General features: G+C 65.7%; 90 protein-coding genes, 4 tRNA genes and 1 pseudogene. 38 read left to right on the plus strand and 57 right to left on the minus strand.

All coding sequences use genetic code 11. The features are described 5' to 3' along the window. A partial coding sequence (locus tag HMPREF3014_RS11870; protein WP_168171850.1) for a conjugal transfer nickase/helicase domain-containing protein occupies positions 1 to 303 on the plus strand: 303 nt, incomplete at its 5' end. Further along, positions 300 to 1580: a site-specific integrase gene (xerC, locus tag HMPREF3014_RS11875; RefSeq protein ID WP_003117094.1), complete on the plus strand. Its 1281-nt coding sequence runs from the start codon at positions 300 to 302 to the stop codon at positions 1578 to 1580. The genes HMPREF3014_RS11870 and xerC, both read left to right, overlap by 4 nt. Positions 1581 to 1944: 364 nt before the next feature. Here the strand turns inward: xerC and HMPREF3014_RS11880 are convergent. From HMPREF3014_RS11880 to rluD, 6 genes are all read right to left on the minus strand, one after another. After that, a tRNA-Lys gene (locus tag HMPREF3014_RS11880) sits at positions 1945 to 2020 on the minus strand. A 10-nt stretch (positions 2021 to 2030) separates the two neighbouring features. Next, a tRNA-Pro gene (locus HMPREF3014_RS11885) sits at positions 2031 to 2107 on the minus strand. Between the two features lie 9 nt (positions 2108 to 2116). Next, a tRNA-Asn gene (locus tag HMPREF3014_RS11890) sits at positions 2117 to 2192 on the minus strand. Positions 2193 to 2426: 234 nt separating this feature from the next. After that, a complete protein-coding gene (gene clpB, locus HMPREF3014_RS11895; RefSeq protein ID WP_003094682.1) occupies positions 2427 to 4991 on the minus strand; it encodes an ATP-dependent chaperone ClpB in 2565 nt (854 codons plus the stop codon). A 155-nt stretch (positions 4992 to 5146) separates the two neighbouring features. After that, positions 5147 to 5875, minus strand: coding sequence for a peptidoglycan editing factor PgeF (gene pgeF / locus HMPREF3014_RS11900; protein WP_003102588.1), 729 nt, complete (start codon positions 5873 to 5875; stop codon positions 5147 to 5149). After that, positions 5872 to 6834, minus strand: a complete 963-nt coding sequence (gene rluD, locus HMPREF3014_RS11905) for a 23S rRNA pseudouridine(1911/1915/1917) synthase RluD (protein ID WP_003094686.1) — start codon at positions 6832 to 6834, stop codon at positions 5872 to 5874. The genes pgeF and rluD overlap by 4 nt, the downstream gene beginning before the upstream one ends. A 145-nt stretch (positions 6835 to 6979) precedes the next feature. Here rluD and HMPREF3014_RS11910 point away from each other — a divergent pair, with 145 nt between their 5' ends. The 4 genes from HMPREF3014_RS11910 (at position 6980) to pilR (ending at position 11341) form a co-directional block, all read left to right on the plus strand. Next, positions 6980 to 8005 (plus strand): outer membrane protein assembly factor BamD, encoded by a 1026-nt coding sequence (locus HMPREF3014_RS11910; protein WP_003102590.1) that lies wholly within the window; start codon positions 6980 to 6982, stop codon positions 8003 to 8005. A gap of 156 nt (positions 8006 to 8161) precedes the next feature. After that, positions 8162 to 8407, plus strand: coding sequence for a PP0621 family protein (locus HMPREF3014_RS11915; RefSeq protein ID WP_009316269.1), 246 nt, complete (start codon positions 8162 to 8164; stop codon positions 8405 to 8407). Continuing rightward, positions 8397 to 9989: a two-component system sensor histidine kinase PilS gene (pilS, locus tag HMPREF3014_RS11920; RefSeq protein WP_003123394.1), complete on the plus strand. Its 1593-nt coding sequence runs from the start codon at positions 8397 to 8399 to the stop codon at positions 9987 to 9989. The genes HMPREF3014_RS11915 and pilS overlap by 11 nt, the downstream gene beginning before the upstream one ends. A 14-nt stretch (positions 9990 to 10003) precedes the next feature. Then, positions 10004 to 11341 (plus strand): two-component system response regulator PilR, encoded by a 1338-nt coding sequence (pilR, locus tag HMPREF3014_RS11925; RefSeq protein WP_003094694.1) that lies wholly within the window; start codon positions 10004 to 10006, stop codon positions 11339 to 11341. 45 nt (positions 11342 to 11386) lie between these two features. Here the strand turns inward: pilR and thiO are convergent, their stop codons facing one another. Then, positions 11387 to 12481 carry a glycine oxidase ThiO gene (gene thiO, locus HMPREF3014_RS11930; protein ID WP_023087807.1) on the minus strand — a complete coding sequence of 365 codons (1095 nt, stop codon included), beginning with the start codon at positions 12479 to 12481 and terminating at the stop codon, positions 11387 to 11389. Positions 12482 to 12615: 134 nt separating this feature from the next. Here thiO and HMPREF3014_RS11935 point away from each other — a divergent pair, with 134 nt between their 5' ends. The 8 genes from HMPREF3014_RS11935 to pilE all read left to right on the plus strand — a co-directional run bounded on the left by HMPREF3014_RS11935 (position 12616) and on the right by pilE (position 19964). Further along, a complete protein-coding gene (locus HMPREF3014_RS11935) occupies positions 12616 to 13125 on the plus strand; it encodes a GspH/FimT family pseudopilin (RefSeq protein ID WP_003102595.1) in 510 nt (169 codons plus the stop codon). Positions 13126 to 13230: 105 nt separating this feature from the next. Next, the gene (locus tag HMPREF3014_RS11940; RefSeq protein ID WP_003102598.1) at positions 13231 to 13737 is read left to right on the plus strand and encodes a GspH/FimT family pseudopilin; all 507 of its coding nucleotides are present in this window, start codon (positions 13231 to 13233) and stop codon (positions 13735 to 13737) included. After that, positions 13728 to 14285: a type 4a pilus minor pilin PilV gene (gene pilV, locus HMPREF3014_RS11945; protein WP_003119423.1), complete on the plus strand. Its 558-nt coding sequence runs from the start codon at positions 13728 to 13730 to the stop codon at positions 14283 to 14285. Before HMPREF3014_RS11940 ends, pilV begins: the two co-directional genes overlap by 10 nt. Beyond that, complete coding sequence (pilW, locus tag HMPREF3014_RS11950; protein ID WP_003119422.1) at positions 14282 to 15106, plus strand: type 4a pilus minor pilin PilW; 825 nt, start codon at positions 14282 to 14284, stop codon at positions 15104 to 15106. Before pilV ends, pilW begins: the two co-directional genes overlap by 4 nt. Beyond that, complete coding sequence (pilX, locus tag HMPREF3014_RS11955) at positions 15103 to 15690, plus strand: type 4a pilus minor pilin PilX (RefSeq protein WP_003112826.1); 588 nt, start codon at positions 15103 to 15105, stop codon at positions 15688 to 15690. Before pilW ends, pilX begins: the two co-directional genes overlap by 4 nt. Positions 15691 to 15701: 11 nt before the next feature. Continuing rightward, a complete protein-coding gene (gene pilY1, locus HMPREF3014_RS11960) occupies positions 15702 to 19193 on the plus strand; it encodes a type 4a pilus biogenesis protein PilY1 (protein WP_003123397.1) in 3492 nt (1163 codons plus the stop codon). Between the two features lies 1 nt (position 19194). Then, positions 19195 to 19542 (plus strand): type 4a fimbrial biogenesis protein PilY2, encoded by a 348-nt coding sequence (gene pilY2, locus HMPREF3014_RS11965; RefSeq protein ID WP_012614546.1) that lies wholly within the window; start codon positions 19195 to 19197, stop codon positions 19540 to 19542. Beyond that, positions 19539 to 19964 carry a type 4a pilus minor pilin PilE gene (gene pilE / locus HMPREF3014_RS11970; RefSeq protein WP_003094721.1) on the plus strand — a complete coding sequence of 142 codons (426 nt, stop codon included), beginning with the start codon at positions 19539 to 19541 and terminating at the stop codon, positions 19962 to 19964. Before pilY2 ends, pilE begins: the two co-directional genes overlap by 4 nt. Before the next feature lie 46 nt (positions 19965 to 20010). Here pilE and ispH read toward each other — a convergent pair whose 3' ends face one another. The 6 genes from ispH to murJ form a co-directional block, all read right to left on the minus strand. Then, positions 20011 to 20955: a 4-hydroxy-3-methylbut-2-enyl diphosphate reductase gene (gene ispH, locus HMPREF3014_RS11975; protein WP_003094724.1), complete on the minus strand. Its 945-nt coding sequence runs from the start codon at positions 20953 to 20955 to the stop codon at positions 20011 to 20013. Positions 20956 to 21040: 85 nt separating this feature from the next. Then, complete coding sequence (gene fkpB, locus HMPREF3014_RS11980) at positions 21041 to 21481, minus strand: FKBP-type peptidyl-prolyl cis-trans isomerase (protein WP_003102613.1); 441 nt, start codon at positions 21479 to 21481, stop codon at positions 21041 to 21043. Continuing rightward, a complete protein-coding gene (gene lspA, locus HMPREF3014_RS11985) occupies positions 21474 to 21983 on the minus strand; it encodes a signal peptidase II (protein ID WP_003102615.1) in 510 nt (169 codons plus the stop codon). Before lspA ends, fkpB begins: the two co-directional genes overlap by 8 nt. Then, positions 21976 to 24807, minus strand: coding sequence for an isoleucine--tRNA ligase (ileS, locus tag HMPREF3014_RS11990; RefSeq protein ID WP_003102617.1), 2832 nt, complete (start codon positions 24805 to 24807; stop codon positions 21976 to 21978). The genes lspA and ileS overlap by 8 nt, the downstream gene beginning before the upstream one ends. 23 nt (positions 24808 to 24830) lie before the next feature. Continuing rightward, positions 24831 to 25769 (minus strand): bifunctional riboflavin kinase/FAD synthetase, encoded by a 939-nt coding sequence (gene ribF, locus HMPREF3014_RS11995; RefSeq protein WP_003102619.1) that lies wholly within the window; start codon positions 25767 to 25769, stop codon positions 24831 to 24833. 96 nt (positions 25770 to 25865) lie between these two features. Next, positions 25866 to 27404, minus strand: a complete 1539-nt coding sequence (gene murJ / locus HMPREF3014_RS12000; protein ID WP_003102622.1) for a murein biosynthesis integral membrane protein MurJ — start codon at positions 27402 to 27404, stop codon at positions 25866 to 25868. A gap of 283 nt (positions 27405 to 27687) precedes the next feature. On the opposite strand from murJ, the gene rpsT reads away from it, so the two are divergent. Next, complete coding sequence (gene rpsT / locus HMPREF3014_RS12005) at positions 27688 to 27963, plus strand: 30S ribosomal protein S20 (protein ID WP_003094744.1); 276 nt, start codon at positions 27688 to 27690, stop codon at positions 27961 to 27963. Positions 27964 to 28029: 66 nt separating this feature from the next. Here rpsT and HMPREF3014_RS12010 read toward each other — a convergent pair whose 3' ends face one another. From HMPREF3014_RS12010 to rplU, 5 genes are all read right to left on the minus strand, one after another. Then, positions 28030 to 28494 carry a CreA family protein gene (locus tag HMPREF3014_RS12010; protein ID WP_003094746.1) on the minus strand — a complete coding sequence of 155 codons (465 nt, stop codon included), beginning with the start codon at positions 28492 to 28494 and terminating at the stop codon, positions 28030 to 28032. A gap of 11 nt (positions 28495 to 28505) precedes the next feature. Further along, positions 28506 to 29624 (minus strand): glutamate 5-kinase, encoded by a 1119-nt coding sequence (proB, locus tag HMPREF3014_RS12015; RefSeq protein WP_003094756.1) that lies wholly within the window; start codon positions 29622 to 29624, stop codon positions 28506 to 28508. Between the two features lie 70 nt (positions 29625 to 29694). After that, positions 29695 to 30915 (minus strand): Obg family GTPase CgtA, encoded by a 1221-nt coding sequence (gene cgtA / locus HMPREF3014_RS12020; RefSeq protein WP_003094758.1) that lies wholly within the window; start codon positions 30913 to 30915, stop codon positions 29695 to 29697. A 141-nt stretch (positions 30916 to 31056) separates the two neighbouring features. Continuing rightward, a complete protein-coding gene (gene rpmA, locus HMPREF3014_RS12025; protein WP_003094760.1) occupies positions 31057 to 31314 on the minus strand; it encodes a 50S ribosomal protein L27 in 258 nt (85 codons plus the stop codon). A gap of 23 nt (positions 31315 to 31337) precedes the next feature. Further along, a complete protein-coding gene (gene rplU / locus HMPREF3014_RS12030) occupies positions 31338 to 31649 on the minus strand; it encodes a 50S ribosomal protein L21 (RefSeq protein WP_003094761.1) in 312 nt (103 codons plus the stop codon). A 240-nt stretch (positions 31650 to 31889) separates the two neighbouring features. Here rplU and HMPREF3014_RS12035 point away from each other — a divergent pair, with 240 nt between their 5' ends. The 3 genes from HMPREF3014_RS12035 (at position 31890) to HMPREF3014_RS12045 (ending at position 35590) form a co-directional block, all read left to right on the plus strand. Continuing rightward, complete coding sequence (locus HMPREF3014_RS12035) at positions 31890 to 32858, plus strand: polyprenyl synthetase family protein (protein ID WP_003094763.1); 969 nt, start codon at positions 31890 to 31892, stop codon at positions 32856 to 32858. Positions 32859 to 32995: 137 nt separating this feature from the next. Next, on the plus strand, positions 32996 to 33220 hold the full coding sequence (locus HMPREF3014_RS12040) for a PA4570 family protein (protein ID WP_003094765.1): 225 nt from the start codon (positions 32996 to 32998) through the stop codon (positions 33218 to 33220). Between the two features lie 342 nt (positions 33221 to 33562). Further along, the gene (locus tag HMPREF3014_RS12045; RefSeq protein WP_003141558.1) at positions 33563 to 35590 is read left to right on the plus strand and encodes a c-type cytochrome; all 2028 of its coding nucleotides are present in this window, start codon (positions 33563 to 33565) and stop codon (positions 35588 to 35590) included. A 69-nt stretch (positions 35591 to 35659) separates the two neighbouring features. On the opposite strand, the gene HMPREF3014_RS12050 is transcribed toward HMPREF3014_RS12045, so the two are convergent. From HMPREF3014_RS12050 to HMPREF3014_RS12075, 6 genes are all read right to left on the minus strand, one after another. After that, positions 35660 to 36277, minus strand: coding sequence for a BamJ family beta-barrel-assembly machinery protein (locus HMPREF3014_RS12050; RefSeq protein ID WP_003094769.1), 618 nt, complete (start codon positions 36275 to 36277; stop codon positions 35660 to 35662). Between the two features lie 84 nt (positions 36278 to 36361). Then, a complete protein-coding gene (locus HMPREF3014_RS12055; protein ID WP_003105116.1) occupies positions 36362 to 36667 on the minus strand; it encodes a DUF6482 family protein in 306 nt (101 codons plus the stop codon). 256 nt (positions 36668 to 36923) lie between these two features. Continuing rightward, positions 36924 to 37412 (minus strand): TIGR00645 family protein, encoded by a 489-nt coding sequence (locus HMPREF3014_RS12060; protein WP_003094773.1) that lies wholly within the window; start codon positions 37410 to 37412, stop codon positions 36924 to 36926. A gap of 173 nt (positions 37413 to 37585) precedes the next feature. Continuing rightward, on the minus strand, positions 37586 to 37927 hold the full coding sequence (locus HMPREF3014_RS12065; protein WP_003094775.1) for a PA4575 family protein: 342 nt from the start codon (positions 37925 to 37927) through the stop codon (positions 37586 to 37588). 150 nt (positions 37928 to 38077) lie between these two features. Further along, positions 38078 to 40531, minus strand: a complete 2454-nt coding sequence (locus HMPREF3014_RS12070; protein WP_003105114.1) for a Lon protease family protein — start codon at positions 40529 to 40531, stop codon at positions 38078 to 38080. Positions 40532 to 40629: 98 nt separating this feature from the next. Further along, entirely contained in the window at positions 40630 to 40956 is a 327-nt protein-coding gene (locus HMPREF3014_RS12075) for a TraR/DksA family transcriptional regulator (protein WP_003112819.1), read from the minus strand. 234 nt (positions 40957 to 41190) lie between these two features. Between HMPREF3014_RS12075 and HMPREF3014_RS12080 the strand changes: the two genes are divergently transcribed. Both HMPREF3014_RS12080 and HMPREF3014_RS12085 read left to right on the plus strand, forming a co-directional pair. Beyond that, a complete protein-coding gene (locus HMPREF3014_RS12080; protein WP_009875834.1) occupies positions 41191 to 41679 on the plus strand; it encodes a DUF3015 domain-containing protein in 489 nt (162 codons plus the stop codon). Between the two features lie 58 nt (positions 41680 to 41737). Then, complete coding sequence (locus HMPREF3014_RS12085; protein WP_003094784.1) at positions 41738 to 43594, plus strand: Lnb N-terminal periplasmic domain-containing protein; 1857 nt, start codon at positions 41738 to 41740, stop codon at positions 43592 to 43594. On the opposite strand, the gene HMPREF3014_RS12090 is transcribed toward HMPREF3014_RS12085, so the two are convergent. Next, positions 43588 to 44142 (minus strand): NADAR family protein, encoded by a 555-nt coding sequence (locus HMPREF3014_RS12090; RefSeq protein ID WP_004352744.1) that lies wholly within the window; start codon positions 44140 to 44142, stop codon positions 43588 to 43590. The two genes, HMPREF3014_RS12085 and HMPREF3014_RS12090, sit on opposite strands and share 7 nt — an antisense overlap. Before the next feature lie 55 nt (positions 44143 to 44197). After that, complete coding sequence (gene rtcR, locus HMPREF3014_RS12095; RefSeq protein ID WP_016852122.1) at positions 44198 to 45793, minus strand: RNA repair transcriptional activator RtcR; 1596 nt, start codon at positions 45791 to 45793, stop codon at positions 44198 to 44200. Between the two features lie 314 nt (positions 45794 to 46107). Here rtcR and HMPREF3014_RS12100 point away from each other — a divergent pair. The 8 genes and pseudogenes from HMPREF3014_RS12100 to HMPREF3014_RS35100 all read left to right on the plus strand — a co-directional run bounded on the left by HMPREF3014_RS12100 (position 46108) and on the right by HMPREF3014_RS35100 (position 52381). Beyond that, positions 46108 to 46181, plus strand: a tRNA-Arg gene (locus HMPREF3014_RS12100). Between the two features lie 271 nt (positions 46182 to 46452). Further along, complete coding sequence (locus HMPREF3014_RS12105) at positions 46453 to 47598, plus strand: slipin family protein (protein ID WP_003119411.1); 1146 nt, start codon at positions 46453 to 46455, stop codon at positions 47596 to 47598. Positions 47599 to 47653: 55 nt separating this feature from the next. Further along, a complete protein-coding gene (locus tag HMPREF3014_RS12110; RefSeq protein ID WP_003161782.1) occupies positions 47654 to 48868 on the plus strand; it encodes an RtcB family protein in 1215 nt (404 codons plus the stop codon). Positions 48869 to 48904: 36 nt separating this feature from the next. Then, positions 48905 to 49717 (plus strand): nucleotidyltransferase domain-containing protein, encoded by an 813-nt coding sequence (locus HMPREF3014_RS12115; RefSeq protein ID WP_003105094.1) that lies wholly within the window; start codon positions 48905 to 48907, stop codon positions 49715 to 49717. Then, positions 49714 to 50739 carry an RNA 3'-terminal phosphate cyclase gene (gene rtcA / locus HMPREF3014_RS12120; protein ID WP_023087808.1) on the plus strand — a complete coding sequence of 342 codons (1026 nt, stop codon included), beginning with the start codon at positions 49714 to 49716 and terminating at the stop codon, positions 50737 to 50739. Before HMPREF3014_RS12115 ends, rtcA begins: the two co-directional genes overlap by 4 nt. Before the next feature lie 101 nt (positions 50740 to 50840). Beyond that, the gene (locus tag HMPREF3014_RS12125; RefSeq protein ID WP_003107850.1) at positions 50841 to 51218 is read left to right on the plus strand and encodes a hypothetical protein; all 378 of its coding nucleotides are present in this window, start codon (positions 50841 to 50843) and stop codon (positions 51216 to 51218) included. A 123-nt stretch (positions 51219 to 51341) separates the two neighbouring features. Continuing rightward, positions 51342 to 51883 (plus strand): annotated as a pseudogene (locus HMPREF3014_RS35095) (cytochrome-c peroxidase); the annotation flags it as partial. A 102-nt stretch (positions 51884 to 51985) separates the two neighbouring features. Continuing rightward, a complete protein-coding gene (locus HMPREF3014_RS35100; RefSeq protein WP_235584588.1) occupies positions 51986 to 52381 on the plus strand; it encodes a cytochrome-c peroxidase in 396 nt (131 codons plus the stop codon). Between the two features lie 58 nt (positions 52382 to 52439). On the opposite strand, the gene gdhA is transcribed toward HMPREF3014_RS35100, so the two are convergent. From gdhA to ettA, 8 genes are all read right to left on the minus strand, one after another. Next, positions 52440 to 53777, minus strand: a complete 1338-nt coding sequence (gene gdhA, locus HMPREF3014_RS12135; RefSeq protein ID WP_003116276.1) for an NADP-specific glutamate dehydrogenase — start codon at positions 53775 to 53777, stop codon at positions 52440 to 52442. A gap of 295 nt (positions 53778 to 54072) precedes the next feature. Continuing rightward, on the minus strand, positions 54073 to 55464 hold the full coding sequence (locus HMPREF3014_RS12140) for an outer membrane protein transport protein (RefSeq protein WP_003141567.1): 1392 nt from the start codon (positions 55462 to 55464) through the stop codon (positions 54073 to 54075). 259 nt (positions 55465 to 55723) lie between these two features. After that, positions 55724 to 56212 carry an alkane oxidation protein activator PraA gene (gene praA / locus HMPREF3014_RS12145; protein ID WP_003119407.1) on the minus strand — a complete coding sequence of 163 codons (489 nt, stop codon included), beginning with the start codon at positions 56210 to 56212 and terminating at the stop codon, positions 55724 to 55726. Positions 56213 to 56808: 596 nt separating this feature from the next. Beyond that, a complete protein-coding gene (locus HMPREF3014_RS12150) occupies positions 56809 to 58086 on the minus strand; it encodes an efflux RND transporter periplasmic adaptor subunit (protein ID WP_003116277.1) in 1278 nt (425 codons plus the stop codon). Further along, positions 58076 to 59557, minus strand: coding sequence for a TolC family protein (locus HMPREF3014_RS12155; protein WP_003456774.1), 1482 nt, complete (start codon positions 59555 to 59557; stop codon positions 58076 to 58078). The genes HMPREF3014_RS12150 and HMPREF3014_RS12155 overlap by 11 nt, the downstream gene beginning before the upstream one ends. Beyond that, complete coding sequence (locus tag HMPREF3014_RS12160; protein ID WP_016852126.1) at positions 59550 to 60743, minus strand: ABC transporter permease; 1194 nt, start codon at positions 60741 to 60743, stop codon at positions 59550 to 59552. Before HMPREF3014_RS12160 ends, HMPREF3014_RS12155 begins: the two co-directional genes overlap by 8 nt. Beyond that, positions 60740 to 61426, minus strand: coding sequence for an ABC transporter ATP-binding protein (locus HMPREF3014_RS12165; protein ID WP_003103142.1), 687 nt, complete (start codon positions 61424 to 61426; stop codon positions 60740 to 60742). Before HMPREF3014_RS12165 ends, HMPREF3014_RS12160 begins: the two co-directional genes overlap by 4 nt. Positions 61427 to 61932: 506 nt before the next feature. Further along, complete coding sequence (gene ettA / locus HMPREF3014_RS12170) at positions 61933 to 63597, minus strand: energy-dependent translational throttle protein EttA (protein WP_003094829.1); 1665 nt, start codon at positions 63595 to 63597, stop codon at positions 61933 to 61935. A gap of 110 nt (positions 63598 to 63707) precedes the next feature. Between ettA and HMPREF3014_RS12175 the strand changes: the two genes are divergently transcribed. Then, complete coding sequence (locus tag HMPREF3014_RS12175) at positions 63708 to 63893, plus strand: hypothetical protein (protein ID WP_003161789.1); 186 nt, start codon at positions 63708 to 63710, stop codon at positions 63891 to 63893. Between the two features lie 196 nt (positions 63894 to 64089). Next, on the plus strand, positions 64090 to 64608 hold the full coding sequence (gene escR, locus HMPREF3014_RS12180) for a TetR/AcrR family transcriptional regulator EscR (protein WP_003094834.1): 519 nt from the start codon (positions 64090 to 64092) through the stop codon (positions 64606 to 64608). 50 nt (positions 64609 to 64658) lie between these two features. On the opposite strand, the gene oprJ is transcribed toward escR, so the two are convergent. From oprJ to mexC, 3 genes are read right to left on the minus strand one after another with little or no spacing between them, the layout of a single operon-like run. After that, positions 64659 to 66098 (minus strand): multidrug efflux transporter outer membrane subunit OprJ, encoded by a 1440-nt coding sequence (gene oprJ / locus HMPREF3014_RS12185; RefSeq protein WP_003116284.1) that lies wholly within the window; start codon positions 66096 to 66098, stop codon positions 64659 to 64661. Positions 66099 to 66103: 5 nt separating this feature from the next. Next, positions 66104 to 69235: a multidrug efflux RND transporter permease subunit MexD gene (mexD, locus tag HMPREF3014_RS12190; RefSeq protein WP_003103150.1), complete on the minus strand. Its 3132-nt coding sequence runs from the start codon at positions 69233 to 69235 to the stop codon at positions 66104 to 66106. Between the two features lie 27 nt (positions 69236 to 69262). Next, the gene (mexC, locus tag HMPREF3014_RS12195; RefSeq protein ID WP_003116286.1) at positions 69263 to 70426 is read right to left on the minus strand and encodes a multidrug efflux RND transporter periplasmic adaptor subunit MexC; all 1164 of its coding nucleotides are present in this window, start codon (positions 70424 to 70426) and stop codon (positions 69263 to 69265) included. Between the two features lie 160 nt (positions 70427 to 70586). Here mexC and nfxB point away from each other — a divergent pair, with 160 nt between their 5' ends. From nfxB to glyA, 3 genes are all read left to right on the plus strand, one after another. Beyond that, positions 70587 to 71150, plus strand: coding sequence for an efflux pump transcriptional repressor NfxB (gene nfxB, locus HMPREF3014_RS12200; protein WP_003094842.1), 564 nt, complete (start codon positions 70587 to 70589; stop codon positions 71148 to 71150). 243 nt (positions 71151 to 71393) lie between these two features. Then, positions 71394 to 75641, plus strand: coding sequence for a cyclic di-GMP receptor MorA (gene morA / locus HMPREF3014_RS12205; RefSeq protein WP_023087809.1), 4248 nt, complete (start codon positions 71394 to 71396; stop codon positions 75639 to 75641). A gap of 122 nt (positions 75642 to 75763) precedes the next feature. Beyond that, positions 75764 to 77017: a serine hydroxymethyltransferase gene (gene glyA / locus HMPREF3014_RS12210; protein ID WP_048303919.1), complete on the plus strand. Its 1254-nt coding sequence runs from the start codon at positions 75764 to 75766 to the stop codon at positions 77015 to 77017. Between the two features lie 77 nt (positions 77018 to 77094). Here the strand turns inward: glyA and HMPREF3014_RS12215 are convergent, their stop codons facing one another. The 5 genes from HMPREF3014_RS12215 to HMPREF3014_RS12235 all read right to left on the minus strand — a co-directional run bounded on the left by HMPREF3014_RS12215 (position 77095) and on the right by HMPREF3014_RS12235 (position 81724). Further along, positions 77095 to 77475 (minus strand): hypothetical protein, encoded by a 381-nt coding sequence (locus HMPREF3014_RS12215; RefSeq protein WP_003121337.1) that lies wholly within the window; start codon positions 77473 to 77475, stop codon positions 77095 to 77097. 22 nt (positions 77476 to 77497) lie between these two features. Further along, positions 77498 to 78502: a GTPase gene (gene yjiA / locus HMPREF3014_RS12220; protein ID WP_003094852.1), complete on the minus strand. Its 1005-nt coding sequence runs from the start codon at positions 78500 to 78502 to the stop codon at positions 77498 to 77500. Between the two features lie 59 nt (positions 78503 to 78561). Beyond that, entirely contained in the window at positions 78562 to 78765 is a 204-nt protein-coding gene (locus tag HMPREF3014_RS12225; protein ID WP_003094856.1) for a YbdD/YjiX family protein, read from the minus strand. A gap of 48 nt (positions 78766 to 78813) precedes the next feature. Then, the gene (locus HMPREF3014_RS12230; RefSeq protein WP_003094859.1) at positions 78814 to 80880 is read right to left on the minus strand and encodes a carbon starvation CstA family protein; all 2067 of its coding nucleotides are present in this window, start codon (positions 80878 to 80880) and stop codon (positions 78814 to 78816) included. Positions 80881 to 81217: 337 nt separating this feature from the next. After that, positions 81218 to 81724 (minus strand): DUF3015 domain-containing protein, encoded by a 507-nt coding sequence (locus HMPREF3014_RS12235; RefSeq protein ID WP_003094862.1) that lies wholly within the window; start codon positions 81722 to 81724, stop codon positions 81218 to 81220. Between the two features lie 202 nt (positions 81725 to 81926). Here HMPREF3014_RS12235 and mapZ point away from each other — a divergent pair, with 202 nt between their 5' ends. Beyond that, on the plus strand, positions 81927 to 82304 hold the full coding sequence (mapZ, locus tag HMPREF3014_RS12240) for a cyclic di-GMP-binding protein MapZ (protein ID WP_003094864.1): 378 nt from the start codon (positions 81927 to 81929) through the stop codon (positions 82302 to 82304). A 6-nt stretch (positions 82305 to 82310) separates the two neighbouring features. Here the strand turns inward: mapZ and radA are convergent, their stop codons facing one another. Then, positions 82311 to 83672 (minus strand): DNA repair protein RadA, encoded by a 1362-nt coding sequence (gene radA / locus HMPREF3014_RS12245; protein ID WP_003094867.1) that lies wholly within the window; start codon positions 83670 to 83672, stop codon positions 82311 to 82313. A 109-nt stretch (positions 83673 to 83781) separates the two neighbouring features. Between radA and HMPREF3014_RS12250 the strand changes: the two genes are divergently transcribed. Next, positions 83782 to 84216 (plus strand): CopD family protein, encoded by a 435-nt coding sequence (locus HMPREF3014_RS12250; RefSeq protein ID WP_003112796.1) that lies wholly within the window; start codon positions 83782 to 83784, stop codon positions 84214 to 84216. Between the two features lie 61 nt (positions 84217 to 84277). Here HMPREF3014_RS12250 and HMPREF3014_RS12255 read toward each other — a convergent pair whose 3' ends face one another. From HMPREF3014_RS12255 to HMPREF3014_RS34790, 4 genes are all read right to left on the minus strand, one after another. Further along, a complete protein-coding gene (locus HMPREF3014_RS12255) occupies positions 84278 to 84532 on the minus strand; it encodes an HP1242/YdcH family protein (RefSeq protein WP_003104887.1) in 255 nt (84 codons plus the stop codon). Positions 84533 to 84606: 74 nt separating this feature from the next. Beyond that, complete coding sequence (locus HMPREF3014_RS12260; RefSeq protein ID WP_025271364.1) at positions 84607 to 85158, minus strand: ankyrin repeat domain-containing protein; 552 nt, start codon at positions 85156 to 85158, stop codon at positions 84607 to 84609. A gap of 53 nt (positions 85159 to 85211) precedes the next feature. Continuing rightward, entirely contained in the window at positions 85212 to 86753 is a 1542-nt protein-coding gene (gene katB, locus HMPREF3014_RS12265; RefSeq protein ID WP_003094881.1) for a catalase KatB, read from the minus strand. Further along, the gene (locus HMPREF3014_RS34790) at positions 86750 to 87199 is read right to left on the minus strand and encodes a hypothetical protein (protein ID WP_170869550.1); all 450 of its coding nucleotides are present in this window, start codon (positions 87197 to 87199) and stop codon (positions 86750 to 86752) included. The genes katB and HMPREF3014_RS34790 overlap by 4 nt, the downstream gene beginning before the upstream one ends. A gap of 81 nt (positions 87200 to 87280) precedes the next feature. On the opposite strand from HMPREF3014_RS34790, the gene mscL reads away from it, so the two are divergent. After that, on the plus strand, positions 87281 to 87694 hold the full coding sequence (gene mscL, locus HMPREF3014_RS12275) for a large-conductance mechanosensitive channel protein MscL (protein WP_003094890.1): 414 nt from the start codon (positions 87281 to 87283) through the stop codon (positions 87692 to 87694). A 104-nt stretch (positions 87695 to 87798) separates the two neighbouring features. Here mscL and HMPREF3014_RS12280 read toward each other — a convergent pair whose 3' ends face one another. Both HMPREF3014_RS12280 and HMPREF3014_RS12285 read right to left on the minus strand, forming a co-directional pair. Next, positions 87799 to 88575 (minus strand): ferredoxin--NADP reductase, encoded by a 777-nt coding sequence (locus HMPREF3014_RS12280; protein WP_003110878.1) that lies wholly within the window; start codon positions 88573 to 88575, stop codon positions 87799 to 87801. A gap of 106 nt (positions 88576 to 88681) precedes the next feature. Beyond that, on the minus strand, positions 88682 to 89680 hold the full coding sequence (locus tag HMPREF3014_RS12285) for a DctP family TRAP transporter solute-binding subunit (protein WP_003104879.1): 999 nt from the start codon (positions 89678 to 89680) through the stop codon (positions 88682 to 88684). 327 nt (positions 89681 to 90007) lie between these two features. On the opposite strand from HMPREF3014_RS12285, the gene HMPREF3014_RS12290 reads away from it, so the two are divergent. After that, positions 90008 to 91132: a methyltransferase gene (locus HMPREF3014_RS12290; RefSeq protein WP_023087810.1), complete on the plus strand. Its 1125-nt coding sequence runs from the start codon at positions 90008 to 90010 to the stop codon at positions 91130 to 91132. On the opposite strand, the gene HMPREF3014_RS12295 is transcribed toward HMPREF3014_RS12290, so the two are convergent. Genes HMPREF3014_RS12295 through HMPREF3014_RS12315 form a run of 5 tightly spaced genes read right to left on the minus strand, consistent with a single transcriptional unit; the run spans position 91133 to position 97296 of the window. Further along, positions 91133 to 91708 carry a nucleotidyltransferase family protein gene (locus HMPREF3014_RS12295; protein ID WP_003104875.1) on the minus strand — a complete coding sequence of 192 codons (576 nt, stop codon included), beginning with the start codon at positions 91706 to 91708 and terminating at the stop codon, positions 91133 to 91135. Beyond that, positions 91708 to 92679, minus strand: coding sequence for an XdhC family protein (locus tag HMPREF3014_RS12300; RefSeq protein ID WP_003104873.1), 972 nt, complete (start codon positions 92677 to 92679; stop codon positions 91708 to 91710). The genes HMPREF3014_RS12295 and HMPREF3014_RS12300 overlap by 1 nt, the downstream gene beginning before the upstream one ends. Before the next feature lie 3 nt (positions 92680 to 92682). Further along, positions 92683 to 93930, minus strand: a complete 1248-nt coding sequence (locus tag HMPREF3014_RS12305; protein WP_023087811.1) for a cytochrome c — start codon at positions 93928 to 93930, stop codon at positions 92683 to 92685. 2 nt (positions 93931 to 93932) lie between these two features. After that, a complete protein-coding gene (locus tag HMPREF3014_RS12310; RefSeq protein ID WP_003104869.1) occupies positions 93933 to 94472 on the minus strand; it encodes a (2Fe-2S)-binding protein in 540 nt (179 codons plus the stop codon). Continuing rightward, positions 94465 to 97296 (minus strand): xanthine dehydrogenase family protein molybdopterin-binding subunit, encoded by a 2832-nt coding sequence (locus tag HMPREF3014_RS12315; protein ID WP_003106770.1) that lies wholly within the window; start codon positions 97294 to 97296, stop codon positions 94465 to 94467. The genes HMPREF3014_RS12310 and HMPREF3014_RS12315 overlap by 8 nt, the downstream gene beginning before the upstream one ends. Positions 97297 to 97606: 310 nt before the next feature. On the opposite strand from HMPREF3014_RS12315, the gene HMPREF3014_RS12320 reads away from it, so the two are divergent. After that, positions 97607 to 98818, plus strand: coding sequence for an MFS transporter (locus tag HMPREF3014_RS12320; RefSeq protein WP_003094912.1), 1212 nt, complete (start codon positions 97607 to 97609; stop codon positions 98816 to 98818). A 159-nt stretch (positions 98819 to 98977) separates the two neighbouring features. Here the strand turns inward: HMPREF3014_RS12320 and HMPREF3014_RS12325 are convergent, their stop codons facing one another. From HMPREF3014_RS12325 to HMPREF3014_RS12335, 3 genes are all read right to left on the minus strand, one after another. Next, entirely contained in the window at positions 98978 to 99367 is a 390-nt protein-coding gene (locus HMPREF3014_RS12325) for a hypothetical protein (protein ID WP_003106768.1), read from the minus strand. Positions 99368 to 99669: 302 nt separating this feature from the next. Continuing rightward, positions 99670 to 101376: a two-partner secretion system transporter CdrB gene (gene cdrB, locus HMPREF3014_RS12330; RefSeq protein ID WP_023087812.1), complete on the minus strand. Its 1707-nt coding sequence runs from the start codon at positions 101374 to 101376 to the stop codon at positions 99670 to 99672. Between the two features lie 62 nt (positions 101377 to 101438). Next, positions 101439 to 102209 (minus strand): MBG-2 domain-containing protein (locus tag HMPREF3014_RS12335; RefSeq protein WP_177344159.1); only part of this gene is annotated, 771 nt, incomplete at its 5' end.

Here is a 102209-nt window from a genome sequence, read left to right on the forward strand (position 1 = left end):
GCCATGCTGGTCACGCCAGGAATCTTCAAGCGTTATGTCCAGGAGCATCCAGAGCTCGAAAAGCTGGCCCAGGCCAAGGAGACGACCGGCTGGAAGCTGGTGCAGCGCGCGTTCGAGAAACAAGGGCTTCACCGGAAGACCAGTAAGAGCCTGAACATCTGGACCATCAAAGTCTCAGGCCCTCGTAAAACGAAAGAGCTCAAGGCCTACCTACTCCAGGATCCCAAATTGCTGTTCCCTGAGCAGCCTCTGGACAACCCAAGCCTCACGGTTATCACCGATGCCGAAGGAGGTGTGGAATGACGCCGCAGCAGCTCACCGAGGAGTACATCTTCGCGCACGATCTCCGGGAAGCCAGCGCGAAGATCTACCGCGCCGCGACCAAGGCGCTGCTCAAGCACTTCGGTCCTACGGCAACCGTACATGACGTGGACCACCGGGCTGTCCTGGGTTGGCGGCGCAAGGTACTGGAACAAGGCCTATCGAAGCGGAGCTGGAACACGTACTCGAATCATCTGCGAACGATCTGGGGCTATGCCATCGAGCACGAGCTGGTGACGCACTCCCAAGTCAACCCGTTCAGAAAGACCACCGTCATCCCCCCCAGGCGAGCAAGCAAAACCGTCGCAGCCGAAGCCATCCTGCGCGCCCGCAGTTGGCTCAACATGCAGGTCGGCGCCGAGCGCTGCACCGGCGATCGCGCACGCATCACTCCCGCCTGGTTCTGGCTTTGCACGTTTGAGGTCTTCTACTACACCGGCATCCGGTTGAACGCGCTGCTGTGCATCCGCAAGCGCGACATCGACTGGGATAATCAACTGATCCTCATCCGCGGCGAGACAGAGAAAACTCATAAAGAGTTCGTAGTGCCAATAACGGAGGGGCTTGTGCCTCACCTATCGCGGCTCCTGCAGGAGGCCGATAGAGCCGGATTCGCCGATGACGACCAGTTGTTCAACGTCAACCGGTTCTCACCGCACTACAAGAGCAAGGTGATGAACTCCGACCAGGTCGAAGCCATGTACCGGAAGTTGACCGAGAAGGTTGCGGTGCGGATGACCCCGCACCGTTTCCGGCACACCCTGGCCACCGACTTGATGAAGGCACCCGAGCGGAACATCCACCTCACGAAGTGCCTGCTCAACCACTCGAATATCCAGACCACGATGAGCTACATCGAGGCCGACTACGACCACATGCGTGCCGTGCTGCATGCCAGAAGCCTGGCCCAAGGAGCGCTGGAGAACGTCAGGAAGGTGGATTACAGCGGCTCCCCGCAAGCCTCTGCCAAACCGAAGCCATGCGGGCAACCTCTCGCTCGAATGGGTGAAGCGCCGCCACAGGAGGCTAGGACAGAACCTGCAGAACCAAGGGAGCACACACCAGGGACAGGCATTCAGGGAGATGCAACCGCGTGGGAAGAAGCGCTACCACAGCCACCTGACACCTTCGAGCAAAGAGTGCTGTTCACTCTGATGGCTCAACACCTATCGAACCGTGCCGCCACGGCCTCCGCGGCTTCCACCGCAACAAGCGGATCTGGTGGATGGGGATCTACCGCCCGAAGCAGTCCCGCCTAGCGATACCGATACTGAGGGGCCGGCTACCGGACGAAAGGTAGCTGCGCCTCCCAGCAGATCGCTAGGCCTGTAGGAAACATCTGGAAATACCGAGAGCGCCTGGATTCCAATGCTGGCAGAGCCGCGCCATTTCAAGGCCAACACCGCAGTACCCCCCCCCGTAATCGCTGATTACGTCGGGGGCGCATTGCTACGCCTGCAGAATGGTTTCAGGATCTTAGAAACAGAAAAGCCCACCTAAAAAGGCGGGCTATTCCATATTGACATCACGTCAATGCGGGCCTAATGTTCGGCCCAGACGGCTGCTGGACAAGTAAAAGGTGCAACACCCCTTCCTAGGCCTGTGCAACTCGCCCCTCGAAAATGGTGGGTCGTGTAGGATTCGAACCTACGACCAATTGGTTAAAAGCCAACTGCTCTACCGACTGAGCTAACGACCCAAGTATGAGGTGGTCGGGGTAGAGAGATTCGAACTCCCGACATCCTGCTCCCAAAGCAGGCGCGCTACCGGACTGCGCTATACCCCGATTGGAAGTTGGCTCCGCGACCTGGACTCGAACCAGGGACCCAATGATTAACAGTCATTTGCTCTACCGACTGAGCTATCGCGGAACGTCTTTCTTCCAACCCTGGACGCTTCCGGTGTTGCTGGATTCGCGTCTCAGAGGCGCGCCATTTTACGGATGCGCGCGGGCATGTCAACCCTCTGATCCAAAAAGTTTTTCTTCTTTTTCCACGAGCGGCAAAACGGCCCTTCCACTGCATGCGGCAGCGCTCTCGCTCCTACCGGACGCCCATGAAAAAGCCCCGCCGAAGCGGGGCTTTCCCTGTCCGTCCACGAAGAGGTCAGGCGAAGACGATCTCGTCGCCTTCCACCTTCGCCGAGATACTGGCACCCGGCGCGAATTTGCCGGCCAGGATCAGTTGCGCCAGCGGGTTCTCGATCCAGCGCTGGATGGCCCGCTTCAGCGGGCGTGCGCCATAGACCGGGTCGAAGCCGACGGCGATCAGCTTGTCCAGCGCCTCCTGGCTCAGTTCCAGGCTCAGCTCGCGCTCGGCCAGGCGCTTGCGCAGGCGACCGAGCTGGATCTCGGCGATGCCGGCGATCTGCTCGCGAGCCAGCGGCTCGAATACCACCACTTCGTCGATCCGGTTGATGAATTCCGGACGGAAGTGCGCATTGACCGCGTCCATCACTGCGGCACGTTGCGCCTCGCGGTCGCCGGCCAGCTCCTGGATCTGTGCCGAACCGAGGTTGGAGGTCATCACCACCACGGTGTTGCGGAAGTCCACCGTACGCCCGTGACTGTCGGTCAGGCGTCCGTCCTCGAGCACCTGGAGGAGAATGTTGAATACATCCGGATGGGCCTTCTCCACCTCGTCCAGCAGCACCACCGAGTAAGGCTTGCGGCGGATCGCCTCGGTCAGGTAGCCGCCTTCCTCGAAGCCGACGTAGCCCGGAGGCGCGCCGATCAGGCGGGCCACCGAGTGTTTCTCCATGAACTCGGACATATCGATCCGCACCAGCGCCTCCTCGGTATCGAAGAGGAACTCGGCCAGCGCCTTGCACAACTCGGTCTTGCCCACCCCGGTCGGGCCGAGGAAGAGGAACGAGCCGCTCGGCCGGTTCGGATCGGCGAGGCCGGCGCGCGAACGGCGCACGGCGTTGGACACGGCGACTACCGCCTCGTCCTGGCCGATCACTCGCCGATGCAGCTCCTGCTCCATGCGCAGCAGCTTCTCGCGCTCGCCCTCGAGCATCTTCGACACCGGGATACCGGTCCACTTGGAAACCACTTCGGCGATTTCCTCGTCGGTCACCTTGTTGCGCAGCAACTGGTTCTCGGTCTTGCCGTGCTGGTCGACCATCTGCAGGCTGCGTTCCAGGTCCGGGATGGTCTGGTACTGGATGCGCGCCATGCTCTCGAGGTCGCCCTTGCGCCGCGCCGCCTCCATCTCCTGCTTGGCCTGCTCGATCTTCTGCTGGATCTGCGCCGAGCCCTGCACCTCGGCCTTCTCGGACTTCCAGATCTCCTCGAGGTCGGCGTATTCGCGCTCGAGCTTGACGATATCCTCCTCCAGCTTGGCCAGGCGCTTCCTGGTGGCTTCGTCGTCTTCCTTCTTCAGCGCCTCGCGCTCGATCTTCAGCTGGATCAGGCGACGGTCGAGACGATCCAGTTCCTCCGGCTTGGAGTCGATCTCCATGCGGATGCGGCTGGCGGCCTCGTCGATCAGGTCGATGGCCTTGTCCGGCAGTTGCCGATCGGTGATGTAGCGGTGCGACAGCTTGGCCGCGGCGATGATCGCGCCGTCGGTGATGCTCACCCCGTGGTGCACTTCATAGCGTTCCTTGAGGCCACGGAGGATGGCGATGGTGTCTTCCTCGCTCGGTTCGTCCACCAGCACCTTCTGGAAGCGGCGCTCCAGCGCGGCATCCTTCTCGATGTACTGGCGATACTCGTCGAGGGTAGTAGCACCGACGCAGTGCAGCTCGCCGCGCGCCAGAGCCGGCTTGAGCATGTTGCCGGCGTCCATGGCGCCTTCCGCCTTGCCGGCGCCGACCATGGTGTGCAGTTCGTCGATGAACAGGATGACCCGGCCTTCCTGCTTGCCCAGTTCGTTGAGGACCGCCTTCAGGCGTTCCTCGAACTCGCCGCGGAACTTGGCACCGGCGATCAGCGCCCCCATGTCCAGGGCCAGCAGGCGCTTGTCCTTGAGGCCGTCCGGCACTTCGCCGTTGATGATGCGCTGGGCCAGGCCCTCGACGATGGCGGTCTTGCCGACGCCGGGTTCGCCGATCAGCACCGGGTTGTTCTTGGTCCGCCGCTGCAGGACCTGGATGGTCCGGCGGATCTCGTCGTCGCGACCGATCACCGGGTCGAGCTTGCCTTCCTCGGCGCGCTTGGTCATGTCGACGGTGTACTTGTCCAGCGCCTGGCGCGACTCCTCGACGTTCGGGTCGTTCACCGCTTCGCCGCCACGCAGGTTGGCCACGGCATTCTCCAGCGCCTTGCGCGACACGCCCTGGCCGAGCAGCAGCTTGCCGAGCCTGGTGTTCTCGTCCATCGCGGCCAGCAATACCAGCTCGCTGGAGATGAACTGGTCGCCCTTCTGCTGGGCCAGGCGGTCAGCCTGGTTGAGCAGGCGTGCGAGATCCTGGGACAGGTTCACGTCGCCGGTCGGGCTCTGGATCTTCGGCAGCGCGTCGAGTTCTTTGTTGAGGCCGCTGCGCAGGGCGGCGATATCGAAGCCGACCTGCATCAGCAGGGGCTTGATCGAACCGCCTTGCTGCTCGAGCAGGGCGGAAAGCAGGTGCACCGGCTCGATGGCCGGATGGTCATGGCCAACGGCCAGGGACTGGGCGTCGGAGAGCGCCAGTTGCAGCTTGCTGGTCAAACGGTCTATTCGCATGGGTCGTCCTTCCTTCTATAGAGCGGGCCGGAACGATGGGTGTCCCTGATGAAGAAAAGCCCGCCGAGATGACTCAGTAGATAAGGGCGATTTTCCGCGGTTCAAGCGACCGGACCGTGACATCGGTCAGTTGCCGCCGGATAACCTGCGCGGGCCTAGTCCTGGAGCCAGACCAGGCTGGCAAAACGGCCGGTACGCGACGAGCGGCGGTAGGAATAGAAGCGCGCGGTATCGCTGAAGGTGCAGAAGCCACCGCCATGCACGGCGGTGACGCCATGGGCGCCCAGGCGGATCCGCGCGAGTCGGTAGATGTCGGCCATGAAGCGGCCCGGATTGGCGCTAGGTACGAAAGCCGAGCGCGCCTCGGCGTGCGCAGCGACGAATGCATCGCGGACCTCGCCGCCGACCTCGAAGGCCTGCGGGCCGATCGCCGGCCCCAGCCAGACCAGCAGTTCGTCGCCGGGCACGCCCAGGCTGTCCACCGTCGCCTCCAGCACGCCCGCCGCCAGCCCGCGCCAGCCGGCATGGGCCGCCGCCACGCGGGTGCCCGAGCGGTCGCAGAACAACGCCGGCAGGCAGTCGGCGGTCATGATCGTACAGGCGACGCCCGGCATCGCGCTCCAGCTGGCGTCGGCCCTGAGCACCCGGCTCGGGTCGGCCTCCACCACCGTCACTCCGTGCACCTGGTCCAACCAGCTCGGCCGGCATTCCAGACGCTCGGTCAGGCGTCGGCGGTTTTCTTCCACGGCGCGCGGATCGTCGTCGACGTGGGCGCCAAGGTTCAGACTGTCGAAGGGTGCCTGGCTGACCCCGCCACTGCGCGTGGTCACGCAGGCCCGCACACGGGCCGGCGCCGGCCAGTCGGGGGTCAGCCAGGCGTTCATCCGACGAACGCCTCGCGATCCTGGCGCAACAGGCTGAGCAGCCAGAGGAAGTCTTCCGGCAGCGGCGACTCCCACTTCATGCGCACGCCGGTGGCCGGGTGATCCAGTTCGAGGAAGCGCGCGTGCAGCGCCTGCCGGGGGAACTCGCGAAGAGTCTGGACCAGGGTCTGGCTGGCCACCGGGGGAATCCTGAAGCGCCCACCGTAGACCGGATCGCCGACCAGGGGATAGCCGATATGGCTCATGTGCACGCGGATCTGGTGGGTACGCCCGGTCTCCAGCTTGACCCGGGTATGGGTGTGCGCACGGAAGCGTTCCAGCACGCGGTAATGGCTGACCGCCACCTTGCCGGCGTCGACCACCGCCATCTTCTGCCGCTGCACGCCATGCCGTCCGATCGGCGCATCGATGGTGCCACCGGAGGTGATCACGCCGATCACGATCGCCTCGTAGATGCGGCTGACCGACCGTGCCTGCAGTTGCGCCACCAGCTTGGTGTGGGCCTCCAGCGTCTTGGCCACCACCATCAGGCCGGTCGTGTCCTTGTCCAGGCGGTGGACGATCCCGGCGCGCGGCACATTGGCGATGTCCGGGACATGGTAGAGCAAGGCATTCAGCAGGGTGCCGTCCTGATGGCCGGCAGCCGGATGGACCACCAGGCCGGCGGGCTTGTCGATCACCAGGATGTGCTCGTCCTCGTAGACGATTTCCAGCTCGATGTCCTGTGCGAGCCACTCGCCCTGGGCTTCCTGCTCGGCCTCCAGGACGAGTTGCGCGCCGCTGTGGACGATGTCGCGCGGGCGCAGCACGGCGCCGTCGACGGTCAGGCGTCCGTCCTTGATCCAGCCGGCCAGACGGGAGCGGGAGTGTTCGGGAAAAAGCTGGGCGGCGATCTGGTCGAGACGCTGGCCACCCAGCTCGAACGGCACCTCGGCCGCGCGTTGAATCATATCGGACATGAGTAGGAGACGATGCTCAGCGCGGCTTTTGGAATCGGCTACGCGCTGTGGTTAAATACGGGGTCTTTGTCCCAGGGGGTGCCTGGGGCGCCAATCATAACAGACGGTTGAGGCCAAGCCGACCGTCCCAGGGACGCAAGCCGCCATGCAAGTGAAACACCTGCTGCTGATCGCCATCCTCGCCCTCACCGCAGCCTGCTCCTCGAACAAGGAGACTGTCGACGAGAACCTGAGCGAGAGCCAGCTGTACCAGCAGGCGCAGGACGACCTCAACAACAAGAGCTACAACAGCGCCGTCACCAAGCTGAAAGCCCTCGAATCGCGCTATCCCTTCGGCCGCTACGCCGAGCAGGCCCAGCTCGAGCTGATCTACGCCAACTACAAGAACATGGAGCCCGAAGCCGCCCGCGCCGCCGCCGAACGCTTCATCCGCCTGCATCCGCAGCACCCCAACGTCGACTACGCCTACTACCTCAAGGGCCTGTCCTCCTTCGACCAGGACCGCGGCCTGCTGGCGCGCTTCCTGCCGCTGGACATGACCAAGCGCGACCCGGGCGCCGCCCGCGACTCCTTCAACGAGTTCGCCCAGCTCACCAGCCGCTTCCCCAACAGCCGCTACGCCCCGGACGCCAAGGCGCGCATGGTGTACCTGCGCAACCTGCTGGCGGCCTACGAAGTGCACGTCGGCCACTACTACCTGAAGCGCCAGGCCTATGTCGCCGCCGCCAACCGCGGTCGCTACGTGGTAGAGAACTTCCAGGAAACCCCGGCCGTCGGCGATGGCCTGGCGATCATGGTCGAAGCCTACCGTCGCCTGGGTCTCGACGACCTGGCCAGCACCAGCCTGGAAACCCTCAAGCTCAACTATCCGGATAACGCCAGCCTCAAGGATGGCGAGTTCGTCGCCCGCGAAAGCGAGGCCGACACCCGCTCCTGGCTGGCCAAGGCCACCCTGGGCCTGATCGAAGGCGGCGAGCCGCCGCCGCACATGGAAACCCAGGCCGCCAAGGACGTGATCAAGCAGTACGAGGATGCCGAGCGGGAGATTCCCGCCGAACTGAAGCCGGAAAACCAGGATCACAGCGCCGACGACGAGAAGCCGGAGAGCGATGACGACGAAGACTCCGGCCGCTCCTGGTGGAGCTACATGACCTTCGGTCTCTTCGACTGATCGCACGAAACACCGAAGGGAGGCGCAGGCCTCCCTTCTTTTTGCCCGCCGCCATGCCTCTCCCAGCGCCAAACGCCGCACAGCCTGGACCTTCCCGGCTGGGATCGAGCCGGCGGCTTGGCTAAACTGCAGCTTTCTCCAGCCTCCGAGATCACCATGGGCCTTTTCCGCCTCCTGTTCTGGATCGCCCTGATCGCCATCGCGTTCTGGCTCTGGCGTCGCTTTACCCGTCCCACTCCGCGCCAGCAGCAACGTCCGCAGGACGAGCCGAGCGCATCGCCGATGGTCCGCTGCGCCCATTGCGGCGTCCACGTGCCGCAGACCAACGCCCTCGCCCACGAACAACGCTGGTATTGCAGCCAGGCGCACCTGCGCCAGGACCAGGGCGACCGTGCGCGCTGAACGGCTACGGCTGAGCGAGGAGCAGGGGCAACGCATCCTCCGTCTGTACCACCTGTACCGCCTGACCATCGGCCTGGTACTGGTCCTGCTGATCTCCAGCGAACTGGAAGATCAGGTCCTCAAGCTCGTCCACCCTGAACTGTTCCATGTCGGCAGTTGGTGCTACCTGGTCTTCAACATCCTGGTCGCGCTGTTCCTGCCGCCGTCGCGGCAATTGCTGCCGATCTTCATCCTCGCGCTCACCGACGTGCTGATGCTTTGCGGCCTGTTCTACGCAGGTGGCGGCGTGCCCAGCGGCATCGGCAGCCTGCTGGTGGTGGCGGTCGCCATTGCCAACATCCTGCTGCGCGGGCGCATCGGCCTGGTCATCGCGGCGGCGGCCAGCCTCGGCCTGCTCTACCTGACCTTCTTCCTCAGCCTGAGCAGTCCGGACGCCACCAACCACTACGTCCAGGCCGGCGGCCTCGGCACCCTGTGCTTCGCCGCCGCGCTGGTGATCCAGGCTCTGGTGCGGCGCCAGGAGCAGACCGAAACGCTGGCCGAAGAACGCGCCGAGACGGTCGCCAACCTGGAGGAACTCAACGCATTGATCCTGCAGCGCATGCGCACCGGCATCCTCGTGGTCGATAGCCGTCAGGCCATCCTCCTCGCCAACCAGGCCGCCCTCGGCCTGCTCAGGCAGGACGACGTGCAGGGCGCCAGCCTGGGCCGCCACAGCCCGATGCTGATGCACTGCATGAAGCAATGGCGCCTGAATCCCAGCCTCCGTCCGCCGACGCTCAAGGTGGTGCCGGATGGCCCGACGGTGCAACCCAGCTTTATCAGCCTCAACCGCGAAGACGACCAGCACGTGCTGATCTTCCTCGAAGACATTTCGCAGATCGCCCAGCAGGCGCAGCAGATGAAGCTGGCCGGTCTCGGCCGCCTGACCGCCGGCATCGCCCATGAGATCCGCAACCCGCTGGGCGCGATCAGCCACGCCGCCCAACTGCTGCAGGAGTCAGAGGAACTGGATGCCCCGGACCGACGCCTGACGCAGATCATCCAGGACCAGTCGAAGCGGATGAACCTGGTCATCGAGAACGTCCTGCAGCTCTCCCGTCGCCGCCAGGCCGAACCGCAGCAGCTCGACCTGAAGGAGTGGCTTCAGCGGTTCGTCGACGAATACCCCGGCAGGCTGCGCAACGACAGCCAACTGCACCTGCAGCTCGGTGCCGGCGACATCCAGACCCGCATGGACCCACATCAGTTGAACCAGGTGCTGAGCAACCTGGTGCAGAACGGTCTTCGCTACAGCGCCCAGGCGCACGGGCGCGGCCAGGTCTGGCTGAGCCTCGCGCGCGACCCGGAGAGCGACCTGCCGGTGCTGGAAATCATCGACGACGGTCCCGGCGTACCGGCGGACAAACTGAACAACCTGTTCGAACCCTTCTTTACTACAGAAAGCAAAGGCACCGGCCTGGGCCTCTATCTCTCCCGCGAGCTCTGCGAGAGCAACCAGGCACGGATCGACTACCGCAATCGCGAGGAAGGCGGCGGCTGCTTCCGCATCACCTTCGCCCACCCGCGCAAACTCAGCTGACGGAAGCCGCACGCATGAGCCGACAAAAAGCCCTGATCGTCGACGATGAACCGGATATCCGCGAACTGCTGGAAATCACTCTCGGCCGCATGAAGCTGGACACCCGCAGCGCCCGCAACGTCAAGGAAGCCCGCGAGTTGCTGGCCCGCGAGCCGTTCGACCTGTGCCTCACCGACATGCGCCTGCCGGACGGCAGCGGCCTCGATCTGGTCCAGTACATCCAGCAGCGCCATCCACAGACCCCGGTGGCCATGATCACCGCGTACGGCAGCCTGGACACCGCGATCCAGGCGCTCAAGGCCGGTGCCTTCGACTTCCTCACCAAACCGGTCGACCTCGGTCGCTTGCGGGAGCTGGTGGCAACCGCCCTGCGCTTGCGCAACCCGGAAGCCGAGGAAGCGCCGGTGGACAACCGCCTGCTCGGCGAGTCGCCGCCGATGCGCGCCCTGCGCAACCAGATCGGCAAGCTGGCGCGCAGCCAGGCGCCGGTCTACATCAGTGGCGAGTCCGGTAGCGGCAAGGAGCTGGTGGCGCGCCTGATCCACGAGCAGGGGCCACGTATCGAGCGGCCGTTCGTGCCGGTGAACTGCGGCGCGATTCCCTCCGAACTGATGGAAAGCGAGTTCTTCGGCCACAAGAAAGGCAGCTTCACTGGCGCTATCGAAGACAAGCAGGGCCTGTTCCAGGCCGCCAGCGGCGGCACTCTGTTCCTCGACGAAGTCGCCGACCTGCCGATGGCCATGCAGGTCAAACTGCTCCGGGCGATCCAGGAAAAGGCCGTGCGCGCGGTCGGCGGCCAGCAGGAGGTCGCCGTCGACGTGCGCATCCTCTGCGCCACCCACAAGGACCTCGCCGCCGAAGTCGGCGCCGGGCGCTTCCGCCAGGACCTCTACTACCGCCTCAACGTCATCGAGCTGCGCGTACCGCCGCTGCGCGAACGCCGCGAGGACATCCCGCTGCTCGCCGAACGCATCCTCAAGCGCCTGGCCGGCGACACCGGCCTGCCGGCCGCCAGGCTGACCGGCGACGCACAGGAAAAGCTGAAGAACTACCGCTTCCCGGGCAACGTCCGCGAGCTGGAAAACATGCTGGAGCGCGCCTATACCCTGTGCGAAGACGACCAGATCCAGCCTCACGACCTGCGCCTGGCCGATGCGCCGGGTGCCAGCCAGGAAGGCGCCGCGAGCCTGAGCGAAATCGACAACCTCGAGGACTACCTGGAAGACATCGAGCGCAAGCTGATCATGCAGGCACTCGAGGAGACCCGCTGGAACCGCACCGCCGCGGCCCAGCGCCTGGGCCTGACGTTCCGCTCGATGCGCTACCGCCTGAAAAAGCTGGGCATCGACTGAAAGTGAAAAGGCCTGTCCGAAGACAGGCCTTTTGGTTTTCGCTCCTCAGAGGCGACCAGCCGGGGCGTAGGGGACCGGGTCGATGATCGGTTCCCGCCCGCTCATGAGATCCGCCAGCAGACGGCACGACGCCGGTGCCAGGACCAGCCCGTTGCGGTAGTGCCCGGTATTCAGCCAGAGCCCGTCGAAGCCAGGCACCGGACCGATATAGGGGATGCCTTCGGGAGAGCCCGGGCGCAACCCTGCCCAGTGGGCCACCGGCTGCATGTCCGCCAGTTCCGGCAACAGTTCTGCCGCAGACGCCCTGAGGCTTTCCAGCGCCTCGTCGGTCGGCGTCTTGTCGAAGCCCGAATGTTCCAAGGTGCTGCCGATCAGGATGTGGCCGTCGCGCCGCGGAATCGCGTAGCGCCCCTTGGCCAGCACCATGCGCGGCAGGAAATCCGCCGCGCACTTGTAGAGGATCATCTGCCCTTTCACCGGTACCACGGGCAGTTCCAGGCCAAGCGGCTTCAACAACTCGCCGCTCCAGGCGCCCGCCGCCAGCAGCACCTTGTCGCCACGGATCTCGCCACGCGAGGTCGCCACGCCGAGCACTCGATCGCCGTCGCGCAACCAGCCGCGCACCTCCGTCTGCTCATGCAGTTCGAGATTGGCGAATTGTTGCAGGGATGCCCGCAATGAGCGCGCCAGGCGAGGATTGCGCACATTGGCCACGCCCGACATGTAGACCGCCCGCTGGAAGCCGGCGCCCAGCCCGGGCACCGCCGCGTAGGCCTCCTCGATCGGCACTTCCTTCAACGGCCGGGTGTGCTTGCGTGCCCACTGCAGTGCCTCGGTCTGGTCGTCCAGGTCCAGCCAGTACAGGCCAACGGTATGGACCTCGGGATCGAGCCCGGTCTCGTCGAGCAAACGTTGCCCCAGGGCCGGGTAGAAGTCCTGCGACCAGTGCGCCAGGGCGGTCACCGCCGGGCTGTAGCGCCACGGATAGAGCGGCGAGACGATCCCGCCTCCCGCCCAGGATGCCTCACGCCCACTCTCGCCCCGCTCCATCAGGGTCACCCGCAGTCCGGCGAGCGCCAGCTCCCGGGCGGTCAACAGGCCGATGACGCCAGCGCCCACTACCACAACTCTTTCCGACACCAGGGCCTCCACGATCACACAGGGGTTGCAGAAAAGTCGGTCATACGCCTCATCCCGCAGCTGATTGAGGCAACGGGGAAAATCCGGCGAGATACGACCGTCGCGGAATGATACGAGCAAAAGGACCGCCTGCCATGGTCGAAAGGTCGCAGAGAGCGTTGACGCTCACCGAGCTGCTGTTTGCGCTGGTTCTGCTGGGAATACTGGGAAGCCTGGCGCTGCCCGGGATGGCAGCCTGGCTGGACGGCAATCGCGAGCGAAGTGTGTTGCACGAGCTGAGCGCGAGCATCCAGCTGGGCAGAACCCATGCCGTCGCCTACCAGCGCCCGGTGACGCTCTGTCCGTCGACCGATGGCCGTCACTGCGGCAGCGACTGGGGAGAGGGCTGGCTGCTTGCGGAAGACGGTGGGGAACGGCTTCTCGTGGGACGCGCGCTTGCAAAGAAGGAAAGGCTCCGCTGGAACCGTTCGAACCGCCTCAGGTTCCTCCCCAGCGGCCAGCTCAACATTCACAACGGGCGGTTTCTGCTCTGCGGAAGGCATACCGTTGCCTGGCAACTGATCCTCAACCGGCAGGGCCGGCTCCGTACCGCGAGCGCCAGGGAGAACCGGGAGAAACGTGAGCTATGCAGCACTTCCGGATGATCATGGACCAGTTGTCCTGCCCCACGGGCCGACCGTCAACGACCGCAAGACGCTCCCAGGCCCGTTTGGCATGCTTTCCAGGCGTAGACCCCCTGGAGCAACCGCATGTCATATCGTTCCAACTCGACCGGCTTCACCCTGATCGAGTTGCTGATCATCGTCGTCCTGCTGGCCATCATGGCGAGCTTCGCCATTCCGAACTTCAAGCAGCTGACAGAACGCAACGAACTGCAGAGCGCCGCCGAGGAACTCAATGCGATGCTGCAGTACGCTCGCAGCGAAGCCGTGTCCCAGAGGCGCGCGATCAGCATCCAGGCGCTGAAGGACAAGGACTGGGGCAAGGGCCTGAGCATAGGTGTCCTGGCCTCCGGCTCGATCGCCGCGCCCCTGCGCAAACACGACGGCTTCCGTGCCGCCACGCTGACAGCGAAGGAAAAGAGCGCCGTGGAACATCTGACCTTCACGGCCAACGGTACCCTCGTACCGCCAACGGAACGAACCTTCGCCATCTGCCAGAACGGCAAGACCGACGGGGGCCGCGTGCTGAGCATCAGCCAGGCCGGCCGGATCCAACTCGAACCTTCCTCCAAGGCGCCCCAGTCATGCTATTGAAATCGCGACACAGGTCGCTGCACCAATCCGGCTTCAGCATGATCGAAGTGCTGGTCGCCCTGCTGCTGATCAGCATCGGCGTGCTGGGCATGATCGCCATGCAGGGCAAGACCATCCAGTACACCGCCGACTCGGTCGAGCGCAACAAGGCAGCCATGCTCGGCAGCAACCTGCTGGAAAGCATGCGGGCGAGCCCGAAGGCGCTGTACGACGTCAAGGACCAGATGGCCACGCAATCCGACTTCTTCAAGGCCAAGGGGTCGGCGTTCCCCACCGCGCCGTCCTCCTGCACGCCATTGCCCGACGCGATCAAGGACCGCCTGGGATGCTGGGCGGAACAGGTGAAGAACGAACTGCCAGGCGCTGGCGACCTGCTGAAGAGCGACTACTACATCTGCCGCAGCTCAAAGCCGGGCGACTGCGACGGCAAGGGCTCCATGCTGGAAATCCGCCTTGCCTGGCGCGGCAAGCAAGGCGCCTGCGTCAACGCCGCCGACAGCAGCGCCGACACCTCCCTCTGCTACTACACCCTCAGGGTCGAGCCATGAGCATGAACAACCGCTCCCGACGGCAATCGGGCCTGTCCATGATCGAACTACTGGTGGCCCTCGCCATCAGCAGCTTCCTGATTCTCGGGATTACCCAGATCTACCTGGACAACAAGCGCAACTACCTGTTCCAGCAAGGCCAGGCAGGCAACCAGGAAAACGGACGCTTCGCCATGATGTTCCTGGACCAGCAACTGGCCAAGGTGGGTTTCCGTAGGCGTGCGGACGACCCCAACGAGTTTGCCTTCCCGGCGCAGCAGAAAACCGCCTATTGCGAGGCATTCAAAGCCGGCTCGACCCTGGTGCCCGCCGTGGTCAAGGCCGGCCAGAGCGGATTCTGCTACCGCTATCAACCGGCGCCAGGCGAAGCCTACGACTGCGAAGGCAACTCGATCACCACCCCTAGCGATCCCTTCGCTACCGCCCAGGCCATCACCGCACGCGTTCTGTTCGTTCCCGCGACCGCCGATGTCCCCGGCAGCCTCGCCTGCTCCGCGCAGACAATCAAGGAAAAAGGCCAGGAGATCGTCAGCGGCCTGGTCGACTTCAAGCTCGAGTACGGCGTCGGCCCGACCATGGCCGGCAAACGCGAGGTGGAAAGCTTCGTCGAACAGGCCAACATCGCCGACCGTCCGGTGCGTGCCCTGCGCTACTCCGCGCTGATGGCCAGCGACAAGAACCTGCGCCAGGGCGACAGCAAGACCCTGGACGATTGGATCACGCTCTACCCCTCGTCCAAGACCAGCCTGCAAGGCAACGACAAGGACCGCCTCTACCAGATCGCCAAGGGCAGCCAGACACTCAGGAATCTCGTGCCATGAACAACTTCCCTGCACAACAGCGCGGCGCCACGCTGGTCATCGCCCTGGCGATCCTGGTGATCGTCACCCTGCTGGCGGTCTCGAGCATGCGCGAAGTGGTACTGGAAAGCCGCATCACCGGCAACGTCATCGAACAGACTCGCTTGCAGAACGCCGCCGAGTCCGGACTCCGCGAAGGCGAGCGGCGCTTCGTCAACACCCTGCGTCCGCCGGAGCCCGGCACCGGTTGTACGGCCGACAACGTGGCCCGCCCCTGCCTGCTGGACCTCGCCGCGCTGAACCTGAAGCTGGCGGACACCCACCAGAATCCGGTCGGCGTGCTGAAGGGCATCGCCAATACCTGGATGAGTTACCGCGGCAGCGACATCAGCAGCGCGACCACCGCGGGCACGCTCTACAGCGTGCAGTGGAACAACCTGCCCATTCCCTCGGGCGGCCAGGTCAACGAAGCGGAAAGCCCCGAATACGGCAACCTGATGCGCGGCATCGGCACCTTCTACTACGAGACAAATAGCGTCGCGCGCAACCAGACCAACAGCGAAACCGTCCTGCAGACCGTTCTCGCCCGTCTCTATACCAACTGATCGAGCCTCGCATGAAATCGGTACTCCACCAGATCGGCAAGACCTCGCTGGCAGCCGCGCTCAGCGGCGCCGTCCTGCTCTCCGCCCAGACCACCCACGCCGCCGCCCTGTCGGTCAGCCAGCAGCCGCTGATGCTGATCCAGGGCGTCGCCCCGAACATGCTGGTGACTCTCGACGACTCGGGCAGTATGGCTTATGCCTATGCACCGGATAGCCTGGTCAACAGCCGCAACAACGTCTATTTCGCGTCGAACAGCTACAACCCGATGTACTTCGACCCGAATACCCAGTACAAGCTGCCGAAAAAGGTGACCCTTTCCAATGGCCAGATCCAGGTGCAGGACTATTCCAAGCCCAGCTTCACCGCGGCATGGCGCAACGGTTTCACTCAGGAAGGCCGGGTAAACCTTTCCCGTGACTACAGGCCAACGGTGCAGTACCAGGGCGGATCGGGAGCAGGCACCGAGTCCAGCATCGACTGGTACGGGGCTCCTGCCTTCTACTACCAATACAGCGGGGGCCGCGGTTGCAGCCTCACCACTTCGAGTTGCTACACCCGTGTGGAAATCAGCGGCGCGGCCCAGCAGCAGAACTTCGCCAACTGGTACTCCTTCTATCGTACCCGCGCCCTGGCCACCCAGACCGCCGCTAACCTGGCGTTCTACAGCCTGCCTGAAAACGCCCGGATCAGTTGGCAACTACTGAACAGTTCCTCGTGCCTGATCGGCAGTGGCTCCAGTAACTGTTACAACAACTACCTGAGAGACTTCACCGGGCAACATCGGGTGAACTTCTTCAACTGGCTGGAGAACCTGTCGGTCGGAGGTGGTACTCCGCTGCGTCAGGCCATGACTCGAGCAGGGGAGTTTCTCAAGAAGACCGGCGTCAACGGCCCCTATGCCTATCGACCTGGTACCCAGACCTCGCCGGAATACAGCTGCCGTGGCAGCTATCACATTCTGATGACCGATGGTCTTTGGAACAACGACTCGGCCAGCGTAGGCAATGCCGACAGCACGAGTCGTAGCCTCCCCGATGGCAAGAGCTACAGCAGCCAGACGCCTTACAGGGATGCTGCGTCCAATACCCTGGCCGACCAGGCCTTCCATTACTGGGCCACCGATGCCCGGCCGGATATCGACGACAATATCAAGCCGTACATTCCCTACCCGGACCAGGCCAATCCCTCGGCGGAGTACTGGAATCCGCGCAACGATCCGGCGACCTGGCAGCACATGGTGACCTATACCCTGGGCCTGGGCCTGACCACCAGCCTCACCAGCCCGAAGTGGGAGGGTTCCACCTACTCCGGCGGCTATGACGAAATCGCCGCCGGGCGCCTCAGCTGGCCGAACGCTTCGAATAACCATAGCAACAACGTCTATGACCTGTGGCACGCCGCAGTGAACTCCCGGGGCGAGTTCTTCAGCGCCGACTCGCCGGACCAACTGGTCGCGGCCTTCCAGGACATCCTCAACCGAATTTCGGGCAAGGACCTGCCGGCATCCCGCCCCGCCATCAGCTCGTCCCTGCAGGAAGACGACACTGGCGACAAGCTGACCCGCTTCGCCTACCAGACCAGCTTCGCCAGCGACAAGAACTGGGCTGGCGACCTGACCCGCTACAGCCTGACCACCCAGGACAAGGCCACCGTGCAGACCAAGCTGTGGAGCGCGCAGAGTATCCTCGACGCGATGCCCAACGGTGGAGCTGGCCGCAAGATCATGATGGCCGGATCCGGTACCTCGGGCCTCAAGGAGTTCACCTGGGGCAGCCTCAGCGCCGACCAGCAGCGGCAGTTGAACCGCGATCCGGACCGCAACGATGTCGCCGACACCAAGGGCCAGGACCGAGTGGCCTTCCTGCGTGGCGATCGCAGCAAGGAGAACAGCGACAACTTCCGCACCCGCAACTCGATCCTCGGCGATATCATCAACTCCTCGCCGGCGACGGTCGGCAAGGCCCAGTACCTGACCTACCTGGCCCAGCCGATCGAGCCCAGCGGCAACTACTCCACGTTCGCAGAAGCACAGAAAACCCGTGCCCCGCGGGTATACGTCGGCGCCAACGACGGCATGCTGCACGGTTTCGATACCGACGGTAACGAGACCTTCGCCTTCATCCCAAGCGCGGTCTTCGAGAAGCTCCACAAGTTGACCGCCCGCGGCTACCAGGGCGGCGCCCACCAGTTCTACGTCGACGGCTCGCCGGTGGTCGCCGACGCCTTCTTCGGCGGCGCCTGGCATACCGTGCTGATCGGCAGCCTGCGCGCCGGCGGCAAGGGTCTGTTCGCCCTCGACGTGACCGACCCCGCCAACATCAAGCTGCTCTGGGAAATCGGCGTGGACCAGGAGCCCGACCTTGGCTACAGCTTCCCCAAACCCACGGTCGCCCGGCTGCACAACGGCAAGTGGGCCGTGGTCACCGGAAACGGTTATTCCAGCCTGAACGACAAGGCCGCGCTGCTGATCATCGACCTGGAGACCGGGGCCATCACCCGCAAACTGGAAGTCACCGGCAGGACCGGCGTACCCAACGGTCTATCCAGCCCTCGCCTGGCAGACAACAACAGCGACGGCGTAGCCGACTACGCCTACGCCGGCGACCTGCAAGGCAACCTCTGGCGCTTCGACCTGATCGCCGGCAAGGTCAACCAGGACGATCCGTTCAGCCGAGCCAACGACGGCCCGGCGGTGGCCTCGAGCTTCAGGGTGTCTTTCGGTGGCCAGCCGCTCTATTCGGCGGTCGACTCCGCCGGCGCGGCGCAAGCGATCACCGCCGCGCCCTCACTGGTTCGCCATCCGACACGCAAGGGCTACATCGTGATCTTCGGTACCGGCAAGTATTTCGAGAACGCCGACGCCCGGGCCGATACCAGCCGCGCCCAGACGCTCTACGGCATCTGGGACCAGCAAACCAAGGGCGAAGCCGCGGGCAGCACACCCCGACTGACGCGCGGCAACCTGCAGCAGCAGACCCTGGACCTCCAGGCCGACTCGACCTTTGCCTCGACCGCTCGCACCATTCGCATCGCCAGTCAGAACCCGGTCAACTGGCTGAACAATGACGGCAGCACCAAGCAGTCCGGCTGGTATCTGGACTTCATGGTCAACGGCACCCTGAAGGGCGAGATGCTGATCGAGGACATGATCGCCATCGGCCAGGTGGTGCTGCTGCAAACCATCACCCCGAACGATGACCCCTGTGCCGACGGCGCCAGCAACTGGACCTATGGCCTCGATCCCTATACCGGCGGTCGCACCAGCTTCACCGTGTTCGACCTGGCACGCCAGGGCGTCGTGGACTCGAAATCCGACTACAGCTACAACAAGCAGAACGTCGCGGTATCCGGTACCGAGCAGAAAGGCCTGGGAGGCTTGACGCTGAGCACCAACGAACAGGGCAATCCGGAAGTCTGCTCCTCGGGCGAATGCCTGACCGTGAACCCCGGTCCGAACACCCGTGGCCGCCAGAACTGGCGCCCCATCGAAGGAAAGAACTGATATGAAAGTGCTGCCTATGCTGCTGGCCCTGGCCGTTCCCGGCCTCTGCTGGGCCGAAGATCCCCAGACCTTCGAAGGCGCTGGCGTGGTCTTCGAAGTCCAGGTCGAGAAGAACCTGGTGGACATCGACCACCGGCTCTACCACCTGCCCAACAGCACCGTCAGGAACGGCATGCCCAGCCTGTTTCAGGTCAAGCCGGGCTCCGTGGTGTCCTACTCTGGCACCGTCAGCCAGCCGTGGTCCACCATCACCGATATCTACATTCACAAACAGATGAGCGAACAGGAGCTGGCCGAGATGATCGAGAAAGAACAGCCCCGCCAGGACGGGGAGGAGCAGCCCCGATGAGGACAAGACAGAAGGGCTTCACGTTGCTGGAAATGGTGGTGGTAGTGGCGGTGATCGGCATCCTCCTCGGCATCGCCATTCCCAGTTACCAGAACTACGTGATCCGCTCCAACCGCACCGAGGGGCAGGCGCTGCTCTCGGACGCGGCCGCGCGCCAGGAACGCTACTACTCGCAGAACCCCGGGGTCGGCTACACCAAGGACGTGGCCAAGCTGGGCATGAGTTCGGCCAACTCGCCGAACAACCTGTACAACCTCACCATAGCGACGCCCACCAGCACCACCTATACCCTGACCGCCACGCCGATCAACTCGCAGACCCGCGACAAGACCTGCGGCAAGCTGACCCTCAATCAGCTCGGCGAACGCGGCGCAGCCGGCAAGACCGGCAACAACAGCACCGTCAACGACTGCTGGCGCTGAAACGAAAGAGCCCCTCTACGAGAGGGGCTCTTTCATTGCGCACGGTTCACAAAGCCTTGACCCGCAGTTCCTTGGGCATCGAGAAGGTAATGTTCTCCTCCCGCCCCTCCAGTTCCTGCTCCTCCGACGCCCCCCACTCGCGTAGCTGGGCGATCACGCCGCGCACCAGCACTTCCGGCGCGGAAGCGCCTGCGGTGATTCCGATGCGACGCACACCGTCGAACCAGCCGCGTTGCATGTCCTCGGCGCCGTCGATCAGGTAGGCCGGCGTGCCCATCCGCTCGGCGAGTTCGCGCAGGCGGTTGGAGTTGGAACTGTTGGGGCTGCCCACCACCAAGACCATGTCGCACTGGTCGGCCAGTTCCTTCACGGCATCCTGGCGGTTCTGGGTGGCATAGCAGATGTCGTTCTTGCGCGGTCCCTGGATCTGCGGGAACTTGGCGCGCAGGGCATCGATGACCTTCGAGGTGTCGTCCATCGACAGGGTCGTCTGGGTCACGTAGTGCAGGGCTTCGGGCTTGCGCACCTCCAGCGCGGCGACGTCGGCCTCGTCCTCCACCAGGTAGATGGCACCACCGTTGCTGGCATCGTACTGGCCCATGGTGCCTTCCACCTCGGGGTGCCCTTCATGCCCGATCAGCACGCATTCGTGGCCGTCGCGGCTGTAGCGCACCACTTCCATGTGCACCTTGGTCACCAGCGGGCAGGTCGCGTCGAAAACCTTCAGGCCGCGCCCCTCGGCTTCCTTGCGGACCGCCTGGGAAACGCCGTGGGCGCTGAAGATGACGATGACGTTGTCCGGCACCTGATCGAGTTCCTCGACGAAGATGGCGCCGCGCTGGCGCAGGTTGTCCACGACGAACTTGTTGTGCACCACCTCGTGACGCACGTAGATCGGCGGACCGAAGACATCGAGGGCACGGTTGACGATCTCGATGGCGCGATCCACGCCGGCGCAGAAGCCGCGGGGATTGGCGAGTTTGATTTGCATGGCGGTCTCGTGGGCGACGCGGTGATTGGACGAATGAACCTTGCTACCGCCCTCCCCGCTTGGGAAGGGCGCAGCGACCGACGGTTCAGGCCGGCTGGACGTCGATGATCTCGACTTCGAAGGCCAGGGTCTTGCCGGCCAGCGGATGATTGAAGTCGACGGTAACCTGCTGCTCATCGAACGCCTTGACCACGCCCGGCAGTTCGGTCTTGGCCGCGTCGTTGAAGATCACCAGCAGGCCCTCGGCCAGCTCCATGTCCTGGAACTGGTCGCGCGGCATGATCTGCACGTTCTGCGGATTCGGCTGGCCGAAACCCTGCTCGGGAAGAATGCTCAGGGTGCGCTTGTCGCCAGCCTTCAAGCCGAACAGCGCCTGTTCGAAGCCCGGCAGCAGGTTGCCGTCGCCGACCTTGAACGAGGCCGGCTGCTTGTCGAAGGTGCTGTCGACGACGTTGCCGTCCTCCAGCTTGAGGGCGAAATGCAGGGTGACGCGGCTCTCCTGGCCAATGCGGGTCGACTCAGCCATGGGCGGCTTCTCCGGATTTCTTCGATCTGAACATGTCGAGCGCCAGCATGACGGCGCCGACGGTGATGGCGCTATCGGCCAGGTTGAACGCTGGGAAGTACCAGCGGTTCTGCCAGTGCACCAGGATGAAGTCCACCACGTGGCCAAGGACCATGCGGTCGTAAAGGTTGCCCAGGGCGCCGCCGAGCACCAGCGCCAGGGCGATGGCCAACCAGGTCTCGCCTTTCTTCAGGCGTTTCAGCCAGACCACCAGGATCGCGCTGACGACGATGGCGATCAGGGCGAACAGCCAGCGCTGCCAGCCCGAGCTGTCGGCCAGGAAGCTGAAGGCGGCACCGGTGTTGTAGGCCAGGGTCCAGCTGAACAGATCGGGGATCACCACGATCTGCTGGTACATGCTCAGTTCGGCCTGGAAGAACGCCTTGCTGACCTGGTCGAGGACGAACACCAGCACGGTGATCCACAACCAGGGCAAGCGCCCGAAACGATCGACGTCAGGCATAGTGGCGAACCTCGCCGCTGCCTTCGATGTTCTCGATGCAGCGACCGCACAGGTCAGGATGCGCAGCGTGCTGACCGACGTCCTCGCGATGGTGCCAGCAACGACCGCACTTGGCGTGGGTCGACTTGACCACTTTCAGCTTGAGGCCGGCGACTTCGCTGTCCACCGCGTCGGCCGGAGCCGCCGACAGCGGCGCCAGGGTCGCGGTCGAGGTGATCAGGACGAAGCGTAGCTCGTTGCCCAGCTTGGCCAATTGGGCCTGCAGCGCGTCTTCCGCATACAGGGTGACCTCGGCCTGCAGGTTGCCGCCCACGGCCTTGGCCGCGCGCTGGTTCTCCAGCTCCTTGTTGACCGCGGCCTTCACCGCCATGACCTGTTCCCAGTACTGGCGATTCAGCGTCACGTCGGCCGGCAGTTCGCTGAGGCCGTCGTACCAGGTGGCGAGCATTACCGACTCGGCGCGCTCGCCGGGCAGGAACTTCCAGACTTCCTCAGCGGTGAACGCCAGGATCGGGGCGATCCAGCGCACGAGGGCCTCGGCGATGTGGAACAGTGCGGTCTGGCAGGAGCGCCGGGCGACGCTGTTGGCGCCGGTGGTGTACTGGCGGTCCTTGATGATGTCCAGGTAGAACCCGCCCAGCTCCTGTACGCAGAAGTTGTGCACCTTGGAATAGACGTTCCAGAAGCGGTACTCGCGGTACGCCTCTTCGATCTCGCGCTGCAAGAGCAGGGCGCGATCGACCGCCCAGCGATCCAGGGCCAGCATTTCCTGGGGCGGCAGCAGATCCGTGGCCGGATCGAAACCGTTCAGGTTGGACAGCAGGAAGCGCGTGGTATTGCGGATCCGCCGGTAGGCATCGGCGCTACGCTGGAGAATCTGCTGGGATACCGCGATCTCGCCCGAGTAATCGGTCGAAGCCACCCACAGGCGCAGGATGTCGGCGCCCAGGGTATCGATGACGGTCTGCGGCACCACGGTGTTGCCCAGCGACTTGGACATCTTGCGGCCGGACTCGTCGACGGTGAAACCGTGGGTCAGCAACTGGCGGTACGGCGCATGGTTGTCGATCGCGCAGCCGGTCAGCAGCGAGGAGTGGAACCAGCCGCGGTGCTGGTCGGAACCTTCCAGGTAGAGATCGGCGACCGGGCCGCTGGCATGGCCGATCCGGTGGGAACCACGCAGCACGTGCCAATGGGTGGTGCCGGAGTCGAACCAGACGTCCAGGGTGTCGTTGATCTTCTCGTACTGCGCGGCCTCCTCGCCGAGCAGCTCGGCGGCGTCGAGCTTGAACCAGGCTTCGATGCCTTCCTTCTCGACTCGCTGTGCGACCTCTTCCATCAGCTCGACGGTGCGTGGATGCAGTTCGCCACTGGCCTTGTGCAGGAAGAACGGGATCGGTACGCCCCAGTTGCGCTGGCGCGAGATGCACCAGTCGGGACGCCCGGCGATCATTCCGTGCAGACGCGCCTGGCCCCAGCCCGGGACGAATTCGGTCTGGGTGATGGCTTCCAGCGCTCGCTCGCGCAGGGAAGCACCCTGCCTGGGCTGCTTGTCCATGCCGACGAACCACTGCGCGGTGGCGCGATAGATCAGCGGCGTCTTGTGCCGCCAGCAGTGCATGTAGCTGTGATTGATGGTTTCGTGGGCCAGCAGGCTGCCGACCTCTTCCAGCTTGGCCACCACGTTGGGGTTGGCCTTCCAGATGAACTGACCGCCGAAGAACGGCAACGAGTCGACGTAGACGCCGTTGCTCTGCACCGGGCTGAGGATGTCGTCGTTGCTCATCCCGTAGCGCTTGCAGGTGTAGAAGTCGTCTTCGCCGTAGGCCGGCGATGAGTGGACAATACCGGTGCCGGCGTCGAGGGCCACGTAGTCGGCCAGGTACACCGGCGACAGACGCTCGTAGAACGGATGGCGGAAGTTGATCAGCTCCAGCGCCTCGCCCTTGGCGGTGGCGACCACCTTGCCCTCGCGCTGGTAGCGCGCCAGGCAGGACTCGACCAGGGCCTCGGCCAGCACCAGGTAGCGATCGCCGGCATCGACCAGCGCGTAGTCGATCTCCGGATGCACGTTCAGTGCCTGGTTGGCCGGGATGGTCCAGGGCGTGGTGGTCCAGATGACGATCTGCGCCGGCTTGTCCAGGGCCGCCAGGCCGAAGGCCGCGGCCAGCTTGTCGGCATCCGCCACCGGGAAGCCGACGTCGATGGTCGGCGACTTCTTGTCGGCGTACTCGACCTCGGCCTCGGCCAGCGCCGAACCACAATCGAAGCACCAGTTGACCGGCTTCAGGCCCTTGAACACGAAGTCCTGCTTGACCATTTCCGCGAGGGCGCGGATTTCGTTCGCCTCGTTGGCGAAATTCATGGTCTTGTAGGGGTTGTCCCACTCGCCGAGCACGCCCAGGCGGATGAAGTCGGCCTTCTGCCCTTCGATCTGCTCGGCTGCGTATTCGCGGCACAGTTCGCGGGTCTTGTCCGCCGGAAGATTCTTGCCGTGGGTGGTCTCGACCTTGTGCTCGATGGGCAGGCCGTGGCAATCCCAGCCCGGCACATAGGGCGCGTCGTAGCCCGCCAGGGTCTTGGAGCGGACAATGATGTCCTTGAGAATCTTGTTGACCGCGTGACCGATGTGAATGCTGCCGTTGGCGTACGGAGGGCCATCGTGCAGGACGAACTTCGGACGGTCGCCGCCAATGGCCCGCAGCTTCTGGTACAGACCGATGTCGTTCCAGAACTTCAGGGTTTCCGGCTCGCGCTGGGGCAGGCCGGCTTTCATTGGGAAGGCGGTTTCCGGAAGGTTTAGCGTCGCTTTGTAGTCGGTCATCTCAGGGCCTGTTCAGGATCTCTTCAATCAAGCGGTTGGCCCAGCCAGTAGGCCCGGGCGGCGGCGATATCCGCGAGAATCGCCGCCTTGAGTGCCTCCAGGGAGGCAAAACGCTGCTCGTCGCGCAGCTTCTGGTGGAAGGTCACCTGCAGATGCCGGCCGTATAGATCGCCGGCGAAATCGAGCAGGTGCACTTCCAGATGGGGACGGCCGTCGCCGTTCACCGAAGGGCGGGTGCCGATGTTCGCCACCCCCTGGCAACGCTGACCATCGACCAGCGTACTGACCAGGTAGACCCCGTTCAACGGCGCCTTGCGCCGTTTCAGTTGAATGTTGGCCGTGGGCGAGCCCAGTTGCCGGCCGAGTTTCTGTCCATGCAGGACCCGTCCGCTCAGGCTGAAGGGACGCCCCAGAAGGCGCTCGGCGAGATGCAGGTCGCCCTCGGCCAGGGCCTGGCGGACCCGCGTGCTGCTCACCCGCACACCGTCCAGTTCGACGGTGGTGGCCGCCTCGACGGTGAACCCCTGCTCGCGACTGGCGTTCACCAGGAAGGCGAAGTCACCGGAGCGGTCGCAGCCGAAACGGAAATCGTCGCCCACTTCAAGATGCCGCACCGCCAGTCCATCGACCAGGACCTGGCGGACGAACTCGGCTGCCGACAGCTCGCGCAAGCGGCGGTTGAAGGCCAGGCAGAGCACCACGTCGACGCCCTGCCCACGCAGCAACTCGAGTTTCTCGCGCAGGCGGGTCAGGCGCACCGGCGCCGAATCGGGGGAGAAGAACTCGCGCGGCTGCGGCTCGAAAATCACCACGCAGCTGGGTACGCCCAGCTCCAGCGAGCGCTCGCGCAGACGCGCCAGGATAGCCTGGTGCCCGAGGTGGACGCCGTCGAAGTTACCGATGGTGGCGACGCAGCCCCCGGCCAGGGGCTGCAGGTTGTGTAGTCCGCGAAGCAGCTGCATAGCACGCTTATTGCTCAGAAAGTGGTCGATTATACGCGTACCGGGCGCCGGACAACAGGCAAAACGGCATGATCCCGCCGCCAGCCCGGACGCGCTTCACAGCACCGCCCGGCGGGAAAAGTCGCGCAGGCGGAAACCCAGCAGCGCGAGCATACCGAAATAGGCCAGGAGACCGGCAACCACCAGCAGGCCAAGGCGCAGGAATCGCTCCAGCATGGCGCCCTGCTCCCAGGCCGGCAGCCAATGCATCGTGGCCAGCAGCACCGCCGACATCGCCAGCACCGCGACCACCAGCTTGACCAGGAACTTCGCCCAGCCCGGTTGCGGCAGGTACAGACGCTGCTTGCGCAGTTGCCAGTAGAGCAGGCCGGCATTCAGGCAGGCGGCCAGGCCGATGGACAGGGCCAGGCCGGCATGCTGAAGCGGGCCGATGAAGGCCAGGTTCATCAGTTGGGTGGAAACCAGGGTGAAGAGCGCGATCTTCACTGGCGTACGGATGTTCTGCTGGGCATAGAAGCCCGGCGCCAGAACCTTGACCAGGATGATGCCGAGCAGGCCGACGGAGTAGGCGACCAGCGCGCGCTGGGTCATCGCCGCGTCCACCGTGGTGAACTTGCCGTACTGGAACAGCGAGACGGTCAGAGGTTCGGCGAGGATCGCCAGGGCCAGCGAACAGGGCAGCACCAGCAGGAAGCACAGGCGCAGGCCCCAGTCGAGCAGGCGCGAGTACTCATGGCGATCCTTGTTCGAATAGGTCTTCGCCAGCATCGGCAGGAGGATCGTCCCCAGCGCCACGCCCAATACGCCGGAAGGCAGCTCCATCAGGCGGTCGGCGTAGTACATCCAAGACACCGAACCGGCTGCCAGGAACGAGGCGAAGATGGTGTTGATGATCAGCGAGATCTGGCTCACCGAGACCCCCAGGATCGCCGGCAGCATCAGCTTCATCACCCGCCAGACGCCGCTGTCCCTGAGGTTCAGGCGCGGCAGCACGAGCATGCCGATCTTCCTCAGGTGCGGCAGTTGATAGAGGAGCTGCAACAGGCCGCCGGCCAGCACCGCCCAGCCCAGCACCATGACCGGCGGATCGAAATAAGGCGTGAGGAACAGCGCGAAGCCGATCATTGCGACGTTCAGCAGGGTCGGCACGAAGGCCGGCACCGAGAAGCGGTTCCAGGTGTTGAGGATCGCGCCGGCCAGGGACGACAGCGAGATCAGCAATATATAAGGAAAGGTCACCCGCAGCAGGTCGGTGGTCAGGGCGAACTTTTCCGGGGTATCGGCGAAGCCCGGCGCGGTGACCCAGATAACCCAGGGCGCGGCGAGGATGCCGAGCGCCGTGACCAGCGCCAGCACCAGCGTGAGCAAGCCGGAAACGTAGGCGATGAAGGTCCGCGTCGCCTCCTCGCCCTGCTGGTTCTTGTACTCTGCCAGGATCGGCACGAAAGCCTGGGAAAACGCCCCTTCGGCGAAGATCCGCCGCAACAGGTTGGGCAGCTTGAAGGCGACGAAAAAGGCGTCGGTGGCGAGGCCGGCACCGAAGATCCGCGCCAGGATGGTATCGCGGACGAAACCGAGGACCCGCGACAGCATGGTGATGGAACTCACCGCCGCCAATGATTTGAGAAGATTCATGGATGTCGGGCTGCCGGCATGTCGAAATTGATCCTGTCCAAGACCGCGACCGGCCGGGCCGGTTCATCGCGCGAGTACGCCCTCGCCGCCGAACGGCGGTCCGCAAGGGCGCGCCGAGTGTAGAATGCGCGCCGGAATAAATCACCCGCAAGAAAGCAGGCGACATCCGTCGCCGATCTTTCCGGCCGCATGTGCAGCCCCTTGACAACCCCTGGAGGCGACGGCATTATTCGCGGCCTTAATTTGTTCGCTATTTACCCAGTTTTTTTCGAGGAGCTCGACGGTGGCCAACACACCTTCCGCCAAAAAACGCGCCAAACAGGCTGAGAAGCGTCGCAGCCACAACGCCAGCCTGCGCTCCATGGTGCGCACCTACATCAAGAACGTCGTGAAAGCCATCGACGCCAAGGACCTGGAAAAAGCCCAGGCCGCCTTCACCGCCGCTGTACCGGTGATCGACCGCATGGCTGACAAAGGCATCATCCACAAGAACAAGGCTGCTCGTCACAAGAGCCGTCTGAGCGGCCACATCAAGGCCCTCAGCACCGCTGCCGCCTAAGGCACGCCTTGCTCGAATAAAAAACCGGCCAATGGCCGGTTTTTTATTGCCCGCGACTCGCTCGCTTCAGCGAGCGGTCGGCCATGGCATGAGGGGAATCGCCGTCACCGCGTTCTGCGGACTACCTTCGATCACCCGGTCGCTGTAGACCAGATAGACCAAGGCATTGCGCTTGCGATCGAAGAAGCGCACCACCTGCATGCTTTTGAACACCAGCGAAGTGCGCTGCTTGAACACCTCTTCGCCATCCTTGAGTTCGCCACTGAACTGGATCGGCCCCACCTGGCGACAGGCGATCGACGCCTCGGCGCGATCCTCCGCCAGCCCCAGGCCGCCCTTGACCCCACCGGTCTTGGCGCGCGACAGATAGCAGGTCACGCCCTGCACCTTGGGATCGTCGAAAGCCTCGACGACAATCTTGTCGTTCGGCCCGACCCACTTGAACACCGTGGAAACCTCGCCGATCTCCTCCGCCCCGGCAAGCGCCGGCAACAGCAGCAGACCACCCAGCAACCCCGCGAGCTTGCGCATTCGCCCTCTCCTCAGACCAGAACCAGATTGTCGCGATGCACCAGCTCCGGCCCATCCACGTAGCCAAGCAAGGCCTCGATGGCATCCGTCGGCTGACCGAGGATCTTCTGCGCCTCCAACGCACTGTAGTTGACCAGGCCGCGCGCCACTTCGCGCCCGCCCTGGTCCACACAGACCACCATCTCGCCGCGACGGAAGCTGCCCTGGACCGCCTTGACCCCAACCGGCAACAGGCTCTTGTGATCCTGGCTCACCGCCTTCACCGCCCCATCGTCCAGCACCAGGGTGCCGCGCATCTGCAAGTGGCCGGCCAGCCATTGCTTGCGCGCCGCCTTGCGACTGCGATCAGGGGTCAACAGGGTGCCGAGGCGTTCGCCGGCGCGCAGGCGGTCGAGGACACGCTCGATACGCCCACCGACGATCACCGTATGCCCGCCGGAACGCGCCGCCAGGCGCGCCGCCCGCAGCTTGGTCTGCATTCCGCCGCGCCCCAGGGCGCCGGCACTGCCGCCGGCCACCGCATCGAGCTGCGGATCATCGGCACGCGCCTCGTAGATCAGTTGGGCATCGGGATTGTTGCGCGGATCGGCGTCGAACATCCCGTCGCGATCGGTAAGGATCACCAGCAGGTCGGCCTCGACCAGGTTGGCCACCAGTGCCGCCAGGGTGTCGTTGTCGCCGAAGCGGATCTCGTCGGTGACCACCGTGTCGTTCTCGTTGATCACCGGAACCACGCCCAGCTCGACCAGGGTCCGCAGGGTGCTGCGGGCGTTCAGGTAGCGCTTGCGGTCGGAGAGGTCGTCATGGGTCAGCAACACCTGGGCGGTCTGCAGGCCATGCAGGGCGAAGCTGGACTCCCAGGCCTGCACCAACCCCATTTGCCCCACCGAGGCGGCGGCCTGGAGTTCGTGCATCGCGCTAGGTCGGGACACCCAGCCCAGGCGGCTCATACCGGCGGCGACGGCGCCGGACGACACCAGCACCAGCTCGATGCCGGCGCAATGCAGCGCCACCATCTGCTCGACCCAAACGGCCATGGCATTGCGATCCAGCCCACGGCCATCGGCCGTCAGCAGGGCGCTACCGATCTTCACCACCCAGCGCCGCGCGCCAGTCACCTTGTCCCGCATACCCTCAACCTTAGAAGCCCAGGCTTCGACTCTTCAGCCCCGCCGGCCCGCCCGGCGGGGTATCACGCCATCAGGGAACGTAGAAGATCTCCGGACCGTCGCCGTCGTCTTCCTCATCATCGAAATCATCGTCATCCACCGCACCGGCGTTCTTCAGACCCGAACGCCGCAGCGCTCGCGCATCGTCCAGGGCCTGCAGACGGGCCCGCGCCTCGTCCTCGATACGCCGGTCGAGTTCGGCCAGTTCCTCGGCATACTGCGGATCTTCTTCCAGGCGCAGGGTACGCTCGTCGAGATAGCGCATGATGTCCTGGCTGAGCGCCTCGGTGCCATCGCGCTCCAGGGCGGAGATCACATAGACCGGGCCTTCCCAGCCCAACCGCTCGATCACCGCCTGCTTGCGCGCCTCGCGCTCGGCCGGATCGAGGATCTGGTCCATCTTGTTCAGCACCAGCCAGCGCTCGCGCTCGGTCAGCGCCGGACTGAAGCGACCCAGCTCGCGAACGATGACCTCGGCGGCATCGGCCGGATCGCTTTCGTCCAGCGGCGCCATGTCCACCAGATGCAGGAGGATGCGGGTCCGCGCCAGATGCTTGAGGAAGCGGATGCCCAGCCCGGCGCCTTCGGCGGCACCTTCGATCAGGCCGGGAATGTCGGCGACCACGAAGCTCTTGTAGCGACCGACACTGACCACGCCGAGGTTCGGCACCAGGGTGGTGAACGGATAGTCGGCCACCTTCGGCTTGGCCGCGGACACTGCACGGATGAAAGTGCTCTTGCCGGCATTCGGCAGTCCCAGCAGGCCGACGTCGGCCAGCACCTTCAGTTCCAGCTTGAGGTCGCGCGCCTCACCCGGCTTGCCCGGGGTGGTCTGGCGCGGCGCCCGATTGGTACTGGATTTGAAACGGGTGTTACCGAGGCCGTGCCAGCCCCCCTGAGCGACCATCAGCCGCTGACCGGGCTCGGTCAGGTCGCCGATGATTTCCTGGGTATTGGCGTCGATCACGGTGGTACCGACCGGCACCGGCAGGATCAGGTCGTCGCCCTTGGCCCCGGTGCAGTCCTTGCTGCCGCCGTTCTCGCCGCGCTGGGCATCGAAACGGCGGGTGTAGCGATAGTCGACCAGGGTGTTCAGGTTGACGTCGGCTTCCAGGTAGATGGAACCGCCGTCGCCACCGTCGCCGCCGTTGGGACCGCCCTTTTCGATGAACTTCTCGCGACGAAAGCTCATGAGGCCATTGCCGCCGTCACCGGCTTTCACGTGGATTGATACTTCATCGACGAATTTCATGGATATGCCTCCCACCACGAGGGCGGGTTAACAGAAAAAAACATAGGATACAGGATGCCCCGAAAGCAGGGCATGGCCGGAAGCCGGCGCAGAAACAAAAAAGCCCCGTCGCGAGACAGGGCTTTTTCAGCGAGCTATTGCTTAGGCAGCAACGATGCTCACGTATTTGCGACCAAAGGCGCCTTTGGTCTCAAACTTGACCACGCCGTCCACTTTCGCGAACAGGGTGTGGTCCTTGCCCAGGCCAACGCCGTAACCGGCGTGGAATTTGGTGCCGCGCTGACGAACCAGGATGTTGCCAGCCTTTACAGCCTGGCCGCCGAACAGTTTCACGCCAAGGCGTTTACTTTCTGAGTCGCGGCCGTTGCGGGTAGAACCGCCAGCTTTTTTGTGTGCCATGAGTCATATCCTCCAGAAAGGAATTAGGCCTGAATGCCGGTGATCTTGATTTCAGTGAACCACTGGCGGTGGCCCTGACGCTTCATGTGGTGCTTACGACGGCGGAACTTGATGATGCGGACCTTGTCGTGACGGCCGTGGGAAACCACTTCAGCGGTAACCTTCGCACCTTCGACGACCGGCAGGCCGATTTTCACGTCTTCGCCATTGGCAACCAGCAGGACGCGGTCGAAATCGATCGCTTCGCCGGTAGCGACGTCGAGTTTCTCGACCTTGAGGAATTCGCCTTCGGTGACTTTGTGCTGCTTGCCACCGGTAACAATCACTGCGTACATGTGTATCTCCGTTAAACCTGCTCACCCGACGCTTTATAGAAGTAGGAATCGGCCGGCATGGCTGCATGGGGTCGGATCGGACGCCCGTGCAATTGCGTAAGGCAGGGTATGCCAAGGAAGTTCAGGGCCCGCGATTGTACGGAAAGGTCCAGGCCGAGGCAAGTGCCACGGGCCTTTCCTTGACAGTCCCCCCCCTGCCACCTAGCATGCCGCGCAATCTTTGTGGAGCTATTGTCACTGATGCAACCCCAGGCCTTCTACCGCGTGGTGGCGGAAGATTTCACCGCCGTCGACGGGATCATCCGTCGCCAACTCACCTCCCGCGTTCCCCTGGTGGAAAAGATCGGCGACTACATCATCTCCGCCGGCGGCAAGCGCCTGCGTCCGCTGCTGGTCCTGCTCGCCGGCAAGACCCTGGGCTACAAGGGCGACGACCTCTGCCTGCTGGCCGCCACCATCGAATTCCTGCACACCTCCACTCTGCTGCACGACGACGTCGTCGACGCCTCCGGCCTGCGCCGCGGCCGCTCCACCGCCAATGCCCTGTGGGGCAACGCGCCGAGCGTGCTGGTAGGCGACTTCCTTTATGCCCGCTCCTTCGAAATGATGGTCGAGCTGGGTTCCATGCCGGTCATGCGCATCATATCCCAGGCCACCCGGGTGATCGCCGAGGGCGAAGTGCTGCAATTGTCCAAGGTACGCGACGCCAGCACTACCGAAGAGACCTACATGGAAGTGATCCGCGGCAAGACCGCGATGCTTTTCGAGGCCTCGACCCACAGCGCCGCCGCGCTGTGCCAGGCCGGCGAGGAACAGTCCGAGGCACTGCGCCGCTTCGGCGACTACCTGGGAATCGCCTTCCAGCTGGTGGACGACCTGCTCGACTACCGCGGCGACGCCGCGACCCTCGGCAAGAACGTCGGCGACGACCTCGCCGAAGGCAAGCCCACCCTGCCGCTGATCGTCACCATGCGCGACGGCACCGAGGAGCAGGCCGCGCTGGTACGCAAGGCCATCCAGCAAGGCGGCAGCCAGGACCTGGAGAGCGTCTGTGCCGCCGTCGAGGCTGCCGGCGCCCTGGACTATACCGCCAACCTCGCCCGCGACTACGCCGCCCGCGCCATCGCCTGCCTGGATACGCTGCCGGACAACGAATACCGCTCCGCCCTGGTCGAACTCAGCGAATTCGCTGTCGCCCGTACCCACTGAACCGGGCTCGACTTGTGACGAACGCCGCCGTTTTCACGGCGGCGTTTTCGTTTTGCGACGAAAGGCACGATCAAGACTTGCTATTACGATAATAAGAATTATTCTCATCTCACAGTCTTGTCACGGAGATGAGCGCCATGACTTATTTGATCGATGCCTGGCTTGATCGGCCACACCCCTACCTGCGGATCCTGCACCGGGAAACCGGGGAAATCTGCGCAGTCCTGGAAGAAGACGCGCTGGACGAACTGCGTGACCAGGGCGGCCTGGACCTGCACGAGTTGAACTCGAGCGAACCGCTGATCCTCAAGGAGCTGGTACGCAACCTGTTCCTCTTCTGCTACGCCCGCGCCCTGCGCTGAGCCTTTGCGATGACGCCAGGACGCGTCATCCGTGCGCCGCTGCCCGGGAGGCGGATCGCACGAACGGAGGCAAAGGCGCCTCCGGCCGGTTCCGGGAAGGTCACGGACGACCTTCCCGGAGTCACTTTCCTCATGTCCCGGTCTTTCCGCAACGCCTCGCCCGAGCACGCCGGCAGCCCCTCGCCGCGATAGGGATTCCTGCCTGATCCACATCAAGCCGACCTCGCCTGAAAGCCGTTACAACAGCGGCGTGACCGTCGTCCTGCCGACGGCCGCATAACGAAAAAAAGAATGGACCGTGGCCGAGGGGACCGCCCCAGGCCTACGCCTAAGGATGAGGAAATGCCTGCTTCTTTCCCGCGCCTCGGCTTGCTCGGCGCACTGTGCTCCATCGTTCCCCTGCTCCATGCCAGCGAACCGACCACGGACGCTGCGCTCATCGAAAAAGGCCGCTACGTGGCCCAGCTCGGCGACTGCATCGCCTGCCATACCGGCCCGCAGGGCGCGCCGATGGCCGGCGGCCTGGAGCTGAAGACGCCAATGGGTACCATCTACTCGACCAACATCACTCCCGACCGGGAGACCGGCATCGGCCGCTACAGCTTCGAAGAGTTCGACCGCGCCATGCGCAAGGGGGTGACCGCCGAGGGAGTGAATCTCTATCCGGCGATGCCCTACCCGTCCTACGCCAAGATCAGCGAAGAAGACATGCGTGCGCTGTACGCCTACCTGATGCACGGCGTGCAACCCGTCACCCAGGCGAATACGCCGAGCGCGATGAGCTGGCCGTTCAACCAGCGCTGGGGCCTGTCGCTGTGGAACTGGGCGTTCCTCGACGACGCGCCGTTCACCCCCTCCAGCGACGCGGACCCGGTGATCAACCGCGGCGCCTACCTGGTACAGGGGCTCGGCCACTGCGGCGCCTGCCATACTCCGCGCGGCATCGCCTTCCAGGAAAAAGCCATGAGCGAAGCCGGTCGTTCCGGGCAGTTCTACCTCGCCGGAGAAACCGTCGAACAATGGCAAGCCCTGAGCCTGCGCAACCTGTGGACGGTGGAGGACACCGTGCAGTTGCTGAAGACCGGGCAGAACCGCTTCGCCACGGTGTCCGGCAGCATGACCGATGTCATCCACCACAGCACCCAGCACTTCAGCGACGACGATCTGCTGGCCATCGCCAGCTACCTGAAGTCCCTGCCGGCCGGCAAGGACGACCTGCCCATGCCCGACAGCGAACGCCCACTGGCAGCACCGGTCGACCTGTACAGCTCGCGGGGCGGTCTCGGCTACGCGCAGTTCTGCTCCGACTGCCACCGCAAGGACGGCAGCGGCGTCCCGGGCATGTTCCCGCCGCTGGCCGGCAACCCCACGGTCGCTTCGGCCAACCCGAGCACGCTACTGCATATCACCCTTACCGGTTGGAAAACCGCGCAGACCGCAACCCACTCGCGGGTCTACACCATGCCCGGCTTCGCCCAGCTGGAAGACCGCGAAATCGCCGAGATCCTCAGCTTCGTCCGCAGCAGTTGGGGCAACCAGGGTTCGTCGATCGATGCCGGCCAGGTGAAGAAACTGCGCCAGCGGATCGAGGCCGGCAACGGCCCGGCCACGACCTTCGTCTCTCCACGCCTGGCGGACATGCTCGCGGCGCCGAACGCCGAACAGGTGGTACGCGGCATGCGCCTGCACCTGGAGACCCGCGAGCTGCTGCCGGCGAACGTCGGCAACCAGTTGAACTGCACCAGTTGCCACCTGAACGCCGGAACCGTAGCCGACGGCTCGCCCTTCGTCGGCGTCTCGGCGTTCTTCCCCAGCTACGCGCCCCGGGCGGGCAAGGTCATCGGCCTGGAGGAACGCATCAACGGCTGCTTCCGGCGCTCGATGAACGGTAAGCCTCTGCCGCCGGACTCTGCCGACATGCAGGCGATGGTGGCCTACTTCGACTGGATGAAGAACAACACCCGGCCGCAGGACAAGGTCGCCGGCCGCGGCGTCGGCAAGGTCGACCCGGCGCTGAAGCCCGACCCGGAGAACGGCCGCAAGGTCTACGCCCGACAATGCGCGGTGTGTCATGGCGAGAATGGCGAGGGGCTGAGGAACAGTGCCGGCGAGATGCTCTTCCCACCGCTGTGGGGCGACGAGTCGTTCAATATCGGCGCCGGCATGGCGCGGACCTTCACCGCTGCCGCCTTCGTCAAGCACAACATGCCGATCGGCTTCCAGGAACGCTTCCCGCTCGGCCAGGGCGGCCTCAGCGACCAGGACGCAGTGGACGTCGCGGAGTACTTTTCGCACCAGCCGCGCCCGGACTTCCCGGACAAGATCAAGGACTGGCCGAAGGACAAGCGTCCGCTGGATGCCCGCTACTGATGCCGCCATGAAAAACGCCCCGTCGATGCGTCGACGGGGCGTTTCGCTCCTTCCTGGGGCCGATGCGCCTCAGAGGATTTCCAGCAGTTCGACGTCGAACACCAGCACGCTGTGCGGGGGAATGCTGCCGACGGCCTGGCCGCCATAGGCCAGTTCGCTCGGTACGTGCAGGCGCCACTTGGAGCCGGCGTTCATCAGTTGCAGCGCTTCGACCCAGCCGGCGATCACGCCGCCCACCGGGAACTCGGCCGGCTGGCCACGCTGGTAGGAGCTGTCGAATACGGTGCCGTCGATCAGGGTGCCGTGGTAGTGGGTGCGCACGGTATCCTCGCGGGAAGGCTTGGCGCCCTCGCCAGTGCTCAGCACTTCGAACTGCAGGCCCGAGGGCAGCACGGTCACGCCTTCGCGCTTGGCGTTCTCGGCCAGGTAGGCGCGGCCTTCGCCAGCGGCGGCTTCGGCCTTGGCCTGGGCTTCGGCCTGCATGCGCTCGCGGATCACCTGGAAGCTGGCCGACAGCGCCTCGCCGGAAACCCGGCTGTCGATACCTGCGAACGCATCGGACAGGCCGGCCAGGACTGCGTCCAGGGTCATGCCCGGAACCGGATTCTCGCGCAGTTGGTCGCCCAGTTGACGGCCGATGCCGTAGCTGACACGGGCTTCGTCAGTGGTCAGGTTGAGTTCGCTCATGGCGCTGCTCCGCTGTGGGGTCGAAAAAGGGCGGCCAGCCTAGCACAGAAGGCCCTTCCCCCCTACCGGCGCAGCCGCTTGTGCTCAACCCTGGCGGATCGACAGCGGCAGCCCGCCGATAAACGAACCCGACTCGGCCAGGAGTCCACACATCTCGTCATCGACATCGGCGCACACCAACTCCACCGGAACCCTGTCCAGCCCGCGCAGTACCTGGCGCGCATGCTCCACGGAGCGCAGGCTGACCGGCTGGCCGAGATCGTCCTCCACCGGATAGGCGCGGTCGCCCATCTGCGCCTCCAGGACATAGATGCCGCCCTCCAGCGACACCAGGTGCAAGGCGTCGATATGTCCGGCCTGGACCCGGCCGGCGAGATCCTGCATGTTCATCGCGAACCTCTCGAGGTTGCGCAGGCAGCGGAAGCCTCCAGGTTTCCGCCAACCGCCTCGGTCCCGACAGCGCCGGCCCGACTCCCGGCATCGTCCGGCCGGCAGGCCCCGACGATGCGAAGGACGCCCGCTCCCGGCGTCCGCCCGATATCACAGGAAAGTCTTGCCCAGGCGGCAGGCAACGCAAGCCGGAAACGCCGCCGCCCGTCCGTTTTACAACGGCCGGGCGGCGCGAGCGAAACACTGGAGAGGGTCGTCAGTGACGGGTCTGCTTATCCAGGTAGCCCATGGCGAACGCCGAGAGCACGAAGGTCATGTGGATGATCACGTACCACATCAGCTTGTTGTCCGGCACATTCTTCGCGTCCATGAAGATGCGCAACAGGTGGATCGAAGAGATCGCCACGATGGAGGCGGCCACCTTGTTCTTCAGCGAGCCGGAATCCATCTTGCCCAGCCAGCTGAGCTTTTCCTTGCCTTCGTCGATGTCCAGTTGCGAAACGAAGTTCTCGTAGCCGGAGATCATCACCATGACCAACAGGCCGCCAACCAGAGCCATGTCGATCAGTGAGAGCAGGACCAGGATCAGGTCGGCCTCGGCCATCGCGAAGATGTTCGGGATGACGTGGAATATTTCCTGGAAGAACTTGATGGTCAACGCCAGCAGCGCCAGCGACAGGCCCATGTAGATGGGAGCCAGCAGCCAGCGCGAGGCGTACATGGCGTTTTCGAAAAAGCGTTCCATGGTCTCTTGTGTGTATGTGCAGGGGAAAATGGGGCGGCGAGTATAACGCAGCGGCCGGCGGTTTTTATCCAGAAAATCTGTGGATAAATATGTGCACCGAGCCGGGATGGATCCCGCCAGCGATGATGGCACGGGGCCTCGGCCGGATTGCTCAGGCTTTGCCCAGGCGCCGCTCAGGATTCCGGGCGAAACAGGTAGTCGCCGACATGCGGCCGTCGTTCGCCATTGAGTCGGCGCAGTTCGCCCTGCAGGTGCAGGCGCCAGATCGGCGGGTCGACGGCTTCGATATAGCCTTGCTGGGCCAGGCAGTCGGCAATCGCCTGCAACACCCCTTCGGCCACCAGCGGTCCGTGGAAGGGGCCCTGGGCCTTGATCGCCGAAGGCTGGGAGCCGGACATGCCGGCGGCGCAAAGCAGGGTCCAGAGTCCGTTCTCTCCGGCCAGCGGCCTGACCACGCATTCGATTCGCGTGGTCAGCCCCAGACAAGGGCGGATGAGGCAGAGGTTACGCGGCATGGCGGCATCCTCACGGGGGTTCCCAGTTTTGAGCCTACACCTGCCGCCAGGTTCCGCATAGCGCCGGCGGGAACTTGTCCACAGGGCTGAAACGCACGAGGGCGGGGCTTTCCAGCCCCGCCCTCGACAGGTTCCGACAGCGCGCCAGGCTCAGTCCTTCTTCGCCGCGGCCTTGTCCTTCGCCACGACGGTCTCTTTCTCCGCCGGTTTGTCCTTTTCCTTGTCGTCCTCTTCCATGCCGAGTTCGGATATCTCCTGCAAGCGCGCCACGACCAGATCGTTCACGCTGCCTTTCGGGAAGCGTCCCTTCTCGTCCTGGGCACCGACCGGCTTGCCCACCAGCAGCGCCAGCGCCTCGTCCACCTCGCGCACCGCGTAGACGTGGAACTGCCCGGCGCGCACCGCCTGCAACACGCGCTCGTCGAGCATCAGGGTAGTGACGTTGGCGCGCGGGATGATCACACCCTGTTCGCCGGTCAGGCCGCGCGCTTCGCAGAGGCGGAAGAAGCCCTCGATCTTCTCGTTGACGCCGCCGACCGCCTGCACCTCGCCGAACTGGTTGATCGAGCCGGTAATGGCGAAGCACTGCTTCAAGGGCGTCCGCGACAGCGCCGAGATCAGCGTGCAGACCTCGCCCAGCGAGGCGCTGTCGCCGTCCACGTAGCCGTAGGATTGTTCCAGGGCGATGCTGGCGGAGATTTCCAGGGGGAACTCCTGGGCGTAGCGGCTACCCAGGTAGCCGGTAAGGATCATCACACCCTTGGAGTGGATCGGCTGGCCGAGGTTGACTTCGCGCTCGATATCGACGATGCCGCTGCTGCCCGGATAAACGGTCGCGGAAATCCGCGCCGGCACGCCGAACACCGAGTCGCCCACCTCCAGCACGGTCAGTCCGTTGCACTTGCCGACCGCGGCGCCAGCGGTGTCGATCAGGATGATCCCCGCCAGCATGTCGTCGAGGATCCGCGCCGACACCCGTCCGGTGCGGGTCTGCTTGGCCTTGAGGGCACGCTCGATGTGGCCGAGCTGGATCACCTCCTCGTTCGCCAGCTGACGGATGAAATCGGCTTCGCTGACCAACTGGAACAGATCGCCGATCCGTGCCGAAAGCCGCCCCTGGTGCTCGGCCAGGCGCGCGCTGTAGGTCGCCAGTCGCGCCACCGCCGCGCCGCTGAGGGGCGCCATGCCCTCTTCCGAGGTGCGCGTCTTGAGCAACTGGGCGAACTGTTCGAGGCTGTCCTCGCCCAGCGGGATGTCCTCGTCGAAGTCCACCAGTACCCGGAACATCTCCTGGAAGTCCGGATCGAGGTCCTGCAGGGTGTAGTAGATCTGCCGCGAGCCGATGATGATCACCTTCAGTTGCAGCGGGATCACCTGGGGGGTCAGGGAAACCGCAGCCAGGCGGCCGAGTTCGGCCAGCGGCGACTCCATCTTCAACTGGCGCGACTGCAGGGCACGCTTGAGCGCGTCCCAGACGAACGGCTCGCCAAGCATCTTTTCCGCTTCCAGGATCAGGAAGCCGCCGTTGGCCCGGTGCAGCGCCCCCGGACGCAACTGCCGGTAGCTGGTGTAGAGCGCCCCCTGGTCCGAGCTGTACTCGATGCGGCCGAACAGGTTGTCGTAGGTCGGGTGCGACTCGAACACCACCGGCGCGCCGCTGGTCGCGTGGTGGACGATGGCCTGGTTCGGCGCGTACTGCTCGATCAGCCCTTGCTTGCGCTGGGCGTCGGTGCGGCTGTCGTCGACCAGTTGGTCGACCACGGTCTTCAGCAGGTTCAGTTGCATCGCCTGCAGGTAGGCGCAGACGCCCGGGTTGTTGTTGTACTTCTCCACCAGAGGCGCCAGCAGGGGCTGCAGGGCCAGGGTGATGGTTTCCTCGTTGAGCTCGCGCAACTGGTTGCTCGACTCGCGCTTCCACTGCGGCAGGCTCGCCAGTTCCTCGTTGAGGTACTCCTCGAGGGCGGCGATATCCTTGTGGAAACGCTCGCGCTCGGCTTCGGGCAACTGGGCGAATTCGGCCTCGTCGAGGGCCTTGCCGTCCTTCATCGGGGTGAAGGCGACGTTGGCGCTGTCGCGGTACAGCGCCACGTCCTTCTCCAGGGCGCGCCGCTCCACCGAGTCCAGGGCGCGGTCGTAGCGCTGGTTGAAAGCGCGGTCGACGGCGTTCTTCTTCTGCTGGTAGGCCGGATGCTCGAAGACCGCCGGGAAGGTCGACATCAGGTTGTCGATCAGACGGTCGATGTCGGCGCTGAATTCGGTCGCGCTGCCCGGCGGCAGCTCGATCACCCGAGGTTCGCGCGGCTCGTCGAAATTGTTCAGGTAGACCCAGTCGGAGGGCGTGGCGACGCGCTTGCCCTCGGCTTGCAGATAGCGTTTGACGAAGGAGAAGCGTCCGGTCCCCGGCTCGCCCATGACGAATACGTTGTAACCCGGACGCGGCATCGCCACACCGAACTGCAGCGCCTCGACCGCACGCTCCTGGCCCAGCACGCCGCGGAAGGGCTCCAGGTCATCGGTGGTGTCGAAGGCGAATTGCTCGGGAGCGAACGGGCGGGTCAGTTCTTCTGGCGCCAGGCGCAGGCCGGCAGCGACGGAATCGGGCATCGGGAATCCTTGCATCGGGCGGCAGATCGCCGCGGGGTGTCGTCGCCCGCATTCTCCCCCCAGCCTCGCGCCACTGACAAGGCGCGGATGGCGCTATCTCACCGATGTACCAGGTCGGCGCAGCGCAGGCAGTATTCCGCCGCAGGCAGGGCGGCCAGGCGCGCCGGTTCGATAGCCTCGCCACAGCGCTCGCACTGGCCGTAGCGACCTTCCGCCAGGCGCAGGCGGGCCAGGCCGACCTGGCGCATCCCCGCCTCCGCCTCGGCGAGCAGGCCTTCGAGCACTTCGTCGTTCTGGCGCTGCACCGCCTGCTCGGCAAAGTCCGGCGAATGGCTGCGCGCCAGGTCCCGGCGGATCGCCGCGGCGCGTGCCGCGTACTCGGTCGCCAGGGTTTCCAGGGCGGTAGCGGGGTCGAAAGCGCTCATATCCACCTCCTGCATGAGGAACGGCTGACCAAGGCCGGTTTCGCTCAGACCGACCAGAACTTTCCCAAGTCTGGACGGTTCCAAGCGGATTGCCGCTGACGCCGGTCAATTTTCGCCCGGCATTGCGCGCTGCCACCCATTCGGTGCCTTGACACCCCGGTGGCATTCCGAAAAGCTCACGGCGTCGCTGGCCCGCTCCAGATGGCTCCGATCCACCTCAAGAGAGAACAAACGATGAAACGGATTCTGCTCGGTACCCTGTTCGCCGCCGCCTCCTTCAACGCTTTCGCCGACGCTCCCGGCGGCGCCGGCTGCGGCTGGGGCAACATGCTCTTCAAAGGCCAGCGCGGCGTGGCCACCCACGTGGTCGCGGCGACCACCAACGGTACTTCCGGCAACAACACCTTCGGCATGACCACCGGCACCAACGGCTGCCATACCAACGGCGCGCTGTCCTATGGCGGCAAGCCCCTGCTGGTGCTCGGCAGCATGATGGACGAGCTCTCCGAAGACATGGCCAAGGGCAATGGCGAAGCGCTGACCACCTATGCCGTGGTGCTGGGCGTGCAACCGCAGGACCGCGAGCACTTCGCCGCCGTCACCCATGAGCATTTCTCCGAGATCTTCAACAAGACCGACGCCACCGCCGCCGACGTCTATGCCAACACCCAGGCGATCCTGAAACAGGACGCCCGCCTGGCCAAGTACGCCGAGCAGGCCTGAGCCTCGCCGCCTGCCCGTTCGCGGGCAGGCCCCTTTCCCCAAGCATTAAGCCTTGCCGATGCCGAAACGCCTGTTGCCCTGGATGGCGCTGTGCGCCTGCTCCCCCCTTCTGGCTGCGCCCACGGTTCCCGAGGCCCGCCTCCAGCAACTGGCCGCCGATCCCTACTGGATCGCCCTCGGCCACTACGAACGCGGCAAGCTCGGCGGTTGGCGCAGCTACGTCGACGACGAGCGGTTCTTCCTCGCCGACAACGGCGAGAGCCACCCGGACGCCGAACTGGCGGCCACGCTAAAGGCGCTCTATGCCTCGCCCAGCCTTGGCGACAAGCACGCTCAGTGCGTCTACCCGGCGCGCACCCGCTGGCTGCGCCAGCAACTGCAACTCGACGACCTGCCGCAGCCGCAGTGCGGCGAATACGACAACTGGTACCGCGACATCAACCCGCACAGCGCGGTGCTGGTGTTCCCCGCGGCCTACCTGAACAGCCCGTCGTCGATGTTCGGCCACACCCTGCTGCGCATCGACCAGGCCGACGTCACCAGCAACAACACTGCCCTGCTCAGCTACGCGCTGAACTTCGGCGCCTACATCGAAGGCATGGACAACAGCATCCTCTATGCCTGGAAAGGCCTGATGGGCGGCTATCCCGGCCTGTTCGCGCTGGTCCCGTACCGGGAGAAGCTGGCCGAATACAGCCGCCTGGAGAACCGCGACCTCTGGGAATACAAGCTGAACCTGACGCCCGAGGAGACCGGGCGCATGGTCGAACACGTCTGGGAACTCAAGCAGGTCCGCTTCGACTACTACTTCTTCGACGAGAACTGTTCGTTCCGCCTGCTCGAACTGATGGAGATCGCCCGCCCGGGCATCGAGCTGACCGAGCAGTTCCCGCTTACCGCGATCCCCACCGACACCGTCCGCGCGGTGAAGAACGCCGGGCTGATCGAGCGCATCGACTACCGGCCGTCGCGCGAGAAGGAACTGCTCGCCCGCGCCGAACCGCTCGACCATGCCGAGCGCGACTGGGCCAAGCGCCTGGCGGACGACGACAGCCTGCTCGACGCTCCCGACTTCAAGGCCCTGCCGATGCCGCGCCAGGCGCTGATCCAGGACGCCGCCTTCCGCCTGGTGCGCTACCGCGCCACCGGTCAGGCGCGTGACAGCGGCATCGCCTCGCGCAGCTACAACCTGTTGCGTGCGATCAACCGCAACCCGCCGCCGGACCTCCAGGTCGAGCGCCCCGGCCAGCCGGAAGACGGCCACGAGTCACGGACCTGGCAGTTCGGCGTCGGCAGCCGCGATGACCGCGCCTTCGCCGAGTACGGCCTGCGCATGGCCTACCATGACCTCGCCGATAACGCCTATGGCTTCCCCCTCGGCGCGCAGATCGAGATCGGCCAGCTCAAGCTGCGCCAGTACGAAGGCAACCGCTGGCAGTTGCAGAATCTCGACCTGGTCACCATCCGCTCGCTGACCCCGCGCAACCAGTTGCTCAAGCCGCTGTCCTGGCAGGTCGCCGGCGGCCTGGAGCGGGTGCCGGGCGAGGACGGCGACGAAAACCTGGTCAGCCACCTGAACGGCGGCGCCGGCGGCAGCTGGATGTTCGGCGACGACCTGCTGCTCTACGCCATGGGCACCGCGCGGATCGAGAACAACAGGGACTTCGCCGCCGCCATCGCCCCGGCGGTGGGCTTCGACAGCGGCCTGCTGTGGCGCAACCCGCTGGGCAACCTGACCCTGGAGGCCAAGGGCGACTACTTCCACAACGGTGAAGTGCGCCGCAGCCTGGGCTTCGTCCAGCAGGTGGAGCTGGGCCGCGACCTCGGCCTGCGCCTGAGCGCCGAACGCGAGTTCAGCCATGTCGGCAAGCCGATCAACGAGGTGAAGCTGGAGCTGCGCTGGTACTACTACTGAGCCAGCCTCCGGCGCACCTCCATCAGGGCGAAGCCGAGCAGGTTGAGGCCTTGCCAGGTCGCCGGCTCGGCTGCCAGGGGATCGCTCGCGGCCAGGCCGATGCCCCAGATCGCGTCCACCGGGCTGGCCTCGACCAGCACCCGGTCGGCGGTGCCCAGAAGGTATTTCTTCAGCGAAGCGTTCTGGCCGAACTTGCCGAGGTTGCCTTCGATCACGATTCCCACCCGCTCGGCGTTCCAGCGTGCCTCGTCGAAGCCGGCGACTTCGCGGCCGAGGGCCTTCGCCTCGCCTGGGCTGCGCGCCGCCAGGATGCGCTCGAGCAACCTAGGGTCGTCGAACAAGCGTGCCTTGGCCGCCATCATGTAATGCTCGGCGCTGGCGTAGCGCACCCCGTCGAGCTTGAACGAAGCCTCGTACCACTGGCTGAAACAGCTCTTGCCGACCTTGTCATCCGTCGCCGGGCGATGTCCCCAGAAATACAGGTATTTGAAGCTTTCGCCGGCCGCGCAGCGCTGGCGCAGCCGCTCGACGTCCATTATCTCGCTCATCGGCATTCGTCCCTGGAGCCCGTGAAAAGACGCCAAGGATATCCCGAAGTGGTGTTCAGGCGCGTATCTGCGCCCAGTCCAGGCCGAAACGCGCCAGGTACTTGCGCAGCCGGTCGGCGTCGTTGGGGTTGCGCTTGTCCTGGCGCGAAACGGCAAACAGCCGGCGTCCCGCCTCGGAAAGGGTCTTAGCCCCGCGGCACACCTCCAGCACCGCCTGCAGTTGCAGGCGGTCGAACAGATCCAGGACCTCCACCCGCTGCCCCAGCAGATCGGCCAGTGGCTCCCGGCCCGCATCGAGCCCCCAGGCCTGGCGCAGGCGGAGGATCTCCTCCTCGACCAGCGCCTCGTCGATCCGCCCGCTGTCGGCCAGGGTCGCCATCCGTGTGATGGAAGCCGACAGCTCGCGGAAGTTGCCGGCCCAGCGCGCTTCGCTGGAACCGGCGAAGGCCAGGTAGCGACGCTTGGCCTCCAGGTTGAAACGCACCTGCCGCCCTTGCTCGCGGGCGTGCCGCTCCAGTTCGAAGTCGATGTTCGGCTCGATGTCCTCGCGGCGTCCAGCCAGGCCCGGCAGCTCGAAGGTCCACAGGTTGATGCGGGCGAACAGGTCCTCGCGGAACAGGCCTTCGGCCACTCGTCCGCGCAAGTCGCGGTGGGTCCCGGCGATAAGCTGGAAGTCGCTCTCCACCTCACGGTCCGAACCCAGCGGGAAGAAGCGCTTCTCTTCGATAGCCTTGAGCAGCATCGCCTGTTCGTCGGCGCCCAGCTCGCCGATCTCGTCGAGGAACAGCATGCCACCGTCGGCTGCGCGCAGCAGGCCTTCGCGCGCATTCTGCGCGCCGGTGAAGGCGCCCTTGACGTGACCGAACAGTGCCGACATCGCGCCGTCGCCGCGCAAGGTGGCGCAGTTGACCTCGACGAAACGCCCGTCGAGCTGGTGCCGGCTGCGCTTGAGTTCATAGATGCGCCGGGCGAGGAACGATTTGCCGGCACCGGTCGGCCCCACCAGCAGCATGGGTGCCCGCGAACGCACGGCGACCCGCTCGATCTGCTCGATGGAGCGGTTGAAAGCGGCATTGCGCGTGGCGATTCCCGACTTGAGAAAAGCCAGGCTTTCCTCCTGTTCGCGGCGGAACCGCGAGGCGATGCGGTCGTAGCGGGACAGGTCGAGGTCGATCAGCGTCGCCGAGCCCTCGGGATGGCGCGCCTCGTCCTTGCGCCGCGACGGCGAGGTCTGCACCAGCCGGGCCGGCAGGTAGCGCGCCTCGGTAAGGAGGAACCAGCAGATCTGCGCGACATGGGTCCCGGTGGTGATATGCACCAGGTAGTCCTCGCGCTCGGTGTCGAAGGGGTAGGCGCTGACGAAATCGTGCAGGGCGCCATAGACCTCCTCGAAGTCCCAGGGGTTGCGCAGTTCCATCTGCTGCAGGCGGACCTCGGTATGCGGCGACACCGCGGCGATGTCGGCGCGAATCCGCTCGGCCAGGCCGAGGTCGCGGGCGTCGTTGCCGTGGATCAGTTCGAGGCGGTCGATCAGCAGGTCCGGCTGCTGGCACAGGCCGATGCTCGGCCGCCACTTTTGCCAGCGCGCCGCGCCCTTGCCGAGACGGTCGAGGGTGGCGCCGATGAAGCCGATGGCGACCGTGCGTTTCATCACTGCTTATCCTTCAAGATAAAGATCGATATGAAAATATATAGAAATAGCCAGGCATCTCTCCATCGAATTCGCCGACGAAGCGCAATAAAAAATTTATTCACCTTTAAAATCAAACAGTTAAGCAAGAAACAGTCTCATCGATAAAAACCTGGCACGCCGCTCGCTATATCCATTTCGACCGCATCGCCCATGCAGGCCGACGGGTCGGGACTCCAGTCCCGCCGGTGCCCGAGCCCACCCCTGGTGTCGGCGTCGTGCATGCCGCCCGCAACAACGACGGTCATTCGCGAATGACGGCAATGCCGCTTCGCGGTTCGATAGCTCAGCCTGGTAGAGCAACCATCCACGAAATGGTCTGTCGCGGGTTCGACTCCCGCTCGAACGTTGCCTTAACGGCAATCACTCAATGGCAACACCCGCCGGTGTGGCCGAGGCGAACTGCGCAAGCGGCCAGGAAGGCCGGAGAACGCAAGGGAGCCGAAGCCGCCGCCGGCCCGTCCGGCCCGCGGTTCGGGCACGGGGCAAGGCAGGCCGGGGATCGAGGGAATCGATCGTATGGACAGGACGTCCGCCAGGCCAACCTCCTCCGCGCTCCACCCACGACGCTCGACGGGCCGGCAACACCGGCACCACGGAAGAATGAAAGGAATGAAGAGATGAAAATGCTGAAGCGCTTTATCGTGAAGAAGAACGAACGCGGCCTGCTGTATTCCGAAGGCGACTTCCTCGCCGTGCTCGAACCGGGCACCTACCGCCGCTTCGATCCGTACGACCGCCTGAGCCTGGAAAGCTTCAGCCTGAACACCCCGCAGTTTGAACACCGCCTGGCCGGCTACCTGCGGCAGAGCGAACCGCAACTGGTGGAGCGCTACTTCACCCGGATGGACCTGGGCGACAACGAGGCCGGCCTGCGCTACGAGGACGGCGTGCTGGTGGAGTTGCTCGCACCGGGCAGCCGCCGACTGTACTGGAAAGGCCAGACCGAGCAGCGCCTGGAGCGCATCGACCTGACCCAGGACTATCGATTGTCCGCCGCGCTGGTCGCCCAGTTGCACCAGCCGAACCTGCGCGACCGCGCCCTGGCGGGCCTGGACGCAGTGTTGCTGGTCCAGGTGCCGGCGTTCCAGGTCGGCGTGCTCAAGGTCGACGGCGCCCTTGCCGGCCTGCTGCAAGCTGGACAATACGGTTTCTGGCGCTACAACCGGCAAGTCAGCGTGGAACTGGTCGACACCCGTATCCAGGCGCTGGAGGTCAGCGGCCAGGAGATCCTCACCCGCGACAAGGTCAGCCTGCGCCTGAACCTCGCCGCCAACTGGCGCTACAGCGACGTGCTCACCGCCTTCTCGCGGCTGAGCAAACCGCTGGAGTATCTGTACCGCGAGCTGCAGTTCGGCCTGCGGGCGGCAGTGGGCACCCGTACCCTCGACGAACTGCTGGAGAACAAGCAGTCGATCGACGAAGCGGTCAGCGCCCACCTGGCCGCCAAGCTGGAAGACAGCGGCCTGGAAGTGAGCGGCCTGGGCGTGCGCGACATCATCCTCCCGGGCGAAATGAAGACCCTGCTGGCGCAGGTGGTGGAGGCGGAGAAGGCGGCCCAGGCCAATGTGATCCGCCGCCGCGAGGAAACCTCGGCGACCCGCTCGCTGCTGAATACCGCGAAGGTCATGGAGGAAAACCCGACCGCGCTGCGTCTGAAGGAACTGGAAACCCTGGAGCGGGTGGCCGAGCGCATCGACCGGATTTCGGTATTCGGTGGCCTGGACCAGGTATTGAACGGACTGGTCACGCTGAAGCAGGCCTGATCACGAACGATAGCCGCGCCGTCGACAAGACGGCGCGGAGCACAAGGAAAGCACGATGAAAGACATGAATATCCTCGAAGTGGCCGGCGGCAAGCCGATCAAGCTCTGGACCCAGGGCGTCCCGGTGGAGGAGGAAGCGCGCCAGCAGTTGCTGAACACGGCGAAGATGCCCTTCATCTTCAAGCACCTGGCGGTGATGCCTGACGTACACCTGGGCAAGGGCTCGACCATCGGTAGCGTGATCCCTACCCTCGGCGCGATCATCCCGGCCGCGGTGGGCGTGGATATCGGCTGCGGAATGATCGCCGCGCGCACCTCGCTGGTCGCTGCCGACCTGCCGGACAACCTGCACGGCCTGCGCAGCGCCATCGAGCAGGCGGTACCCCACGGCAAGACCTTCGGCCGCCGCGACCGCGGCGCCTGGCACGAGGTACCGGAGGCCGCCGACCAGGCCTGGAAGGCGCTCGCCGGTCGCTTCAAGGCGATCACCGACAAGCACCCGAGGCTGGAGAAGACCAACAACCGCCAGCACCTGGGAACCCTCGGCACCGGCAACCACTTCATCGAGGTCTGCCTGGACGAGGCCGACCGCGTCTGGTTCATGCTGCACAGCGGTTCGCGCGGGGTCGGCAACGCCATCGGCAACCTGTTCATCGAACTGGCCAAGGCGGACATGCGCCAGCACATCGCCAACCTGCCGGACAAGGACCTGGCCTACTTCGAGGAAGGCAGCCGGCACTTCGACGACTACGTGGAAGCGGTCGGCTGGGCCCAGGATTTCGCCCGGCAGAACCGCGCGCTGATGATGCACGCGGCGATCGAGGCGGCGCGCCAGGTGATCCGCAAGCCGTTCGAAGCCAACCTGGAGGCGGTCGATTGCCACCACAACTACGTGCAGAAGGAGCGCCACTTCGGCCAGGAGGTACTGGTCACCCGCAAAGGCGCGGTGTCCGCGCAGAAGGGCCAGCTCGGCATCATTCCCGGCTCGATGGGGGCGAAGAGCTTCATCGTCCGCGGCCTCGGCAACCAGGAAGCGTTCTGCTCGTGCAGCCACGGCGCCGGGCGGACCATGAGCCGGACCAAGGCGAAGAAGGTCTTCAGCGTCGCCGACCAGGCGCGCGCCACCGCCCACGTCGAATGCCGCAAGGACGCCGACGTGATCGACGAGATCCCGATGGCCTACAAGGACATCGACCGGGTCATGGAAGCCCAGCGCGAGCTGGTGGAAGTGCTGCACACCCTGCGTCAGGTGGTGTGCGTGAAAGGATGACGGGCGCCCTGTGGCGCCCGCTGGGGAAGAATCGAAATGAACAGGGAAGAACGCCATCCGCTCCCCGCCGCCATGCGCGAGCGGGTACTGGATGAGCTGGAACGGATCGAACGCGAGCACGACGTAGTCGTGCTCTACGCCTGCGAGTCGGGCAGCCGGGCCTGGGGCTTCGCTTCGCCGGACAGCGACTACGACGTACGCTTCGTCTATGTGCATCAGCCCGAGTGGTATCAGCGCGTCGAGGAACCTCGCGACGTGATAGAACGTCCGCTGAGCGACGAGCTGGACATCAGCGGCTGGGAACTGCGCAAGGCGTTGCGCCTGATGCGCAAATCCAACCCGGCCCTGCTGGAGTGGCTCGGCTCGCCGCTGGTGTATCGGGAAGAGCCTGGCGTGCGCGAGGAACTGCTCTGGCTGGGCAGCGCCTTTCACTCCGTACCAGGCAGTCGCCATCACTACCTGTCGATGGCACGCAAGAACTACCGGGGCTACCTGAAGGGCGACAGCGTCCGGCTGAAGAAATACCTCTACGTCCTGCGTCCGTTGTTCGCGGTGCGTTGGCTGGATGCAGGCCTGGGCTTGCCGCCGGTGGCGTTCGAGAGGCTAGTGGAAGCCACGCTGGACGATCCGTCGCTGCGCGAAGAACTGGATGCCCTGCTGAGCCTCAAGCGTCAGCGCGACGAATCGGCCTACGGCCCTCCGCGCCTGGCGCTGCAACGCTTCATCGAAGCGGAGTTGCTCCAGGCCGAACGAGGGGCCACCCAACCAACCGGCGCGCGCCAGGACAGCCGACTGCTGGATCGCTACCTCCACGACAAGATATGGCAATACACAAGGGAAACCTCATGAGAAAGGACCTCATCGAACTCGACGGCAGCGAAGGCGGCGGGCAGATCCTGCGTAGCGCCCTGAGCCTGTCGATGACCAGCGGCCAGCCGCTGCGCATCCGCAACATCCGTGGCCGGCGCAGCCGTCCGGGGCTGCTGCGGCAGCACCTCACCGCGGTGCGCGCGGCGGCGGAAATCTGCGCGGCCGAGGTCGAGGGTGCCGAGCTCGGCTCACGCGAGCTGGCGTTCCGGCCCGGTGCGATCCGCGCCGGCGACTACGCCTTCGCCATCGGCTCCGCCGGCAGTTGCTCGCTGGTACTGCAAACCCTGCTGCCGGCGCTGCTCGCGGCCAACGGCGAAAGCCGGGTGAGGATCAGCGGCGGCACCCACAATCCACTGGCGCCGCCGGCGGACTTTCTCCGCGACAGCTGGCTGCCGCTGTTGCAGCGGATGGGCGCGGAAGTCGACCTGGAACTGCTGCGCCACGGCTTCGTACCCGCCGGCGGTGGCGAGCTGCTGGCGCGGGTACGCCCGGCACGCTGGCGGCCGCTGCAACTGGAGCATCCCGGCGCGGCGCTGCGGCGCCAGGCGCGGGCGCTGCTCGCCGGGATTCCCGGGCACGTCGGCGAGCGTGAGCTGGAGAGGGTCCGCCAGCGCCTCGGTTGGAGCGACGAAGAACGCCAGCTGGAGTTCCTCGCGGAGGACCAGGGGCCGGGCAACGCCCTGCTGCTGCGGATCGACTGCGAGCACATCTGCGCGACCTTCTGCGCCTTCGGCCAGGCCGGCGTCAGCGCCGAACGGGTGGCGGAACAGGTCGCGACGCAAGCCATCGGCTGGATGGAAAGCGGCTGCGCGGCGGACGAGCACCTCGCCAACCAATTGCTGCTGCCCATGGCCCTGGCCGGCGCCGGCAGCTTCACCACGCCGCGGCTGAGCGCCCATCTGCAAAGCAACCGCCGGGTTATCGAACGCTTCCTGCCGGTGAGGATCGGCGACCAGGCGCTGGACGGCGGCGGTCATCGCATCGTCATCACATCGGCTTGACGAATTCCTCACCAATGCCGACCTAGACTCGCGCCGGACCTGCCAGCGGGCCCGGCGCGAATCTCCGGGAGCCCCATCCCGGCGGTCGAGGAGTCCCGGCCATGTCTTCTTCGCGTCTCGGCGTGCTTGTCCTCGCCCTGATCCTGCTCACCGCCACCCTGCTCGGCGGCTGCGAAAGCACCCACCAATACCTGCTCGCCAAGGGCTACCCGCCCGCCTATGCCGACGGTTTCGACGATGGCTGCGGTAGCGGCCGCCAGGCGGCCGGCTCGATCAGCGGCGAATTCCGCAAGGACGTCCCCCGCTACCTGCGCGAGGCGATCTACGCCAGCGGCTGGGGCGACGGCTTCGAGCAATGCCGGTCGATGGCGCGGAGCGAAGAGCGGCGGCGTTTCGAGGAGCGCCAGTGGGACGACCGCGACGACGATTGGCAGCGCGACCGCGACCGCGCGTTGGCCCGGGCCTTGCGCGAGCGCTGAAGCACGCTGCGACAACCATCCGCAGCACCGATCCCGGTGCGCTTGATCCACGTCAAGCCGGGCAGCGCGCCGCTGGCCTCTCCTCACAGGACCGGTTGTAACGCCTGATAAGGAGAAAAAAAGATGCAGTCCTCGCAACTGCTCCCGCTTGGCAGCCTGTTGCTGTCGTTCGCCACGCCCCTCGCCCAGGCCGATGCCCTGCACGACCAGGCCAGCGCGCTGTTCAAACCCATCCCCGAGCAGGTCACCGAGCTACGCGGCCAGCCCATCAGCGAGCAACAGCGCGAACTCGGCAAGAAACTGTTCTTCGACCCGCGCCTGTCACGCAGCCATGTGCTCAGCTGCAACACCTGCCACAACGTCGGCACCGGCGGCGCCGACAACGTACCGACGTCGGTCGGTCACGGCTGGCAGAAGGGGCCACGCAATTCACCGACGGTCTTCAACGCCGTGTTCAATGCCGCGCAGTTCTGGGATGGCCGTGCCAAGGACCTGGGGGAGCAGGCCAAGGGTCCGATCCAGAACAGCGTCGAGATGCACAGTACCCCGCAGTTGGTCGAACAGACCCTGGGCAGCATCCCGGAATACGTGGACGCCTTCCGCAAGCCTTCCCCAAGGCCGGCAAGCCGGTCAGCTTCGACAACATGGCGCTGGCCATCGAGGCCTACGAGGCGACCCTGGTGACTCCGGACTCGCCCTTCGACCTGTATCTCAAGGGCGACGACAAGGCCCTCGACGCACAGCAGAAGAAAGGCCTCAAGGCATTCATGGACAGTGGCTGCAGCGCCTGCCACAACGGCATCAACCTGGGCGGCCAGGCCTACTTCCCGTTCGGCCTGGTGAAGAAGCCCGACGCCAGCGTGCTGCCCAGCGGCGACAAGGGCCGCTTCGCCGTGACCAAGACCCAGAGCGACGAGTACGTATTCCGCGCCGCGCCCCTGCGCAACGTCGCCCTCACCGCGCCGTACTTCCACAGCGGCCAGGTCTGGGAACTCAAGGACGCGGTGGCGATCATGGGCAACGCCCAGCTCGGCAAGCAGTTGGCGCCGGACGACGTGGAGAACATCGTCGCCTTCCTGCACAGCCTGAGCGGCAAGCAGCCGCGCGTCGAATATCCGCTGCTGCCGGCCAGCACGGAGACCACGCCGCGTCCCGCGGAATAACCGCCACAAGGAAAAACGGGGCTCCCCTGGAGCCCCGTTTTTCCTCTATGGGACGACCTCAGACCACGCCCTGCGCCAGCATCGCATCGGCGACCTTGACGAAGCCGGCGATGTTCGCCCCCTTCACGTAGTTGACCCGCCCCTGCTCCTCGCCGTACAGCAGGCAGGCATGGTGGATCGACTGCATGATGCCGTGCAGCTTGGTATCCACCTCGCCCTCGCTCCAACGCAGGCGCATGGCGTTCTGCGACATCTCCAGGCCGCTCACCGCCACCCCGCCGGCGTTCGACGCCTTGCCCGGCGCGTAGAGGATGCCGGCCTCGAGGAACAGGTCGACGGCTTCCAGGGTCGAGGGCATGTTGGCGCCTTCGGCGACACAGACGCAGCCGTTGGCCAGCAGGCGCCGCGCATCCTCGGCATCCAGTTCGTTCTGGGTCGCGCAGGGCAGCGCGATATCGCAGGCCAGGCCCCAGGGCCGGCTCCCTTCGAGAAACTGCAGGGAAAACTGCTCCGCCATCTCGCGGATGCGCCCGCGGCGCACGTTCTTCAGCTCCATCAGGTATTCCCACTGCTCGTCGGAGAGCCCCGCCTCGGCATACAGGGTGCCTTCGGAATCGGACAGCGAGATCACCTTGCCGCCCATTTCCATGACCTTGCGCGCCGCGTACTGGGCGACGTTGCCCGAGCCGGAGATCGCCACCCGCTGGCCGTCGAAGCCGCGGCCACGATCCTTGAGCATTTCCTGGGCGAAGTAGACGCAGCCGAAGCCGGTCGCCTCCGGGCGGATCAGGCTGCCGCCATAGCTCAGGCCCTTGCCGGTCAGCACCGAGGTGAACTGGTTGGACAGGCGCTTGTACTGGCCGAACAGGTAGCCGATCTCACGCGCGCCGACGCCGATGTCGCCGGCCGGCACGTCCAGGTCGGCGCCGACGTGGCGGTACAGCTCGCTCATGAACGACTGGCAGAAACGCATCACCTCGGCGTCGCTCTTGCCCTTCGGATCGAAGTCGGAGCCGCCCTTGCCGCCGCCCATGGGCAGAGTGGTCAGGGAGTTCTTGAAGACCTGCTCGAAGGCGAGGAACTTCAGCACCCCGAGGTTGACCGAGGGATGGAAGCGCAGGCCGCCCTTGTAGGGGCCGATGGCGCTGCTCATCTGCACCCGGTAGCCACGGTTGACCCGTACCCGGCCCTGGTCGTCGACCCAGGGTACGCGGAACAGGATCGCCCGCTCGGGTTCGACGATGCGTTCGATGATGCCGGCTTCCAGGTAGTGCGGGTTGGCCTCGAGGAACGGCCAGAGGGAACGCAGCACCTCTTCCACCGCCTGGTGGAATTCGGGCTGATCGGGATCGCGCCGCTTCAGGCGCTCGAGGAAAGCGTCGACGGATTGCGTCATTTTTCTCACCGGTTTCTAGTTTTGTGAACAATTTTTTGCGCGTGACTCTAACAAGCCAGGCGGCACCTAGAAAGTGCGAAATGACGCATTGATGAATCTTTATGGTGCAAAACTGAAACTTTCCGGGTCCGCCAGAACGGCTCGGGCCAGAGCACGCGCCCGGAACCAGGCTGCCTCCCGGGCGGGCCACGCACTGTTGAAGGGCGACGAAAGCACCGTTCGCGTGCATCCCGGCGCCAGATGCGAAAGGGCCTCCCCCGCCAGGGGGAGGCCCTTCCTCTACCTACGGCCGGGTCTAGAAGTCGTAGGTCGCGGACAGGCTGAACACCTGTCCCTTGCTGGTTGCCCTGCCATCCAGCCGCCCGCCGCCCAGGCGATCCTGGTTGACCGTCTTCAACGGCACCTCCTTGACGAATTGCCGCGAGTAGGCCGCGTCGATCGACAACTCCGGCATCGACTGAAAGCGATAGCCGGCGCCCAGGGAGGCGAAGTAGCGATCGCCGTCGGGAATCCGCGGGTCGCGGGTGGCATTGTGGGTCGGCGTCTGGTCGTAGGCGACCCCGGCGCGCATGGTCCACTGTTCGGTCACCTTGTAGTCGCCGCCCACCGCCAGGGTCCAGGTGTTCCGGTAGGTGTAGGGGATGGAGACGATCGTGTTGCCGTGGGACTTGAGGGTCAGGTCCTGGAACGACGACCACTCGGTCCAGGTGGCGCTGGCGCCCAGGCTCAGACGGTCGTTGAACTGGTGTACCCAATCCAGCGAGGCGTAGGCGGGGATATCCAGGCGCGCCGAGGCGGAAGCGCCCATGCGCAGGTCCAGGCCCGGATAGGCCAGGCCCGGGGTGCCGCCCTCGATGGCGCCCTCGGTCAGTCCACCGTCGTGGTCGTAGAGGTTGTAGTGCCCCTTCAGCTTGTTGCGGATCTTCGCGTGGTAGGCGAAGCCCAGGGTGTCGCGGTCGGTCGGCTTCCAAACCGCGCCGGCGAAGAAGCCGGGCGAGGTGTTGTCCACCTTGACCCGCATCAGCGCGGACGAGTTCGAGGCCGGGAACGGAATCCCGCCCATGCCCGGGGAGTTGGCGGCCGAGGCATAGAGATCGAGGTTCTGGCTGACGAAGCCGGAGGTGCGCTGGATGATCACCCCGGCGCCCAGGGAGAAGTTGTCGTTGACCTTGAACGACAGGGAGCCGGTCAGGCCGATCGTCTCGATCTTGGTGTCCACCGCGAAATCGCGGCCTTTCCAGTTCGGGTCCCAGGTGCTGCGCATTCCCATCGGAACGACCTGGCTCAGACCGAAGGCGAAGCGGTCGTTGATCGGTACGACCAGGAAGCCGGTCGGCAGCCACGCGCCGAATCCGGCCTGGCCGCCATCGTTGGTACCCAGCTCGGGGGTGCCCGGCCCGTCCTGGTAGCCGCCGGTCATGGGATTACCCTGGTAGTCGTAGGCATCGCCGTTGTACTTGATGTCGATATCGGCGTAGTTGACCGTCAACTGGGCGATCCGCTTGTCGATGAACGCCATGGCCGCCGGGTTGTTGAACGCGGCGCTCGGATCGTTGGGAAACAGCGAGCCGCCTGCCATCGCACGGCCCCAGCCCGCCGTGTTGGTGGTCGGCACCATGAAGCCGCCGGCTTGCGCCTGGGACGTGCCGAACAGTCCGCCGACGATCAGGGCGCAGAGCAATGGCAATGGTTTTCTGGCAAACAGGCAGGAAATATCGTTTTTGTTGTTCAAGGTTTCACCCCTGGTGGACTGCTAGTGCACGGGGCACGATGGTCGGCCTGCTTGAGCGTCCTGGCGGACACCCTCCCCCAGACCGTTTTCCATGTGCGAACGAGATTCTGCGCCGCTTCCGGCGGAAACTCCCTCGGACCTGCCGGCCCGCGAAGGACGCCTGGCAGCGGGAGCGCGAAACCGCTGGCGCCGAGGGCGCCAGCGGCAGCCCGGATTACGGGTTGACTACGAAGGCCGGGGTCGGCTTCACGCTCAGGCTGTTGATCTTGCAGTTGCCTGCCAGCGACTGATTGCTGGCGCTGAGGGTATTGGTGGCGTTGCTCCAGGAACCGTTGACGGTGCTCGGGCCACAGGTAGAGGAGAGAATCTTGAAGCCGACGCCATCGACCTTGCCGGCGGTGGTGCTGGAAACGGTCAGCTTCCACGGCAGGCCGGTCATCTGCGGCACGCTGCACAGGGTGTTGCTGCCGCTGACGGTGACGCTGTCGATCGAGGCATAGGAACCATCGGCGGCGGTCTTGCCCTTGAAGGTGATGTTGCAGGTCACTGGCAGATTGAGCGACGCCGGCGAGCTCACGCTGATGGTGCCAGGTGCGGTGAAGGCCGAGTTGACCGGGGTGATGGTGGCCGCGCTGGCCATGGACGAAACGCTCAGGCAGAGAGCAAGAGCAGCAAAGGACGGCAGGGACTTGATGGATTTCATTGTTTTGTATCCTTCCAGTGAGTTGGCAACGCTCGCGGTTGCCGAGCCTTGATCATGCGGCAGGATCGTCGCCGACCCGCCCCCACGACCACCTTGTGCCTTCCCGTCCGATCCACCTGCCAGGCGAACCACACCACCCGCCTTGGCCGTGCGTACCGGGATCGGGAGAGGCTTTACCTCATGAGTCCTATCCGGTGCCGACGCTGACGGTCCCCACGACGAGCCGGGACAGACCGGATATCGGAAAGATCCGATAGGGTTTGCCAACCCGCCGCGCCTCGAGATGCCCACCTGGCCGACCTCCGCGAACGCAGGCCTGACAGGGCTGGCAATCACCACGAAGGGGCAGTGGACCAGTCAACGACGGGAGCCAGAGTACGGTCAGCGCGGCTCTGGAAAAGCCTAGCGAAAGAAGGGGGTTGCCCCTCCGAAGGAAGGTCGGTGAATGCCGTGGAGGGCGGACGAAGCGTCGTCGCGAAGGAATCCTGATACCTCTGTCAACATCCGCGTCGGGAAGAAACGCACCATGACGGGGCGTACCTACCAGAATTGGCAGCTCGCGAAGCCACCCAGCCAACCCAAAGTTAGGTTGCCAACTATCGGTCGGACGAGGACGGCACGCGAACGAGACCCGGCTGCAACTCGAACACCTCCACGCCCTCCGGCGTGGAGCGTCCGATCTTGACCTGTTGCGCCATCACGCTGGCGCCGGGAGCCTGGCGAAAGTCCACGAACAGCCGGTCACCCTCGTGGCGTATCGCCTCCGGCGGCACGACGATGGCCTGTTCGTTGCGATAGGTGGTGACCGTCAGCTTGGCGCTCATTCCCAGACGAATCTTCTGCAACTGGCGGGGATCAAGCGGCGCTACCGACACTGTCACCTCGAACTGCGGGCTGCCTCCCTGGGCCATGCCGGGCAGAGCCTGACCACCGAGGGCGGCGATGACGCCCGCCAGCGTGGTGCCCTCGAAGCCGTCGCCACTGATTTCCACCGCCTGCCCTTCGCGCAACTGGTTGATATCCAGTTCGGAAACCTTCGCAGATACCTTCAGCCGCTCGACGCTGGCCAGGCCGAACAACGCCTGGCCCTGCCCCAGCTTGCTACCGGCCTGCACCGGTTCGCGGCTGCCCTGCTCGCCAGCCAGGCCGGGCGCCGCGACGACGATACCGGCAAAGGGCGCGCGCACCGTACGGCCATCCAGCTGGGCCTGCAGCGTCTCGTATTTCACGCTGGCGTTGGCCAGGTCCATTTCGGCGATCTGGCGATTCTCGCCCTGCCCCTTGGCGCGGGTCGACTCCACTTCCCGCCGGGCCGCCTCCAGGTCCATGCGCTGCTGGCTGGCCTGTTGTTCGAGATCGTCGAGTTCGTTGCGCGGGACGATCCCGCGCTGGAACAGCTCGCGGGTCTCGCGCAACTTGCGCTCGGTGCTGCTCTGCGCCAGCTGCGCGCTGCGCAGGGCACGACGGACCCGCGCCATGTCCTCGCCACGCTCCCAGTCGCGCAGGTCCTGCAGGGTGCGACGGGCCTTGAGCAACGCCGACTGTGCCTCGCGCACCTGCACGGCGATCTCGCGGGTGTCCATGCGCAGCAGCTCCTGTCCTTCCGCGACCCGCTGTCCCGGCTCCACCAGCAGCGCCTCGACATTGCCGGCGAAGGGCGCCGCCAGGGTCACCACGCGCCCCGGTTCCAGGCGTCCGACCAGGCCGATCTGATGCACCAGCGGGGCCGCCCGTACGGCGACCCAGCGCTCCCCTTCCGTGCGTTTCGCGGTGCCGCCGGCGAGGACCAGCCAGGCCAGCGCCGCGACAACCGCCAGGCCGGCGGCGAGCGACAATGCCGGCCGGCGCAGGAAGGAAAACCGGTCAGTGGTCATTGAGCGAAATCTCCCAGCTATCCAGGGTCATGCCGACGATCAGGTCGAGCTGCGTCTGCGCATTGAGAAACGAGATCAGGGCATTCAATTGGGTGTTCTCGACGTTGCGCAGGTCGGTCTCGAAGCTCAGCACCTGGAAGTTGCTCGAACGCCCGACGCGCAGCTTTTCCCGTTCGATCTCCAGCTTGCGCCGCGACAACGCGGTGGCGCGCTGGGCGATCTGGTACTGGCGCCAGCGCGTGCCGAGGTCGCGCACCGCATCGATGACGTTCTGCTCCAGGGTCTGCCGGGCATCCTCGATCAGGATCTTCTGGTTCTCTACGTCGACCTGGGCGCGCACCTCGGCCTGCCGGCGGCTGAGGTCGCCGATGGGAATTTCCACCTGTACCCCGGCGTAGCTGTCCCAGCTGCGTGAATTGTCGCCACCGCCCTCGCTGTAGCGGTCGCGGATCTGGCTGGCGCCGCCCACCAGCGAGACATCCCACAGGCGCTGGTTCTTCGCCAGCACCAGGTTGAGGTCGGCCTGGCGACTGCCGATCAGGCGTTGCAGGTATTCCGGTTGCTGCTGCAGGGCGGTCCTGATCGCCTGCTGGCGGTCGACCTCGATCGGCGTGGCGGCCAGCGCATCGCTGGCGCGGATTTGCGTCGACAGGTCCAGCGCCAGCAGTTGCAGCAGGGCCAGGCGTGCGCTGTCGACCTGGTTGGTGGACTCCTCGACATTGAGCTCCTGGCTGGCGACGTCGGCCTCGGTCTGCACGATCTCGAATTCGGCCATTCGCCCGGCGCGGATCATCGCCCGGTTGACCTCGAGCAGCTCCTGGGTCCGCGCCAGGGCTTCGCGAGCGATGCGCGCCTGCTCCTGGGCGCGCAGCAGCTCCCGGTAGGCGCCGATGACCTGGCTGATGGTCTGCGACACGCTGGCCTTGAGTTGCAGGCGATTGGCGTCTTCGGAGAGACGTGCCAGGCGCAGCGGCGCGGTGGTGACGTCCCAGCCCGCATCGCGCAGCAACGGCTGGACGACGGTCAGGTCGAGGCCATCGCTGCGGTAGCGCCCGGCCTCGTCGGCGGTGCGGAACTGCTTGACCCAGGCCAGGCTGAAGCGAGTGCCATATTCGCCAAGCAGGGTCGCGGTGGGCGAGACATTGCTGGTCCTCGTGCGGTCTTCGGTGGCGCGGTTGGCGCGATAGTCGCCGCGCACCACCAGCTTCGGGTTGAAGGCGTCGGCGGCGACGCGCAGGTCGAACTTCTGCGCGATCCGTTGCAGGTAGGCGCTACGGATTCCACGGTTGTTGCGCAGGCCAAGATAGACCGCGTCGCTCAGGCTGAGGTCGATCACCTGCTCGCTGAGCAGCACCGACCTGCCCTGCTCGCGGGCCATGCTCGGTACGTCCGGACTCAGCGCCGGGTTGACGCTGGCCGCCACCGGAAGAGCGGCGACCAGCCACAGCACGCCCAGGCCCCACCTATTCATCGCGCAGCGCCTCGACCGGTTGCAGGCGAGCCGCCGAGACCGCCGGATAGAGCCCGAAGAACAGCCCCACCAGCAGGGTACTGCCCATCCCCAGCGGCAGGGCCGCGTAGGCCAGGGAGAAGGTCCAGCCGGAGAACCTGGCGTAGAGATACGCAGCCGCCACGCCGAGCACCGCGCCCGACAGCGCGCCCGCGGCGGTCAGGGTCACCGCCTCGATCAGGAACAGGTTGCGGATGTCCCGCTGGCGCGCGCCCAGCGCCATGCGCACGCCGATTTCCCGGCGGCGTTCGGCGACACTCATCAGCATCACGTTCATCACTCCGACGCCGCCGCCGAGCAGGGAGATGATCCCCAGTCCGGCCAGCAGGTAGGTGAAGGTCCGGGTCTGCCGCTTGAGTCCATCGAGCACCTGCTGCGAGACCTGGACCTGCGCCTCGTGGCCGGGCAACCGCGCCGTCAGGGCCGCGCCCAGGGCCGCGCCGACGCTATAGACGTCCGCTCCCGGCGAGACCCGCGCCACCACATGGCTGACCTCGGCGGCCGGCTGCAGGCGCGGCATGCCCGGCGCCGGCACGAACAGCGAGTCGTTGGCGGCGAACGGCAAGAGAGCGGCGCTGGCCTGCGGCTGGAGAATGCCGATCACGCGAAACAGATAGTCGTTGACCGTCAGTTGCTCGCCGAGGCGCAGCGGATCGCCGGGCGCCCCCAGGGCCTCGGCGATTGTCGCGCCCACCACCACGTAGGTGTCGTGATCGTCGAAGCGCGAGAGGAAACGTCCTTCGCGCAGCCGCAGCCTGGCGGCAGCCGCGAGCCCGGCGCTGGCGCCGACGATACTGGCGTTGCTGGTGCGTCCGTGAAAGGTCACCGGCGCCGAGTACAGGCCCAGCGCCGCCAGGTGCTCCAGACCGGCCACGTCGCGGAGCAGCGGTTCGGTGTCGAGCGACGCCGGCATCGGCATCGGCGCCTGCGGGGCGAACGGGAACTGCACCACCAGGGTGTCGGTGCCCATGTCCTTGAAGATGCTCATCGCTTCGTCGGTCGCGTTGCTGCCGATGTTCAGCATCGCGATCACCGATGAACAGCCCATGACGATACCCAGCAACGCCAGCAGCGAGCGGCGCCCCAGCCCGCGAAGACTGGCGAGGGCCTCGTGAAGCAATTGCCGGGGCGACGGGCTGGAGCTCACCGGCAGGCCTCCGCCAGGTCCTCGTGCACCTCGCCATGCCGCACTGTCAGTTGGCGCCCGAGACGGGCGGCCAGGCTGGGATCATGGGTGACCACCACCAGGGTCACCTGGCGCTCGCGGTTGAGGGTGAGGAGCAGCTCCAGCACTTCTTTCGCGGTGCTCGCGTCGAGGTTGCCGGTTGGTTCGTCGGCGAGGATCAGCGCCGGCTCGCCGACCAGCGCGCGAGCGATGGCGACGCGCTGCCGCTGGCCGCCGGAAAGGTCCGCCGGACGATGGCCGGCGCGCTCGGCCAGGCCGACCCGGGCGAGCATCGCCTCGGCCCGCTCCAGTGCCTCGCGGCGCGGCATCCCTCGATAGCTCAGGGGCAGCGCGACGTTGTCCAGCGCGTTCAGCCGCGGCAACAGGTTGAAGCTCTGGAAGACGAAGCCGATCAGGCGGTTGCGGATCGCCGCCAGTCGGTCCCCGTCGACGCTGAAGATGTCGTGCTCGGCGAAGCGGTAGGCACCGCTGTCCGGGCGGTCGAGCAGGCCGAGGATATTCAGCAGGGTGCTCTTGCCCGAGCCCGACGCGCCGACGATCGCGCAGCTTTCTCCGGGAAAGATGTCCAGGCAGACGTCTTTCAGTATCTGCAGCGGCTGCCCCCCCAGGAGGTAGCCCTTGCCGATCCCCCGCAGGGAGATCAATGATTCGTGCTTGTTTGTTGTTGGCATTCGCACCCGACCGCTCGCATCCCTTCAAGGCCCGCCCGGTCGTACCGCCGCAAGGCCGGCGATACAGGCCGAACGGCCATACTGCTGATGATGGAGACAGCGCACAAGCCGCCACCACCGGCAACGCTACCCCGAGGCGCCAGCGCCGAGCGAAGGTAGCGGCTGGTCCGCCCGGCCAATGCCGGTACTCGATTCCGCCGGGCTTCGCCATATGGCGCGGCCTCTCCGGGCAGGCGGTATTGAGCGCACGGATCGGCTGCGCAGACCACTAGCAGAGCTGACACCATCGCAGCCGTCGATGCACCCCCATCTTTAGTTAGGTGAAGGCTCAGGCATGCTGCGTGGGAGCCTCCCCCGGGTACCGCCGATGGAGGTGTCCCTGCGCAGTTCCCATGTTCCCCAGCGCATGGCTCGTTGAATTCCAGGCATGAAAAAACCGCCGGCCGGCAACGCCGGCGGGCGGTTTCTCGAGGGTGCGCTTACGCCAGTTTCTTGTAGCGCACGCGGTGCGGCTGGGCCGCGGCGTCGCCCAGGCGCTTCTTGCGGTCCGCCTCGAACTCGGTGTAGTTGCCTTCGAAGAAGGTCACCTTGCCATCGTCCTCGTAGGAGAGGATGTGGGTGGCGATCCGGTCGAGGAACCAGCGGTCGTGGGAGATCACGATGGCGGAGCCGGGGAAGTCCAGCAGCGCCTCTTCCAGCGCACGCAGGGTTTCCACGTCGAGGTCGTTGGACGGTTCGTCGAGCAGCAGCACGTTGCCGCCCTGCTTCAGGGTCAGGGCCAGGTGCAGACGGCCACGCTCACCGCCGGAGAGGTCCTTGACGAACTTCTGCTGGTCGGCGCCCTTGAAGTTGAAGCGACCGACATAGCTGCGCGACGGGACTTCGTAGTTGCCGATCTTGATCTGCTCGAAACCGTCGGAAACCTGCTCCCACACGGTCTTGTTGCCTTCCAGGCTGTCACGGCTCTGGTCGACGCTGGCGATCTGCACGGTCTCGCCGATCTCGATGGTGCCGGAGTCCGGCTGCTCCTTGCCGGTAAGCATGCGGAACAGGGTCGACTTGCCCGCGCCGTTGCCGCCGATCACACCGACGATGGCGCCCTTGGGAATGCTCAGGGACAGGTTGTCGATCAGCACGCGGTCGCCGTAGCCCTTGGTCACATTGTGCAGTTCGATGACCTTGTCGCCCAGGCGCGGACCGGCCGGGATGTAGATCTCGTTGGTCTCGCTGCGCTTCTGGAATTCCTGCGACTGCAGTTCCTCGAAGCGCTGCAGGCGCGCCTTGGACTTGGCCTGGCGGCCCTTGGCGCCCTGGCGTACCCACTCCAGCTCGGCCTTCATGGCCTTGGCGTGGGAGGCTTCCTGCTTGGCTTCCTGGGCCAGGCGGGCGGCCTTGGATTCCAGCCAGCCGGAGTAGTTGCCTTCGAACGGGATGCCATGGCCACGGTCGAGTTCGAGGATCCAGCCGGCGACGTTGTCGAGGAAGTAGCGGTCGTGGGTGATCGCCACCACAGTGCCGGGGAAGTCGTGCAGGAAATGCTCCAGCCAGGCCACCGAGTCGGCGTCCAGGTGGTTGGTCGGTTCGTCCAGCAGCAGCATGTCGGGAGCCGACAGCAGCAGACGGCACAGCGCTACGCGGCGCTTTTCGCCGCCGGACAGGTGCTCGACCTTGGCATCCCACGGCGGCAGGCGCAGGGCGTCGGCGGCGACTTCCAGCTGGCGTTCCAGGTTGTGTCCGTCGGATGCCTGCAGGATCGCCTCCAGCTTGGCCTGCTCGGCGGCCAGGGCGTCGAAGTCGGCATCCGGCTCGGCATAGGCGGCATAGACCTCGTCCAGCCGCGCCTGGGCCTGCTTGATCTGGCCGACGGCCTCTTCGACGATGTCGCGCACGGTGGCCTGCGGGTCCAGCTTGGGCTCCTGCGGCAGGTAGCCGACGTTGATCCCCGGCATCGGCCGGGCCTCGCCTTCGATCTCGGTGTCGACGCCGGCCATGATCCGCAGCAGGGTGGACTTGCCCGCGCCGTTCAGGCCGAGCACGCCGATCTTGGCGCCGGGGAAGAACGACAGGGAGATGTCCTTGAGGATTTCACGCTTGGGCGGAACGATCTTGCCGACCCGATGCATGGTGTAGACGTACTGAGCCAAAACGAGCACCTCATGAAGAAAAGGAAAAAAACTCGGCCAAGTATATGACAGACCGAGAGAAAGCTGGCCAGCCACCCCGGTTTTCGTGGGGCGGGGCGCTTTGCCGGCGGATGTTCGCCGTCCGATTCCAGGCCGCTACGGTGACGCTGAGCAGCGTACTGGCCGCCCTTACTGTCTCCGCTACCCTCGTCCTGTCAAAGGCGTTCTGCCTGAGCGAGGCGGCGACCATCGCCCCGTGCGAGGTCTGGGTGGGCCTGGCACTGCTCGCGGCCATGGTGCTGCCGCTCAAGACCTGACGCGAAGCAAGGCGTGGGGAGATCCAGCCTGCTACAATTGATCCAAATCAGTCTCAAAAGAACAAAAAAAACCTCAAAAATGACACTCGCTCCCAGATCCGCCCAGCTACCCGACTCCCCGCACAGGGACAGTCTCGACCCAGCGCCCACCCCGTCGTCTCAGGACCAGCGCCTGCTCAAGGCCTTGGCCACCGCGATGGTCAATCATCCGCGCGCCACCATGGGAGAACTGGCGGAACTGGCAGGAGTGAGCAGGGCAACCCTGAACCGTCATTGCGGTACCCGCGAAGGTCTCAAGCGGCGCCTGGAAAGCCATGCCAGGAGTACCCTCGAACGCCTCACCCACAGCGCCGCCCTGCAGCGGCTGGAGCCGCGGGAAGCGCTACGCGAGCTGATCCGGGAACACCTCGCCCAGCGCGACCTGCTGGCGCTGCTGATGTTCGAGCAGAACCCGGGACGCCAGGCCGGGCATGGGGACGCCAGTTGGCAGTCCTATGTCGAAGCCCTGGACGCCTTCTTCCTGCGCGGCCAGCAGAAGCGTGTGTTCCGTATCGATATCAGCGCGGCGACCTTCAGCGAACTCTTCATCGTCCTGATCTACGGCATGGTCGATGCCGAGCGCCGCGGTCGCGCGGCCAGTGCCGGGTTGTCCGCCACGCTGGAGGAGCTGTTCCTGCGTGGCGCGTCGAACCCCGCACAACCTGCCAGCCCTTGAGCGGGCGGCAGTTGCCACCCGCTAGCACCGTTTCCCACACGTTTACCCGCTCAACTCCTGCCGCCTCGATGTACCACCAGGCTCCGTCCCTCGTCCCAGCCTCCGCCGAGCGCGCGGAACAGGTCGACCAGGGCGATCTGCCGCTGGGTGCTGCCGTCGATGAAGGCGATCTCGTTGAGGAAGCTGCTGCGCTGCGCATCGAGGTAGCGCAGGTGGTTGTCGACGCCACTCTCGTAGCGTGCCTTGGCCAGCTTCAGGGCTTCGTTGCTGCTGTTCGCCAGGGCGCGCAGGGCCTTCTCTTCGCGACGCAGGGTATCGCTGGCCGCCAGGGCGTCGGCGACCTCGCGGAAAGCGGTCTGGATGGTCCCCTCGTAGGCGGCCACCGCCGAATCCTTGCGCGCCTCGGCCAGGCTCAGGTTGGCACGGTTGCGCCCGCCATCGAAGATCGGCAGCGTCAGCGTCGGCAGGAAGCTCCAGGAGCGCGAGCCGCCATCGAACAGGCCGGACATTTCCGCGCTGGAGGTGCCGAAGCTGCCGGTCAGGCTGATGCGCGGGAAGAACGCCGCGCGCGCCGCGCCGATATCCGCGTTGCGCGCCCGCAAACGATGTTCGGCGGCAAGGATGTCCGGGCGTCGCTCGATCAGCTCGGACGGCGTGCCGGGAGCGATGTCCTGCAGCAGCTTCGGCCGCTGCCCCGGACTCCGCGGAATCGCCTGCGCGGCATCGTCGCTACCCAGCAGCAACACCAGCGCGTTGAATGCCTGCTGTTTCTGCCGCAGGTTGCGCTCCTGCTCGGCGCGCGCCTGCTCCACCAGGCCAAGGGCTTCCTGGTAGTCCAGCGCGGTGGCGGCGCCGGCCGCGCGGCGCTGGTCGATCAGGGCGAAGGAATACTCGCGGCTGACCAGGGTCTGACGGGTCAGCGCCAGGCGCCGCAGGGCGCCGTCATAGCTCAGGTAGGCCTGGCTGACCTCGGCGACCAGGGCGATCCGTGCCGCGCGCGCTGCCTCCTCGCTGGCCAGGTACTGTTGCAGGGCTGCGTCGGTCAGGCTCTTGACCCGACCGAAGAGGTCCAGTTCGTACTCCGGCAGGGCCAGCCCGACCTGGTAGCTGCTGGCCACTTCCGAGCGATTGCCGGCGGACAGGTCGGCCGGCTGCCGCTGGCGGTTGCCGGTGGCAGCGGCATTCAGGCCCGGAACCCGGTCGGCGCGCTGGATTCGGTACTGCGCGCGGGCCGCCTCGATATCCAGGAGGGTCTGACGCAGCGAGCGGTTGTTATCCAGGGCCACGCCCACCAGGCGGCGTAGTTCGGCATCGACGATGAAACTCTTCCAATCCAGCGTGTCGATCGCCGCGCCCTGGCGCTGGGCGGCGGCGCCGCTCCAGCTGTCGGCCACCGGCGCGGCGGGACGTTCGTAGGTCGGCGCCATGGAGCAGGCACCGAGGGTCAGGGCGATCAGCAGCGCCGATACGCCGAAAGCAGGTTTGCGCATCTCGTTCACTCCCCGGCCGAAGCGGCCTGTTCGATGGGTGCCGGCTTGCTGCGCAGCAGCGACAGCAGCCAGACGAAACAGATAGGTACGAACAGCACGCCGAGGAAGGTGGCGCTGAGCATCCCGCCGATCACTCCGGTGCCGATGGCACGCTGGCTCGCCGCGCCGGCACCGCTGGCCAGGGCCAGGGGTATCACGCCGAGGATGAACGCCATGGAAGTCATGATGATCGGCCGGAAGCGCAGGCGCGCGGCCTCGATGGCGGCGTCGCGCAGGCTATGCCCCTGCTCCCAGAGTTCCTTGGCGAACTCGACGATGAGAATCGCGTTCTTCGCCGAAAGACCGATGATGGTGATCAGGCCGACCTTGAAATACACGTCGTTGGACATACCGCTGACCATCACCGCGAGCACCGCGCCGATGGCGCCGATCGGCACGATCAGCATCACCGACAGCGGGATCGACCAGCTCTCGTAGAGCGCCACCAGCAACAGGAACACCACCAGGATGGCGAGGGCGAACAGGCTGGTGGCCTGCCCGGCGGAGACCTTCTCCTGATAGGACAGGCCGGTCCACTCGTAGCCGATGCCGGCCGGCAGCTGCGCGGCCAGGCGCTCCATTTCCGCCATGGCTTCGCCGGTGCTGAAGCCGGGCGCGGCGTCACCGACGATGCGGATCGACGGGTAGCCGTTATAGCGCACCAATTGCACCGGTCCCTCTTCCCATTTCACGCTGACGAAGGCGCTGAGCGGTACCAGGTTGCCAGCAGCGTTAGGCACGTATAGCTCGAGCACGCTTTCCGGGGTCATCCGGTTGCCCTGTTCGGCCTGGATCACCACCCGCTGTTGGCGCCCCGCATTGGTGAAGTCGTTGATCACCTCCGAGCCGAAGGCAGCGGACAGCGTGCCGCTGATGGTCTCGAAGCTCACCCCCAGGGCGCGGGCCTTCTCCCGGTCGATCAACAGGCGCAGTTGCGGCGCTTCGGCCAGTCCTTCCATCATCGCGTAAAGGAATTTCGGGTTGGTCTGGATCTCGCCAAGAAGAGTATCGCGAGCCTGCAGCAGCGCTTCGCGGCCGACCCCGCTACGGTCCATCAGGCGCAATGCGAAGCCGCCGGAGTTACCCAGACCGTTGATCGGTGGCGGCGACACGGCCATGACCGTGCCATCGTCGGGCAGCGCGAAATGCTCGTTCAGCGCGGCGATCTCGGCGGCGGCCGACTGCTCGGCGCCTCGCTCGGACCAGTCCTTGAAGGTCGGGAAGGCCAGCGCGGCATTGTCGCCCTGGCCGGAGAAGCTGAAGCCCGAGATCAGGAACACCGAAGCCACCGCCTCGCGGGACTTGAGGAAGCGCTCGAGCTCCTCGCCGGTGGCATCGGTGCGCACGCGCGAAGCACCAGGCGGCAGTTGCACGTCGACCACCATGTAGCCGAGGTCTTCCGCCGGCACGAAGGCTTCCGGCAGGCGCAGGTAGAAGTAGCCGAGCATGGCCACCAGGCCGGCGTACACCAGCATGAAGCGTCCGGCGCGCGCCACCAGCTTCGAGTTGAGCAGCGAATAGCGCTCGGTGACGCGGGCGAAGCCACGGTTGAAGGCGCCGAAGAAGCCGCGCTTCTCGTGGTGCCCTTCGGGAATGGGCTTGAGCAGCGTGGCGCACAGCGCCGGGGTGAAGGTCAGGGCGAGGAAGCCGGAGAACAGGATCGAGACCGCCAGCGACACCGAGAACTGCTGGTAGATCACCCCCACCGAACCGGCCATGAAAGCCAGCGGCAGGAACACCGCCGAGAGCACCAGGGTGATGCCGACGATGGCGCCGGATACCTGCTTCATCGCCTTGACCGTGGCCTCGGCCGGGGAAATCCCCTCCTCCGCCATGATCCGCTCGACGTTCTCCACCACCACGATGGCGTCGTCCACCAGGATGCCGATCGCCAGGACCATGCCGAACATGGTCATCATGTTCACCGAGAACCCCAGCAGGTACATCACCATCAGCGTACCCAGCAGGCACACCGGCACCACGATGGACGGGATCAGGGTGTAGCGGACGTTCTGCAGGAACAGGAACATCACCAGGAACACCAGGACCATCGCTTCGATCAGGGTGTGGATCACCTTCTCGATGGCCACGTCGACGAAGCGCGAGGTGTCGTAGGGCACGCTGTACTGCATGTCCTCGGGGAAGAACGCCGACAGTTCGGCGAGACGCTGTTTCACCAGGGTAGCGGTCTGGATCGCGTTGGCCCCGGGCGACAGCTGGATCGCCCCGCCCACGGTGGGCGTGCCGTTCAGTCGCGAGGAAATGTTGTAGCTCTCCTTGCCGAGTTCCAGGCGCGCGACATCGGCGAGCCGGACCAGCGAGCCGTCCTGGTTGGCGCGCAGCACTACCTGGCCGAACTCCTGCGGATCGTCCAGGGTGCCCTTCACCGCCAGGGTCGCCGTCAGCTCCTGCGCGGAACTGCCCGGTGCGCTGCCGAAGGCGCCGGCCGGCACCTGCACGTTCTGCCCGCGGATGGCATTGCTCACGTCGTCGATGGAGAGGCCGAAGCCCACCAGCTTCTGCGGATCGATCCAGACCCGCATGGCCGCCTCGGAAGAGAAGAATTGCAGCTTGCCGACGCCCGGCAGGCGCCGCAGCTCGTTGTTGATATTGCGCGCGGCGTAGTCGCCGAGGGCGGTGGTGTCGCTGCGCTGAGCGCCTTCCTTGTAGCTGAGCGCATAGATCAGCAGGAAACCGGCGCTGGTCTGCTCGACCTGCAGGCCCTGGGTCAGCACCGCCTGCGGCATGCGCGCCTCGGCTTTCTTCAGGCGGTTCTGCACGTCCACCTGGGCCAGGTCCGGATCGGTGCCCGGCTCGAAGGTGACGACGATCTCGGCGGTGCCGTTGGAGTTGTTGGTCGACTCGAAGTAGAGCAGGCCCTTGGCGCCGTTCAGCGACTCCTCGAGCACACTGGTGACGGAGTCCACCAGCACCTTCGCCGAGGCGCCGGGATAGGTGGCGGTGATGGTGATCTGTGGCGGCGCGACATTGGGGTACTGCGCTACCGGCAATTTGGAAATGACCAGCAGGCCGGCCAGGGAGATGAACAGGGCCACCACCCAGGCGAAGTTCGGCCGCTTGATGAAGAATTCGGACATCGGAAAATCCTCGGGGCGAACCCGCCCTTACTGTTGCGGCGCAGGTGACTGGGCTTGCGCCTGGGCACCATCCGGCTTCGGCACGATCTTCACCCCCGGCTGCACCGCAGCCAGGCCGCCGACTATGACCCGGTCACCCGGCTCCAGGCCCTCGGTGATCTGCCAGCGCGAACCCTGCATGACGCCGGTACCGACGCTGCGCGACTCGGCGCGCTCGTCGGCGCCCACCACCATCACCTGGGCGCTGCCGTCGCTGGAGCGGTGCACGGCCCGTTGCGGCACCAGGATCGCCTGGTTGTCGATGCCCTGGGGCGTACGTACGCGCACGTACATGCCCGGCAGCAGGACCCCGTCGGGGTTGGCGAACTTGCCGCGCAGGGCGATCTGGCCGGTACCGCGATCCACCGCCACGTCGGCGAACTGCAACGCGCCCTGGCGCTCGTAGGGCGTCCCTTCGACGCGCAGGGTCAGCGCCTGGCTGTCGCCGGCGGCCAAGGTGCCTTTCTTCAGGGCGTCGCGCAGGCGCAGGGCCTCGGCCGCGGTCTGGGTGAAATCCGCATAGATCGGATCGAGCTGCTGGATGCGCGCCATCAGCGTCGCCTCGCCCTGCCCGACCAGCGCGCCCTCGGTCACCAGCGCGCGGCCGATGCGCCCGGAGATCGGCGCAGTGACCGAGGCGTAGCCGAGGTTCAGGCGCGCGGTCTCCAGGTCGGCCTGGGCCGAGCGGGTCGCCGCCTCGGCGCTGCGCAGGTCGGCGGTGGCGGTATCGAAGTCCTGCTGGCTGACCGCCTGGATCTTCACCAGCGGCTCGTAGCGACGCACCCGCGCCTGCGCCTCGAACAGCACCGCGCGGTTCCGCGCCAGCTCACCTTCGGCGCGCGACACCGCAGCCTTCAGCGGTGCCGGATCGATCTGGAACAGCAGGTCGCCAGCCTTGACGTCGGCGCCCTCCTCGAAGCGCTTCCGCACGACGATGCCGGCCACCCGCGCGCGCACCTCGGCGACCCGCACCGGTTCGATCCGCCCAGGCAGTTCCGAACTCAGCGCCAGGGGCTCGGCCTGCACCGTCAGGACCTCCACCGGCAACACCATTTCGGCGGCCTCCTGTCGCTCTTCCGCCGGCCCACAACCCGCCAACGCGATGGCCATAGCCAACGCCCCGATCCTTCCTATTGCACGCAAATCAGCCATGACACACCCGACCGTTGATTGAAAACGGATCGAATGGTACTTTTTCGAGCTAATTGAGTCAATATTGTCTCAAATGATCTTTTGACAGCTAATTCCTTTGGACGCGAGGCCAGTTTTCTGCACAATGCGCACAATCAGAAAAACCAACCGGGACCCATCGATGACCCTGATTTCCCATGACGAGCGACTCATCAAGGCGCTGGCAGTCGCTATCGTCGACCGCCCGCGAGCGACGCTGAAGGAACTGGCCGAGGCGGCCGGCGTAAGCAAGGCCACCCTGCACCGCTTCTGCGGCACGCGGGACAACCTGGTGCAGATGCTCGAGGACCACGGAGAGACCGTACTGAACCAGATCATCCAGGCCTGCGACCTGGAGCATGCCGAGCCTCTGGAGGCGTTGCAGCGCCTGATCAAGGAACACCTCACCCACCGCGAGCTGCTGGTATTCCTGGTATTCCAGTACCGCCCGGACTTCCTCGACCCGCACGGTGAAGGCGCACGCTGGCAGTCCTACCTGGAAGCGCTGGACGCCTTCTTCCTGCGCGGACAGCAGAAAGGCGTGTTTCGCATCGACATCACGGCGGCCGTGTTCACCGAACTGTTCATCACCCTGGTCTACGGCATGGTCGATGCGGAACGTCGCGGACGGGCGGCCAGCTCCAATTCCGCGCATACCCTGGAGCAGATGTTCCTCCATGGCGCCTCCAATCCGGCTCGCTCCTGACCCTCGCACCCGCGGCGGCGCCCCTCTCGTCGCCGCATGGCACGGACCGATCCGCGTGCCGTCGACTTCGGCCGCCCGGAGGCCTGCTCGACACTCGGGAAGATCAGTCCTCACCGGCCCTGCGACAAAGTGCCTCGACAGCCGGAAAGGACCGTGACGCTCGTCGGCGATACTGGCACTTGGCCTTGCTTCCGGGCATCCTAACTGTCTACCGAATCACACCTCCCCCAGGAATTCCGGTCAGTGTCGACCCCCTCGCTAACCCCGTCGCCGCCTCCCGCCGGCGACCCACTGACCGTACCCGACCGACCGGCAGCCAAGGCTGGCCTGCTGTTGCTGGTCCTGTTGATGCTCGGCCTGCTGCTCTGGCAGATGAGCCAGGAGCTGCGCCAGCAGGAACGCTTCGAACACGAGCGAGCCGCGGCCCAGCTCGATCGTCTCAACGACCGCCTGTCCCTGACCCTCGAACTCAAGGCGCGCACCGCCCTCGCCCTGCTCCCGGGCGTGCCCCCCAGCGAGCGTGGCGAGATACAGGGCAGGCTGTTGCCGCGCATCAGCGATGCGCTGCCGCAGGTGCGCCAGTTGCAATGGGTGGACAGCGCCCCGCAGACGGACAGCCCGTCGCCGGAAACGACGCTGCCCGAGCAGTTGCGCCAGCACGCCGGCTCCGGCCTCTACCACTATTGCCTCGACCCGCGCGACGGCGAATCCCTCTACCTGACCCTGCGCGAACCCGGCAGCCGCCGCGACAGTGGCTTCTGGCTGTTGCACCTGGCCAGCGACAGCCTCGCCCAGTGGAGTCCCGACCTGCCCACCGGCAACCTGCTCTGGCGCCTGGAAGACCAATACGCCGGGCGGGTGCTCTGGCATACCCCGGGGAGCACGGCGCTGCTCGACGACATGCAGACCCTCGGCGTGGAACCGCTGCGCAACAGCGACTGGCAGCTTCGCGGGCTCTACGACAGCACGCGAGTGCGGCTCGGCCTGCTGCCGGGAATCGGCGGCGAGCTGGCGATCTTCCTCCTGCTGGTCGGCGTCACCGTGTACATGCTGCTGCGCCTGCACCGCGAGCAGCAAGGCCTGCGCGCCATGACCCTGGCCTCGCAGCGCAGCCTGCGCCAGGCGGCCACGGCACTGGCGGCGATCGACGAGCGGGTGCTGGTGACCCGCGCCGACGGCCGCCTCAGCTACCTCAATCCCCAGGCCGAACGCCTCTTCGGCATCAGTTCGGCCCAGGCCCGCCAGCATCATCTGCTGGGCCTGCTGCCAGACCTCGAGCCAGGCTGGCTGACGGACGCCGGTGGCGACGGCGAGACCCGTAGCGAGCTGCTGCCGCTGCGGGTGCGCGGCGAGCCGCGGACGTTCACCCTCAGCCGCCATCCGCTGGCCAGCTATCCGGCGCTCGCCGACCAGGCCTGGACCCTCCGCGAGCAGATACTCCAGGGCGGGCAGGTCTGGGTGTTGCGCGACGTCACCGAGGAACAGCACGCCCTCGGCGTCCTGGAGGAAACCCGGCGGCGCTACCAGGACATCTTCGAAGGGGTCGGCGTGGCCCTCTGCGTGCTCGACCTCTCCGCCCTGCGCCAGGCTCTTGTGGAGCAAGGCCTGGACAGCTGCGCCGCACTGCGCGCCTGGCTCGCCGGCGAACCCGGGCGGCAGCAGGCGCTGCTGGAGCGGATCCGCATCACCGAGATCAACGATGTCAGTCGCCGCCTGCTACAGATCGATTCCACCGAACAGGCCTGGCAGCGCTTGCTCGACCACGGCCCGCTACAACCGGACAGCCTGCGCCTGCAGGTGATCGAGGCGCTCATCGAGCGCCGGCCGGTACTCGAACTTGAAGCCACGCTGCGCTGCGGCAAGAGCACGCCGCGGCACCTGTGGTTGCAACTGCGCCTGCCGGAAAACCCCGGCGAATGGCATGCGGTGACCCTCAGCCTGTCCGACGTCACCAGTCGCAAGGAAGTCGAACTGTCGCTGATCGAGCGCGAGAAGTTCTGGTCGGACGCGGTCCAGGCGGTGCCCGATACCCTCTACATCCACGACCTGCACGCGCGCCGGGTGATCTTCAGCAACCATCACCTGGGCCAGCAACTGGGCTACAACCAGGAAGAACTGGCGCGGATGGGCGAGAACTTCTGGGAAACCCTGCTGCACCCCGACGACCAGGAATACTACTGGCGCATCCGCAACCTGCAGCACGTGGTCGGCGACGGCCTGCTGCTCGACAGCCAGTTGCGCTGGCGCCACCGCGACGGCCGCTGGCACTGGTTCGACATCCGCGAGCAGGCCTTCAGCCGCGACCGCAGCGGTCGCGTGGCGCGCCTGATCGGCGTGGCCAAGGACATCACCTTCACCGTCGAGGCGAACAACGCGCTGCGCGAGAACGGCCGACGCTACCGCATGCTGGCGGAAAACATCAGCGACGTGATCTTCTCCACCGACGCCGAACTCAACGCCAGCTACGTCAGCCCCTCGGTACAGCACGTGTTCGGCTACAGCCCGGAATGGGCGCTGCTCAACGGCCTCCATCAGACCGCCACCAACCCGCGCCAGCTCGGCCGCCTGAACGGCCTGCTGCGCCGCGTGCGGCACGCCATCGGCGACCGCCAGAAGCTCGCCGAGCTGCGGGAAAACCCTGGCCAGCATCTGTTCGCCCTCGACTGCCTGCGCGCCGACGGACGCAAGATTCCCATCGAACTGCGGATCGTCCTGATGTGGGACGAGCACGACCGCTTCGAAGGCCTGCTCGGCATCGCCCGCGACATCAGCCAGCAGCGCCGCGCCGAACGCGAGCTGCGGATGGCGGCGACGGTATTCGAACACTCCACGGCGGCGATCATGGTCACCGACCCGGCCGGCTACATCGTCCAGGTCAACGATTCCTTCTCGCGCCTGACCGGCTACAGCCCGGCCGACGTGCTCGACCAGCAGCCGCGCCTGCTCACCGCCGACCGCCAGGAAGCCAACCAGCTCAAGCACGTGCTCGCCAGCCTGCAGCACAGCGGCAGCTGGGAAGGCGAGATCCTGCAGAAGCGCAAGACCGGCGAACTCTATCCGTCCTGGGTCGGCATCACCGCGGTGCGTGACGAGGAAGGCGACCTGGTCAGCTTCGTCTGCTTCTTCAGCGACATCAGCGAGCGCAAGGCCAGCGAGCGGCGCATCCACCGCCTGGCCTACTACGACGCCCTCACCCACCTGCCCAACCGCACGCTGTTCCAGGACCGTCTGCATACCGCCCTGCAGCAGGCCGAGCGCAACGGCCAGTGGGTGGTGCTGATGTTCCTCGACCTCGACCGCTTCAAGCCGATCAACGACTCCCTCGGCCACGCCGCCGGCGACCGCATGCTGCAGGAAGTGGCGACCCGCCTGAGCGCCTGCGTCAGCCAGGACGATACCGTGGCGCGCATGGGCGGCGACGAATTCACCCTGCTGCTGCCTTCCCAGGGCGACCGCGAGATCGCCCTGAAACGGGCGATCCAGGTCGCCGAGCTGATCCTCGGCCGTCTGGCCCGGCCGTTCACCCTGGAAGGCCGTGAATTCTTCGTCACCGCCAGCATCGGCGTGGCCTTGTCGCCCCAGGACGGCACCGAACTGAGCCTGCTGATGAAGAACGCCGACACGGCGATGTACCACGCCAAGGAGATGGGCAAGAACAACTTCCAGTTCTACCAGGCCGAGATGAACGCTCGCGCCCTGGAGCGCCTGGAACTGGAAAGCGACCTGCGCCGCGCCCTTGAACTGGGCGAGTTCGTCCTCCACTACCAGCCGCAGTTCACCGGCGACGGCCGCCGCCTGACTGGCGCCGAGGCCCTGCTGCGCTGGCAGCATCCGCGCCGCGGACTGGTTCCGCCGAGCGAGTTCATTCCGGTGCTGGAGGAGATCGGCCTGGTGGCCCAGGTCGGCGACTGGCTGCTGGCGGAAGCCTGCAAGCAGTTGCGCAGCTGGCACAAGGCCAAGGTGCGGGTGCCGAAGGTCTCGGTGAACCTCTCGGCACGGCAGTTCGCCGATGGCCAGTTGGGCGAGCGGATCGCCGCGATCCTCTACGAGACAGGCATCCCGCCGGCCTGCCTGGAGCTGGAGCTGACCGAAAGCATCCTGATGAGTGACGTCGCCGAGGCCATGCAGATCCTCTCCGGGCTCAAGCGCCTCGGCCTGGCCATCGCGGTGGACGACTTCGGCACCGGCTACTCCTCGCTGAACTACCTCAAGCAGTTCCCCATCGACGTGTTGAAGATCGACCGCAGCTTCGTCGACGGCCTGCCCCACGGCGAACAGGACGCACAGATCGCCCGGGCGATCATTGCCATGGCCCACAGCCTGAACCTGATGGTGATCGCCGAGGGCGTGGAGAGCCAGGCCCAGCTGGACTTCCTTCGCGAGCACGGCTGCGACGAGGTGCAAGGCTACCTGTTCGGCCGGCCGATGCCCGCCGAGCAGTTCGGCATGCTCTACGCCAGCGACGTGCTGTTCATGTTCAACGAGGGCTGAGCCGCCGTGCGGCGCGCTTGAGCGCCGCTTATCCGCGACATGATGGCCTTTCATGTGCCAGCACCCGCCGCATGGGTTAGAATGCGCGCCTTTTCCCAGCACCGATCCTTATGAGGACCGCCATGTTCAGCCGTGATTTGACCCTCGCCCGCTACGATGCCGAACTCTTTGCCGCGATGGAGCAGGAAGCCCAGCGCCAGGAAGAGCACATCGAGCTGATCGCCTCCGAGAACTACACCAGCCCGGCGGTGATGGAAGCCCAGGGTTCGGTGCTGACCAACAAGTACGCCGAAGGTTATCCGCACAAGCGCTACTACGGCGGCTGCGAGTACGTCGATATCGTCGAGCAACTGGCCATCGACCGCGCCAAGCAACTGTTCGGCGCCGATTACGCCAACGTCCAGCCGCACGCCGGCTCCCAGGCCAACGCCGCGGTCTACCTGGCCCTGCTGTCGGCCGGCGACACCATCCTCGGCATGAGCCTGGCCCATGGCGGCCACCTGACCCACGGCGCCAGCGTCTCCTCCTCCGGCAAGCTGTACAACGCCGTGCAGTACGGCATCGACGCCAATGGCCTGATCGACTACGACGAAGTCGAGCGCCTGGCCGTGGAGCATAAGCCGAAGATGATCGTCGCCGGCTTCTCCGCCTATTCCCAGGTCCTCGATTTCGCCCGCTTCCGCGCCATCGCCGACAAGGTCGGCGCCTACCTGTTCGTCGACATGGCCCACGTCGCCGGCCTGGTCGCCGCTGGCGTCTACCCGAACCCGGTGCCGTTCGCCGACGTGGTCACCACCACCACCCACAAGACCCTGCGCGGCCCGCGCGGCGGCCTGATCCTGGCGCGCGCCAACGAGGAGATCGAGAAGAAGCTCAACTCCGCGGTATTCCCCGGCGCCCAGGGCGGCCCGCTGATGCACGTGATCGCGGCCAAGGCGGTGTGCTTCAAGGAAGCCCTGCAGCCGGAGTTCAAGACCTACCAGCAGCAGGTCCTGAAGAACGCCCAGAGCATGGCCCAGGTCTTCCTCGACCGCGGTTTCGACGTGGTTTCCGGCGGCACCCAGAACCACCTGTTCCTGCTCTCCCTGATCAAGCAGGACATCACCGGCAAAGACGCCGACGCCGCCCTCGGCCGCGCGTTCATCACCGTGAACAAGAACTCGGTCCCGAACGACCCGCGCTCGCCGTTCGTCACCTCCGGCCTGCGCATCGGTACCCCGGCCGTGACCACCCGCGGCTTCAAGGAAGCCGAGTGCCGCGAGCTGGCCGGCTGGATCTGCGACATCCTCGAGAACATGGGCGACGAGTCCGTGGTCGACGGCGTACGCGAGAAGGTCAAGGCGATCTGCGCCAAGTTCCCGGTCTACGGCAACTAAGCGACAAGGCAAGACGAAAGAGCCCGGCAAATGCCGGGCTTTTTCATTTCCTCCGAGGGAGGAGGCGCCGGGTAGCGTTATCGCCGGTCCTCGACATGGATCACCGCCAAGGCCTCGGCATCCTCGCCCCGCCGGGAGCGGCCGTGCATGCCGACGAGCAGCTCGCCGGCGTCCTCCTCCAGTTCCTCGCGAGGGACGAAGGTAAGGATGTCCGGGTGATGCCCGGTCACCACCCAGCCGCGGCCGTTGTCCAGGGTGATCACACCGAAGTCGCCCGCCGGCGTGCCGACCTGTACCGCTCCCCACTCGGCCAGCAATGCCCGCGCCTGGGCCGCGAGGTCCGGCTCCGGCTGCGTGAGGATCACGCAAGTGCCCTGGGCGAACAGCACCCAGGATTTGTCCGCGCCACGGATGCAGTCCCGCCAGGCGCCGATCAATGCGTTCCTGTCCATTTCCACGCTCCTTTGGCGTCGATGCGCCTCAGCGGCCTTCGACGATGCGTTCGAAGCCCTCGCGGATACTGTCCTCCGGCAGGTTGTCGCCGATGAACACGATCACGCTCTCGCGCGCCTCGTCGTCCCGCCACTCGCTATCCCAGTCGAAGCCGTAGAGTCGCAGCACGCCCTGGAACACCAGGCGACGCGGCTCGTCGGCGATGTTCAGCACGCCCTTGTAGCGCAGCAGGGAATTGCCATGCCACTGCAACAGGTCGTCCATGAACTCGCTCAGCCTTTCGAGATCGAGCGGCGTGTCGCTGCGCAGTACCAGGGTGCCGATGCGATCGCGGCTGTCCTTGGCTGCCACCGCTCGCAGCGGGCGCAGGCCGATGCCAGGACCGAGGTCGGCGTTGAGGTTGAAGCCACGTACGTCGAGCAGGTGCGCCAGGTCGATGCGGCCGTGCTCGACCACATGCACCAGCGCCCTCCGGTTGATCCGTTGCAGGCGCTGGCCCAGGGCCTCGAAGGTGGCGGCGTCGACCAGGTCGGTCTTGCTCACCAGGATGCGGTCGGCGAAGCCGACCTGGGCCTGGGCGATGGTTTCCTGCAGGTGACGCTCGGCGTTGGCGGCGTCCACCAGGGTGATGATGCCGTCCAGCACGTAGCGCTGGCAGAGTTCCTCGTCGGCGAAGAAGGTCTGCGCCACCGGCGCCGGATCGGCCAGGCCGGTGCACTCGATCACCAGGCGGTCGAAGTCGATTTCGCCGTTGTCGCGGCGCTCCAGCAGGAGGAACAGGGCCTTTTCCAGGTCGGTGTTGATCGAGCAGCAGACGCAGCCATTGGACAGCGTCATCACCTGCACCGGCTCGACGCCGAGCAACTGGCCGTCGATCGGCGTCTCGCTGTACTCGTTCTCGATCACCGCGATCTTCATGCCGTGCTCGGCCTGCAGCAGGTACTTGAGCAGGGTGGTCTTGCCGGCGCCGAGGAAGCCGGTGAGCACGGTGACGGGGATCGGGGCGTGGTTGTCGTTGGCTACTTCGGACATGCGCAACTTCCAGAAAAGACGCGGGCCACGTCAGACGTGGCCCGCGGAAGGATGGGGATTCAGCAGCAGCGGATCGGCCGACCCTTGCCGCCACCGTAGCGCGCCTCCTGGCGCTCGCGGAAGAACTCCTCGTAGGTCATCACCGGCTTGTCCGGGTGCTTGTTGCGCATGTGCTCGACATAGGTGTCGTAGTCGGGCATGCCGACCAGCATCCGGGCGGCCTGGCCCAGGTATTTGCCCATGCGGCTGAGGTCGTTGAACATGGCGAGTTCCTCGTTAAGGCTCCCTGGCGAACCGGGGAGCGCGGCCGGTCAGGCGTCGGGGATGGGCTCGAACGGGGTTTCCTTGTCGGTCCGCTCGCTCTTGCCCCAGGCCGCGATGCCGACCTTGATGGCGTAGAACAGTACGCTGAAGACCACCAGCAGGAACAGCACGGTCAGACCGGCGTTGATGTAGGCGTTCAGCACCACGTGCTGCATCTGGCCGATATCCTTGGCCGGCGCCAGCACCTGGCCGGCATCCAGCGCGGTGGCGTACTTCTCGCCAAGAGCGACGAAGCCGACCGCCGGGTTGCTGTCGAAGATCTTGATCAGGCCCGCGGTGGTGGTGCAGATCAGCAACCAGGCCGCCGGCAGGATGGTGACCCAGACATACTGCTGGCGCTTCATCTTGATCAGGACCACGGTGGCGAGCATCAGCGCGATGCCGGCGAGCATCTGGTTGGAAATGCCGAACAGCGGCCACAGGGTATTGATCCCGCCCAGCGGGTCGACCACGCCCTGGTACAGCAGCCAGCCCCACAGCGCCACGCAGCCGCCGGTGCCGATGATGTTGGCGGTCCACGACTCGGTCTTCTTCAGCGCCGGCACGAAGTTGCCCAGCAGGTCCTGCAGCATGAAGCGCCCGGCACGGGTGCCGGCGTCCACCGCGGTGAGGATGAACAAGGCCTCGAAGAGGATCGCGAAGTGGTACCAGAAGGCCATGGTGTTCTCGCCCGGCAGCACCTGGTGGAGGATGTGCGCGATCCCCACCGCCAGGGTCGGCGCGCCGCCGGCACGGGCCAGGATGGTGGTCTCGCCGATGTCCTGGGCGGTCTGGGTGAGTTGCTCCGGCGTGATGGCGAAGCCCCAGCTGCTGACGGTCGCGGCCACCGCGTTGACGTCGGCGCCGACCACCGCCGGCGGGCTGTTCATGGCGAAGTAGATGCCCGGCTCGATCACCGAGGCGGCGACCATCGCCATGATCGCCACGAAGGACTCCATCAGCATGCCGCCGTAGCCGATGTAGCGGGCGTCGGGCTCGCGGTTGAGCAGCTTCGGCGTGGTCCCCGAGGAGATCAGCGCGTGGAAGCCGGACACCGCGCCGCAGGCGATGGTGATGAACAGGAACGGGAACAGGCTGCCTTTCCAGACCGGGCCGGTGCCGTCGGTGAACTGGGTCAGGGCCGGCATCTTCAGTTCCGGCATGACGATCAGGATGCCGATCGCCAGGCCGATGATGGTGCCGATCTTGAGGAAGGTCGACAGGTAGTCGCGCGGCGCCAGCAGCAGCCACACCGGCAGTACCGAGGCGACGGCGCCGTAGCCGATCAGCATCCAGGTGATCTGGATTCCACTGAAGGTGAAATGCGGCGCCCATTCCGGACTGGCCGCGACCTGCCCGCCGAGCCAGATCGAACCGAGCAGGAGGAACACCCCGATGATCGAGATCTCGCCGATCCGGCCGGGGCGGATGAAGCGCATGTAGACGCCCATGAACAGCGCGATGGGAATGGTCGCGAGGACGGTGAACATGCCCCAGGGGCTGTCGGCCAGAGCCTTCACCACGATCAGCGCGAGCACCGCGAGGATGATGATCATGATCAGGAAGGCGCCGAACAGCGCGATAGTCCCGGCCACCTGGCCCATTTCCTCGCGCACCAGCTCGCCCAGCGAGCGGCCGTTGCGACGGCTGGAGATGAACAGGACCATGAAGTCCTGCACCGCGCCGGCGAGGACTACGCCGGCGATCAGCCAGAGGGTGCCGGGCAGGTAGCCCATCTGCGCGGCAAGGACCGGACCGACCAGCGGACCGGCGCCGGCGATGGCGGCGAAGTGGTGGCCGAAGAGGATGTGCTTGTTGGTCGGGACGTAGTCCAGGCCATCGTTGTTGAGTACCGCGGGAGTGGCGCGGTTGGGGTCCAGTTGCATCACCTTGCTGGCGATGAACAGGCTGTAGTAACGGTAGGCGACCAGGTAGATGGCCACCGCCGCCACCACGATCCACAAGGCGTTGATCGCTTCGCCACGACGCAGGGCGACGACGCCCAGGGCCGCGGCGCCCACGATCGCCACCACCAGCCAGGCGAGGTGACGTAGCAGGCTATTGTTATTGTTCATAGTGTTTGGCTTCCGACAGATGGAGGGCGCAGTTCTGCAGCGAAAATTCTAGCCGCGAACCGACCAGGGGTCATACGACCTTAGTCTAGAGCGGTTACCGCGCGATGGCGGTAGGCGCAATGTCGCAGGAATCCGCCGGAAAAGTCCATGGCCGACAAGGGCCGGCCAGGCGAAAACGCTTCGGCGCGACCTTGCCCTCTCCGTAGGAAGCGCCCTGGGAAAACGCCGCATGCCCAAGCCGTTCGTCTGCCGTGGCAACGAAGGCGGCAACCTCCGGCGGGCAGGCCGCGCACACGAAAAAGCCCGCCGTAGCGGGCTCTTTCCTGGGCCTGAGGTCTCAGGCCGGTTGCTTGGCGTAGCGCGCCAGGGTGCCGTCGCGACTCATCACCGCCAGGGTGTTGCTCAGGACCTGTTCGCCCGTCGCATCCTTGCTCGCGAAGATCTCGCCGAAATGCTGCTGGGTGACCTGGGCGAAGTGCGCCCGGTCCTTGGCTTCCACGCCGAGCAGCACGGCATAGGCGTCGAGCGCTTCGCCCTGGCCCTTGGCCATGTCCTCGGCGATGTTGTCGAGCATCCCGTTCATGGCGAAGATCGAGCGGCCGCCGTAGCCCAGGCGTGCATTGGTGTTGCAACCGTTGGTCCCGGAGGTCATGCCGAAGGTGGCGTTGCCCGAGGTACCGTTGGTGGTGGTGGCCAGCAGGTGCGGGAACAGGCCGCGCTGGCCCTCGAACACCATGTTGCCCCAACCACAGCCATTACCGCCTGCCGCGTCGGCGTGTGCCGTCATGCTGCCCAGGCTCAGCAGCCCCAGAACCAACCCCTTGCTCAAAAGTCGCTTGTCCATGTCTGCGCTCCGCAGTTGTATTTTGGAGAAAAACGCTTTAGCAGCTTTGGCGAGACTTGACGAACTGTCAAACTCGGACACATGCCGCCGATCCAGCCGCACAGGCGGGGACGGACGGCACCGCCGATCGAATTCCGCCACTTCCCCGCCGGCATGGCTTGGCTATAGTGGTATCCAGCAGCGCGCACCGAGGGATCGCGACATGAGTGACCAGCACGACGAACGTCGACGTTTCCACCGGATCGCCTTCGACGCCGACAGCGAGATCCTCCAGGGCGAACGGCGCTGGGAGGTCTTGCTCCACGACGTCTCCCTGCACGGCATCCTGGTCGGCCAGCCGCAGGACTGGAACGGCGACCCGCAACGGCCCTTCGAGGCCCGCCTGTACCTGGGCCTGGATGTACTGATCCGCATGGAGATCAGCCTGGCCTGGGCTCGCGACGGCCTGCTCGGCTTCGAATGCCAGCACATCGACCTCGACTCCATCAGCCACCTGCGCCGCCTGGTGGAACTGAACCTGGGCGACGAGGAACTCCTCGAGCGCGAGCTGGCCCTGCTGGTCAGCGCCCACGACGACTGAGGCGGGTCACTCGAAGAGGGCGTCCAGGGCCTGCTCGAGGCGCGTCACGGCGATCACCTGCAATCCCGCCGGCGCCTCCTTCGGCGCGTTGCCGAGGGGTACGATGGCACGCTTGAAACCATGCTTGCCGGCTTCCTTCAGGCGCTCCTGGCCGCTCGGCACCGGACGCACCTCGCCGGACAGCCCGACCTCGCCGAACACCAGCAGGTCGTGCGGCAGCGGGCGGTTGCGCAGGCTGGACATCACCGCCGCCATCAACGCCAGGTCGGAGGCGGTTTCCAGCACCTTGACCCCACCCACCACGTTGAGGAACACGTCCTGGTCGTAGGTCGGGATACCGCCGTGCCGGTGCAGCACCGCCAGCAGCATCGCCAGGCGGTTCTGGTCGAGGCCCAGGGTCACCCGCCGCGGATTCGCCAGGTGACTGGTGTCGACCAGCGCCTGGACCTCCACCAGCATCGGCCGCGAGCCTTCCCAGGTGGCCATCACCACGCTGCCGGGCACCGCTTCCTGGGCCCGCGTGAGGAAGATCGCCGAAGGGTTGCTCACTTCCTTCAGGCCTTTGTCGGTCATGCCGAACACTCCCAGTTCGTTGACCGCGCCGAAGCGGTTCTTCACCGCCCGCAGCAGGCGCAGGCGGCCGTCTGATTCGCCCTCGAAATACAGTACGGTGTCGACCATGTGTTCGAGCACCCGCGGGCCGGCCAGGGCGCCTTCCTTGGTCACGTGGCCGACCAGGAAGATCGCCGTGCCGCTCTGCTTGGCATAGCGCACCAGCATCGCGGCGCTCTCGCGGACCTGGGCGACGCCGCCCGGCGCCGATTGCAACTGCTCGGTGAAGATGGTCTGGATCGAGTCGATCACCATCACCCGCGGCTGCTCCTGGCGCGCGGTGGCGATGATGGTCTCGATGCTGGTCTCGGTCATCACCTTGAGCTTGTCTTCCGGCAACGACAGGCGCCGCGCGCGCATCGCCACCTGCTGCTGGGATTCCTCGCCGGTGACGTACAGCGCCGGGACGCGGCTGGCCAGGTTGCAAAGGGTCTGCAGGAGAATGGTCGACTTGCCGATGCCGGGATCGCCGCCGATCAGCACCACCGAACCGTCCACCAGGCCGCCGCCGAGAACCCGGTCCAGTTCGGTGGAGCCGGTCGTGAAGCGCGGCATTTCCTCGACGCTGACCTCCGCCAGGGTCTTCAGGTTGGCCTGCTGGCCGGCCCAGCCGCCGCGGCCGGAGCCGCTCGGCGCGGCCTCGACGACGGTCTCCACCAGGGTGTTCCAGGCCCCGCAGTCCGCGCACTGGCCGGCCCATTTCGGGAAGGTCGCGCCACACTCGGTGCAGCCGTACATGCGCTTGGCCTTGGCCATGGGAACTCCTCTCGCGGGCAAAGCGCAGATGATAGCCGCTGGCTTGATTCCGATCAGCCTCGATCGACCGCGCTTCGCGCAACACTGATGGCCGGACAAGGAGACTTCCATGCGCACACTGCTGTTCCTGCACCTGCTGGGTGCCGCGATCTGGGTCGGCGGCCACCTGGTCCTGGCCCTCGGCATCCTCCCCGGCGCCCTGCGCCGCCGCGATCCCCAGGCGATCCGTGCCTTCGAGCAGGTCTACGAGCGGATCGGCATCCCCGCCCTGCTGCTGCAGGTGGTCAGCGGCCTGTGGCTGGCCAGCCTGTGGCTGCCGTTCGACCACTGGTTCGGCGCCACGCCGGTGGCCCGTGCCCTGCAGCTCAAGCTGCTGCTCCTGGCGGCGACCGCCGCCCTGGGCGTGCATGCGCGCCTGCGCCTGATCCCGAACCTGGACGCCGAGAGCCTGCCGAAGCTGGGCTGGCACATCGCCGCGATCACCCTGGTGGGCCTGGGTTTCGTCGCGGTCGGACAGAGTTTCCGTTTCGGCGGCGCCTTCTGAGCATGCCCACATGAAAAAGGGCGCCGGAGGCGCCCTTTTTCATGCCGTTGTCGTGAATGAATCAATGGCCTTTTCCGTTGGCCTTCCTCAGCCTCTCGGCGATTTCGTCCTTGAGTTGCACCCGTTGCTGCTTCAACCCCTGCAGCGCCAGGTCGTCGAGGGGTTCGCGACCGCCCTCGACCTCGTAGATGCGCTTGTCGAGGCTCTCATAGTCCGCCGCCAGGCGAGTGAAGTGGGCGTCGTTGCCATGAAGTTGCTTCAGTTCGGCATGAAAATCCGGAAACTCCCGGGAAAGCGGATGTTGCTCGAGCGGCATGACGGACCTCCTCTGACGTTGTATACGACACCTCCAGACTAGCCCAGCAGGCCTCCTCCGAACATTGCCCCCGATCACCTCGCCGCCGCAGTGCCGTTCAGTTCGCCGCGTCGCAGGCTTTCCACGCTGTTGCCCAGCGCATCGCGGGCGCCAAGGTCGGCACCGCGCGCCGACAGCGCCTGGAGCAGCTCCTCGCGCTCGAACAGCGCCGCGTACATGGCCGCGGTCTGCCCTGCGCCGTTGCGCTGGTCGGGGCTGCATTGCGCGCCGATCAGGCGCCGGGCGATGCGGACCTCGCCCTTGAAGATGGCGCCCATCAGGGCGGTGTTGCCGCGCGCATCCTGGACGCAGGGGTCGGCCCCGGCCTCCAGCAATTGTTCCACCGCTCCGCCATGGCCGTGGTAGGCGGCCAGGATCAGCGCGGTATAGCCCTTGGCATCCTGCACATCGAGGTCGAAGCCGGCCTCGACGAACTCCTTCAGCATGGCCTGGTCACCGCGTCGGGCGGCATCGAAGAAGTAGTCGCGCAACCGCGCTTCGACCTCGACCCCATGCACCTCGCCAGCTTGCGCGGCCAGCGCCGCGAGCAGCAAGCCTGCCAGAATCCAACCTCGCATCGTCGTCATCTCCCACCAAACCGATAGAGGAAGGGCGGCCTGGATGGCCGCCCCGGTTGCGATCAATCCTGGAGCTTCGCCGCCAGTTGCCGGACGCGCTGCAGATCGGCCCCGGCCACCTTGGCCAGGCCCGTGCCGTAGTCGCTGTCAGCCTTGTAGAAGTAGGAAAGCATGATGTACTTGCTCTCGTCGTCGGTGATCGCCAACGCCCCGCCGAGACTGGCGATCAGGTCGGCCTGGTCCTTCTTGCCGTAGGAGCGGAACAGCTCGCCGGTCTGCTTGAAGTTCTGCTCGCGCTGGATCTTCGCCTGCTGGGTGGTGCCGCTCAGCGGGGTCCGCACGTATCGGGCGCTGGCCTGCTCCTCGCGCGGATCGAGCCGGCTCGGCTGGTAGTTCACCCCGCTGGTACTGTGTCCGGCGTTCAGCGCGCCGTCCTGGTTGACGGTATTGACCTCGCTGCGCGGGCGGTTGACCGGCAGGCCCAGGCCGTTGGCGCCGACCCGGTACATCTGGGTATCGGCGTAGGCGAACAGCCGTCCCTGGAGCAGGCGATCCTCGGAGGGCTCGATGCCCGGCACCAGGTTCGACGGCGCCATGGCGACCTGTTCGGTTTCCTGGAAGAAGTTGTCGACGTTGCGGTTCAGCACCATCTGGCCGATCTTGCGCTCGGGAATGCCCGGCCAGATCTTGGTCGCGTCCAGCGGGTCGAAGTCGAATTTCGCCAGGTCCTCGGGCTTGAGCACCTGGATGTACAGGTCCCATTTCGGGAAGTCGCCCTTCCGGATCGCGCTCACCAGGTCATTGGTCATGTGGCTGTAGTCGCGCCCCTGGACTTCAGCCACCTGTTTCGGATCGAGGTTCTTCTGGCCCTGCAGGCTCTTCCAGTGGAACTTCACGTAGTGCACTTCGCCCCTGGCGTTGACCAGCTTGTAGGCATGCACGCTGTTGCCGTCCATTTCCCGGTAGCTGGCCGGGGTGCCCTCGTTGGAATACAGCAGGGTCAGGGTGCGGGTCGCCTCCGGCACGTGGGAGAAGAAATCGAAGCGTCGCGAGTCGTCGTCGAGGTTGCTGCGCGGGTCCGGCTTGAAGGCATGGACCATGTCCGGGAACTTGATCGCATCGCGGATGAAGAAGGTCGGGAAGTTGTTGCCCACCAGGTCCCAATTGCCGTCTGCGGTATAGAACTTGGTGGCGAAACCGCGCGGATCGCGCAGGGTTTCCGGGGAGTGGTTGCCGTGCACCACCGCGGAGAAGCGCACGAATACCGGGGTCTTCTCGCCCTTGCGGAAGACCTTGGCCATGCTCAGGTCGCTGATATCGGCACTGGCGACGAACTCGCCATGGGCGCCGGTGCCGCGGGCATGCACCACGCGTTCGGGAATACGCTCGCGGTCGAAACGTTGCAGCTTCTGCAGCAGTTGCACGTCCTGCAGCAGCACCGAACCGTTGGGCCCGGCGGTCTGCGAGTTCTGGTTGTCGCCCACTGGCGCACCGTTGTCACGGGTCAGGGTCGCGGCCTGCACGGACAGCGACAGGAGGCTGGCGGTCAGGCTTGCCGCCACCAGCAGGCGGCCGGGACGGAAGGCGTTCAGGGAAGGGTTCATGGAAGAGCTCCTAATGGCTTGTCAGGCGTCTTGTTGCGCCCGACCAAGGTAAGGAGCGCCGCCGGCGACGCTAAATTGAAAAACCTCACCGCGCCGATTAGGAATATCAATGCGCCCATGAATCGCAAAAAGAAATAAAAAAGACCGCCAGCCGAAGAAAGCCCGCGCTGGTGCACCAGGCACTCCCAGTCCGCTCGCCGGTAAACGAGTTCACCTTCGTTATTTGCCTGCGAAGTTAGGTCGGAGAACCTCGCCACTCCAACTTCAACTTCCGGCATCTGCATGGCGCAGTTCAAAGTTGCCGAAGTTGCTTTGTCTTCTTTCTTGGCGAATTCCTGAAAATCGACATGAGTGTAATGTTTTTCCTCTAAACTTCGTTTCTCCCCACAAGACCCGACGCAAACGTATGCCTTGCGAATTTTCGCGTTGCCGGGGGGAACCAACACACCAATCTTCCAGCCTGAGCAACTTGCCGAAGGCTGCATTAGACTGCCTTTACCTATTAGCGAAATACAGGGAGTGAACCCATGGGTCTTCTGAGTGAATTCAAAGCCTTTGCCGTCAAGGGCAATGTCGTGGATATGGCTGTCGGTATCATCATCGGCGCGGCCTTCGGCAAGATCGTCTCGTCCTTCGTGGGCGATGTGATCATGCCGCCGATCGGACTGCTGATCGGCGGAGTCGACTTCTCCGACCTGGCGATAACATTGAAGGCCGCCGAAGGCGACGTGCCGGCGGTGGTGCTGGCCTATGGCAAGTTCATTCAGACCATACTCGACTTCGTCATCGTGGCCTTCGCCATCTTCATGGGGGTCAAGGCGATCAACCGCCTCAAGCGCGAAGAAGCCGTCGCGCCGTCCGAACCGCCAGTGCCGAGTGCCGAGGAAACCCTGCTGACCGAGATCCGCGATCTGCTGAAAGCCCAGCAGAACAAGTCGTGATCGCGTCGGCGGAACAATGAAAAAGGGCCCGAACGGGCCCTTTTTCATTGCCGGACAACACGCCGGGCGGCAGCGTTATCCGCCGCTACTGCGCGGGCACGCACCTACCAGTAGTTCTCCACCGCCACCTGCCCCGGGCGCCGGGTCAGACTGAGGTTCATGCCGCGAGCCTTCAGCACGGCGCGGGTGTCCTCGATCATCTGCGGGTTGCCGCAGAGCATCACCCGCGAATGCTCCGGGGTCAGTTCCAGGTCGGCGGCACGCTCCAGATCGCCGTTCTCGATCAGCGTGGTGATACGTCCGTTCAGGCAACCGGGTACCTGCTCGCGGGTCACCACCGGGATGAACTGCAGCTTGTGGGCATGCTCGGCCAGGTATTCGCGCTCGGCGAGGCCGGCGATCAGCTCGCGGTAGGCCAGCTCCTTGCTCTCACGCACGCTGTAGACCAGCTTGATGCTTTCGAAGCGCTCCCAGACCTCGAAGTCCTGCAGGATCGAGACGAACGGCGCCACACCGGTACCGGTGGCCAGCAGCCAAAGGTCACGACCATCCACGAAGCGGTCGAGGGTGAGGAAGCCGAAGGCCTGGCGATCGACCAGCAACTGGTCGCCCTCGCGCAGGCGGCTGAGTTCGCTGGTGAACTCGCCGTCCGGGACGACGATGGAAAAGAAGTCGAGGAATTCGTCATGAGGCGCCGAAACCATCGAGTAGGCGCGCCAGACGATACTGCCGCTGGGCTTGTACACGCCGAGCCGGGCGAATTGCCCGGCGCGGAACCGGAATCCCGCGTCGCGGCTGGTACGCAGGGTGAACAGGTTGGGAGTCAGAGGCTGCACGTCGAGCAGCGTCTGGCGGGTGAATTTCTCTTCGCTGGCGGTCATGGTCCGCTCCGGATACCGATACTCCCCTAGTGTCCCGCAAAGCACCCGGCAGAAACACCCGCAAGGCTTGTGGCTATCCCCGCTGACGGGAATAGCCAGCGGCCGATCAGCGCTTGCGGTTGACCACCTGGGCCGCGCGCAACACGTCACTACCGATCTGCGCCTCGTAGTTCTTCCACAGCGGCTTCATGGCGTTGCGCCAGGCCTCGTGCTCTTCCGCGCTGAGGCTGACCAGGCGGCTCTTGCCGGCTGCCAGCAGGTGCTCGCGCTCCTTCTGGTTGAGCGCTTCGGCTTCCTTGTTCACCACCAGGGTGACCTCGTCGACGATGCTCTCCAGTTCGGTGCGGGTCTGGTAGGGAATGCCGGTCCAGAACGCCGAACTGGTGATCAGCATGTAGCTGAGCGCGCCGTGATTGGTCTCGGTGATGTACGGCTGCACGCTGTCGATCTTCTGTCCGGCGAGGTTCGACCAGGTGTTCTCGGTGCCCTGCACGCTGCCGGCCTGCATGGCCTTGAGGGTCTCGGCGTAGGACAACTGCTTGGCGGTGGCGCCGAGCATGGCGAACTGCGCTTCCAGCACCGACGACGGCTGGATACGGAAGACCAGGCCCTTGGCATCGTCCGGCCGGTGCAGCTCGCGAGTGGCGGAAAGTTGCTTCATGCCGTTGTTCCAGTAGGCCAGGCCATAGATACCGTGCTTGGCCATGGAGCGCAGCAGTTCGCGGCTCTTGTCGCGCTTCTGGAAACGCTTCAGGGCCTCCAGATCATCGAACAGGAACGGCAGGTCGAACACCTGGAGTTGCTTGGTATAGGGCTCGAACTTGGACAGCGAGGTGGCCAGCATCTGCACCTTGTTGGCGCGCAGGGCCTCGATCTCGTCGGCGTCGCCGAACAGCGTCGAGTTGGGGTAGACCTCGACCTTGACCTTGCCCGGCAGACGCTCCTCGGCAAGCTTCTTGAACAACAGCGCCCCCTTGCCCTTGGGCGTGTCGTCGGAGACCACATGGGAGAACTTGATCACGATCGGGCCGGCGTCCTCGGCATGGGCGACGGCGGAAACGGCGAACAGTGCGGCGAACGCCACACCGACAAACGGCTTGAACATCGATGTACCTGTGCGATGGCAACGACGAGCCCCGCGACGGCTCGCACGGGTCTCGTTCGGGAAACGGGTTGGGTGACGGTCACCGCTCGAAGTGGCGAAGGCGCCCGTCCAGGCGCTACCGGGTCATGACAGGCGCTATCGAAGCCCTAGCCCGGTTATTATTGGCGTGCCCGGCTGGATGACTCGTCGGTAAGGAAACGACTAACCAGAGCCGGGTAAAGAATTTTTCGGCATATCCGTGTGCCGCACAAGCTGGAGAACTCCAACCAGCTCTCAGTTTCGACAGATTGTTAATTGACGAGCGGGATTCGCCCCGCCGGGAACCCGATGCCTCTATTCGCCCCCCCCTTCGCCCAGCTCGACCTGGTCCGCCAGCCCGAGCAGGACGGCGAGCCCCTCCAGGCGTTCGACGCCGCCGACGAATACCTGCTCAACCAGTTGCACGAACGGGGCGTGACGGCGCAATGCCGGGTGCTGGTCCTCAACGACGCCTTCGGCGCCCTCGCCGCGAGCCTGGCGCCGCACGTCCAGGTCACCAGCAGCGGCGATTCGCACCTGGGCTTCCTCGCCCTGCGCAAGAACCTCGCGCGCAACGGCCTCGACCTGGGCTCGGTGCGCTTCGTCCCGGCCAGCGAAACCGCCGTGGGGCCCTTCGATCACGTACTGGTCAAGGTGCCGAAGACCCTCGCGTTGCTGGAGGAGCAACTGATCCGCCTGCACGGCCAACTGGCACCGGGCGCGCAGGTCGTCGCCGCGGGGATGGTCAAGCACTTGCCGCGCGCCGCCGGCGACCTGCTGGAACGCTACATCGGCCCGATGCACGCTTCGCTGGCGGTGAAGAAGGCCCGCCTGCTGATCGCCGAGGCAGCGGAGCGCCCGCAACCGCGCTCGCCCTATCCGACCCGCTATCGCCTGGAGCAGCCGCCGCTGACGCTGCTCAACCACGCCAACGTATTCTGCCGGGAGGGTCTCGACATCGGCACCCGCGCCTTCCTCCCGCACCTGCCACGCAGCCTCGGCGCGCTACGCGCCGCCGACCTGGGCTGCGGCAACGGGGTGCTCGGCATCGCCTACGCGCTGCTCAACCCGCAGGCCGAGCTGACCCTGGTGGATGAGTCGTACATGGCCGTGCAGTCGGCGCGGGAAAACTGGCGAGCGGCGCTGGGCGAGCGGCCGGCGACGTTCCGCGCCGACGATGGCCTGGCCGGCCAGGCGGCGGGCTCGCTGGACCTGGTCCTGTGCAACCCGCCGTTCCACCAGCAGCAGGTGGTCGGCGACTTCCTCGCCTGGCGCATGTTTCTCCAGGCTCGCGATGCCCTGGCGGCGGGCGGCGAACTGTGGATCGTCGGCAACCGCCACCTGGGCTACCACGCCAAGCTCAAGCGGCTGTTCCGCGGGGTCGAGCAGGTCGCGGCGAATCCGAAGTTCGTGATCCTGAAAGCGGGAAAATAGTCAGCCGAGCGCCGCCGGGGTGTCCACGTCGCGGAGTACGCCCGGATCGTCGCACGGCACCTCGCACCAGGCCGGACGATGGGCCTGCAGCACACGGCGCGCGCCCTGGTCGCCGTCCAGTTGCGCAAGCGCGTCCCAGAAAGCGCGGCCGAACAGCACCGGATGGCCGCGCTGACCGTCGTACAGGGGAAACACGATGGCTTCGGGAGTGGCCATCGCGGCCAGACGCTCGAGGGTATCGGCGGCGATCCAGGGCATGTCGCCGAGCAGGACGGCGATGGCCCGGGCCGTGCTGTTCCTCGCCGCCGCGACGCCGGCGGCCAGGCTGTGGCCCATGCCCAACGATGCATCGAGGCTGTGGACAAGCCGCTGCTGCGCCGGCAGGCCCAGGCTCGCCGGGGTGTCTCCGGCACGCACCACCACCCGCACCTCGGCGAACGCCTCGCGCGCCCGCGCCACGCTGGCCGCCAGCAGGGTCGTGCCATCAGCCAGGCGCGCCAGGCGCTTGTCGCTGCCGAAGCGGCGCCCCTGCCCGGCCGCCAGGACCAGGCACAGCACCTCGTCGGCGGCGACCATCAGAGCCGCTCGCGGGGAATGCCGTTGCGGATGCGAAGAATGTCCGCCAGCACCGCCAGGGCGATTTCCGCCGGCGTCTTGCTGCCGAGGTTGAGGCCGATCGGCGCGTGGATCCGCGCCAGTTCGGCATCGCCCAGGCCGCCGATGCGCCGCAGGCGCTCGAAGCGTTTCTCCGAGGTCGCCCGCGATCCCATCACGCCGATATAGAAGGCTTCGGTACGCACCGCCTCGAGCATCGCCAGGTCGTCGATCTTCGGATCGTGGGTCAACGCCACCACCGCCGTATCGGCGTGGCAACCGCCGTCGGCGATGAACAGCGAGGGCAGCTCGCGACGGATCTCGATGCCCTCCAGCACCACGCCGCGCAAGGCTTCTTCGCGCGGGTCGCAGAGGATCACCTCGAAGCCCAGGCCCTTGCCGAACTCGGCGCAGGCATGGGCGACGCTGGAATAGCCGGCCAGCAGCAGGCGCTGGGCAGCGCCGACGCGCAAGCGCACGCACTCGCCGTCGCGTTCAGCCCGAGGGCCGTGGCTGGAATCGTCGCGCAGGCTGCGCGCGCCGCTGCCCAGCTCGACCTCGCGCAGCAGGCGGCGCTGACCAAGCAACGCCGACTCCAGCTCGCGCAGATGGGCCTGGACATCGCAGTCCGGCGCCAGGTTTTCCACCAGTACGTCGAGGATGCCGCCGCAGGGCAGGCGGATGTTCGAGTTCGGGTCGTCGCCCTCGCCGTAGCGCACGATCACCGCGGGATCGGGGAAACCGCCGGCGGCGACCCGTTCGAGGAAATCATCCTCGACGCAGCCGCCGGACAGCGAGCCGATCCATTCACCGCTGGCGTTCACCGCCAGCAGCGATCCCGGCGCGCGGGGCGCCGAGCCATAGGTCGTGAGCACGGTACAGAACCACACCCGTTCGCCGCCCACGGACCACTTCAGCGCCTTGCGGACCACCTGTAGATCGAGGTGTTGCACGATTCACTTCACCTTGACGGTATGCGCCGAAGCGCTCTCCATCTTCAATTGCGCGACCTGTTGGGGACCGAGGTCACCGGGCAATCCGCCCCAGGTCTGGCGCAGGTAGTTGAGCAGGTCCGTGAGTTGCTCGTCGTCGAGTTTCCCGGCGAAACCGGGCATCGGTTGCATGCGTTCGAAGCCGGTGAACTGCTGTTCGACGATGCCGTCTTCGATCACTCGCAACAGATTACGCGGGTCTTGCAGGCGCAGGGTAGTGTTGCCGTTCATCGCCACCGCGATATGCGGCTTGCCCTCGCCTTCGCCGCCGTGGCAGCCGGCGCAGACGTTGAGGTACTGCTGGCGACCGCGCTTGCCGCTGTCGTTCAGCTGCGCCTCGGGCAGCGCCTGGACCACCTTGGCCGGCGGCGGCTGGTCGCCGAGCAGGTAGGTGGCCATGGCTGCCAGGTCGCTGTCGTCGAGGTGCTGGGTGCTGTGGTGCACCACCGGGAACATCTCGTTGAACATGCTGCCCTGGGCGCTCATGCCGTGCTTGAGGAAGCTCGCCAGGTCCGGCTGGGTCCAACCGCGCGCGGCAAGGGCGCCGGGCAGCAGGCTGGGCGCCAGGTAGCCGTTGAGCAGGCCGCCGCTCAGGCGCTTGTCCTGCTCCAGGGCGCCGGCCAGGTTGCGCGGGGTATGGCACTCGCCGCAGTGGCCGAGCACCTCGACCATGTACTGCCCGCGCTTCCAGGCCTCGCTGCGCCCTTCCTCCGGCTGCAAGCGCACGCTCTTGCCGTAGAGCAGGTTCCAGCCGGCCAGGCCCATGCGCACGTTGAACGGGAAGCTCAGGCTGGTCTGCGGCGCCGGCCGGGCGATCGGCTCCTGGGCCATCAGGTAGGCGTAGATGGCGTCGGCATCCTCGCGCTCGATCAGGTGATAGGAGGTGTAGGGCATCGCCGGATAGAGGTAGGCGCCGTCCTTGCGCTTGCCCTCGGTAAGAGCGGCGAAGAACTCGTCGGCGCTGTAGGCGCCGATGCCGTGTTCCTTGTCCGGGGTGATGTTGGTGCCGTAGATGGTGCCGAACGGCGACTGGATCGGCAGCCCGCCGGCGAACGGCGCGCCGCCCTCGGCGGTATGGCAGGCCATGCAGTCGGCGGCGCGGGCGAGGTATTCGCCGCGCTTGACCAGCGCCGCGTCGGCGCTGGCGGCGGAGGCCAGGAACGGCGACAGCGCGGCCAGCGCCAGGGCGAGGCCGGAAAGGGTCAGCTTCATCCTCAAGCCTCCTTGACCAGGCCGAGTTCGTCGAGCACGTCGCGGGTGGCGCTGTAGTAGCGCACGTAGCCGGTGCAACGGCAGATGTGATGGCCGAGGCTGTCCTCGATCGCCTGCTCCAGCTCGCTGCGCTTGATCGGCTGGCGCTGGGCTTTTTCCACCAGCACGGTGGCGGCGTTGACGAAGCCCGGCGCGCAATAGCTGCACTGGAAGGCGAACTGGTCGACGAACTTCTGCTGGATCGGGTTCAGCTCGCGGATGTCGCCATTCTCGTCGCGCTGGGCATGGCCCTCGATGGTGCGAACCTTCTTGCCGTCGAAGTAGTGCGCGCCGGTGATGCAGGTGCGCACTTCCTCGCTGGTGCCGTCCGGATTGTCGACGATCACCACGCAGGCATGGCAGATGCCCTGGCCACAGCCCAGGCGCGAGCCGGTGAGGTTCTGGTATTCGTGCAGGTAGTCGATCATCGGCAGGTCTTCGGCGACCTCCACCGGACCGACGGTTTGACCGTTGAGGGTCATCTGGAGCTTGCGGTTAGCCATGGAGGGCCTCCTTGATGCGGGCGGGAGTGATGGGCAGGTCGCGGACGCGCTTGCCGGTGGCGTGCGCCACGGCGTTGGCGATGGCGCCGACCACCGGGATCATCACCACCTCGGCGATGCCTTTGGCCGGATCGGTCGGCGACAGCGGCGGGAGGATCTCCGCCGTCTGGTTCCAAACCGCCACGTCCTTCGCCCGCGGCAACCGGTAGCGGTTGAAGTTCCAGTCCCCTTCCGCAGGGCCGCCCTCGTAGAGCGGCATTTCCTCCAGCAGCGCATGGCCGATACCCATGGCGATGCCGCCCTCCAGCTGGCCCTTGACCAGCTCCGGCACCAGCACCCGGCCGCACTCGATCCAGGAATGGTGGTCGAGCACCTGCACCTCGCCGCTGCCCTTGTTCACCTTCAGCTCGACCAGGGTCGCCACCGGACTGTAGTAGGTGACCATCGCGTTGTTCAGCTGGGTCGCCGGATAAGCCGGATTCTGCCGGTCGAGCAGGTGGAAGCCGGCGCTGTTCATCATCGCCTTCTTCACTCCCGGCGCGCCGTCGCCGTACTTCACCGCCATGGCGTCGAGCGGCAGGCGCTCGCGCACGCCATCGATGACGAAGTCCGCCTCGGCCCAGCTCCAGCGGTTGAAGCCGTGGACGCTGACGCCGGTGACCAGGCCCATCTCGTGGGCCTTCTTCGCCAGCTCGGCGAAGGGAATCGGCGCCAGGCCGTTGCCGGTCAACTGGCCGTCGACCCATACCGCGTTTTCGCGGCGCACCACATAGGGATTGGCCTGGCCGCCGAACGGACCGCTGCGCCACAGCTCCAGGGCCGCCGGCCACAGGCCGTGGTTGAACAGCACGCGCGCGGCTTCGCGGGTGGCGTGGCTGAAATAGAACGCCGAGTTGGTCGCCGACGACGGCGAGGCCAGCTTGCCGACCCAGCGCGGATCGCGTAGCGCGGCGTCCTGCTCGGCCTGGCTCATCAGGTAGGGATTGCCCTTGGTGGTGAGCCGCAGCTCGGGCCATTCGGTCTCGGCGGTCTTCACCTCGTCCGCCGGACGGCCGAGGAAGTCGCCGACCACGAAGGCCTGCGAGGTGGACATCCCGGTACCGATCTCGGTGCCGATGTGGCGCAGGCTGATGCGCCCGTCGGCGCTGAACTCGATGCTCGCCATCGGCGCCTCGGCGCCGGTGCCGAAGTCCTTCTGGCAAATGGCGAAGCCGACCCCATACCAGTTGTCCGGGTCCTCCGCGTCGAAGCGCTTCTTGCGTGCGTCGCGGTCCTTCCAGACCTCGTGGGCAGCGGCCTTGTCGAGGATCTCGTGCAGGCGCAGGGCACCGGCCGGGACCGCGCCCTGGGTGTTCTTCATGCCCGAGCGCAGGGCGTTGCGACGACGCAGGTCGATGGCGTCGACGCCCAGCCGGCCAGCGATCTCGTCGACCATCATCTCGGTCGCGGCCATGGTCTGCAGGGTACCGTAGCCGCGCATCGAGCCGGCCTCCACGCCGCGCGAATGATAGGCGGTGACCGCCAGGTCGTTCTGCGGCATGTAGTAGATCGACTGCGCGGCGGTGGCGCCCACCGCCGCCACCGAGGCGCTGTAGTTGGCGCGCCCGCCGCCGTCGGCGCTCATGTCGGCGCGGAAGATGCGGAAGCCGAGGTCGTTCCTGTCTACCGCCAGTTGGTAGCGGATGTCGAACGGGTGGCGCTTGATGCCGCTCTGGAACTGCTCGTAGCGGTCGTTGGCCAGGCGCACCGGCACACCCTCGCCATACAGCGCGGCGAGCGCGGCATAGAAGACGAAGATGTTGTTGTCCTTGGAGCCGTAGCCGACGGTATAGCCCGGATGGATGTTGAACTTCTCCAGGGCGAAGCGCGACGGCTTGATCATGTGCACGCTTTCGTAGGCGACTTCGAACGGGCACTGGGTGGCGACCACGAAGTGCAAGGTCTTGCTCGCCGCGTCGTACCAGCCGTTGCCGTTGTCCGGCTCCAGTGCCGCCGGCTCGATCGATGGGGTCTTGTAGCGCTCGTCGAAGACCAGCCAGTCCTGCGGCGGGTTTTCCAGTTGCTCGGCCATGCGCTTGGCATGGAACAGCCCCTGCTCGGTGAGGTCGCCGTGCAGCTTCGGCTCGCTGGTCCATACCGGTTTGCGGTTGAGGATGGTGGGGAACAGCATCGAGTCCTTCAGGCTGGAGAACTCGTCGTCCTCGTAGGGCGTCTTGCCGCCGACCCGGACGAAGCGATAGCTGCCGTAGGGATCGCCCTGGTACAGCGGGGCCTGGGCGCCATAGCGGATCGCCTTGTCGTTGAACTTGAGCTTGAGCTTGGCCCGGCGGAAGCGCTCGAAGTCGTTCCAGATCAGGATCGCCACCGGATGGCCGATGAACATCGGCACCTTGCCCGGCGGCAGGAGCGGATCGGGCGAATGCGCCTCGGGGAAGACGATGCCGTCCTTCTCCAGGTCGGCGGCGGTGACGATACGGTCCGGCTGCAACTCGGCGCCCAGCCAGGAAAGGTCGTGGCCTTCGTAGATGCGGTCGGCGCGAACGGTCTTCAGCAACATGGCGTGGCCTTGCTGCTGCGGCCAGCCGGGCATGTCCCTGGCGCGGATATCGCGGGCGAACACCTTGTTGCCGCAGACCTTGGACAAGGCGTCGTTACGGAAACGGACCTGACCGTTGCCCGCCATCCAGCGCTGGGCGGAAACGGTCACCTGGTTCTCGAACAAGGCAGCGAACGCCTGGCTGCCGAGCGGCGCCAGGGTGACACCCACGCCGGCGATCAACCCGCCCTGGAGAAAGGCGCGCCGGGATATATCACGGTTGGACATGCAAGTTCCTCTGGGTGGTACGGTTCCCACCCATGTCGTTATTCAGGCTTGAACAGCTCGTCCGGACGGACGAGGTGGAGCACGCAGGCGGAAAAACCTGACTCAGGAGTTAATTTTAGCGACAAGTCGCACCCGAGGAAAAGTCCCGTCTACCGCTGGAAGGCCCCATGGACACTCGACTTTGGTCGCCTGCCAGGCCGGCTCCAACCTTTTCGTGCGCTTCTCTGAATCTTCGATTTCGGCAATGGCAACAGCCAAGAGGTAACCACATGTTACTCTCCGCCCTCCTCTCGAAACGCCCGACCCCAGCATGTCCAGCCAACCCAGCTCCCTGCTCCGCCATCGTCCCTTCCTCGCCTTCTGGCTGGCCCGCGTCTGCACCGCCAGCGGCTTCCAGATGCTCACCGTGGCCATCGGCTGGCACATCTACGAACTGACCGGCAATGTCCTCGACCTGGGCCTGGTAGGCCTGGTCGAATTCCTCCCGCGGGTACTGTTCATGCTCCACACCGGGCATGTTGCCGACCGCTACGACCGACGCAGGATCGCCGCCCTCTGCCAGGCCGGCCAGGCCCTGGTGGCGGTGGCACTGGTGCTCGGCGCGGCTTCGGGAGAGATCACCCGCAACATGATCTTCGTCCTCGCCTTCGCCCTCGGTACCGCCCGCGCCTTCGAAATGCCGACCACCCAGGCGCTGCTGCCGAACCTGGTACCGGCCGGGCTGTTCCCGCGCGCGGTGGCCGCTTCGGCTTCGGCGATGCAGGCGGCGACCATTGCCGCCCCGGCCCTCGGCGGCCTGCTCTATGCGTTCGGTGCCTCCTGGGTCTACGTGCCGACCGCGACTCTCTACGTCCTCGCGTGCGTCCTGACGCTCAGCCTGCCGGTACGCAACCAGCCGCTCACCCAGGGCAAGGCCACCCTCGACTCGCTGCTCGCCGGCATCCGTTTCATCCGCAGCCGACCGGACATCTTCGGGGCGATCTCCCTCGATCTGTTCGCCGTGCTCCTCGGCGGCGCCACCGCCCTGCTCCCGGTGTTCGCCAAGGACATCCTGCTCACCGGGCCCTGGGGCCTCGGCCTGCTGCGCTCGGCTCCAGCGGTGGGCGCCCTGGCAATGTCGTTCTGGCTGGCGCACTTCAGCATCGAACGCAACGTCGGGCGGATCATGTTCCTCTCCGTGGGCATCTTCGGCCTGGCAACCATCGCCTTCGGCCTGTCGAAATCGTTCTGGCTGTCCCTCGGCGTGCTGGTGGTACTCGGCGCCGCGGATATGGTCAGCATGGTCATCCGCGGCGCCTTCGTGCAGCTCGAAACCCCCGACGAGATGCGCGGCCGGGTCAGCGCGGTGAACGGCCTGTTCATCGGCGCCTCGAACCAGCTCGGCGAGTTCGAGTCCGGGCTCACCGCACACTGGTTCGGCACGGTACCGGCAGTGGTCCTTGGCGGGATCGGCACCCTGGTGGTCACCGGAGCGTGGATGAAGCTGTTCCCTAGCCTGGCGCAACGCGACCGCCTGCACTGAGGCCAATGCCGTCGCGCGCCGCTGCCCCGACAGCGGCGTATCGGCGATAACGCCTGGGGCGTTATCCGTCCTCCCCATGGAACACCGCACCTTCTCGGCAATAAGAAAGCCCGGCATCGAGCCGGGCTTTTCTCGCACCTTGCGGCGTTATCCCCGGTGTCAGGCGGGGCGCCGCATCTCCCGATGCAGGCGGTCGACGGTGCGCTCGCTACCGTTGTCGGCCAGGCGCAGATCGACGCGCCCCATGTCCTTGTGCAGACGGTCGACGGTCTGTTCGCTGCCGTTCTCGGCCAGGCGCGCCTCGCGGCTGGTCATGTCGCGGTGCAAGCGATCGATGGTCTGCTCGCTGCCGCTTTCGGCGACCCGGCGTTCTTCCTGGACGCGCGGCGCCTGGGTCTTGCGCAGGCGTTCGAGGGTACGGTCGGAACCGTCGGAGGCGATCAGTTGTTGGGCACCGCGCAGGGCGATGGATTCGACCCGCGGTGCAGCGAAGGCGGCATTGGCGGTCAGGGTAGCAAGGGCGATGGCGAGGATCAGCGGGCGTTTCATGGCAGTGGCTCCAGGTATTCGTTACGTGGGGCCATTCTCTGTTCGGGAAACTCGATTGGAAAACGAAGCGCGCCAATAGTATTCATCGACGTTTGAAATAGTGCGAAGAACCGCTCTAGTACAGGAGTTACAGCAAGAATACGCCTCTCCGACCGGCCTTGGCACGGATTGACGGCATCGATATGAAAAATCGAAGAAATCGAAAGTTTGAGAAAAACACTCGGAATTGAGCACGGACCTCCCTCTCCGCAGAACCGGAGAGGGGCTCCGTCAGCAGCCTCCGGAACGGAGGCCGGCAGGGTTCAGAAGCGCGCCACCACGTTGAACAGGACCCGCGTCTCGCGCTTCCCATCGCGCTGGTCGGCTGGCTCGCCGATGACCTGGCGGGCAATCTCCGGGTTGAACGACAACTGGTCGGTGAGGTTGAAGCGCACCCCGGCACCGATCGAGCCGAGCTTCTGCTGCTCGTCATCGTCCACGTCGAGGTTGTAGGTCTTGCCCCAGTCGTAGAAAGCGTAGGCCTGGTAGCTGCGCAGCCAGCTATAGCCCACCGCCTGGCCATAGCGCGGTTCGAGCTTCAGGGCGAAGCCACGGTCACCGGTGATGTTGCCCGGGGCGAAGCCGCGACCGATCCCGCTGCCGCCGACGCCGAAGCGCTCGCTCGGCAGCAACGGGTCGAAGCTGTACTGCCATTGCAATTCGCCATACACCGACCAGGGTCCACCGAGCCCTTGCAGACGCCCGATGTTGCCGTTGAGATAGACGAAACGTCCGTCGGCCACTTCGCGGGAACGACGTTCATCGTCCTTCTTGGTCGCGCCCCACATGTCCAGGCCGATGTTGTTGCGCACCTCCGCCAGGTTGATGCCCATCCAGCGGTCGACCCAGTCATAGGTCAGGCGTTGCTGGAACACCCGCACATGGTCACGACCGGGGTTCGAGGCGTCGCTGGCGAAGTCGCGCAGGCGGGTCTCGGTATCCTTCCACTGCAACGCCAGGCCGCCGCTCAGGTTCTGCGAGCGCGAGCGGATGAAGGGATGGTTGTAGGAAATGCTGCCTTCGGTGCTCTTGCTGACGCTGTCGAAGGGGAATACCGAGTCCGGAATGTCCGGGTTGACCTTCGAATAGGAACCCATGATCTGCAGGGTATCGCCGGCGAACATGCCACCCAGCGGCAACGTGCCGCGCAACTGGATGTAGCGGGTGGCATCGCTGAACGGCGAGATCGCGCCGAGCACGTCGATCTGCTCGTAGAAGCCCAGGCGGGAGAACTCGGTGGCGCCGAAGGCCAGGGTGGTCGGGTCGGTGTAGTGCGAGCCGCGGTTGTCGAGGCTGACGAAGCCTTCGTATCGCTGCTGTTGCAAGGCCACGTCGAGGTTCGACGAGCCCAGCGCCTGACCCGGGCTGAGCACGCTCTGCACGTTGACCCCCGGCAGGTCGCCGACCAGCAGCAGGCCGCGCTCCAGGGTATCGGCATCCAGCGGACGTTTTTCGGTCAGCGGCGCGAGCAGTTCCTCCACTCGCACCCGCGGCCCATCGACGGATCCCTTGATCTGCACGTGTTCGAGGTAACCCTCGATCACCTGCAGGCGTACCTTGCCGCCCTCGATGCTCTGCTCCGGCACCACTACCTGGGTCAACAGGTACCCGTCCTGGCGGTACTTGGCGGTGAGGCGGTTGGCCAGGTCGACCAGTTCGGCCAGGGACACCTGCTTGCCGAGCATATGCTGGTAATAGGACTCGAGCACCGCCTTGTCATAGCGGGTGTTGCCTTCGATGCGTATCTCGCGCAGTTCGAAGCGGATCTGTTCGCTGCCTTGCGGCGCGACCTGCTTGGGCACCACCAGCGGCGCCTCGGGCTTGGCTTGCGGCTCGCTGCGGGGCTTGAAGCGTTCATCGAGCTGGGATGGCTGTACAGTCCCTGGCAACTCCACGGCGGCGGCGGAAGCAGCCAGCATCCCGCAGCCACAGAGCGTCACCCAGCGAAGCGTCCATTGCGAAGGTTTCATCATTCACCTCGGGCAGATGACGCACTACCGCCCGGAGACGATAGTGCGCATTGCGAAAAGGGTTAGAAATTCAGAGGCTTGTTGAAGCAGCTCCAGTAGTCGGCCAGGTAGCTCTGGTTCGAGCAACCCGCCCCACTCTCGGCCTCTGCCCTGAGCGGACGATCGGTGAACTGCCCCACCCGCTTGGCGCTGGCGTCCTCCGCCGGACCCGCGGCGGTAGCCGGCAGCAGGTTAGGATCGCTGACGTCCATGCCCAGAGCGTAGGCGCGCAGGAACGGGTTTTCGAGGAACGGGTTTTCCAGCGTGGTGGTGCGGTAGACCGCATCCCCGGGGGTATCCGGATCGCGCCCCTTCTGCAGTTCGCGCAAGTCGGAGAGCGCTGCCAGTTGCCCCAGGTCGCCCGGCGTGACCGGCAGCGGCAGGATGCTCAGCAGGTTGCCCTGGTAGTTGAGCTGGTAGTTGCCGCTGGTGAGGGCAAGCCCACCCTGGAGGATGTCGTACTGGCCTACGGCTTCGCCGCCCACCCGACCGAGCCCGCCGGCGAGCACCTGACCGGCGCTATCGCCATTCTTCAGGCCGGAAACCTGATAGGTCAGCGCCGGGTCGGCGGTGCCGACCTGCTTGCTCTTGGCATCGGCGAATACGTTGAGCAGCGCCTTGGTGATGGTCAGGTCATTACCCTGGTAGGCCAGGTCATAGTTGCCACTGGTCAGCACCAGGCCGCCCTGGTTGATGCCATACACACCCACGTTCTCGCCTGCGTCGCGGTTCAGCCCGCCGGTCAGGATCGAGCCGGCGCTGTCACCGTTCTTCAGGCCGCTGACCTGGTAGGT

Source organism: Pseudomonas sp. HMSC065H01 (assembly GCF_001815235.1).
Classification (GTDB): Bacteria; Pseudomonadota; Gammaproteobacteria; order Pseudomonadales; family Pseudomonadaceae; genus Pseudomonas; species Pseudomonas aeruginosa.

Excerpts from the sequence above, each read along its gene's own strand:
- xerC (WP_003117094.1), top strand. The coding sequence starts at position 300 with ATGACGCCGCAGCAGCTCACCGAGGAGTACATCTTCGCGCACGATCTC.
- clpB (WP_003094682.1), bottom strand. The coding sequence starts at position 4,991 with ATGCGAATAGACCGTTTGACCAGCAAGCTGCAACTGGCGCTCTCCGAC.
- pgeF (WP_003102588.1), bottom strand. The coding sequence starts at position 5,875 with ATGAACGCCTGGCTGACCCCCGACTGGCCGGCGCCGGCCCGTGTGCGG.
- rluD (WP_003094686.1), bottom strand. The coding sequence starts at position 6,834 with ATGTCCGATATGATTCAACGCGCGGCCGAGGTGCCGTTCGAGCTGGGT.
- HMPREF3014_RS11910 (WP_003102590.1), top strand. The coding sequence starts at position 6,980 with ATGCAAGTGAAACACCTGCTGCTGATCGCCATCCTCGCCCTCACCGCA.
- HMPREF3014_RS11915 (WP_009316269.1), top strand. The coding sequence starts at position 8,162 with ATGGGCCTTTTCCGCCTCCTGTTCTGGATCGCCCTGATCGCCATCGCG.
- pilR (WP_003094694.1), top strand. The coding sequence starts at position 10,004 with ATGAGCCGACAAAAAGCCCTGATCGTCGACGATGAACCGGATATCCGC.
- HMPREF3014_RS11935 (WP_003102595.1), top strand. The coding sequence starts at position 12,616 with ATGGTCGAAAGGTCGCAGAGAGCGTTGACGCTCACCGAGCTGCTGTTT.
- HMPREF3014_RS11940 (WP_003102598.1), top strand. The coding sequence starts at position 13,231 with ATGTCATATCGTTCCAACTCGACCGGCTTCACCCTGATCGAGTTGCTG.
- pilV (WP_003119423.1), top strand. The coding sequence starts at position 13,728 with ATGCTATTGAAATCGCGACACAGGTCGCTGCACCAATCCGGCTTCAGC.
- pilW (WP_003119422.1), top strand. The coding sequence starts at position 14,282 with ATGAGCATGAACAACCGCTCCCGACGGCAATCGGGCCTGTCCATGATC.
- pilX (WP_003112826.1), top strand. The coding sequence starts at position 15,103 with ATGAACAACTTCCCTGCACAACAGCGCGGCGCCACGCTGGTCATCGCC.
- pilY1 (WP_003123397.1), top strand. The coding sequence starts at position 15,702 with ATGAAATCGGTACTCCACCAGATCGGCAAGACCTCGCTGGCAGCCGCG.
- pilY2 (WP_012614546.1), top strand. The coding sequence starts at position 19,195 with ATGAAAGTGCTGCCTATGCTGCTGGCCCTGGCCGTTCCCGGCCTCTGC.
- pilE (WP_003094721.1), top strand. The coding sequence starts at position 19,539 with ATGAGGACAAGACAGAAGGGCTTCACGTTGCTGGAAATGGTGGTGGTA.
- ispH (WP_003094724.1), bottom strand. The coding sequence starts at position 20,955 with ATGCAAATCAAACTCGCCAATCCCCGCGGCTTCTGCGCCGGCGTGGAT.
- fkpB (WP_003102613.1), bottom strand. The coding sequence starts at position 21,481 with ATGGCTGAGTCGACCCGCATTGGCCAGGAGAGCCGCGTCACCCTGCAT.
- lspA (WP_003102615.1), bottom strand. The coding sequence starts at position 21,983 with ATGCCTGACGTCGATCGTTTCGGGCGCTTGCCCTGGTTGTGGATCACC.
- ileS (WP_003102617.1), bottom strand. The coding sequence starts at position 24,807 with ATGACCGACTACAAAGCGACGCTAAACCTTCCGGAAACCGCCTTCCCA.
- ribF (WP_003102619.1), bottom strand. The coding sequence starts at position 25,769 with ATGCAGCTGCTTCGCGGACTACACAACCTGCAGCCCCTGGCCGGGGGC.
- murJ (WP_003102622.1), bottom strand. The coding sequence starts at position 27,404 with ATGAATCTTCTCAAATCATTGGCGGCGGTGAGTTCCATCACCATGCTG.
- HMPREF3014_RS12010 (WP_003094746.1), bottom strand. The coding sequence starts at position 28,494 with ATGCGCAAGCTCGCGGGGTTGCTGGGTGGTCTGCTGCTGTTGCCGGCG.
- proB (WP_003094756.1), bottom strand. The coding sequence starts at position 29,624 with ATGCGGGACAAGGTGACTGGCGCGCGGCGCTGGGTGGTGAAGATCGGT.
- cgtA (WP_003094758.1), bottom strand. The coding sequence starts at position 30,915 with ATGAAATTCGTCGATGAAGTATCAATCCACGTGAAAGCCGGTGACGGC.
- rpmA (WP_003094760.1), bottom strand. The coding sequence starts at position 31,314 with ATGGCACACAAAAAAGCTGGCGGTTCTACCCGCAACGGCCGCGACTCA.
- rplU (WP_003094761.1), bottom strand. The coding sequence starts at position 31,649 with ATGTACGCAGTGATTGTTACCGGTGGCAAGCAGCACAAAGTCACCGAA.
- HMPREF3014_RS12035 (WP_003094763.1), top strand. The coding sequence starts at position 31,890 with ATGCAACCCCAGGCCTTCTACCGCGTGGTGGCGGAAGATTTCACCGCC.
- HMPREF3014_RS12040 (WP_003094765.1), top strand. The coding sequence starts at position 32,996 with ATGACTTATTTGATCGATGCCTGGCTTGATCGGCCACACCCCTACCTG.
- HMPREF3014_RS12045 (WP_003141558.1), top strand. The coding sequence starts at position 33,563 with ATGCCTGCTTCTTTCCCGCGCCTCGGCTTGCTCGGCGCACTGTGCTCC.
- HMPREF3014_RS12050 (WP_003094769.1), bottom strand. The coding sequence starts at position 36,277 with ATGAGCGAACTCAACCTGACCACTGACGAAGCCCGTGTCAGCTACGGC.
- HMPREF3014_RS12055 (WP_003105116.1), bottom strand. The coding sequence starts at position 36,667 with ATGAACATGCAGGATCTCGCCGGCCGGGTCCAGGCCGGACATATCGAC.
- HMPREF3014_RS12060 (WP_003094773.1), bottom strand. The coding sequence starts at position 37,412 with ATGGAACGCTTTTTCGAAAACGCCATGTACGCCTCGCGCTGGCTGCTG.
- HMPREF3014_RS12065 (WP_003094775.1), bottom strand. The coding sequence starts at position 37,927 with ATGCCGCGTAACCTCTGCCTCATCCGCCCTTGTCTGGGGCTGACCACG.
- HMPREF3014_RS12070 (WP_003105114.1), bottom strand. The coding sequence starts at position 40,531 with ATGCCCGATTCCGTCGCTGCCGGCCTGCGCCTGGCGCCAGAAGAACTG.
- HMPREF3014_RS12075 (WP_003112819.1), bottom strand. The coding sequence starts at position 40,956 with ATGAGCGCTTTCGACCCCGCTACCGCCCTGGAAACCCTGGCGACCGAG.
- HMPREF3014_RS12080 (WP_009875834.1), top strand. The coding sequence starts at position 41,191 with ATGAAACGGATTCTGCTCGGTACCCTGTTCGCCGCCGCCTCCTTCAAC.
- HMPREF3014_RS12085 (WP_003094784.1), top strand. The coding sequence starts at position 41,738 with ATGCCGAAACGCCTGTTGCCCTGGATGGCGCTGTGCGCCTGCTCCCCC.
- HMPREF3014_RS12090 (WP_004352744.1), bottom strand. The coding sequence starts at position 44,142 with ATGAGCGAGATAATGGACGTCGAGCGGCTGCGCCAGCGCTGCGCGGCC.
- rtcR (WP_016852122.1), bottom strand. The coding sequence starts at position 45,793 with ATGAAACGCACGGTCGCCATCGGCTTCATCGGCGCCACCCTCGACCGT.
- HMPREF3014_RS12105 (WP_003119411.1), top strand. The coding sequence starts at position 46,453 with ATGAAAATGCTGAAGCGCTTTATCGTGAAGAAGAACGAACGCGGCCTG.
- HMPREF3014_RS12110 (WP_003161782.1), top strand. The coding sequence starts at position 47,654 with ATGAAAGACATGAATATCCTCGAAGTGGCCGGCGGCAAGCCGATCAAG.
- HMPREF3014_RS12115 (WP_003105094.1), top strand. The coding sequence starts at position 48,905 with ATGAACAGGGAAGAACGCCATCCGCTCCCCGCCGCCATGCGCGAGCGG.
- rtcA (WP_023087808.1), top strand. The coding sequence starts at position 49,714 with ATGAGAAAGGACCTCATCGAACTCGACGGCAGCGAAGGCGGCGGGCAG.
- HMPREF3014_RS12125 (WP_003107850.1), top strand. The coding sequence starts at position 50,841 with ATGTCTTCTTCGCGTCTCGGCGTGCTTGTCCTCGCCCTGATCCTGCTC.
- HMPREF3014_RS35100 (WP_235584588.1), top strand. The coding sequence starts at position 51,986 with ATGGACAGTGGCTGCAGCGCCTGCCACAACGGCATCAACCTGGGCGGC.
- gdhA (WP_003116276.1), bottom strand. The coding sequence starts at position 53,777 with ATGACGCAATCCGTCGACGCTTTCCTCGAGCGCCTGAAGCGGCGCGAT.
- praA (WP_003119407.1), bottom strand. The coding sequence starts at position 56,212 with ATGAAATCCATCAAGTCCCTGCCGTCCTTTGCTGCTCTTGCTCTCTGC.
- HMPREF3014_RS12150 (WP_003116277.1), bottom strand. The coding sequence starts at position 58,086 with ATGACCACTGACCGGTTTTCCTTCCTGCGCCGGCCGGCATTGTCGCTC.
- HMPREF3014_RS12155 (WP_003456774.1), bottom strand. The coding sequence starts at position 59,557 with ATGAATAGGTGGGGCCTGGGCGTGCTGTGGCTGGTCGCCGCTCTTCCG.
- HMPREF3014_RS12175 (WP_003161789.1), top strand. The coding sequence starts at position 63,708 with ATGTTCGCCGTCCGATTCCAGGCCGCTACGGTGACGCTGAGCAGCGTA.
- escR (WP_003094834.1), top strand. The coding sequence starts at position 64,090 with ATGGTCAATCATCCGCGCGCCACCATGGGAGAACTGGCGGAACTGGCA.
- oprJ (WP_003116284.1), bottom strand. The coding sequence starts at position 66,098 with ATGCGCAAACCTGCTTTCGGCGTATCGGCGCTGCTGATCGCCCTGACC.
- mexD (WP_003103150.1), bottom strand. The coding sequence starts at position 69,235 with ATGTCCGAATTCTTCATCAAGCGGCCGAACTTCGCCTGGGTGGTGGCC.
- mexC (WP_003116286.1), bottom strand. The coding sequence starts at position 70,426 with ATGGCTGATTTGCGTGCAATAGGAAGGATCGGGGCGTTGGCTATGGCC.
- nfxB (WP_003094842.1), top strand. The coding sequence starts at position 70,587 with ATGACCCTGATTTCCCATGACGAGCGACTCATCAAGGCGCTGGCAGTC.
- glyA (WP_048303919.1), top strand. The coding sequence starts at position 75,764 with ATGTTCAGCCGTGATTTGACCCTCGCCCGCTACGATGCCGAACTCTTT.
- yjiA (WP_003094852.1), bottom strand. The coding sequence starts at position 78,502 with ATGTCCGAAGTAGCCAACGACAACCACGCCCCGATCCCCGTCACCGTG.
- HMPREF3014_RS12225 (WP_003094856.1), bottom strand. The coding sequence starts at position 78,765 with ATGTTCAACGACCTCAGCCGCATGGGCAAATACCTGGGCCAGGCCGCC.
- HMPREF3014_RS12230 (WP_003094859.1), bottom strand. The coding sequence starts at position 80,880 with ATGAACAATAACAATAGCCTGCTACGTCACCTCGCCTGGCTGGTGGTG.
- HMPREF3014_RS12235 (WP_003094862.1), bottom strand. The coding sequence starts at position 81,724 with ATGGACAAGCGACTTTTGAGCAAGGGGTTGGTTCTGGGGCTGCTGAGC.
- mapZ (WP_003094864.1), top strand. The coding sequence starts at position 81,927 with ATGAGTGACCAGCACGACGAACGTCGACGTTTCCACCGGATCGCCTTC.
- radA (WP_003094867.1), bottom strand. The coding sequence starts at position 83,672 with ATGGCCAAGGCCAAGCGCATGTACGGCTGCACCGAGTGTGGCGCGACC.
- HMPREF3014_RS12250 (WP_003112796.1), top strand. The coding sequence starts at position 83,782 with ATGCGCACACTGCTGTTCCTGCACCTGCTGGGTGCCGCGATCTGGGTC.
- HMPREF3014_RS12255 (WP_003104887.1), bottom strand. The coding sequence starts at position 84,532 with ATGCCGCTCGAGCAACATCCGCTTTCCCGGGAGTTTCCGGATTTTCAT.
- HMPREF3014_RS12260 (WP_025271364.1), bottom strand. The coding sequence starts at position 85,158 with ATGACGACGATGCGAGGTTGGATTCTGGCAGGCTTGCTGCTCGCGGCG.
- katB (WP_003094881.1), bottom strand. The coding sequence starts at position 86,753 with ATGAACCCTTCCCTGAACGCCTTCCGTCCCGGCCGCCTGCTGGTGGCG.
- mscL (WP_003094890.1), top strand. The coding sequence starts at position 87,281 with ATGGGTCTTCTGAGTGAATTCAAAGCCTTTGCCGTCAAGGGCAATGTC.
- HMPREF3014_RS12280 (WP_003110878.1), bottom strand. The coding sequence starts at position 88,575 with ATGACCGCCAGCGAAGAGAAATTCACCCGCCAGACGCTGCTCGACGTG.
- HMPREF3014_RS12285 (WP_003104879.1), bottom strand. The coding sequence starts at position 89,680 with ATGTTCAAGCCGTTTGTCGGTGTGGCGTTCGCCGCACTGTTCGCCGTT.
- HMPREF3014_RS12290 (WP_023087810.1), top strand. The coding sequence starts at position 90,008 with ATGCCTCTATTCGCCCCCCCCTTCGCCCAGCTCGACCTGGTCCGCCAG.
- HMPREF3014_RS12295 (WP_003104875.1), bottom strand. The coding sequence starts at position 91,708 with ATGGTCGCCGCCGACGAGGTGCTGTGCCTGGTCCTGGCGGCCGGGCAG.
- HMPREF3014_RS12305 (WP_023087811.1), bottom strand. The coding sequence starts at position 93,930 with ATGAAGCTGACCCTTTCCGGCCTCGCCCTGGCGCTGGCCGCGCTGTCG.
- HMPREF3014_RS12310 (WP_003104869.1), bottom strand. The coding sequence starts at position 94,472 with ATGGCTAACCGCAAGCTCCAGATGACCCTCAACGGTCAAACCGTCGGT.
- HMPREF3014_RS12315 (WP_003106770.1), bottom strand. The coding sequence starts at position 97,296 with ATGTCCAACCGTGATATATCCCGGCGCGCCTTTCTCCAGGGCGGGTTG.
- HMPREF3014_RS12320 (WP_003094912.1), top strand. The coding sequence starts at position 97,607 with ATGTCCAGCCAACCCAGCTCCCTGCTCCGCCATCGTCCCTTCCTCGCC.
- HMPREF3014_RS12325 (WP_003106768.1), bottom strand. The coding sequence starts at position 99,367 with ATGAAACGCCCGCTGATCCTCGCCATCGCCCTTGCTACCCTGACCGCC.
- cdrB (WP_023087812.1), bottom strand. The coding sequence starts at position 101,376 with ATGAAACCTTCGCAATGGACGCTTCGCTGGGTGACGCTCTGTGGCTGC.